The sequence below is a fragment of the Paenibacillus sp. LK1 genome (assembly GCF_002750415.1).
In the GTDB taxonomy this organism is placed as follows: Bacteria; Bacillota; Bacilli; order Paenibacillales; family Paenibacillaceae; genus Paenibacillus; species Paenibacillus taichungensis.
The window spans coordinates 115,343-206,465 of sequence record NZ_PEII01000013.1; the positions used below are offsets into that span (position 1 = coordinate 115,343).

Below are 91,123 nucleotides of genomic sequence, written 5' to 3' on the forward strand. Positions count from 1 at the left end.
TCGCATATGATCTGTTCCGCCGGGCTTCAGAGATTGATCTGGGGCCGCATATGCACTCTTCGGATGCAGGTATCCACTCAGCTTCGCTGGGCGGAATATGGGAATGTGTGGTGATGGGATTTGCCGGAGTTCGCATGTTGGATGGCCAGCTTCATCTCGATCCAAAGCTGCCTGAGTCCTGGAACAGTCTGAAATTCCCGCTCTACTGGCAAAACCAGCTGTTGCATATCACAATCACGTCCGAGGGTATTCTAATCGAGAGTGATGCAGAGGAAGAAATTTCTCTGCTTCTGTCCGGTCAGAAAGTTACTTTCAGCAAACGGTTTCAAACCTTGGTTTAATATAAATCCATGTGGGAGGTCATTTAAATGAAAAAAGGGTCCGCAAGTTTGGTCATGATGCTGATTTTGGTATTAGTGTTATCCGCGTGTTCTTCAGGTGGAAGCAACAGTGCAGAAGGTGGAAAAGGAGAAAAAGTAAAACTCACCTTCTCTGTATGGGGAGATGTCAACTCCGGTGCGGATGAAGTGAAGCTTGCGGAAGAGTTCAATGCTGCACACCCGGATATCGAAGTGAAATTTGAGCCTATTCCAAGTGAAGGTTATGGAACAAAACTCACTACATCCCTGGCAGCAGGTCAGGCACCAGATGTATTCCTGGTTGGTGAAGGTGACTACTATAAATACGTGGATAAAGGTGTAATTGAGCCGCTTGACGATTATTTGAGCAAAGACACCGCGTTTAATCTGGATATTTTCCAAAAGGATCTCATTGAAAATATGAAAATCGAAGGCAAACAATACTACTTGCCTAAAGATTTCAACCCACTTGCTCTGTGGTACAACAAACGTATGTTTGACGAAGCGGGAATCCCTTATCCAACAGATGAATGGACATGGGATGACATGATTGCAACTGCACAAAAACTGACTAAAAAAGACGGCAATAAATATACTCAATTCGGATTCAACGCAGGCAAATGGGAATATCCGATCTATACGTACCTGTGGGATTACGGTACAGACATTGCGAATGACGATGGAACAGCTGCTGAAGGCTACATGAATAGTGAAAAAACGATAGCGGCAATGGATAAATACGTCTCTTGGTCCCAAGGAGATAGCCGTGTATCCCCGACGCCACTGGATTCCGAGACGCTTGGCGGAGATTCATCGATGTTCATGACAGACAAGCTCGCTATGATGATTACAGGTCGTTGGATCAAAGGTGACCTCGACAAATCCGATGTTCAATATGGTTCTGCACTTATTCCGCAAAATACAGACGGTACTCGTTCAAGCATCATCGCAAGTGCGGGTTGGGCGATCAACGCAGCCGGTAAAAATAAAGAAGCGGCTTACGAACTGGTGAAATGGCTCTCGGGTACAGATGCACAGAAGCTTCGCTCTGCAAACGGTAAAGTACTGCCAGCGACTGTGAAAGAACTGGACGAAGTCAAAGCCAAAGAAGTAGCAGACAAACCGGTCATCGAAATGATGGATTATGCGAAAAAACCGGTAACTATGCGTTCTACAAACGGACCTGTGTTTGTTGAAGAATTCACCAAGGCGCTGGAAAAAGTGCTGCTTGGCAAACAGGATGTCAAAGGCGCTCTGGATGAAGCTGCGAAGAACGTTGACAGCAAAATCAAGTAAAAACCATGCGGGTGAGTCGGCGGCCATGCTGATTCACCCTCTTCATCAAGGAGGCTGCTATGCGTAATTCTAAATCCGAGCGTGCCGGGTATTGGTTCATATTACCCTGGCTTATAGGCTTGTTGCTCTTTACCATTGGTCCAATGTTATTCTCTCTGCTGTTGGCTTTCAGCAAATGGGATATTATTACCGGCGTACAATCGATCGAATGGGTCGGTCTGGATAACTTCAAAACGATGTTTCATGACGAGCTGTTCTATCAATCGTTGAAAGTTACCTTTATTTTCGCTCTGGTATCCGTACCGCTGTATCAGGTGGCATCACTGCTTATCGCCTTACTGCTGAATATGCGGAACAGAGGGATGAAATTTTTCCGATTGATCTATTTCATGCCTTCCGTTATTCCGGCTGTTGCGGCATCAATGATGTGGATTATGATTTTTAATCCGGAATACGGCATTCTGAACCGGGCGCTTACCTTTTTCGGCGTACAGGGGCCAGCTTGGCTCCAAGATCCGAGTTATGCGCTGGGCGCACTGATTGTCATGGGTTTATGGGGCGTCGGCAATACGATCATCATTTATTTGTCGGGCTTGCAGGGAGTTCCCGAAGAGCTGTATGAAGCTGCCAATCTGGATGGCGCTGGACCGTTTCAACGGTTTTTCAACATTACATTGCCTATGATTTCTCCAACGGTGTTCTTCAACGTAATTATGGGGATTATCGGCGGATTCCAGTATTTCACACAAGCATTTGTTATGACCAACGGGGGACCGCTGAACTCGACCTTGTTCTATAACTTGTATCTGTACAATAAAGCTTTTACCGATTTTGAAATGGGTTATGCTTCGGCATTGTCCTGGGTATTGTTCATCATCATTCTGGCGTTTACGCTGCTGGTCATCCGCAGTTCTTCGATGTGGGTCTATTACCAGGGCGATAACGAAAAGGATTGAGAGGAGGACAAATGATGAATCAAGCAACGACACGGAAACCGGTCTACTCGAAACTATTCTCTATGCTTATGCTTCTTGCTGGTGCGGCCGTCGTGCTGATCCCGCTGTTATGGACGTTTGCAACATCTCTTAAAACACCTGCGGAGGTGTTCAAAGATGATTTTTTCCCGGCTGTATGGATGTGGTCTAACTATAAAAATGCCGTTCTGGCCATCCCGTTTTTTACATTTTTGAAAAATACGCTGATTATTCTGATTCCGGTATTAGTCGGTACCGTATTCTCGTCTGCCCTATGTGCGTATGGTTTCGCCCGGTTTAACTTCCGCGGCAAACGCACGCTGTTCCTGGTGCTATTGGCGACGATGATGCTGCCTTCACAGGTAACGATGATCCCGATGTTCATCATGTTCAAGGAAATCGGCTGGGTTGATACATTTTTACCACTCATTATCCCTGCATTCTTCGGTGGCGGAGCATTTAACATCTTCCTGATCCGCCAGTTCATGCGCGGTATTCCGCGTGATCTCGATGAGTCCGCTTTTGTGGACGGAGCAAACAAAATGCAGATTTTCACTAAAATCATGCTGCCACTTTCCATGCCGCCACTGATTGCCGTATCGATCTTTACCTTTATGGGCGTATGGAATGACTTCCAGGGACCACTCATTTATTTGAACTCCAGTGAGAAGTATACGCTGGCACTTGGTTTGTCGATGTTCAAAGGGCTGTATAACGTGGAATGGAACATGCTCATGGCTGCAACGATGCTAATTATGCTTCCGCCACTCCTTGTGTTCTTTGTTGCACAAAAATACTTTATTGAAGGCATTTCTATCTCTTCTGCAATCAAGGGCTAATCGTCTGTATTAATAGAAGAGATAAGCGGTGAGCCAAACCGCAGAGGAGGACTACCATGGCCACATTAACAAGCAGACATCCTTTTAATTTGTATTATAACGCAGGTGAATATGTAAAGATTTGCGGTACCCAGGACGGATACTTTCCCGACTTTGGGCATCATATGGCTAACGAAATGGGCGGTGTATGGCTGCATCCGATCAAGCTGCTGGATGGCTTCTGGCTGAAGGTAACCGATCTGGATCGCAACATTGCGGTATGGGCAAGGGCAGACGGATTCACAAGTGAATCCTGGGGCGGAAGTCGGTTCGATTATGATCACGGATTGAGCCACATTCCGGTATCCATTGAACGCAGTCAGTTTGCCCCCGATTATGAAAAAGGCATGGTCGCAGAATATGAGATCAGCTCTTACGGAAAAGGAACAACCCGGCTTAAGCTGGAGCTGCTGTCACGTACCGATCTCCGTCCAGTGTGGTATTCCGATGAGATCGGAATTATCCCAGGAGCAGGTGAAACGGCAGAAGCCATTACTTCGCGCAAAGTCATCGTTAAAGATGATGCCCAAGACTGGTACGCCATGATTGGAAGTGACCTGCCTGGAACGGAAATGACAGTTGGTCCTGAAATTTACGGACCAGAACTGACGGCAGGCAAGGGAATAGGCATTTCTTTTGTAACCGAATGCGCACTGGAGGAGAAGGATGTGTTCCGCTTCCGGTTATTTGTTGCCGGTTCGGAGTCATCCCGTGAAGCCTGTGAGCAGACTTATGCAGTTATCGAACGTAACCATGTCAGCTTGAAAGAGCAGAAGCAGCAGCTCTACGACAAGTTGGATCAGCGCGCAGTGCTGACCATTGAAGGCGAAGATGAGCTGAACGAGCAATTTGCCTGGGTGAAGCGCAATAATCAGTGGCTGGTGCAGCAAGTGGACGGAATTGGTCGTGGTTTGACGGCAGGTGGACCCACGTATCCGTGGTGGTTCGGCTGTGACAGTACGTATGCGCTTCAGGGTGTTCTTGCTACAGGAGATCATCAACTGGTGCGGGATACGTTGAATCTGTTGCTGGAGAAATCCAAGGAAGCGAACGGCAATGGGCGTTTTGTGCATGAAGTGACCACGATAGGTGCGGTGTCTAATCCCGGCAACACGCAGGAGACGGCACACTATATCGCCTTTGTGTGGGAAATGTTCTTGTGGACCGGAGACGATGCACTTCTGCGCGAGCATTATGACTACTGTGTTCAGGGAATCGACTGGCTGCTGGGTGAGATGGACCCGGACGGAGATCTGTTCCCTTCAGGTTACGGCATCATCGAGATTGCCGGATTGAATATGGAACTAATTGATAGTGCCGTATATACAGCCAAGGCACTTCAGGCGCTGGAGCATATGAGTCTCTATTTGGGTGAAACGAAGCGGCACGAAACTTATCAAAAACTGGCCGAAAAAGCGATACGCGCAGTGAATGATGTGTATTGGTCTGAAAAAGACAGCCTCTATGCGGATGCCGTTGCACCTATTTCCGATATTTTGCCCAAGGTGGATTACATGGTTTCTCTCGCTGAAAAGCAAGGGATCACAGACTACCGGGAGTACGTGGAAGGATTGCTTGCCGATGCAGGTGAGAATCAGAAAGACCGCGGTTGGCTGCTGAACAAAAACTGGGTCATTGTCACTCCAATGGAAGCAGGAATTGCCGATCAGGACAAAGCACAGCGTGCGCTGGAAGCGATGCGAAACCGCGACTTCATCGGTGAATACGGTACGTATCTTGCTGCCATGTATCAACAGGGCACGATGACAATCTCTACCGGAGCACATGCAGTTGCAGAAGCGGCGTACGGGCATCCGGATCATGCACTGGATTTACTGCGCCGAATGGGGAAAAGCTTCTCACGTGTAGTGCCAGGTTCTTTCTCGGAGATGTCCCCGGACTACGGCTGTGTCGTGCAGGCGTGGACCATCTATGCACTTGCTGTACCAGTGGTACGACACTTCTTCGGCGTTCAACCGGAAGCACAGCACCGTCGTGTAACTTTATCACCTGATATGCCGCAGGCATGGGGCAACAAAACATGTACTCTGGAGCATCTGATGGTAGGCGATGCGGAGTTTGATATTCATTTTGAATCCCGTGAGGGCAAACGTTATGCGAGCATTTCCAATGCATCAGGCTGGACGGTTGTTCTGGACTGGAAAGGCGAGAGACGGGAAAGCAACGAGAAACGAATTGAATGGCAACTAGAGCAATAACATGGGGAGGAACGGGTAATGAAAGGGAACGGAGCACTTCAAGCCGTTATTTTTGATTTGGATGGTGTCATTACCGACACGGCGGAGTACCATTATGTAGCGTGGAAAAAGCTAGGGGAATCGCTGGATATTCCGTTTGATCGGGAGTTCAACGAGCAGTTAAAGGGCATTAGCCGTGGAGAGTCGCTGGCGCGCATTTTACGTCTGGGTGGCAAGGAAGATTCGTTTTCGGCTGAGGAAAAGGAAGAATTCGCGCAGCGTAAAAACAAACATTACGTCTCGTTGCTGGACTCGCTGACACCGGAGCACACCTACCCTGGAATTCGGGAATTGCTGCTTGAGCTGCAAGCCTCCGGCATTCCTGCGGTGATCGCATCGGCCAGCAAAAATGCCCCTCAAATTCTGAAGGCGCTGGAGTTGGACTCGCTGTTCCGCTATGTGGTACATCCGGATTCCGTACCTCACGGCAAACCTGCACCTGATCTGTTCCTACGTGGAGCAGAAGAAGTGGGTGCTGACGTTAAAGCCTGCATCGGCATCGAGGATGCGCAGGCAGGTATTGAGGCCATCAAATCCGCAGGCATGATCGCCGTGGGTATTGGTGAAGAAGTTGTACTTAAAGGTTCTGGAGCGGACGTAGTGCTGAAAGATACTACACAGCTCACGCTGTCCTTCCTGGAGCGTACGTTGCAGTAGCACAGCCATTAAGCGGAAAAGGGGAGATGCAGCATGAACCGGGCATGGTGGAAAGAAGCCGTGGTATATCAGGTGTACTGGCGGAGCTTCCTGGATGCGAATGGGGACGGCATTGGGGATTTGGAGGGCTTGATGCTCAAGCTCGACTATATTAAAAGTTTGGGTATTGATGTCATCTGGCTTAATCCCATTTATGAATCGCCGGATAAAGATAACGGATATGACATAGCGGATTATTACCGCATCATGGCGAAAGCCGGAACGATGGAGCAGTTCAAGCAATTGCTGGACAAGGTCCATGAACTGGGCATGAAGCTCATTATGGATCTGGTGGTCAATCATACATCAGAGCAGCATGCATGGTTTGAAGAATCACGTTCATCTGTCGATAATCCGAAACGCGACTGGTATATATGGAAGCCAGGGAAACCGGATGGCCCGCCGAACAACTGGCGATCCTATTTTGAACCGTCGACCTGGACATATGACGAGCGGACGGGACAGTATTATTTCCACTCCTTTGCCAAGGAGCAGCCTGATCTGAATTGGGAAAAACCCGAGCTGCGTGAGGAGATTTACCGGATGATGCGTTTCTGGCTGGATCAGGGCATTGACGGCTTCCGCATGGATGTAATTAATCTGCTCGCCAAGCTGGAAGGTTTCCCGGATGCGGAGCACCCGGACAACATTGATTATCTGGGCAATAATCCAGGCATTCATGAATATTTGCAGGAAATGAACCAGGAGGTTCTCCAGCATTACGACATCATGACTGTAGGAGAAATTCCGTTTGTCACACCAGAGGATGGCCTTCTGTATGTGGGAGATAACCGGAAAGAGTTGCATACGTTATTCCATTTCCAGGTGGCGGATGACATGCCTACTTGGGATCTGAAACGGTACAAGGAAATTCAGGAGAGCTGGTATGAAGCTTTCCGACATGAAGGTTGGAACTCCCAGTTCCTGAACAATCATGATCACACCCGACAGGTTTCAAGGTACGGGAATGATGGACAATACCGTGTGCAATCCGCCAAACAACTGGCGACCATGATTCATACCCTTCCGGGAACACCGTATGTATTCCAGGGAGAGGAGATCGGCATGACGGGTGTCCGGTTCTCTTCCATTGATGAATATCACGATATTGCAATGAAGAACAAATATAAGGAAGAAATCGGTAAAGGCCGTGCGCCAGATGAAGTGCTCCACAGTCTTCAGCCGCTGAGCCGGGATAATTCCCGCACACCCATGCAGTGGGACAGCAGCAAGCATGCCGGGTTTACCGAAGGGCGGCCGTGGATGCAGGTCAATCCCAACTATGAAGAGATTAATGTGGAGCGGGATTTGGCTGCGCAGGACTCCATATTTGCATATTATCAGCAGCTGATTGCCCTGCGTAAAACACACGCGGTTATGGTCTATGGAGATTATCGTGACCAATCGGCAGGGGAAGAGCATGTATATGCATATAGCCGCAGTCTGGATGGAGAGACATGGCTTGTTATGCTCAATCATTCGGACCGGGAGCAGTCCTATCGTCTGCCTGCTTCATTTGCTGATCGAACCACGAATGCCCGCTTGATCATTGGCAATCTGGATCGTTCAACCTCGGATGAGGTTAGAGAAGGTACCCTTCGTTTACGTCCTTATGAGGCGCTCATTTACTCCTTATAATATATAGCGAGATCACAAGAGCCTGGCGGGGATTTTCCCGTTGGGTTCTTTTATTTTCAAAAAAAGGTACACAAAAGATACAAAATGAACTAAAATGAACTTATATGAACATTATCTGACTAACGAAAGGAATGGATTAATGATGCAAAACCGTTATGCTGCACACCCGAATGAAGTAAAAAACTATGATACATCCCGTCTGCGCGAGGAATTCCTGATGGAGCAATTGTTTGCCACAGATGAATTGGTAACCGTTTACTCTCATGTAGATCGTTATATTGTAGGAACGGCTGTACCTCAAAGCAAGGATATTGCACTTGAAGTGAATCTGAAGGATATTGGAACGAACTTTTTCCTGGAGCGTCGTGAAATCGGTATCATTAATGTTGGAGGTCATGGAACTGTGACAGCTGACGGCCAAGGATACGAGATTGGTGCGAAGGAATGCCTGTACATCGGCAGAGGTGTAAAAGAAGTTGTGTTCAAGAGCAGCGGCAACGATCAGCCGGCTCAGTTTTATTTTGTATCTACACCGGCTCACCACACATATCCAACAGTAAAAGCAACGCAAGAACAAGCTCAGCCGAACCACCTCGGCAGTATCGAAAGCTCGAACGAACGGACAATCTACCGCTATATCCACCAGGGAGAAGGCGGAATCCAGAGCTGTCAGCTGGTGATGGGCATTACGGAACTTGACAAGGGCAACATGTGGAATACCATGCCTGCACATACCCACAACCGCCGTTCCGAAGTATACTTATATTTCAACCTGCCGGAAGATGGTGTCGTATTCCATATGATGGGCGAGCCAAACGAAACACGGCATTTGGTTGTACGTGACCGTCAGGCCATCATCTCTCCTAGCTGGTCCATCCACAGTGGTGTCGGTACGAGCAGCTATACGTTCTGCTGGGCAATGGCTGGTGAAAACCAGACGTTCGAGGATATGGACGGCGTGGCGATGAAGGACCTGAAATAGGCGCGTAAATTCCAAAGAAACAGGAAGTTGATCTGTGATGAATCCATTGAAAAGACATGAAAAAATTATGGAGGCTCTGCTGGAACGGCAGGAAGTCACCGTGAGTGATCTGAGTGAACTGCTGCAGGTGACGGGCAAGACTGTACGGGAGGATCTCGATAAGCTGGAGGGCATGGGATTGCTCGTACGTGTCCATGGGGGTGCGATGCTGGCTCAGAACGACCAGTACGGCATCCTCACGAGTCGTGGGGCTACGGAAAAGCATCATTCGGAGAAAACAGAGATTGCCGAGCGAGCCCTTGCTTATATCCGGCCAGGAGATATTGTTGCGCTGGACGGCGGAAGCACTACATTGGAGATGGCGAAGCGAATGGACAATCAGTCCATTACCGTGGTAACCAATGATTTGTTCATTATTGCTGAGCTGACCAAAAAGGAGCAGGTACGACTGGTTGTGCCCGGCGGAGCAAGAGTCCGCAATATGCTGGTGGGAGACGATACGGCTGCCTTTATTTCCGGTCTCAACATTCACAAAGCGTTTATCTCAACGACGGCACTTCATCCGGAATTTGGACTTTCCATATATACAGGAGATCTGGTGCCACTAAAAAAAGCAATGATCTCTGCTTCTCAGCAGGTCTATGGCGTCGTGGATCATTATAAATTCGGACAATTTGCCCTTCGGACTTTTGCACACTGTTCGGAGTTGGACTGCATCATCAGCGACAGTCGGCTGGATGAGGAGACAGCGTCCCTTTACAGGCAAAATGGTATCGAAGTGGATTATCAGAGCTGACCTTCAGTTCCACAGTGGTTACGTGACTGACGAGGCTGAAGAACACGGCTTGCAACCCAATAACCATGCGGAGGAATCATTCATGAACCCATTTGATTTAAGCGGACAAGTTGCACTAGTCACTGGTACATCAGGAGGTCTGGGGCAAGGAATGGCGATTGGCCTTGCTGAAGCCGGGGCAGATGTTGTGCTGGTGTCTTACTCCAATCCATCGGAAACAGCGCGTGCCATTGAGGCTCTAGGACGCAAAGCGTATGTAATTGAAGCTGATTTAAGCCGTGAGGACGAATTGACCGGGGTGTTTGAAAAGGCATTAGCTTTTCAAGGGAGAATTGATATTCTTGTTAACAATGCGGGAATTATCCGTCGTACACCTGCAGCCGATCACGGTCAGCAGGACTGGCACGATGTCATAGGTCTAAACCTGAACACGGTATTTTTCCTGAGCCAGTTGGCCGGCAGACATATGATTGAACGGGGAAGTGGCAAGATCATAAACATTGCCTCCATGCTGTCTTATCAGGGCGGAATTAACGTACCGGGATACACGGCCAGTAAACATGGGGTTGCCGGTTTAACGAAAGCACTCGCAAATGAATGGGCAGGCAAAGGTGTTCAAATCAACGGGATTGCACCAGGCTATATGGAAACAGACAATACGACTCAGATTCGCGCCGATGAAAATCGGTACCGTGACATCACGGCACGAATTCCGGCTGGACGCTGGGGAACACCTGAGGATCTGAAAGGTCCGGTTGTTTTCCTGGCATCGGCGGCTTCGGATTATTTGAATGGTCACGTACTGAATGTGGATGGCGGCTGGATGGCTCGTTAACGCTGTCAGCGATCAGATTGCAAAGGAGACAGTGACATGAAACTTGGTATTCTTGCGCATACGTTTGGTAAACAGCCTACAGCACAGCTTGCACAGACCATCGCAGATAACGGATTTAATTCTGTCCAGCTGGCATTAGCCAAGGCCTTGTCGGATGTGGATTCGGCCAATGGCAAGCTGAGCCCTGGACTGGCGAACGAGATCGGAGATCAATTTGCACAGCGTGGAGTCAAGATTGCGGTACTGGGTTGCTACATTAACCCGATTGATCCTGATCCTGTGGCCCGTCGTGCAGACATTGAACGATTTAAGGAGCATCTGCGTTATGCCCGGGATTTCGGTTGCAGCATGGTGGCAACGGAGACTGGGGGCCTGGATACGTATCGCGACTCTCATCCGGACGGATATGAAGAAAAGGCATGGACGGTGCTGCGAGAGACGGTAGAGGAACTGGCTGAAGAGGCGGAAAAGTGGGGCGTTCATGCGGCGATTGAGCCTGTATCTACTCATACGCTTCATACACGTGAACATATGATCCGTCTGTTTGAAGAAATTCCTTCATCCAATCTGGGCATGCTGTTCGATCCTTGTAATCTGATCAAACAGCCGCATGTGGCTGACCAGTCTGCATTCCTGCGTGAGGTGATGGAAACGCTGTATCAGCGCATCATTGTCATTCATGCCAAAGATGTGGCTTTCAATGCGCAGGGTGAGAAGTTCAATCCGGTGCCGGGTGTGGGCATTCTGGATTATCCGTTATTTTTTGAACTATTGAAAACCTATAAACCACATATCGATATTTCACTAGAAGGGGTAACGGCGGAAGAAGCTGTCCCGGCGGCCAAGCATTTACGTGAGATTTGGAGTGGCGTTCGGGTATAAACGGTACAAATTCGCGCAGAAGTTCAGCAGGTAATGGTTGCAAAAAAATCCTTAAAACCTTTGCTCCCGCAAAGGTTTTTTTGGTGTAGCAGTCTTCATCATACATATTTAATATTTCTCATCGGAAAAATCGGAAATATTTCTTTTCAAAAGCGACATCTTGTGAGAGAATATGGAAAACATACGCCACCATGTCATGACATCTAGGGATTTGCCAAACGTATAAGTTAAGGGAGGAAACAGATTTATGTCAAACGAACGTGAGCTTTCATTTGAAACATTGGCAATTCATGCCGGCCAGGAGATTGATCCGACTACCCATGCACGTGCAGTACCGTTGTACCAAACAACATCCTACGGATTCCGTGATACGGAGCATGCAGCCAATCTGTTTGGATTGAAAGAGTTTGGCAATATCTATACACGTCTGATGAATCCGACCACGGATGTGTTCGAACAACGTATTGCTGCACTTGAGGGAGGCGCTGGTGCTCTGGCTACCGCTTCCGGTCAGGCAGCGATTACGTTCTCCCTCTTAAACATCGCAGGTGCGGGAGATGAGATTGTTTCCGCAGCGAGTCTGTATGGAGGAACGTACAATCTGTTCTCAACCACACTACCGAAACTTGGCTTAGATGTAAAGTTTGTAGATTCCAGTGATCCTGAAAATTTCCGGGCGGCGATTACGGACAAAACAAAAGCATTGTACGCTGAAACGATTGGTAATCCGCAAGGCAACGTACTGGATATTGAAGCTGTGGCAGCTATCGCCCATGAACATGGCATTCCTTTGATTGTAGACAATACATTCCCAAGTCCATATCTGCTTCGTCCAATCGAACATGGAGCTGATATTGTCGTTCATTCGGCTACCAAATTTATTGGCGGTCACGGTACTTCCATTGGTGGAGTTATTGTGGACAGCGGTAAATTCGACTGGAAAGCAAGTGGCAAGTTCCCGGGACTGACAGAGCCGGATTCCAGCTATCATGGTGTTGTATATACGGAAGCGGTTGGGCCGATTGCTTATATTATCAAAGCTCGTGTACAATTGCTGCGCGACTTGGGTGCTACGATCTCACCTTTCAATTCATGGTTGCTCATTCAAGGACTGGAGACACTGCATCTGCGTGTTGAACGTCATAGCAGCAACGCACTGGCTGTGGCGCAATATCTGGAGAAACATGAGGATGTGGAATGGGTAAGCTACGCAGGTTTGCCGAGTCACCCTTCCTATGAACTGGCACAGAAGTATTTGCCGAAAGGCCAGGGAGCTATTCTGACCTTTGGTATCAAGGGCGGCGTGGATGCAGGACGCAAACTGATTGAAAATGTGAAGCTGTTCTCCCACCTTGCCAACGTAGGTGACTCCAAGTCACTGATCATTCATCCGGCAAGTACGACGCACCAACAGCTGACAGAAGATGAGCAAACCGCAGCAGGCGTTAACCCTGAGCTGATTCGTTTATCTGTAGGCACAGAGAATATTCAGGATATCCTCTACGATCTAGAGCAAGCCATTAAAGCTAGCCAGCAATCAAGCGTTAGTGTTTAATTCATAACGTTAATAAATTTAATTCACACGAGCCGCTTGTCCTTATGGACGAGTGGCTTTTTTTATTTTACATCGGCTAAGGTGAAAAACCCATTTACAAATACAGAGCACAGGCATATAATAAAGCAAAAGTTGTATTGGGTAAAAATAATTGCATAAGTACAAAAATGATTATCATTCTCATTCAAAATGATTTGAAAATCATTCAATAACCATGCTGCTGCGGGATTCCCGCAGCAGCATGTGTCATTTTTAGGGTATTAACAATGGCTCTCATTCTCAATACGACTTCAATACAGGGGACATGGATGCAGCAAAGTGCAATCCACAACCCGACAATCAGAAAGGATTGTGATTCATATGCAAGCGATACACCAACCCATTCAAACCCAGGCCAAAGCTGAACAGCGTTCAGCCAATACACCTGGCCCAGGCCGGGGGCGCAAACCAGACTTTCGGGCTATGTTGCGCAACAAAGAAATGCAAGCTGCTCTGGGCAGTGGACTTTTGATGCTTATTGCCTGGGCGACGGCATCATGGTCTAACCCGTTATCCGTACTACTATATATTGTTGCTTATGCCATAGGTGGATGGACCAAGGCTAAAGAAGGCATTGAGACACTGGTCAAGGATCGTGATCTCGATGTGAATCTGCTCATGATTGCAGCAGCGTTGGGAGCGGCAGCCATCGGCTACTGGAATGAAGGCGCCATGCTGATCTTTATTTTTGCGTTAAGTGGTGCACTGGAAAGCTATGCAACGGAGCGCAGTCACAAGGATATTTCATCACTGCTGGCGCTCAAACCGGAAACGGCGCTGCGTATTGAGGACGGGAAGATGAATCGTGTATCCATCGATGATTTGCAGCCTGGGGATCTGTTGCTGGTGAAACCGGGCGAACTGGTTCCGGCGGATGGTGTCGTGTACCGAGGCAGCTCTTTTATCAATCAGGCCTCGATTACAGGTGAATCCTTACCTGTAGACAAAATTGCTGGTGACGACGTATTTGCAGGTACTGTGAACGGCGAAGGTGCCCTATATGTGGAGGTGACCAAATCCGCTGAAGGATCGTTGTTTGGCAAAATCATTAAACTGGTGGAAGAAGCGCAGACGGAAGTGCCGGATTCCCAACGCTTTATTGAGCGATTCGAGGGGATATATGCCCGTATTGTTGTCGCCGTAACGGTGCTGGTTATTGCCGGAACACCGCTATTGCTTGGTTGGACGTGGAACGAGGCGTTTTACAAAGCAATGGTCTTTCTGGTTGTAGCTTCACCTTGTGCCCTGGTTTCTTCCATTATGCCGGTCATGTTATCAGCAATGTCCAGCAGTGCTCGCCGCGGTATTCTCTTCAAGGGTGGCGCTCATGTGGAGAATATGGCCCAGACTCGGGTGGTTGCTTTTGATAAAACAGGGACATTGACGATGGGTACACCACAGGTGACCGATATTATAACGGCAGACGGATATGACCGGACACAGTTGTTGGGGGCGGTAGCCGCCATTGAGAACCTTTCGGTGCACCCGCTGGCTCGGGCCATTGTGGAGCAGGCAAGCAAGGAGGACATCAACCTCCCGATTGCTGAACAGGTTCAAGCTCTGACAGGCTGGGGGATTGAGGGGAAAGTAGACGGCGTTCTCTGGAAAATTGGCAAAACGGATGAATTGGATACGCATCATATCAGTGAGGTAAATAACGCAAATGATATAGAGAAGCAATTGGATGTTTCTGATATGAATGATCTTGCTGTGTGGCATGGCATACGTGCCCAACTTGAGGGAGAAGGCAAAACCGTGTCTGCCATAACAGCGAACGGGGAGATGGCCGGACTGATCGCGATGAGGGACACTGTGCGCCCACAAGCGGCCTCAGCGGTGAAAAGGCTGGAAGCGATGGGTCTGAAAGTGGCTATGCTGACAGGTGATCGTCCCGAATCGGCAGCAGTGATCGCCCGTGAGACAGGTGTGAGCCTGGTATACGCAGGTTTGTTACCCGAAGATAAAGTGAAGCAGGTGCATCTACTTCGCGAACAGTATGGGCAAGTGTTGATGGTTGGGGATGGTGTGAATGATGCGCCTGCACTTGCAGCGGCAACGGTTGGCATGGGTATGGGGGGATCAGGTAGCGGCACTGCACTGGAAGTAGCAGACGTTGTACTGATGAATGACAATATTGAAGAAATCGCCTGGGTGATCAGGCAGGCTCGCCGGGCCCAGCGGACGGTGAAGCAGAATATGTTTTTTGCCATCACGGTAATTCTGGCTTTAATCGCGGGCAACTTCCTTCAAGATGTTGCGTTACCATTGGGCGTGGTAGGCCATGAAGGCAGCACGATCCTGGTTATTCTGAATGGACTAAGACTGCTGCGATAACTAAATTCATTTGAAAAAGCCGGCGTTTGAACCTTGGGTCAGCGGGTAATGAATCGAAGAGACGATTCCAGAGGAACATTCTACATGAAATATGACTAAGGGAACGTTGTTATTGGAACATTACCATGCAGTGCGGCAAACTGCCGCTGCAACGAGATGACAATAAGGGAGCTGTGAAAAATGGGACGTTACGTACAAGTGGAACCGAATGTGAGTGTATTTGTTGAAGATATTGGCCAGGGCACACCGGTTGTCTTTTTGCACGGCTGGCCAGTTAATTATAAAATGTTTGAATATCAATTAAATGTACTGCCGAATCATGGCATTCGTGCCATAGCAATAGATTTCAGAGGTTATGGCAAGTCGGATGCTCCGTCCACAGGTTATGACTACGACCGGATGGCGGACGATGTTCGTGCCGTGATTGATGATCTGGAGTTGACCGACGTGGTGCTTGCAGGCTTCTCCATGGGTGGAGCGATTGCCGTGCATTATATGGCCCGCCATGCGGGACATGGTGTATCCAAGCTGGCGCTATTGTCTGCCGCGGCACCAGTGTTCACGCAGCGTGAGGGTTATCCGTATGGCCTGACTCCAGCGCAGCTTACCGAGCAGATTATTGAGCCGATCTTCGCAGATCGTCCGAAGCTGCTGGAGACGTTTGGCGGCATGTTTTTCGCGAAGCAGCACAGCCAGTCGTTTATGGATTGGTTCCATGCACTCGGCATGGAGGCTTCATCTTACAGTACGATTAACAGTGCGATTGCCTTGCGAGATGAGGATCTGCGAGGTGACCTGAGTTCGATTCAGGTACCTACAGCCATTTTGCACGGGAAGAAGGATGAGATCTGTCCGTTTGAGTTTGCCGATGAGATGCATAAAGGCATTGCCGGTTCTCAATTGATTGCTTTTGAGGAGAGTGGTCATGGGGCATTCTATGATGAATTGGAAAAATTCAATGCCGAATTGATTCGATTCATCAAATCCGAATTGTGATCGTATAATGACCTTTACAGATCGTTCCAATTATTTCATTTAATCTTCATTTGTGAACAAAAAAAGAACCTGGAAGTTCAGCGATCCGCTGTCCTTTCAGGTTTTTTGCCGTCCATTCTTGTGTTCATGTGAGGGCTGTTCTTTGTTCTTTTCCATTAAAAGAGTTCAGTTAGACCAATCATCGTGATCAGTCCAAGCAGAAAGGAAACCGTTGCCGCCCGTGCATTGCCGTCGCCGTGGCTTTCGGGAATCAGTTCCTTGTACACGATGAACATCATCGCACCCGCTGCAAAGGCAAGACCGTATGGGACCAGACCAGAGACCAGACTACTGAGTGTGTAACCAATCATGGCTGTAACAATTTCAACTGCACCCGTCAGCGTGGCGATACCAAGCGCCTTGAAGCGACCGATGTTCTGATTGACCAGGAAGAGGGCCACCAGGAATCCTTCCGGCGCATTCTGCAATCCAATGGAGAAGGCAATCAGATTGCCAAGTCCTGCGTCACTGCTTGCGTAGCTGACACCTACCGATAGCCCTTCGGGCAGGTTATGCATGGTGATAGCTGCAATGATCATGAAGGCTTTGGCTTCAATTTTGAAAGGCATCTTCTCGGGATTTTCCAGATCCACATGGGGAATCTTCATCTCTAGCACAAGCAGAACCATGCTGCCCAGCATGATACCAAGGGCAAGTACGAACAAATTGGATTGCCCGAGTGCTTCCGGTATGAGATTGTACACCGAGGCAGAGGTCATGATGCCTGCTGCGTAAGCAAGCAAAATATCACGCAGGCGGTGTGTTACTTTGCGCATAAATAGAATAGGTATGGCCCCAAGGCCGGTAGACATGGCTGAGATAAAGCTGCCAATGAGTGCATCGTTCATGCTTCCATTTTCCCTCCTGATGAAGACTTCTTCATAATCGCTGCCGAGCATTGACACCGTACATAAAAGAGATCATAATGAACAACAGATTAGAATGATTATAAATTAGAATTCCGTTTCTGCATAGGTTAATTGTCATAACGGGCAGTTCATGTGGACATGATGTAGGCTTTCGTTCTAGTGTATGCAAAAGCCTTTGCTTTTGATGCCGGAGAGCCTGACCTTTTTGTAGAACCCGGGGGAGGAACTATACATGTATAAATCAATTATTATTGGAACAGGCCCTGCAGGGCTGACAGCAGCAATCTATCTGGCACGTGCCAACTTGAATCCACTCGTTATTGAAGGACCGCAACCTGGTGGTCAACTGACAACAACAACAGAAGTGGAGAACTTCCCAGGTTTCCCTGACGGCATTATGGGTCCTGAACTGATGGACAATATGCGCAAACAAGCAGAACGCTTCGGTGCAGAATTCCGTACAGGCTGGGTAAACAACATCGATATGAGCGAGCGTCCATTCAAAATTCAGGTTGAAGGCATGGGTGAACTCGTATCCGAAACCTTGATCCTGTCTACAGGCGCATCTGCTAAATACCTCGGTATTCCTGGAGAAGAAACGAATGTGGGCCGTGGTGTCAGCACATGTGCGACATGTGACGGATTCTTCTTCCGCAACAAAGAAATCATCGTTATTGGCGGTGGAGACTCCGCGCTGGAGGAGGCGAGCTTCCTGTCCCGTTTCGGTTCCAAAGTAACCTTGGTACACCGTCGTGAAGAACTGCGTGGTTCCAAAATCATGCAGGATCGTGCACGCAGCAACGAGAAAGTGGAGATGGCATTGAACCGTACCCCTCTTGAAGTGCTGGCTGGCGACAACGGCGTAACTGGATTGAAAGTACTGAACAACGAAACAGGTGAAGAAGAAATCATCCCTGCTAGCGGTGTATTCGTTGCAATTGGTCACACACCAAACACTGGATTCCTGGGCGGACAGATCACAACCGACGAACACGGTTATATTCTGACTACACCGGGCACATCCGAAACCAATATCCCAGGCGTATTCGCTTGTGGTGATGTACAGGATACTCGTTACAAACAAGCGATCACAGCTGCAGGTAGTGGATGTATGGCTGCAATGGATACAGAGAAATATATTGAGAGCTTGGAGCACAGCGCTGTAGTCCTGTAAGGAAGAGCTGTTTTGATCAATAGATTAGCTATAAAAAAAACAATATGAGGTGAATAAACATGGAAAACGTAATTGTATACACATCAACCAACTGCCCAAACTGCAAATCAGTAAAAAGCTTCTTGGCTGACAAAGGCATCTCTTATGAAGAGCGCAACATCGAGACAAGCGATGAGTTCGCACAACAAGTATGGGATATGGGCGTACGTGCCGTACCTCTGACTGTCATTGGTGAGCACCGTATTCTGGGTATGAACAAAACTCAATTCGCCAAAGCGCTGGACGCTTAATTTACCCTGTATAGGGTAAGTTCAAGTCACATGCAGCTATTCCGGTTCGCGCGAGCCGTTTGAATATATATTGGAGAAGCCTTAGTCCGAATCAGGACTGAGGCTTCTTTATTTGATTCAGATCTACTTCATTAATCTTCGAATTGTCCAATGAACAGAAGTGCGATATTCTTTTCTTAAGTCGTAAGCATTGAGGTGAACAGTCAGCATGATTATAGAACAACAGGAGCATTTTCGCTTCTGGGAACAGGCGAATATACGAGATATTCATGTTGAACATGCTCTTCTCGCAAAAGGGCAAAGAAAATTATTCACGATTCAGTCTAGCAGTTTTTTCTGTATTAGAAGAGGTAATTTGCTGGTACTGCTCAATCAAAAGCTCTATTCCATCAATCATTTTGAGATTATTCATGCTCCTCCCAAAAGCAGGTTTGAAGTTAACGCAGGTTCAGAGGGAGCGGAGTATATCGTGATTTCGTATAAAGCAGAATGGGTGCCAACGTACGGCGATGAACCGCTGTTATTAGACAAACACAGAAATCCAACCTATGTTACATACCGTGTGACACCAACTCAGCCGATGATGATATATGAAATTACAGATCGTATGCTGGAAATTCAGGAGCAGCAGGAGCATGGGCCTTCGGTGCCACTTCAACTCAAAGCATCATTCTACCAATGGGTTTATCACATGGTGCATGATTTTTATCTGCAGTCTCCGATTGTAAAAATAGCTAGTCCTGTTGAATTGGTCACACTTACTCTGGAATACATGTTGAAGAACTATGCGAAGCCTCATACGTTGGATTCTTTGGCTATAGTAATGCAACGTAGTCCGGGTCATCTCTCTAATTGTTTCAAACAAGTGCTGAATCGTGGACCGATTGACTGCCTAATCCGTTTGCGTATGCAAAAAGCGTGCAAGCTCTTAGTCGAAACAAAGCTTCCCTTACGGATTATTGCCTCTTCTATTGGGTATCAAGATGCATATTACTTCAGCAACGCCTTTAAAAAGTATATGGGAGTTTCCCCACAGAAGTACCGTAAGCAGATTGTAGAGGAAGATGTTACATCCTTAGCAGGAAGAAATCATATTGTTGGCTCTTTACCCCCATGTTATATTCCTTTATGTGATAATGATAATTATTATCAACACCTAGATGGAGGGTCTGACGATATGTTAAGAAATATAAAGAGAGTTCCGATAGCTTTGCTAATGGCTTTTGGGTTGCTGTTAAGTGCATGTAGTGGCGGTTCTTCGGGGAATACAGGGGCTGCAACTGGAGATGGAAGTACAGCTCAATCGGATGCACCATCTTCCCAAGTGAACAGTACAAGCGAAAATAATACAAATGAAAATACACAAGCGACGACACGTAAAGTGAATAGTTCCATGGGCGAGGTTGAAGTGCCTGCTAATCCGCAGCGTGTCGTAACAGATTTCTTCTTGGGTCATATTCTGGCCTTGGATGTAAAACCTGTAGGAAGTAATGGCGTATTCATGCAAAACCCTTATCTGGAGGGCAAGGTTTCCGGTATCGAGGATATTTCGGACAATCTTGAAGCAATAACTGCACTGAGCCCTGACCTGATCGTTACAGGCGATGCCAAAAGTTACGATGCTTATTCCAAAATCGCCCCAACCGTCTTTCTGGACAACTCAGCTCCGGTTCGTGATCAGGTTAAAGAGCTTGGCGTTATATTGGGAAAAGAGGCTGAAGCATCGGCATGGCTTACCGATTTTGAACAAAAGGTGACTTCGGCCAAGGAGCGTTTAAGCAGTATAATCAAAGAGGGGGAAACCGTTACTGTGTTTGACGGAGGCTTGAGCAAAGACATCACGCTTTATGGTAATGCGCATACGGGCAGAACGATCCATGGTGAATTGGACTTGCCTATGAACGAGAACGTGGAACGCAGCATTGATCCGAAAGTGGGCTGGGCTACGATCTCCAATGAGCTCGCCGAATCATATGCTGGTGATCACGTATTTATGGCCGTGAATGCCAAAGCGGAATCATACGACTATGCGAGCGATCCGGTGTGGGGAACGTTAGATGCGGTCAAAAACAATGAGTTATACGAAATTGACGGTTACAAATTCTATTTCTCGGATCCGATTTCTGTCATGGGACAAATTCAAGACATTGTGGAAATGATGGAAGAGCGCAATCAAGAGAACTCCAAAAGCTAGTGAGTATGATCCATTTAAATAGGTAATATGAAAAATCCCCTTTCACAGCTACAACAGAGCACATGTTTTCATGAACTCTTTTGTGGATGTAAAAGGGGATTTGACGTTAAAATTAAACATATTTTATCTTATCTAAAAAAATATACTCATAAAGGTCTGAAATACTACATACACCAGTACGCCTGACAGCATGTACATGAAACCAGCCTTCTTTTTGCTCTGAAACAATCGAAGTATGCCAAGGCTGAACAGCGGCGCAAGCACGATCAGGAACAGGAGTACGGTGACAAACATTTGCGCCGAGATATCTGAAGTATCCACGTAGGTCACGAATTTTCACTCCGTTTCGTCATCGGAATTAACACGGCGACATTCATGCCGCCATGACAAAAATCACATAACCCTATTATACCTCTGGATTTCTTTAACAAAAAGGGAGGAAATGGGGCGAAATGATGTCAATTTTCATCAGTTATTAGACGGACACTCTTATTTTACCTAGAAATTGGGAGATTGCTGAATAAGCGGCACCAACACGTGTGGACCGACTGCCTAGAGCAGCCCATTCAATCTGCAAACTGCGACGGTGATAGGGCAATGTACGCTCCTCTACCACTTGTTTCAGCGCCGTTTCAATCCATGGTCCTGCTTCAGAGAGAGGGCCGCCGATAATGATGCGTTCAGGATTGAAACTGTTGACGATATTAGTGATGCCAACCCCCAGTTTGCGGCCGATTTCTTGGTATAACTTCAATACATCTTCATGGCCTTGCTGTGCATAATCAATCAATTCCCGTGTCGTATGTGCCGGCAAAAGCAACTGATGATCCGGGTGCTCATAAGCTTTCTCTGAAGCATATAACTCCCAGCATCCACGATTACCACAGGAGCATGGTCTGCCTTCTGCTTCAATGGACATATGGCCGGTTTCTCCGGCATATCCCCAGGCTCCTTTGTACAGCTCGCCATCCACCATAATACCTGAACCGATCCCGATGCCTGCACTAATGTAAATCAGATGACGTACACCGATACCTGCACCAAAATTCAATTCTCCATGCGCACCTGCATTCGCTTCATTGTCGATCGTGACAGGTAACTCGAATACTTCTTCCAGCATGGCACGCAGGGGAACCTTCTCCCACCCCAAGTTGGGTGCAAAAAGCACCGTTCCTTCCTCGTCCACCATGCCCGGAACCCCGATTCCGATTCCAATTACCCCGTGAGGGGAGGGAGGGGCTGCATGAATCAGATCTTCTGCCGCAAGTTTCAACTGTTCAAATACAGAGGACACATCATGATGTTCCAGTTTCACAGCGTACTCTGTGATAATATGACCTTCCAGATCGGTGAGCACACCTTTTAAGTGGGTCACGCTGAGTTCCAAACCTACGGCATATCCCGATGTACCGCGAAACAGCAACATCAGAGGTTTACGTCCACCGCTGGATTCCCCAGGGCCAATTTCCTGCAAGAGTTCATCATTGATCAGATCGGCAACTAGATTGGATACCGTTGCTTTGTTCAGCCCTGTAATCTCGGATACCCGCGCACGGGAGAGGGGGGCATGACGCCGAATCGTATCCAGGACGATCGACTTGTTTATTTTTTTGACCAGCATCTGGTCTCCGGTAATTTTCATATCCATAAGGCACTCCTATTCTTCTATAAAAGGGTTCAGACCCGCAATCCGTAAACAAGCTATTCGACTATTATAGCGTAAACAAACGTGCAAAAAACATTTTTATTTTTACTTTGTTTAACCAATAGACAAAGTATAACCGATGTGTTAGGATAACGTTGTAAACGATTACTTTCAAAACTATTGAGGAGGCATTTTACATGGCCTATTTTGAATCCGTTAATAAAATTTCGTTCGAAGGTAAAGATTCCACGAATCCATTTGCTTTTAAACATTATAATCCGGAAGAAGTTGTAGCCGGCAAATCGATGGAAGAGCACTTCCGTTTCGGCATGGCTTACTGGCATACATTAACAGCGGGTGGTAGTGACCCGTTTGGTGCGGAGACTGCTGTTCGTTCTTGGGATAAATACTCCGGTCTGGACCTCGCGAAAGTACGCGTGGAAGCAGCATTTGAATTTTTGGAAAAAATGAATCTCCCGTTCTTCTGTTTCCACGATGTGGACATTGCACCAGAAGGCAACAGCCTGCGTGAGTTCTACAGCAACATCGATACGATCGTTGACCTGATTGAAGGCCACATGAAATCCAGCGGCAAAAAATTGCTTTGGAATACAGCGAACATGTTCTCCAACCCACGCTTTATGTTTGGTGCAGCTTCCACTTGCAACGCAGATGTGTACGCTCATGCTGCAGCGCAAATCAAGAAAGGTCTGGAAGTGGGTAACCGTCTAGGTGCAGAAAACTATGTGTTCTGGGGCGGTCGTGAAGGTTATGACACATTGCTCAACACAGACATGCAACTGGAGCAAGACAACATTGCCCGTATGTTCCACATGGCAGTAGACTACGCGAAGGAAATTGGCTTTGATGCACAATTCCTGATCGAGCCTAAACCGAAAGAGCCAACCAAACACCAATACGACTATGATGCAGCAACTTCTATTGCCTTCCTGCAAAAATACGGTTTGGACAAACACTTCAAACTGAACCTGGAAGCTAACCATGCTACACTGGCTGGTCACACATTCGATCACGAGATCCGCGTTGCCCGTACAAACGGCATGCTCGGTTCCCTCGATGCCAACCAAGGCGACATGCTGATCGGTTGGGATACAGATGAGTTCCCGGTTGATATGTACGATGCTACATTGACAATGTACGAAGTATTGAAAAACGGCGGTATTGGCCGTGGTGGTGTGAACTTTGACGCCAAAGTACGTCGTGGTTCCTTCGAAGCAGACGATCTGTTCCTGGCACACATCGCGGGTATGGATACGTATGCTAAAGGTCTGAAAGTAGCAGCGAAATTGATTGAAGATCGTGTATTCGATGACTTCATCGAAAAACGTTACAGCAGCTTCAGCGAAGGTATCGGTGCAGATGTGGTTGCAGGTAAAGCAACACTGGCTTCCCTTGCAGAGTACGCGCTGAACAACGAAAGCCCACGCAAAAACCAATCCGGACGTCAGGAATTGCTGAGAGCAAAACTCAACCAATACATCCTGGCTGACTAATACCGGGTCTCATCTGTGCAAGGCATGGCATGTGACGACCATGCCTGCCCTGTACAAGCTTGTACCACGGAACGCCTGAACAAGCATGACATTCGGACCGTTCCCGACTTTCCCCTGGGAAGGCGGGGACGGTTTTTTGATACCGAAATGGATTGAATTTCATGAGTATCAAGGTTTGCATGTCCATTACTAATGACAGATATATGTCGTTGGCACGATTTTCAGCTACAGAGACGAGTACGTTTTACTCGTTTCATATCCATGTGTGTTCATGATTAAGCATGCAGAACGGAGTGAGCAGAAAGGACCCGGAGGAAGCGAAACGGTCGCATTTATCCCCGGATTTCTCCCTTGTTAAAGGGATGAAGGAAATCCGGGGGTAACGGCGATCCAAGGGTTTTCTGATCACGGAGTGACTCTCATGTAAACTTGGACTCTTCGTGGATATAACCAGAGATAAATGAGAGGAGTTAACCCATGAGTTACGTAATTGGTGTCGATCTGGGAACAAGTGCAGTTAAAACTGTGCTGGTTAACCGTGAAGGGAAAGTGGCGTTTGAAGCTTCCGAGGCTTATCCGCTGTACCAACCCAAAGCTGGATACAGTGAGCAGAATCCGGAAGATTGGGTAGAGCAGACAATTGTTTCGCTGCGCAAATTGCTGGAGGTGTCCGGCGTACATCCTTCGGAGATCGAAGGACTGAGCTTCTCCGGACAGATGCATGGCTTGGTGCTGGTGAATGCCGAAGGTAAACCGCTGCGCAATGCCATTCTATGGAACGATACACGGACAACGGCTCAGTGCCGCCGCATTGAGAAAGTACTGGACGGGAAATTGTTAAGTATTGCCCGCAACCGTGCGCTCGAAGGTTTTACCCTGCCCAAAATCCTGTGGGTACAGGAGAACGAGCCGCAATTGCTGCAACAGGCAGCGCTGTTCCTGTTGCCGAAGGACTATGTGCGGTATCGCCTGACAGGTGATTATGCCATGGATTATTCGGATGCAGCGGGCACATTGCTGCTGGACGTTGCAGGCAAGCAGTGGAGCAAGGAAATCGCGGAAGCTTTTGAACTGCCAGTATCCTTGTGCCCACGTCTTGTGGAGTCATTTGAAGAAGTAGGCACATTGCTGCCTGAGATTGCGGATCAAACCGGACTTGCAGCCGCAACGAAAGTCTATGCAGGCGGTGCGGACAATGCTTGCGGAGCCATTGGCGCAGGCATTCTGAGTGAAGGACAGACGATGTGCAGCATCGGAACGTCCGGGGTAGTGCTTTCTTATGAAGAGCGTAAAGATCTCGATTTCGAAGGCAAAGTTCACTTTTTTAACCATGGCGAGAAAGATGCCTTCTATATTATGGGGGTAACGCTTGCGGCAGGATACAGCCTGTCCTGGTTTAAGGATACTTTTGCAGCTGACAAATCATTTGATGTGCTCTTGCAGGGCATTGATGCGATTCCAGCGGGAAGCAACGGGTTGTTGTTCACGCCTTATATCGTTGGCGAGCGTACACCGCACCCAGATGCGAACATTCGTGGCAGCTTTATCGGCATGGATGCGAGTCATAAGCTGGAGCATTTTGGACGTGCTGTGATGGAGGGCATTACGTTCTCGCTGCGCGAGTCCATTGATATTCTTCGTAACGCTGGCAAAACAGTCAACGAAGTCATCTCCATTGGCGGCGGTGCCAAAAATGAAGCTTGGCTGCAAATGCAGGCCGATGTCTTCAATGCAACCATTGTGAAATTGGAAAGTGAGCAAGGTCCAGCAATGGGCGCGGCGATGCTGGCAGCTTATGGCTGTGGCTGGTTCCCATCTTTGCAAGAATGTGCAGCAGCGTTCATTCGTCCTGCGAAATCTTATGCGCCTAACCCGGAAGCGGTTAAGGTGTATGACGGACTATTTGCACTGTATCAGGATGTGTACGGGCAAACACGCAGCCTGAATGACCGTCTGGCAGCATATCGTTGATTATTCAGACCTCTTTTATATCGATCTGAATAGGTTCATTAACAATTAAACCAATGAAATATTACATTAACGAGGCACCTGCGGAAGCGGGTGCCTTTTTTGTCGTTGTCCAAGAAAAGAAGAACATATCGTTTTTGAAGGTTCCTAAACGTCATGAAAGGTTTCCCTGCCAGACATAACCCTGTTCCAGACGCGCATAGATTAGATATTGAGGTTATCAGGGGTTCTGCCATTTTAATCATCCATAGCACATCAGTTATTACGCGTGACAGACTCAGCCTGGAGGTGGGGAGTTGGAAGATCGTGAAGCAACCACGAGGCCGCATGTCACCTTGTCCATGATTGTCCGCAATGAGGAGCACAGGTATCTCAGACAAGCGTTAGAGACTCACCGGCCGTGGATTGATCGTGCAGTAATCATTGACGACGGAAGTACAGACCATACCGTTGCTTTATGCCAGGAAATGCTGGAGGGAATTCCGCTTACGTTGATTGTGAACCCGACCTCCTTGTTTGCAGATGAGGTGAGTTTACGGAAGCAGCAGTGGGAGACAACAGTGGCTACCGGACCGGAATGGATTTTGAATCTGGACGCGGATGAAATTCTGACAACGGATTTTGGGACTGTTCGGAATCAACTGTTGGGTGGAGCGGAGGACGCCATTTATTTCAGGTTGTTTGATATGTGGAGCGATACACATTACCGGGAAGATCAATACTGGCAGGCTCATGCGTATTATCGGCCATTCCTGGTCCGATACAGACCGGAATGGAGCTATGAATGGAAGGAAACTCCGCAGCACTGCGGCCGTTTCCCGCTAACCATTCAGCATTTTGCCTATGGATGCCACTCGCCTCGGGTGAAGCATTATGGTTGGGCACGTGCAGAGGACCGAATTCGTAAATACGAGCGCTATCAGGCACTGGACCCGGATGCAAGATATGGCTGGAAGGAACAGTACGAATCCATTTTGGATGCAGAGCCCAGACTTTTGCAATGGTCGGAATAAGGGAAGGAGGACAATAGAATTGAAGAAGGAAAAAGAAAAAGGTAAAGAAGAGCCAAAGGAAAAGATTCTTATCGCAAGTCCTGTTCGGCAGACAGCCCCGGTACTACGTGAATTTCTCCAGTCCTTGGAATCGCTTGAGCGAACGACGGTGACGACAGACTATCTGTTTGTGGACGACAATGAAGAAGAAGCGGCATCCAATATGCTCCGTGAGTTTGTACTTCGGCATGAAGGCAGTCTTTTGGATGCCAATGTAGATGAAGCAGATACCAATCAGGGAAAAGGAGTATACAACAAGGACGAGGGTGGGCATTATTGGCGCGACGAACAGATCTGGCGGGTAGCCGGACTGAAAAATCGTATTTTGGCATATGCCCGTGACCAGAAATACGATGCCGTGTTCTTGATTGATTCCGATCTCGTCCTGCATCCACGGACATTGGAACAGCTCGTATCGAACAGGAAGGAGATCATCTCCAATATCTTCTGGACACGATGGCAGCCGGGCACAAGGGAAATGCCACAAGTCTGGTTGCAGGATGAGTACGCCCTGTTTCGCAAGGGAGGCAAACGCAACTCAGGGGAGGAAGCAGAGGACGAAGGTACACAAACGGATGCATTCCTGAGGCAATTGCGTACTCCGGGTTGTTATGAAGTGGGGGGACTGGGGGCGTGTACTCTTATTCGCAGGAATGTATTGGAGTCCGGGATTTCCTATGACCAGATTCCGAATGTATCGTTCTGGGGAGAAGATCGCCATTTTTGCATCCGTGCTCAGGCATTGGGGTTTCGTTTATATGTGGATACACATTTTCCGGCCTATCACATTTACCGACTATCGGAATTGCCGGGAGTGGCTGCTTTTAATCGCAGAGCCATACGCGGAGAGGAATCGATCAGTATTTCGCTGTGTATGATTGTGAAAAATGAAGAGGCTTCCCTTGCCAGATGTCTTGACTCGGTTAATGGGATCGCTGACGAGATCGTGATCGTAGATACGGGTTCGACGGACCAGACACGTCAGATCGCAGCCCGTTATACAGAACGCATCATCGATTTTGAGTGGGTGGATGATTTTGCGGCAGCACGGAACTTTGCCTTTGAACAAGCAACAAGTGAATATATATTATGGCTGGATGCAGATGATGTATTTGAACCGGATGACCGGGTGAAGTTCATTGAACTAAAGCGTTCCCTGGATCCTGCTGTGGACAGTGTCACGATGGATTATCATCTGTCGTTTACAGCGGAAGGAAAAGTGGCATATAGTCTGAGACGGAACCGACTGGTGCGCCGGGATCGGAATTATCGCTGGATTGGTGCCGTGCATGAATATCTTGAAGTGGCCGGTCATTTGCTGCATAGTGATGTGGCAGTCACGCATAAGAAAGATAAGGAATACACGGATCGCAATCTAAAGATTTATCGCAAACGCGAACAGGCAGGGGAGGAATTCTCTCCGCGTGATTTATATTATTTTGGCAATGAATTGAAAGACCACGGGCATCTTGAAGATGCAGTGCATTACTATGGAAAATTTTTGGATACTGGGCTGGGATGGGTGGAAGATCAGATTGCGGCATGCCAGAAAATAGCTGATTGCGAGGCAGCACTTGAACATTCCGAAAAGGAAGTCTCGGCATTGCTGAGATCCTTTGCCTTTGATTTACCGAGGGCAGAGATCTGCTGCCGATTGGGTGGATATTTTGCTGACCGTGCCGATTACCGCAAAGCCTTATACTGGTATGAACAGGCGACCCGCGCCGTACGACCAACTGATCCGATGGTCGTATTGAACGAAGCTGCATGGACATGGATGCCGCATTTACAATTGTGTGTGTGTTATGACCGGATGGGCAATCGGGCCAAAGCCAAAGAGCACAATGACATTGCTTTGATGTACCATCCGACACATCCCAGCATGTTGTATAATGATAAGTATTTTAAGGATCTGGAGAAGGATAATGTGCTAGAAAATGCTTAGAATAAACCTCTCTAATGGAACAAAGAGGATGAATAATCCCTTTTTCTATGGAGAGGTTTTTTGTGTTCCTATTTAACTTTATACCGGAGATATTGGTGCACACACTCTCACAAGAAATTGGATCAAAAGATTTCATCCAGGGGACGATATGCTTTACAATAGTGACTAACGGAAAAGCGGTGATAACGAATACTTGTCCTCGGCTGCCGAATCTATGAAACAAGGGGAAGTTGGCATGAATCTGACGGAAGTATTATTGGAATCGAGACTGGTGGCTATTGTTCGTGGTATTAGCCGGGAATCTGCTCAGGCAGCAGGGCAGGGAATGACCGATGGTGGAATCCGACTGATGGAAGTGACACTTAACACACCTGGAGCACATGATATTATTGCAGACTGGCGCGAACGGCATGAGGGTAAGGCTTATATCGGGGCAGGCACGGTACTGAATGTGCAGATGGCCAAAGAAGCCGTTGCAGCAGGTGCTCAATTTCTCGTGTCTCCGAATGTCGATCTGTCTGTTATTGAATATGCTGTAGAACATGGAGTGGAGATCTGGCCCGGTGCGATGACTCCAACGGAGATTGTGGCTGCCTATGAAGCAGGAGCAAAAGCGGTGAAGCTGTTTCCAATGGCGAGTATGGGTATTCCGTATTTACGTGAAATCAAGGCTCCATTGAATCATATTCCACTGCTTGCAACAGGAGGAGCCACGCTGGATAACATTGCAGATTATTATGCTGCTGGTGCGGCGGCAGTGGGCCTTGGAAGTGCACTTTTGCCACGAGAAGCACTTGCGGCAGGGAACGATGAGCAGATCGCTGCTTGCACTCGTGCATTTGTGGAAATAGCGAAAATCGAGGGTTGAACATTGAAGCTAACGGAAGTGGACTAGACACATCAGGGTATATATATGAAGAGCTTCTGAACCACTAGATAATATAAGAAGTGATGTGGATTAACGTCCGGTTAACCTTGCTGTCGTATGATGGAGTTAGACCAGAAAACGGAGAGGAGTGACACCAGTGAAAGCTAAAACGATGATTGGCGGGATGATTGCTGTTGCCGCGGTAACTGCGGGTGGTTTATGGAAGGCAGCTGTGAAGAGTCAAACCCCCAAAAAGGTTCCGATTACGCTCACACCGCCCATGCCATTTGAGGATATAACCTTCGAGAGTGGAGGGGGGCGAGTGCATGGCTGGTTCATTCCGGCTGGAGCTCATCTCCCGAAGCCTTGGCCGTTGGTTATTATTGCACATGGCTGGGGCTCCAACCGATCCCGTGTCCTCCGTTATGCACGTCCCATTTGGGAAGCGGGTTACGCCCTCTTTATGTACGATGTTCGAAGCCATGGAGCCAGTGACCCAGTTAAAGCGGCTTCAGCTTACCTGTTCCGCGATGATCTGCTGTCTGCATTGCAATATACGTCATCACGCCCGGAAATTGATCCTGCTGCAATCGGTGTGCTTGGGCATTCCTTGGGTGGGCTAGGCACGATCCTCGCTGTAACGGAGGGCATTCCTGTATCAGCGGTGATCACGGACTCCATGCCATCCCAATTCGAGGTTATCGTCAGTTCGGAGCTGAGACGGCGCCGTCTGCCTTTGTTTCCACTGGCCCAGCTGATTCCGCGAATCTGGTTCTGGCGGCTTGGAGAATCTCTGAAAACGTATCGACAGCGTGATCCAGTCATGCTGCTGAATGAACGGCGCAAGGGAATGCAGCTACCCATGCTTATGGTACATTCCAAAGGTGATAACTTTATTCCACCAAGCGAACTTGAATATTTTATGTCCAAAGCGGATCCGCCCGTGGAGCATCTATGGGTCAATAGTGGAGGCCATAGCTGTTCAGAAGAAGATCCTGCGTTCTGGAATACGGTGATTCCTTTTTTGAAAACACATGTAAAGGTGCAGGCTCAGTCCAATGAATCTGTTATGCCGAACGTCAATATAGAGAAAATTCAGCCCACTTGATGCTCAGGCTGATCGTCGAAACGCCAACCCAGTTGGCGTTTTTTTGCTGTTTCTATAAAATATGCAGAAATTCACATTTGTAAAATTGTTGGGAAAATGACGATTAAAAAGGAAGCTTATGGTATCATAGAATAGACTGGCAATATTCATGCGAGGTTATTTTCATGCATCCTTGTATGAAATTGAAGGGAGAGGTCCAGATTTGAGTTTTGATTGGAATTTTAATGTACGATTCAAAATGTTGACAGCCAAAGCGGCTACAGCAGCCATGGCAACTTTGCTTCTGGCATCACAGACACCAGGGTTTGCAGGCAGCGCGTCGGCAGCGACAGCGGAACAGGTAACAGAATCCGCAGCGGGGGAAACGGAACAACAACTTGGATTAACAGACAACGAGGTGCCTGAAGGAGCCAAAATCTCCTCCAAGCAAGCCAGCGAGAATATACTGAACTTATTTCCCTTGTTAAAAAAGGCGACGATTTCATACGCACGATTTGATTCACCGAATTCTTTTCCGCCACCAGATTATAAGGCGTGGGATATCGGATTTGAACTGCGTGAAGGCAACCGATCCACTGGATTCAGCGCAACGGTTCATGCGGTTACAGGGGAAGTGCTAAGTGTACATTTGCCTTCAGAGTTGCTGGAAAAGCAGGTTTCGGATTCGGAGACGAAATTAACAAGAACCGAAGCAAGAAAGCAGGCAGATGAGTTTTTGTACAAGGCGATTCCGAATTTAAAGGAAGATGGCTTTGTTGCCGTTGATGATCAGTATGTAAATAATGCACAGCAATCCCTCTTTGGCCGAACAGAATATACTTACAGCTACCAGTTGAAACATGAAGGCTTGGTGTCCGAGGCGGAAACAGCCTACATAAGTGTGGATCAGAGCGGTTTGATTACGGGATATTCACGAACGACCATTGGAGCTGAATATCCATCATCGAAAGCAGCGGTTTCAGCGGAGCAGGCTCAGCAGAAGTTCGAGGAACAGTTCGATGTTCAGCTGGCCTATATTAGCGAAGACCGATTCTCTTCTCGCAAAGGCCAGAAGTATTACTTGGGATACACGCCGAAGAACTCAAGTGTTATTCCACTAAATGCGGATACACTGGATCGAATCAATAGCTTGACAGGTGAAACCCTTTCTCAGGAAGTCTCCCAGGAGGACAAACCTCTGAAGGGCAGTGTAGCTGCTTTTACACCGAATACTGGGTCGAAGTTGAATGCTCAGCAGGCAGAGAAGCTGGTCAAAAAGAGTTTTAATATACCCGAAGGTTACCAATTGGATTATAGCCAGTTAACTAAAGGCAGTTTTGCAAGTCCAAACAATCAGGTCTGGAGTCTAAGCTGGAGCAACCGCAATGCAAGTGTGTCTTATATGTTTATGAGAGACATTTCGGCGCAGGTTGATGCGGCAACCGGACAGATCTACAGTGTGAACATATATCAGCGCATGATGCCGGGCATGGAGCAAGAGAAGCCGGAGACGGAAGTGAAAGGCAAGACCGTGACCAAATCTCAGGCAGAGAAACTCGCTGTCAATACAGTCATCTCACTTGTGCCGGATGCAAGCAAGCAATTCCGACTTTCAACGGTGCTTGAATTGGACGATGCACGAACATTTATTTTCCAACGGTACCTAAACGGAATTTTGGTTAAGGATGATACGGTTCAGGTACAAGTTTCAAATGATGGAACGCTCAATGAATATTATGCGCTGGTTGCTGCAACGCCAGAGCAGCTACCGACGGACGTCAAACCGGCCATTAGTTATGAGAAAGCCAGAGCAACATATCTTGAAGAATTCAAATTGGTGTTGTCCTACTCTCGTTATGGTGGGTACAGCATGGGTAACAGCGAATCCGTTCCCGTGGGTGTAAAGCTTGCCTACATGCCTACTCGTACGGACAGTCCACTAACTGGCGTATCCTATGAAGTGCTGGATGCTAACACGGGAGAATGGAAGTCGATGTACGGCAGTACGACTGGGGCAGTTCAAGTTACCACCAGTGATATTACGGGACATGCCGCTGAAGCAGCCCTGCAGAACATAGTGCAACATGGTGTGCTTCTTGCAGATGAACAGGGACGTGTATTCCCAGACCGAGTCATCACCAAGGGTGATTGGTTTACCTATCTGGCAAGAGCAATTAATCCGAATATGGATATGTATTATAGTGGAGACGGGGATGGCAATTTATACGCTGACATTACCCCGGAGAGCCCTTATTACCAAGCTGTGCGGACATTGATCGATCAGCGCTGGTTAGCGGGTGCCGACTCTGAAACGAAGCTAAATCCAGAAGAGGAGATGACTCGTGAAGAGCTGGCGGTATTGCTCGTGCGCATTTTGCGCTATGAGAAATTAGCCGGATTCTACACATTGCCATCGGATCTTCCCAACCTGGCAGATGCCAGTGCAGTCAACAACAAGGGAGCTGTCTCCCTCAGCATCAAGCTGGGATTGTTGCCTTCGATTGAAGGACGATTCATGCCTGCACGCAAAGTGACGGTTGCCGAAGCGGCTCAGGTATTGGAACGTCTGGCCAAGCTTCAGGGTAAGACGGATACCTTTATGAGCGGCAATCGTTTATATTGATTTGAGTTTGTTGCATAAATGCCCGGAAGAGTCATATGATGAGGATAACGGGTAGGTTAGGTTTGTTTTACTGAAGACAGGGGGACCTTCTACGGAGGGTCTCTTTTGATGCTTTTCGACAAAACTAGAAGCCTGCCGTCAATCCCTTTTGTGATACAATGAGGCATGAGAACTTTGCAAAGAGAGGTGGTATCCTTTCATGGGCAAGCACGGAAAACGAGTGATAACCTTGCTATTGGCTGGCTGTCTCGTCGCTGTGGCACTGCCACATGCGGTTGATCTGGATCAGCTGTACGCGGCGTCGGGAACATCGGACATATCCACGAATACGGATCTGCGCGAGACGTTGCTTAATGCGATGTCCCAGCGTACAGAGGAACTTGTTTTTACATACAAAGGCAATGTGAAAGGCCTCAAAAAACAGTTGCAGAGCTCCATTGACGAAGCAATGACCAGTGATCCTTATATTCAATATACCGTTAAAAGTTACGCATTTAATTATAAAGGCTCCAATGTATCCGCAGAGGTACATGTGAAGCTGGCATATCGGGAAACGAAGGAGCAGACCGATTATGTGAACCGTAAGGTGACCAACGTGCTCAAAGAGATTATATTGCCTGGCATGACGAATCATGAGAAAGTTAAAGTCATTCATGACTGGATTGTACTTAACCTGTCCTACGATACATCCTTGCAGAAATATACTGCATACGATGGACTTGTTACCGGCAGTACCGTATGTCAGGGGTATTCATTGCTGGCTTATCGCATGCTGGAGCAGGTAGGTATAGAGAACCGGATTGTGGAAGGAACGGCTGGTGAGCAATTACACGCCTGGAATCTCGTCAAGCTGGATGGTAAGTGGTACCATATGGATACGACGTGGGATGACCCTACTCCTGACCGTAAGGGCAAGGTAAGTCACAGTTATTATTTACTCAGTGATGATGAGATGGCACGGGACCATGTCTGGACAGCTAAAGGCAAGTATCCTGCTGCATCTGCCCCCTATCGTGAAGCTTTGCAAACTTTGGTGAAGTCTGGAGGCAGCAAGGCAACCGCGTACCAGCAGCTTTATCATACGCTGGAATACTCGCTCTATGATGAAAATGATGCAGTTAGTGGTCATTCCGCGCTAAAAACTAAAGTTCAGAGTGTGCTCAAGGATGGCGGAACCTCACTGACTTTTAGATACAAAGGTACTGAGACAGGACTAGTAGAGGATTTGCAGGATCTGTATCAGCTTGGCATGAAGTCAATATCGTATTACGTGTCCAACATGGAGGATACCGTCGATCTGCGTGTGAAGATTACCTGGACCATGTGACAGCAAACTTTGTATGAATGATTATAATAGGACACACCTTATGGTGAAAAAGGACGCTCATTCATGAGCGTCCTTTTTTGCTTGAGTGATAGCTATCCCGAAAATTGGACGAACCAAATAGGCACCCTTCTTTCCAGCGGAAAGAAGGGTGCCTATGAAATAACGTTATTCGTTTGTTGTTGTAAAATCACATTCCTGTAATGGTACAACTTTTGTTTTCTTAATAAATTTATAACCCAGCCATAAGATCAGGAACAGCGGAACGCTTAAGTAAGCGACGAGGGCTCCGCTCCAATCGATCTGATCGCCCGTGAACGCCTGATAGTTCTGTCCAATAATGACGATGATACATAACACAAAAGCAAAGATCGGCCCAAATGGGAACCAGCGTGCACGGTAGGGCAGATCGTTCAAATCTCGACCTTGGGCCACATACGCACGGCGGAAACGATAATGGCTGATGGCAATGCCGAGCCAGGTGATAAACCCACACATCCCGGATGCATTAAGCAGCCAGGTATATACAATACCATCACCGAATAGGGAGGCTAGAAAAGCGAGCATACCCACCGCTGTGGTCAAGAGAAGGGCATTCATTGGAATGCCCTTTTTGTTCAGCCGACCCAGGAAGCGAGGCGCTTTGCCATCCCGGGCAAGAGCATACAGAACACGACTTGAAGCATACATGCCTGAATTCCCGGCAGACAGCACAGAGGTCAGAATAACGGCATTCATGACGGAAGCAGCAATGGCCAGCCCCGCTTTTTCAAAGACAAGAGTAAACGGACTGACTCCGATGTTGTTCAGATCACCTTTAAGCAGATTCGGATGTGTGTAAGGAATGATCAGACTGATGACTGTAATCGCCAGAATGTAGAAGATCAGAATACGCCAGAACACTTGCCGAATAGCACGAGGGACATTTTCACGCGGATTTTCGCTCTCACCGGCTGCGACACCAATGAGCTCTGTTCCTTGGAAAGAGAATCCTGCAGCCATAAATACACCCAGAACCGCAAAGAATCCGCCATGGAATGGTGCGTCTCCAACAGTAAAGTTGCTGAATCCTACCGCTTCTCCACCGATAATGCCGAAGATCATGAGCACACCAACGGTAAGGAAGATGATCACTGTAGCGACTTTGATAATGGCGAACCAATACTCCGACTCTCCATACCCTTTAACGGACAACACATTTAGGGCAAAGATTAATACGAGGAACAACAGACTCCACAACATGGATGAACTTTCAGGGAACCAGTATTTGATGAGTACGGTTGCCGCAGCGAGTTCTGCCGCAATGGTGACGGCCCAGTTGTACCAGAAGTTCCAACCCATGGCAAACCCAAGGGCTGGATCGACGAAGCGGGCCGCATACGTATTGAATGAACCGGAGTCAGGCATGAAGGTAGCCAGCTCTCCGAGACTGGTCATTAGAAAGAAGACCATGATGCCGACGGCAACGTAAGCAATCAGTGCACCGCCGGGGCCAGCATTGGAAATAGCGGTTCCGCTTGCGAGGAAAAGTCCTGTACCAATGGATCCACCGAGTGCAATCATGGTCATATGCCGTGCGCGTAATCCTTTTTTCAGGGTAGGTCCTGTGTTAGTTTGGTTGTTGCGGTCTTGCATGGAAACACTCCTTCTTTCAGCGTACTAATGGGTTCAGAACAATGGAAATAACCAAAAGACCGCAGGCATTAGCCTGCGGTCTTTATTATCAATCGTCCGCACCTCGTCCCAGATGTTTAAGATAGCTCAACACAGAAGAAATCATACCCTCCGAGGAAGGCATCATACATCTGTGACAGTTCTGCACCTTTCGGCAACAGCCCCAGCCGCGCTGGACAACGTAAGGAACCGTCCTGCGGGCTTCGGCGGGTGCACCTTTCGGCTGAATTCATAAGCGGCTCCTTAGCGCCTCCTTCAGCGTACTGATCGCACCCGCGACCTCTACCTCATCATCATGGATGAGGTGTATCTATTGTCTATGAAATTATAAATCACAGAACGTAACACTCAATGTTCTGTTTAGTAAACAGACAATCAGTATAACCCCCATGGTATTCCAGTGCAATAACAATTGTTGGATATGAATCGAAAGGACTATTCCGACGTCTTGTTACGCCCAGCCATCTGCTGCCATACGGTTCCGGCTGCCTGTTCCCCGGATTCAATCCGTTCCAGTGCCATTTTGGCTTGCAGGCTGACTTCAAACTCAGGATCTTCGGCTGCCTTCCGCAGAGCTTGCTCAGCTTCTTCAGTTCCCACTTCGTATAGGAAACGGGCTGCACGCCAGCGTACAAGCTTGCTTTTATCCGATAACGTAGCTGTCATGGCTGCAGTTGCTGCAGGATCACCGATATCGGAGAGGGTATCTCCGGCAGTCCGACGTACAGCAGGTGAACTATCCTGCAGAGCTTCGTACAGCAGTTCCATCGCTTCCGGTGTACGGATATCACCTAGATATACAACAGCCAGTCGGCGAATCTGCATTTTACTGTCATGGAGTGCATGGGCAACGAGTGGCAGTCGTTCTGCTGTAGGCTCCATACCATCAAATGCAGCGTAGCGAACATTCCAGTCCTCATTATGCAGAGCCTCTTCAAGCTCGGCACCATCCAGCTCGCGGCGACGTTCCACGAACTCTTCGGAATTGGTGCCGTGCTCAATGGCTTGTTGAATTACGCGTTCCAGACGCTCAGGGGGATATGCTGCTTCCAGCTCCTGTTCAACTTCTCTTGCGATTTCAGGCAATTCCCCGTAGCGGACGCCGTAATCACTCAGTTTCCGTTCCTTGATCAGTGTTGCGCTGGCGACTTCAGTAACGGCTTTGACGAACCGATCCGAGAGCGAAATCCGCTCTTCCTTGGCGCCGGCTTTGACCCGAATTTGCATCGGCACACCTCTGAAGAATTGAACGAATACCTGTGCTTCACCGAAGTGTTCGCCAGAGGCGTCTTCAGATTCAATCCAGTCCAAATCGATTCCCTGTTGGCCAAGACGACTTTGGACTTCGCCAAGTATGACGGACCAATCCGCATTTCCCTTGCGGTCGAGCGCTACGAAGTCGGTTGTGTGGAATACACTTTTTACTCCGGGAATATGAAGCATCTGGCGAATAAACGCCGGAGCAGATCGTTCGTTATCCAGTGTATATGTTCTGCGGATCCCGTCCTCCAGACGTTCGTCCAGATGCAGCATCATCGTATTGGGACTGGGTGTTGGTTCAATTGAAACAATATTCATCGGTTCATAACCTCCTGTACCGGATTCATTTCTTAAAGTTCCCGCAATTAGCACGGGCATATCCCTATTTTACATGAATTGTCGCAAACTGCGAAATGGGTAATGAACCTTACACAGTTTGTGAAGAAGTACGAAGATAGTTAACACTTCTTTTATGTTCATACACGAACATTTTTAAATGAAGATTGGCACAATAAGAAGAGAGAATGAACTGGAGGTTATACCTATGGAACCCATTACCGTACTTTCGGACGGAAGTCGTGGTATTGATTATGACAATATGATTGCATTGTTGAATGAATGGATAACAGACGAGCAGAGGGAGCATGCAATGAAGAGAGAAAAGAATGTGAATAACGAGGAGGGGGAGGAATGGGGCAAAGCTCATTATTGTATTGTCGATTATCAGGACGCCGGGCAAGCCGTATCAGCAGCCAATGCCATTCGGGCATTTATGCCTCAGATTCCTTTGCTGGTAATTACGGATTTCCAATCCCTGATTCGCAAGCGCCATTTGCAGCTTATTACGGGTACGGGTCTGATAAAGATGATCCTTTGGCATGAGAAGGAACCAGACAGTCTGATTGTGGAAATCCAGCGGTGGCTGCATTCTTTTGCATACAAAACAAAAACAGCTCAGCCCTCAACTCAGTCGATGAGACGATGACAGAGAGAGGACATGAGCCATTATTTCATTGCGGCGTGTACTAAATGACGTATTTATATCCCGTTCCCCAAACCGTCTTGATGTACCTTGGATTTTTGGGGTCGGGTTCAATTTTTTTACGCAGACTGGAGATATGTACATCGATTGTGCGGTCCAGATATGCCCGTTCAGAGCCTTTAATTCGATCCATGAGTTCATTGCGGGTGAACACTTTGCCGGGATTTCGGTACAATTCCTTCATGATTTCAAACTCAATATGAGTAACCTCGATTTCAAGGCCATCCACAAACAAAGTTCTTCTGTACTCATTCACACTGACATGTCCGACAACTTCAGTAGGTTTGTCCTCTTTTATCGGTTTGTCCGGGTAGAAGATAGCCGATCTGCGCAGTAATGCCTTAATACGTGCATCAAGCTCTTTCAGACTAAAGGGTTTACAAAGGAAATCATCTGCACCATTATGTAACGCTCGGAGCCGATCATTCAGCATGGTGCTGGCCGAGATCATCAATATGGGTACAGTCGAGTGCTGGCGAAACGCATCTACCAGATCATTACCGTCTGTTTCAGGCAGCATCAAGTCAGTCACTACAATATCGGGCTGGAATCGTGGGAAAAGTTGAAGTGCTTCGCGTGCATGATGAACCCGTTCAGTTATGTAACCCTCCTCCTCAAGAAAGAAAGCAATCATGTCGGCCAGATTTTTCTCATCTTCTATAAGAAGAACTTTGATAGACATTGAGGTCACACTCCTGATGAAATGAATTTGTTAAGAAACTTCTAGAAAAATGGCGTAATTTGTGTGGGAATGCTGCAAAATTTTTAATGTTTGTATTCCAGAATATAGGATGCATATGTAGTAAGTTCTATAGAGTTGAGGCCAAACTTCAGTATTTTACCATGAATGAAGCTCATTTGCCGATCATTCAAAATTTCCCAAAGCTACATCGAGTAGTAATTACAGTATAATGTATCAGAACGGTTTCAGGGAAATAAAGTAGATCTTTTGAGCTTTAATCCATAGGAGATACCAACGTTGTTGTTGAATGCAAACATAGAAATCAATCATAAGGACGGATGCCTGTGGACTACATAAGGATAAATAAGGTGTTGGAGTGGATGGTAATCAAACTCCGTATTCCGTGGTTGGGTACGGCTATACTTATTATCCTGGGTACGCTGGGAACGATATTTCCGTTGACTCTTTTTTACGGGGTACAGCTCTTGTTTGGTACAGCCGCAACGTTTATTGCCTTGCGCTTACATGGAGCCGTATACGGATTCATTGCTTTGATAGCAATCTGTACCTTGGGTGTGTTATTCGGGGGTCTAGTCCCAAATAGTTTTTTTATGATTGGCGCTCATACAATTGAATTAATCTGGATGCTGGGGTGGCAGATCCGATGGAAGAATGGAAGTGTCATGAAGGCAAATGCTGCATTCTGGGTCGCGATGTTATTGCCAGTGACCTGTTATGGGTACATTATGGGCATGAATCTTGAAGAATTAAAATATACATACATGCATGTCGCTGTGACCAGTATGGTTAACGCGCTGATTGCAGGTATTGTGGTAGACTTCTGGATTACCAATGGCGAATTGAAGTCGAAACGAACAGGAACCATTCCGCTCACACGAATTGCATTTAAATACGTCGTATCCTTTGTAGTCGTTGTCTCTCTTGTTCTGTTATCGGCCGACAGTCGGAGACAGCTGGGTCAGATCAATAACTCCATTGTATCTAATCTAAAACACGCTGCGAATGCCGTGATCAAGGATTTGAATGAACAATATCTAACCGAAGAGAACATGCACCAGAGCATGGAGCGTTATCATCATCTGCTGGATGTAAATGTCATCGTTCTGGATCCAAATAATAAAGTTGTAGCTTCTGGATTGGATACGCTTCCGCAGGGAGATTACCTGGATATCAACAAGTATCGTTTACTCAAGCCAGGGGAGAACAGTATCCTATTCCATTCCGGGGATGCTTATTATAGCGATGTGCTTACTCACTGGAAACAGGCGTCGTTTATGTATGAAGCAGATATGACCACAAGTACTCCTTATCGAGTTTTTGTTGAGACCAACTCAGCCAATTATTACAAACGTATTGAGTCGATCTATCTGAATACGCTTCAGTCTCTGTTTATCATTTTCGTGGTTTCCATGATTGTGGCTGCTCCACTTAGCAAGAAAGTCGTAAGTCCAATGAAACGCCTCACACGCATGACAGGCTCCCTTCCCAGACTATTATTTCGTAATGGTAAGATGGATTGGCCGACCAGCCACGTCACCGAAGTGCAGATTCTAATTGGCAATTTGCGCAAAATGGCCGATGTGCTCCTTGAACAATTCGAGCAGATACGTCAGGACAAGCTTACGCTGGAAGACAGGGTCAGAGAACGAACCAAAGAGCTGAAGAATAGTGAAGAAATCAAACGGGCAATCATTGATTCATCTATTGATGCTATTATTGCTGTGGATTTAAACGGACTGATTATAGAGTTTAATCCCGAAGCCGAAAGAATGTTTGGATTGAAACGGGAAGAGGTTGTTTTAGAAAAAGAGGCCCCAACCCTTTTTCAGGGAGCGAGCTGTATGGAAATTAAGGAAATGCTGAAACAATGTGAGTATTTTCAGGGCAAACGGCATGTCATCGTGGAAGAAATTTCAGGCATTCGCCGGGACGGTTCGGTTTTTCCGATTGAGTACAAAATTGTAGAAATTCAGCTGGGAAATAACGAAACGCTGTACAACTTATTTATCAAGGATATTACCGAGCGGACAAGAGCTGAAGAAGACCGTGTACGTCATGCGCTGGCTCTGGAGAAGCTGAATGCGGAGTTGTTTCATGAAAAAGTTGCCATCCAGGAACAGCGGGATATCAGCGAGCATTTCATTGAATCTGTTAGGGAAGGTCTGGTCATGTCTGATCGTTTCGGCACCATCACGATAGTTAACAGAAGAATTGAAGAAATGTTTGGCCTCCGAGATTTTTCGGGCAGATCTATCGTAGATTTAGCCAATGCCATTGATACTCTTGTATTAACAGCTGATTTCAATTTGGTGGAGCAGACTCGTGCTTTTTTAAACGGAGAACTGGCCTTTGTAGAAACTGAATTTATATTCAATGATGTGGAAAAGAGTGTATTTTCCCTGTACATGAAGCAAATGGATGTTCCCGGTAAAAACCATGGATTTCTTCTGGTGTTCCGCGATCGTACAGAGGAAGAACGACTCAATCGGATGAAAAACGAACTGATCAGTGTGGTGTCCCACGAGCTTCGTACTCCTGTAGCGACCATTATGGGCTATGTGGAACTAATGATGATGTATGATCTTCCCGCTTCACAGCGTCAGGACTTCATGGAAACCATTTCTTCGGAAGGCGCACGGCTGAGCAGTCTGCTGGATGATGTACTTGATATTCAACGTCTGGACAATGAAGGTATGACCTACCATAAGACGTATGTACCGTTGCTTGAGTTGGTTGAGGGTGTTGCTGAGCAATGGAATATGCAATCCATTCAGCGTATATATGTACATGCGTTTAATGGAGACTTTTTTGCTTACGCGGACCAGAACCGGATGGTTCAGTTGCTGCACAATTTGGTTGGTAATGCAGTCAAGTACTCACCTGGAGCAGACCGAATTGATATTACGCTGTGGGAAGAAAAAGAATGGTTATGCATCGATGTACGTGATTATGGAATAGGAATTCCAGAGAACGTGCAGGACCTGTTATTTACGAAGTTTTATCGTGTGGACAATTCGGATCATCGTCAGATTGGCGGGACTGGACTGGGACTTTACATTTCGCGCAAAATTGTAGAGGACCACCAGGGAACACTTACCTTTATATCCGCACCGCACAAAGGAAGCACGTTCAAGGTTCGATTGCCTAAGCAAGACGAACTTTTGTAAGGCAAGAGAAGCCTTTATCTAATAGGATGCTTTTATCCTGAAATAGATAAAGGCTTTTTTTGTTTTTCAAAATTTCCCGGATAAAAAAACAACTTCTTTTGCAAACTGTCTATAGAGCCATAATTTGCATGCCATGCAAAAGGAGGACGGCAGGTCTATGTTCCGTAAACAAGAGAAAACCCTTATTATCGTCTGCTTGGTTGCAGCCGTGATCGTGCTGTATGCCGTTGTCAAAAGTATTATCCGAATTATGAGTTATTGAGGCATATTGTCACACATGCGATATGAAGTCGTACATAACGATTAAGTGAAAGAGGAGTGTAACCCATGTCATCCCTGGACCCTGTTCTGCTCAGCCGGATGCTGACCGGTCTAACCTTGTTTGTGCACATCATTTTTGCCTCCATCGGTGTAGGCGTTCCACTCATGATTGCCTTGGCTGAATGGCGCGGACTGCGCACCAATGATATCCATTACACCTTGCTCGCGCGCAGATGGGCGCGAGGTTTCGTCATTACCGTTGCCGTAGGTGTGGTTACAGGCACCTCAATCGGTTTACAGCTCAGCCTGCTGTGGCCGATGTTTATGCGGGTAGCGGGGCAGGCCATTGCCTTGCCGCTGTTTATGGAGACATTCGCCTTTTTTGTGGAGGCGATCTTTCTTGGCATATATCTCTACACATGGGACCGTTTCAAAAAGAAATATACCCATATGCTGCTATTGATTCCGGTGGCATTGGGATCCTCTGCTTCTGCGATATTCATTACTACAGTGAATTCTTTTATGAACCAACCTCAGGGGTTTACCCTGATTAATGGCATCATGAAGGACATCCATCCGATTGCTGCAATGCTGAATCCAGCTACCCCGACCAAGGTATCTCACGTGCTCGCCTCGTCATACACATTGAGTGCGGGTATATTAGCAGGTATTGCTGCATTCAGCTTGCTTCGTGGGCGGGATCATGTGTATTACAAAAAGGCACTTAAGCTCACAACGGTATGTGCGCTCGTATTTGCGGTCAGCACCGTCATGATTGGAGATTCTTCCGGTAAATTTCTAGCGAAATACCAGCCGGAGAAGCTGGCAGCAGCAGAGTGGCATTTCAAAACGATGACGAAAGCGCCGCTGGTCTATGGGGGAATTCTTGACGAGAACAATGAAGTGAAATATGCCATAGAGATTCCCTATGCACTTAGTATACTGGCGGGAAACAGACCGGATACGGAAGTGAAAGGGCTCGAAGAATTTCCGGCCGATCTGAGGCCGCCGTTGTCCATTCACTATATGTTTGACCTGAAAGTAACGACTGGCGTGATCATTCTGCTAATTCCGGTGCTTTATGTGTTCCGTCGCTGGCTGCCGGGGCGCAAACCTTATCCCAAGTGGCTCTTGCTCGGTATCGTCCTGCTTGGGCCCTTGGCCATGATTGCCATTGAGCTGGGCTGGATGTTCGCCGAGGTTGGCAGACAGCCATGGATATTGCGCGGGTACATGAAGGTGTCGGAAGCAGCAACAACATCATCCTCAGTAGGCTGGATGCTGGTTCTGTTTATTCTGCTGTACCTGATCCTTTGCTTCTCAGCGATTCGGGTACTCAGCAAGCTGTTTCGTAACAAGGAAGCAGAGAAGGAACTGGAGTCTCTCGGTCTGGAAGGAGGGATCGTGCATTGAGCTTTGAAATAGCGGGCATCGCGATTTTGTGGACGTTTCTGTTTGGATATCTGATCGTGGCTTCGATTGATTTTGGAGCCGGATTTTTCAGCTTTTACAGCATATTAACCGGACACGAGAACAAAATCCATAACATTATTCAGCGCTATCTCTCACCCGTGTGGGAAGTGACGAATGTGTTTCTGATCTTTTTTGTGGTTGGTTTGGTCGGTTTTTATCCGGATAGCGCTTTTTATTATGGGACAGCGCTGCTTGTTCCAGGTTCATTGGCGATTGTACTGCTTGCCATCCGGGGCGTGTACTACGCCTATAATACCTATGGGAACCATGGGCAGAACAGCCGGATCTATATGGCATTGTACGGAGCGACGGGATTGCTGATTCCGGCGGTGTTTTCCACCATTTTGGCGATATCCGAAGGTGGAATTATTGAGCAGGTGGGCGATCAGGTGTTTTTTCGCTGGCGTGAGTTTTTGACGAATCCGTATACCTGGTCTGTTGTATTGCTTGCCCTGGTAAGTGTGCTCTATATCTCCGCGATGTTTCTTTCCTACTATGCTAAGCGGGCAGAAGATGAGACTGCGTTTGAAGTTCTGCGGGAGTATGCACTCCTATGGAGTCTGCCTACGATCTTTGCCAGCTTCCTGGCATTTTTGCAAATTAACAAACAGAATCCCGCACACTTTGAGCAGATGTTAAATATCTCATGGATGTTTATCGCATCTTTTATCTGTTTTGTGATCGCCGTCTCGCTGGTATGGAAACGTAAATATTTGGGCTGGTGCTTTATCGCCGTCATGCTGCAGTTTGCCTTTGCCTGGTACGGCTATGGGCGCTCACATCTTCCATACATTCTGTATCCGTACATTAATATTTACGATAGCTTTACGAACAAGACAATGGGGATTGCGCTCATTACGGCGTTCAGCCTGGGACTGCTGGTGCTCATTCCTTCACTTGTGCTCATTATGAAGCTGTTTCTGTTTGATGCCAATTATGTGCGAGGTAATGCTGGCAAAAAGAAAGGATGAGTCCGTTCATGCTTCCCAACATGCTGTTCATCATGATTCCACAGTTACTTCTCAGCTCTGACGAGGGAGTGAGGGGTATTCCCGGTATAACGGGATTAAGTTTTTTTGAGACCTTTACAATTATGTACGCCCCACCACTCATTATCGTGGCTGCAATTGCGTTTTTGTTCGTCTACTTGGCGAAATGCAAAAATCCAAAGGATTGATTCGTTGGTACGTACTTTCCAATTCGGGGTAATCTTTTGTTAAGATACGAGGAGGGGAGGAGGGCCCTTTCATGCCGAAAATCCGTTATAACAACATTGATAATGTAAGTACGGACAAAACGCTGAAGGAATTCAAGCAATGGAGGGAGCAACGGCGCAGCAAAGTTAAGGATTATTCCTACACCGTGCCCAAGCACCCGCCTGAACTGGATTATCTGCACGCCAACCGGGCTGAAACCACGATTACCTGGATTGGTCATTCCACATTTTTCATTCAATATCATGGACTAAACATCGTGACAGACCCGGTCTGGGCCGAAAAAATGGGATTTCAGCGCAGACTCGGTGCCCCTGGCATTCCGATTCAGGATATTCCGCCTCTGGATGTCATTTTGATCTCGCATTCACACTATGATCATTTGCATCTCGCATCGCTGAGGAAGTTGGTCACAGCCAAAACACTGCTCATCGTTCCTGATGGTCTCAAACGCAAAATGGTGCGCAAAGGGTTCCATCGGTGTCATGAGATGAAATGGTGGGAACATATTACGCTTGGCGGGGTCAAAATAACCTTTGTACCTGCGCAGCACTGGACGCGCCGAACCCTATTCGATACCAATACTTCCCATTGGGGCGGTTATGTTTTGGAACAGAATCACCTGGCACTCATTCCATCGGAGGAGAGTGCTGCGACGAGTGAAGACGAAAATCATAAAAATTCCCGAGCAGCAGGAACGGATGATCCAATAGAAACTTCGGCTGATCATTCTCTCGGCGGTCCGCCAGTGATCTATTTTGTAGGGGATACAGGATACTTCCAGGGATTCAAAACGATCGGAGAACGCTTCGACATCGGTGTTACCCTGATGCCAATCGGTGCGTACGACCCGGAATGGTTCATGACATCCCAACATGTGACGCCGGAAGAAGCGCTGCAAGGATTTGTAGAAACGGGTTCCCAGCTTATGGTTCCCATGCATTATGGAACGTTTAAGCTGGCGGATGACACACCCAAGGAAGCACTTGATCGAATGGAAGCTGAACGAGAACGGCTGGGAATTAACGAAGAGCGCATTCGAGTGCTAGGACATGGCGAGACACTCCGCATCCGGCACGAAGAAAGTAAACAAGACTAACAAAAGTGATCTAGATATGCTAATGTAAGGGTATACCCGCATGAACGGTACATTTACCAAATCTTTAACGATTAAAAAGCGGCCAATTTTCGAATTTGCCGCTTTTTTGTGTTATAATATGGTGCCAGAATAGGCTTCGGGATATTGAATCCATGATTGATGCAAGTTGCTATTCATGCAGTATGCAGAATATTAAATAAAGGATGGTATGCTTAATGATTAGTACAAGCGGCATCACGCTCCGCTACGGAAAACGTGCACTTTTTGAAGATGTGAATATCAAGTTCACGCCAGGCAACTGTTACGGTCTGATCGGCGCCAACGGAGCCGGCAAATCAACATTTTTGAAAATTTTGTCCGGTGAAATTGAAGCAAACTCGGGAGAGGTGCACATCACCCCGGGCGAACGCATGGCCGTTTTGAAGCAAAACCACTTTGAATATGATGAGTATCCGGTTCTCGAAACTGTAATTATGGGCCACAGCCGTCTTTATTCCATCATGAAAGAGAAGGACGCGTTGTATGCCAAAGCGGACTTTACTGAAGAAGATGGTTTGCGTGCAGGTGAGCTTGAAGGTGAGTTTGCTGAGTTGAATGGCTGGGATGCTGAGCCGGATGCAGCGGCACTCCTAATCGGTCTGGGTATTGAACGTGACATGCATGAGAAGAAAATGGTTGATCTGAGCGGTAACGAAAAAGTTCGTGTCCTGCTTGCACAAGCCTTGTTTGGTCGTCCAAACAACCTGTTGCTCGATGAGCCTACCAACCACTTGGACCTCGAATCCATTCAATGGCTGGAAAACTTCCTCATGGACTATGAAGGTACTGTTATTGTCGTATCCCATGACCGTCACTTCCTGAACAAAGTATGTACACACATTGCAGATATCGATTTCGGTAAAATCCAGCTGTACGTAGGTAACTACGATTTCTGGTATGAATCCAGCCAATTGGCACTTGCTTTGCAACGTGATGCTAACAAGAAAAAAGAAGAGAAGATTAAAGAGCTGCAAGCCTTTATTCAACGTTTCTCTGCGAATGCTTCCAAATCGAAGCAAGCGACTTCGCGTAAGAAACAACTCGACAAAATCACGTTGGATGATCTTCGTCCATCGAACCGGAAATATCCGTTCATTAACTTCAAGCCTGAGCGTGAAGCGGGTAAACAATTGTTGACCGTTGATCGTATCAATAAAACAATTGATGGTGTAAACATGCTGAATGATCTCAGCTTTGTAGTGAATAAAGGGGATAAGATTGCCTTTGTTGGCCCGAACGGTAATGCCAAATCGTTGTTGTTTGATATCCTTATGGGTGAAACGGAAGCGGATAGTGGTGAATACACGTGGGGTATTACTACAAGTCAGGCTTATTTCCCGAAAGATAACTCCAAATATTTTGACGGAGTAGATATGAGTCTCGTAGATTGGCTTCGTCAATATTCCAAAGATCAGGATGAAACGTACCTGCGTGGATTCTTGGGTCGTATGTTGTTCTCAGGCGAAGAATCCCTGAAAAAAGCAAGTGTACTCTCCGGGGGTGAGAAAGTTCGTTGTATGCTGGCGAAAATGATGCAAACAGGCGCCAACGCCCTGATTTTGGATGAGCCAACGAACCACTTGGATCTGGAGTCCATTACCGCACTGAACAATGGTATGATTGATTTTGACGGCACTATGCTGTTTACATCCCATGACCATCAGTTCATTCAAACCATCGCTAACCGGATTATTGAAATCACGCCAAACGGCGTTATTGATCGCCAAATGAGCTATGATGAGTATCTGGAAAGTGACGAAATTAAAGAATTGCGTAACAAAATGTATCCGGTAGAAGCTTAAGATAAGCTAATCTGTCTACATTGAGTATGGTTAACGTAGTTAACTATTCGTTTTAATATAAAAAAAGAACCGCAAGCTCTCCAGAGGAGGCTTGCGGTTCTTTTTTGGTCATACAGGGTGATCCTGTAACCATAGAAACATCTCATACAAGAGCTTCTTGCGGTCTAGGATCCGCCAGTACGGCGACGCTGATTGTTAGGCTTTTTGTTGTTTTGGCTCTTCATTGCTTTAGGGCCGCCTTCAAAATAGGCACTGGATTGGTTACCGGTGTTTGCCTGTTCTTTCTTCTGTGCCAGTTTCTGGCGTATAGCATCCTGCAAACTGACCTTTTTCGGTTCGTTATTATCGCTCATCGTTATTTCCCTCCCGGTCTTACAGTAAGCCGTCCAAATTGGACGGGATGTACTCATTTTATACGTTTTACAAAAGCCCCACAAGGGCAACCTGATAAAATGCTGAAAACCTTCACTTTTTTGACTGGGCCAACATTTTTTCTCTTTACCTACAGCCCTGCGTTCTGGCAACTTTGTTTCGGCATTCCTACAGCAATGCAGCTTGGCAACACTGTTTCTATAGACCCACACGGTACGCATTTGGTAACATGGAACAACCGTAATACGAAACGTTAAAGGAGTGTCGCCCGGTTTGAACGCCTACGAAGAAATACGCAAAGGAGAGCGCGGAGCTTGGGTCAGTATTGTGGCCTATCTGGTCTTGTCTGCTTTTAAATTGATCTGCGGATATTTGTTTGCTTCCAGCGCATTGCTGGCGGATGGTTTTAATAACCTTACAGATATTGTTGCGTCTGTTGCGGTATTGATCGGACTCCGCATATCCCAGAAGCCACCTGATTCCGATCATGCCTATGGTCACTTTAGAGCGGAAACGGTCGCTGCCCTAATTGCTTCATTTATTATGGCCATGGTTGGCCTACAGGTATTGGTTGAAGCGGTTCGTTCCTGGTATGAAGGAAACTTTGTAGCACCAAACCTGTGGTCAGCAGCAGTTGCCGTTGTCTGTGCGCTGGTAATGCTGGGCGTATATCGTTACAATCATCGTCTTGCCAAACAAATTAACAGTCAGGCCCTGATGGCTGCGGCCAAAGATAATCGTTCGGATGCCTGGGTCAGCATAGGTGCTGCGATCGGAATCATCGGTGCACAATTTGGCCTCCCTTGGTTGGACAAAGTAGCTGCAATTGCTGTAGGTCTGTTGATTTGTAAGACAGCATGGGAGATTTTCCGTGATTCAACACATCGTCTGACAGACGGATTTGATCAGAAAGAACTCACTGACCTAAGATCATCTGTGGCGCGAGTTCCTGGTGTGGAAATGATCAAGGACGTCAAAGCACGTGTGCACGGCAGTCATGTACTGGTGGATGTAGTTATTGAGGTGGATGGAGGACTGAGCCTGATCGAAGGTCATCAGATCTGTGACCGGGTCGAAGAGCGCTTGAAACGTTCACATAATATTATGCATGTACATGTGCATGTGGAGCCGAAGATGGAAGAAGGCACGACGGGAAGCCCTTGAAATCGGGAGGGACAAACCGGAAATAAACATATTTGAAATGAAAAAGAGGACAGCCGCTGCACTGCGTGCTGTCCTCTTTACTTATCGTTAGAACGATTATACGATACTATTGAATAGCAACGTGGATCCAAGCTTTACCTTTCCACGTATACACTTGTACCCATTGACCACCATCGAATCCATCTACAACTTCACCTGTCGTATCAATGACTTGGGAACCCAGTGCACCGATTGGTTTGCCATTAGGTGCATCATAGAACCATGTGCGCTCCAACAGGTTGAGCAGCATTGTAGGGACCAGAACCTCATCTCCTGCTTTCACAACAGGCTCATCAAAGATTTTGTCATCCTTTGTTGAAGTTGTTGTTTCAGTAGTCGTTGAAGTACCTTCTGTACCCGTTGTGTCTACTGTTGTGCCAGTTACGGTCTCAGCTGTGCCTTCTACAGTGTCTACAGCAGGTTTGTTCACTTCAACAGCCGGCGTTGTTGTGGTTGTGGGAGTTCCCGTTTCTGGAGCTACCGTTCCGGTAACCGCTTCCTCAGCACCTGCGGCAGCAGCCATGGAACCCATCAAAGTCAGAGCAGCGGCAAAACTTACGATTTTTTTCATTTGTTTTTCCTCCTCGGTTAGGTATGTAGTTTGTTGTCCTGTGTTAAAAGTAACCAAGCAAGCTTACTTATGAATCACAAATTATAACAATATTTTCTTGGATTCTCCAGTGTCAACTGGAGCATATGTGGGTATAAGGAGAGCCTGTAAATATCATACTTCGGTGGGAGAAAACCGGGTTGGCTATGTCATAATGGTCCTGTTTTTATGATGTAATCGGGGAGAAGCGATGGAATAGACCAGAAGGGAGCGTAATACATAATAGAGATAAGTCGTAATGTGCGGGGGAGAATTGTTGCAAAAAGAGATTATGAACGCACAAAAGCCTACCGGCTTTTGCAAGCTCGATAGGCTTTTGTATGTATCGAATGCTGTTTATAATTGGGAAGCGTCATTCATCGCATTCGGCTGCGTCCCGTAATCAGGGAGATGACGAACAGTACAACAAAGATGAAGAAGAGTACTTTGGCAATCGAAGCAGCTGCCTCAACAATACCGAAGAATCCGAAAATACCAGCAACAAGAGCAATAATTAGAAATAGTACCGACCATTTCAACATGGGTATCATCCTTTCGTTTATAGAACTTGGTAGCGAGAAGTGTTCGTCTCACTGCCGTGTGTAGTTGTTCTTTAACCGAGGCCTATCGGGTTGAAACATTGCGATATTTTACCAGGAGGAGTTGTTTTTACAGTTCATATCCTATTTGTTTCGCCTCGGAATGGGTCGGGTAACTAAGCAATAACAAAACCGATTTATACTGGAAAGTGAGGTTCTTTTATGATCTATCAAATTAGTGTGGCTTTAATTGCAATTGCATTTGCAGTACTTGTATTCTTCTTAATTCGTACCTTGAAGTCCGCTCAGGGTTCACTCGACAATGTGTCACAGACACTGCAGGAAGTACAGAAGACCATTGATGAGCTTAGTTATGAAGTCAAACAGACAGTAAGGCATGCCAATGATATTACTGTTGATGTGCAGCACAAGATGAAACAAATTGATCCTGTTATGGAATCTGTACAGAATCTGGGTGAAGTGCTGAACGAAGTGACGGAAGCAGCAAAGCAGGTGTCATCCACTTTGATGGCCAAGTTTCAGACGAAACGTAGCAGCACTGAACAGAGTAAGCGCTCAGAAGTAGCGAATGTAGTACAGACACCGCCTGCTACACCGACAGATCGGACACTGCAATCCTATGAAGCTACATATCATGATGATGCCAAAGGAAGCAAAAGCTGGCTGAAATATGTGGATGTAGCTGCTAATGTATGGCAACGTATGCGGAAATAGCATGACCGTTTTGTAATGAATAGAAGTCTTCAGAGCGGTGATGAACCTGATGAAAGGGTGAGAATCATGATGAAACTACTGCTTGTTATGTTTAGCGTAATTTCTCCCTTTTCCGTTCAACCGGCAGCGGTACCCGCTGCTCATGATATGCAATGGACGGTAGTGGAAGAGGAGACACCAGAGATTATTCTGGCTGCTGATCGATCCGGACCTGTCCAGCACTTTCGGACTCTGAATGACATTTCTCTGGATGACAGCATCGATGATATTTTAGCCAATAAAGGCCAGCCGATTCATAAGGAACATGATCCATACCTGGGTTGCCCTGAGTATCAATTCAAAGATGTAACGGTTGGGCTCTGCGAAGATACAGGAGTGGTCAATTATGTGCATATTGATGCTTCCGAGAAACGTCTAAAGCTTAATCAGGAATGGATTGATATGAACATTGAGGCCATTCGAGATGTTTTGGGCAAGCCGTATTATGTAGCAGAGGATGGAGAAGTATTTCTTCGAGGAAGCCAGGCGCTGAAAGTATATATGAAGCCAGGCTCCAATCATATTGAAGGAATAGACCTCTTTGATGAATCGGTTTCCTAGGATTGGATAATTCACAAGCGTTTCAACCTGATATCGTATGGTTATATACTAAGTAGCTCGATAAAGAAGATTAATCAGAGGAGAGTGGAAACGATGAATTCAACCAATGCGCAAGCTTATGCAAAAGTGGTAGAAAACGGAGTCCAAGCGGTAGAAGCGGTGAAAGAATTGCAGATTACCGGATACCTTGCTGATCATATCTTCGTTCTAGCCCATGAAAAGGATCGTACAGATCGAATTGCCGATACGGCAGATGCCAAAGAGATTGGTATCAAGGAAGAAGGGGTATTTGATTCCTTGGCGAACCTGTTCCGCTCCCGCGGTGATGAACTCCGGGCCAAAATTGTTTCGATGGGATTCACCGAAGCTGAGGCAGATTTTTACGAGAGTGAACTCGATAAAGGCAAAGTACTTGTGATTGCCAAAAAGAAAGAATAGCTTAGACGATCCAAAGCGTAAGCTGGAGCCTTCTGAGAATGGACAAGCTTCAGAATCGAGTATTTTGCATCATTCAAAAGAGCTTTCAAGTTGATGAACGCAGAATGCTTAACCAAAAACATAGATAAGGAATGGGGATATCCCCATTCCTTATCTATGTTTTTGCAAGTTTGGAAGCGGGATCAGAACGCGGCAAAAACAGGGTAACCAGCGGGTGAATTCTCCTGCGATGGTGNCAAGTTTGGAAGCGGGATCAGAACGCGGCAAAAACAGGGTAACCAGCGGGTGAATTCTCCTGCGATGGTGCCATTTACTGATAGAAGTTTTCTGATAATACGATTATAGTTATACTAGGAATTATTATGTCTACCGCTGTGTTGTATGCGAAATTTGTATAATTAAGGTTGTTAGCTGACCTGATAAGAATCGACAAACCCGGACGCCACAGATAAGGAGATAGAAATGAGAATACTTATTGTTGACGACAATCCGACGAATGTCATTATCATTCGAGAAATTCTGAAAAAAGAAAACTATCGTGACATTGTAACGGCAAGTTCTGCGATGGAGATGTTTGAAGTCCTTGGGATTGGTGAGGAAAACAATGAACTTCGTCCCAAGCCGTCGGATATTGACCTGATTTTGCTAGATATGATGATGCCAGAGATGGATGGGATCGAAGCATGCAGTATTGTGCAGAAATTTGAAAATCTCAAGGATATACCTATTATTATGGTAACCGCGATCGGAGATTCCAAAAAATTGGCCGAAGCGCTGGATGCAGGTGCATCCGATTATGTGACCAAACCAATTAACAAAGTCGAATTGATGGCCAGAATTCGTCTTGCGCTTCGCCTAAAACAGGAGAAGGACTGGCATAAAGAGAGGGATCAGCGGATTCAGGATGAACTGAAACTTGCGGCTATGGTACAGAATGCTGTGCTAAGCCCAGCAATTGAAGATCCGTTATTCCACGTTAATGCTATTTACAAACCTTCGTTTGAACTTGCGGGTGATCTGTATTCCTGGTACCCGCTTGGTGAAGGCAGATATGGAGTCCTGCTGCTGGATATGATGGGGCATGGGATATCTTCATCCCTATTTACCATGTTCATTGCTTCCGTCCTGAAAGACACGGTTACAACGTATGTAGACCCGGAGAAGGTTATTCAGGAGCTGAATCGACGCTTTAATCAGTTGCATCTGGAAAAACAGCTGGTGCAGTACTATTTTACAGCGATATATCTGGTCGTAGATACACGAATGAAGAGGATTGATTATGTTAATGCAGGCCATCCGCCAGCACTCTTTTTCCGTCACGACGGAAGTGTGACAACGTTTGACAGCGTCTGCTGTCCCGTTGGTCTGTTTGACAAGATGGATATTGAACCACAGACCATTCACTACGAAGGCGATGGGCACATTGCACTTTATACGGATGGGCTAACCGAAGCCGTTCAGGGCGATCAGGAAATGCAGCAGGCGTTTCTGAAGGAAAAACTGGCGGGTTCCCACCAGTGGGATGAAGCATCCATGCAGGCGTTGTTCTTCGATGATGAAATTCCGCAGGAACGGGATGATGATAAATGTTTGGTGTGGATTACCTTAAATAAAGGGGTCGAAGCTGAATGAAGATCAGAAATAAACTGCTGATTGGCTTTACCGCCCTGATGGCCATCATGATTGTGCTTACGTTTGTGAGTTACGAACGGCTGAACAGCAGCAATCAACAGATCGATCAGATGTATCAGGAGCGATACCTCAAAGTCAGATATACTTCTTCTGCACGTGGAGAGGTCAATGATATAGCCAAAGTGCTGGCTAACTTGTTGCTGAATCCCAACAATTCGATTAGTGCCGCAGATAGTGATTTGAAGGCCATGCAGGAAAAGGGCGAACGCTACCTTGAGGAAGTGCGGAATCGGGCAGACAGCGCACCAGAGCACCAACTGGTAGATCGTGTGAATACGGCCTGGGAAGCTTACAATGCTTATGCCGCGAGACAGGTCAGCTTAATGTCCCAGAATCGGGTGGAAGATGCCAATAACTACCGGAATGCAACCGGCTTGGCGGTGCAGAAGGAAGCTGTAGACAGCTTGAATGCCCTGTCCCGTTTTCAGGACCAGGAGATAGATACCGAGATTAAAGATGCGAATGCGGCCTATATGCGCGCGGTTCAGATTACAGTAGCCATCATGATTGCCGGATTGTTACTAGCATTGGGTGTCATTATGTGGGTGCTGCCAAGTATTACACGGGGTCTGAATACCGTATCCATGATGATCACCAGCTTTGGAAAAGGCCGTTATCGAACCATTCGCCGCATTCAGGTGAAGTCTACCGACGAAATTGGTCAGATTGCCAGCGTGTTCAAGGATGTCTCCAATGATTTGGAAGAAAAACTGGAAGTCGAGAAAGCTTATTTGCAAGCACAGCAAGATCAGAACTGGATGAGTTCCAACATTGCCAGAGTTCCAGAATTGTTGCGTGGTATAGGGTCGATTCGTCAGATCTCGCAGATGTTTATCAGTGAATTCACACCTGTACTTGGAGCTCAACTGGGGGTCGTATACCTAATCGATGAAGAGAAACATCCAGACGAATTGAGACGTTATGGTGCTTATGCATTTGAAGAGAATGAAGATGTTGGCAAAGAGGTATATCGTATCGGCGAGGGACTAATCGGCCAAGCCGCATTGGATATGACGCCAATTATTCTCGAAAAAACGCCAGAGGATTATGTGAACATCGGATCAGCAACGGGGTCATCGCGTGCTTCTGGTGTGATGATCTATCCTGTCGTATTTGAGGATGAACTGATTGGCGTTGTCGAACTGGCATCGTTTGAAGGATTCACAAATTTGCATACTCAGTTATTCTCGCAGCTGATAATGAATTTGGGTGTCATTCTCAACAACGTTCGACGCCGTTTGCGGGTGGAGGAACTGCTGCGTGAATCCCAGGCGCTCACGGAGGAATTGCAGGTGCAATCCGAGGAGCTACAGACACAGCAAGAGGAGTTACGCCGTTCCAATGAAAATCTGGAAGAACAGACGGGAGCCCTCAAACGTTCAGAAGAGCTGTTGCAGCGTCAACAGGAAGAATTGGAACACTTCAATACCGAGCTGATTGCGAAGACTCGTGCACTGGAAGAACAAGTGCGAGAAGTAGAAGAGAAGAACGACGAAATTGAGAAAACCAAAACACAGTTGGAACAGCAAGCCATGCAATTGTCGATGACAAGCAAGTACAAGTCGGAGTTCTTGGCAAATATGTCGCATGAATTGCGTACACCACTTAACAGTCTTTTGATTCTGTCTCAATTGTTATCGGAGAACAAGGATGGAAACCTGAGTGTTAAACAGCAGGAATATGCCCAGACGATCTATATGTCTGGTGCAGATTTGCTGAAAATGATTGATGAAATTTTGGATCTGTCCAAGGTGGATGCGGGCAAAATGGATATCAATTATGAAACAGTGCGAATGGAAGAACTAACCAGCTTTGTTCAACAGAATTTTGGCCCAATGGCGAATAAAAAAGAACTCAACCTGAACATTGAGTTCGACAGCAATTTGCCGGAATGGGTATATACCGACAGCCATCGCGTCAAACAGATTTTGCGGAATCTGTTGTCGAACGCGTTCAAGTTTACCAATCGAGGATCTGTTAGCCTGATTGGACGAAAAATGAAAACAGAAGAGCTTCCTGGGTACCTGAATACGAACCAGGAATATGTAGGCTTTACCGTGAAGGATACCGGGATTGGAATTCCATCAGACAAAACGGATCTGATCTTTGAAGCATTCCAGCAGGTGGACGGTACAACCAGCCGCAAATATGGCGGAACGGGCTTGGGATTGTCCATAAGCCGCGAACTTGCCCGACTGCTTGGGGGTGCTATCAAGGTAGAGTCTTCCGAAGGTGTGGGCAGTTCCTTCACCTTGTTCCTGCCGGATAATCACGAAGATGAGGTTCAGGTGGATGACGCGGTAAGAGAAGCCGCAGTTGCTTCTGAGATTGAAGCCTTCGGGAGAGACTCACAGACGATGCGTTCGGGTAGACAAACCGTGCTCACACCTGACCCGGATAGCACTTCGTTTATGGAGCTGCCTCAAACTGATTTACCTGTGTTGGCACAGCTGGAGGATGATCAGGAGAACCTGGTGGAAGGTGACAAGATTCTCCTCATCATTGAGGATGATGTGAATTTTGCGCATATTTTGATGGATATGGCGAGAGGTAGAGGATTTAAGGCTATTGTGGCGCTTCAGGGAGACAAAGGACTCGAAATGGCCCGTCAATATTTGCCGGATGCGATTATCCTTGATATTCAGTTGCCTGTCATGGATGGCTGGGCGATACTGGGTGAACTGAAAAGCAGCTCGGCGACACGTCATATTCCGGTACATGTTATCTCGGTTATTGATGATATGAAACAAGGTTTGATGATGGGAGCCATTGCTTATCTGAAAAAACCCTCCAGTAAAGATTCGTTGGATAAAGCTTTCTCGCATATCGAATCCTATACAGAGAATCAATTGAAACGTCTATTGATTGTGGAAGATGATGAAATCCAGCGGAAAGCCATTATTGAACTGATTGGCCATGATGATGTCGCTATCACAGCAGTGTCCACTGGCAGTGAGGCTTTGAATGAATTGCACAGTCAACGCTATGATTGCATGGTGCTGGACTTGATGCTGACAGATATGACTGGATTCGAGCTGCTTGACCAGATTCGGGACGACCAGTACCTGAATGATCTGCCGATTATTATTTATACAGGCAAAGAGCTCGACAGCAAAGAAGAGATGAAGCTTCGCAAGTACGCGGAATCCATTATTATTAAGGACGTGAAGTCACCTGAACGTCTTCTTGATGAGACGACATTGTTCTTGCACCGGGTAGAAGCTAACCTGCCGGAAGATAAGCGTCGAATTCTGCAGAAACTGCATAACAAGGAAACCTTATTTGAAGGTAAGAAAATACTTCTTGTGGATGACGACATCCGTAATGTATTTGCCCTTTCAAGTGTGCTTGAAGGCTATCGCATGGATGTGACATTTGCGGAGAACGGCCGTGAAGCTCTGGAGATTCTGGATAAGAACCCAGAGATCGATCTGGTATTAATGGATATGATGATGCCGGAAATGGACGGTTATGAGGCCATGACACGGATCAGACAGATACCGAAATTCGAGAAATTGCCAATTATCGCCTTGACCGCAAAAGCAATGAAAGATGATCGTGGCAAGTGCATAGAGGCTGGAGCATCCGATTATGTAAAAAAACCGATCCAAACGGATCAATTGTTATCCTTAATGCGGGTATGGCTGTATTCGTAACCCGATAGTTTGGGTAATGAAAGACAATACATCTATTACGCAAGTAACAAATGAAGAAGTGGAGAGAATATATGACACCGTGGGAACCTACCGAGGCGGAGGCAGAATCGATCCGCATGCCGCAAGATGAAGAGCGTGAACTGATCGAGATCGAATTGCTGTTGGAAGGTATGCACCGTTTATATGGATATGATTTCAGGAACTACGCGTTACCGTCTTTAAGACGGAGAATCTGGCATTATGTACATGCCGAGGGACTGAAGACCATTTCCAGTTTACAGGATAAGGTGCTTCATGACCGTTCTGTATTTGATCGTTTTGTACAGAATTTGTCCATCCCTGTAACGGAAATGTTTCGTGATCCAACCTTATTTCGGTTCTTCCGGGAACAGATTATTCCTGTACTGAGGACTTATCCATATATCCGGATATGGCATGCTGGCTGTTCTACAGGAGAAGAAGTCTATTCCATGGCGATTATGCTGCATGAGGAAGGACTGTATGACAAGGCAAGAATATATGCAACAGATATGAATGATCGCTCATTGCAGCAGGCCAAGGAAGGCGTATATGGCATTGAGAAAATGAAATTATATACTACAAATTATTTGGAAGCCGGGGGCACCCGCGCGTTTTCGGAGTATTACACCGCGAAATATAATTCCGTTATATTTCATCCTTATCTACGGAAAAATATTATTTTTGCCGAACATAATTTGGCAACAGACCGGTCATTTAACGAGTTTAATGTAATCTTCTGCCGTAATGTCATGATTTATTTCAATGATGAACTGCGGAATCATGTGCACGGACTTTTTCATGAAAGTTTGAGCCACTTCGGCATCCTTGTTCTGGGGTCTAAAGAATCGATACATTTTACGGAATTCAGCGATGCCTACGAGCCGTTAGACCGGACGGAAAAAATATACCGGAAGATTAAATAGGGGGTTAGGCTTAGTCATGGGGCTCAATGAACCAATCCACATATTATTGGTAGATGACCGCCCCGAGAACCTGCTCGCTCTCGAAGCGGTTCTGGAATCGGAACAGTACAAGCTCGTCAAGGCAACCTCCGGGGAAGAGGCACTTCGCTGTTTGCTGAAAGACGAATTTGCGGTCATTGTACTGGATGTGCAGATGCCTGGGATGGACGGAATTGAGACAGCAAAACTAATCAAGGCGCGTGACAAGTCCAAGGACGTGCCGATTATTTTCATCTCTGCAAATAGCAGAGAGGCAGAGCATTTATTTGCAGGTTATTCCGCAGGGGCCATTGATTATATGGTCAAGCCGTTTATCCCTCAGATTTTGAAATCCAAAATTGAGGGCTTTGTAGAAATGTTTATCACGAATAAACGTTTGAAAACACAGACGATGCTGCTGCATCAGAAGACTCAGGAACTGGAGAAAATGAACCAGCAGCTCGTTCAGGCCAAAGAGGAAGCGGAAATCGCTGCAAACGCGAAGACTGAGTTTCTTGCCATGATGAGTCATGAGATTCGTACGCCGATGAATGGCGTTATCGGTATGGTTGATCTGTTGATGGAAACCGATCTGAAAGAAGATCAGAAGGAATACGCGGACATTGTACGTCGCAGTGCCGATGCACTCGTTACGGTGATTAACGATATCCTTGATTTCACCAAGATGGAATCCGGCAAAATGGAGCTGGAAGAGCATCCTTTCGAACTTGTGTCCTGTATACGTGAAGTACTGAGACTCTTCGCGGTTGAAGCTGGCAAAAAGAATATTGAGCTGGAATATTTCCTGGAAGATTCGGTACCCGAACTGATCTATGGAGATATGGCAAGGCTGCGCCAGGTTTTATTGAATCTGATTGCCAATGCCATCAAGTTCACGGACCACGGTGGCGTGTATCTGATCGTATCCGTTAATGAGGAAAAAGACGGGCGAATGACGCTGGAGTTTGCTGTAAAAGATACAGGAATAGGCATAGCGCCAGACAAAGTAGATCGTCTATTCCAGCCGTTTTCCCAACTGGATACATCCATGACGCGTAAGTATGGTGGAACCGGACTGGGGCTGGCTATATGCAAAACGCTCGTTGAAATGATGGGTGGAAAGATATATCTGGATACATCGGAGCTGCGTGGTGCTACGTTTGTATTTACCATTCAGGCGCAGCGGTATGTCGAGACTGAGCTGACGACAGGTATGGGGGAAGATCAGCTTACGGACATTAAAAAAAATTATGAAATGCATCCAAGTGTATTAATCGTTGATGATCACCCTATTAATCAGAAACTAATGTCTATTATGCTGGGCAAGCTAGGACTCGTCGCAGATATCGCCGAAGATGGCAAGAAGGCGCTGGAGATGGTTTTGGCGAACCGCAATTATGATTATATATTTATGGATTTGCAGATGCCCGTGATGGATGGTTTGGAATGTACTCGCAGAATTCGTGAGAGCCTTCCTCAAGACCAGCAGCCGGTTATTGTAGCGATGACCGCCAATGTCATGGATGGTATTCAGCAGCGATGTTCTACTGTGGGTATGGACGATTACATCAGCAAACCTGTGAAAATGGGCAATGTGAAACAGAAGTTGTCCCGATTTCAGGAAGAAATGCAAGGGTTCAAATCCAACACCTCGGCCATAAATCAGGCCAATTGAAATATTTGCTAATTCGATTACTGTTTCATATGTGCTGTAGATGGGTTATTAGGTAAAGAAACCATTGATCAGGAGAGAGATGTCTAATGAATACAAATAAAAATGAAAAATTCAATGCAAGAACAGAAACACATGACGGCGTGTGCACGGTGTATCTGACTGGCGAACTGGATTTGTCGGTTGCTCCTGAATTCCGTTTGGTAATGGAGCCGTTAGTGGACAACAAGGAACAAGATTTGATCATTAACATGCAAGACTTGAAGTACATCGATAGTACAGGGATTGGTATCCTGTTATCTGTTCTGAAAGCACGGCATGGAATGGAAGCTCGCTTTGAAGTACAGGAAGTTCCTGCGCAAATTCAGAAACTTTTTGATATGACGGGTATTGCCAAATTCTTTGTCTCACAGAAGAATTCCCAATAGGAAAGGATCGAAAAAGGAATGAATGCAGAAGTTCAAAGAGTCACCCTTAATTTACCGGCGACAGCTGATTACGTTGATATTGTAAGACTCAATCTTTATGGTGTTGCGTCCAAAATGGGATTTTCTTATGAGGACATTGAGGATATGAAGGTTGCTGTATCCGAGGCCTGCAATAACTCTGTACTGTATGCTTACTCACACGAAGGCGGCATGGTTGAGGTTATGTTCGAAGTGGATAATGACACGCTGGCTATTACCGTCAAAGATGAAGGAGCCAGCTTTGAGAACATCAACCCGGCGGTATCCCGTGCAGGCCTTCACGACAAAGAGCTGACAGATGCCCAAATCGGTGGACTTGGTTTTTACCTGATGCAAGCTCTGATGGATGATGTCAGTGTGGAAAGTGAGACGGGCAAAGGTACGAAAGTAGTACTCGTAAAACGTCTTGCAAGAAGTGAGGAGAAAGTATGAATGAAAAAGTGACTCCCCCAGAGTCCATGTCTGAAGCAATAGGTTTGATCTGGGAATACCAGCAAACCCAGGATAACGAAATTGCAACAGTTCTTATCCGCAAATATGAACCGATGGTGAAGATGGCAGCAGGTAAAATTGCGCGGAATCGACCCGATCTGTATGAGGATTTGTATCAGACCGGGCAAATGGCCCTAATTCGTTTGCTTAAGCAATACGATATTAATCTGGGTATTCCGTTTGAACCTTATGCCATGAAGAGCATGATCGGTCATATGAAGAATTATTTAAGGGACAAGTCCTGGTACATTCAGGTGCCCCGCAGAATTAAGGAAAAGGGAGCACTTGTCCAGCATGCTATTGATGAATTGACAGTGAAGCTGGAGCGTTCACCAGGTGTGAACGAGATTGCTGAATATCTGGACTTAACCCCTGAAGAAACCATCGAAGTCTTAGCTGGTCGGGAATGTTATCACTATGTGTCACTGGATTCTCCGCTATCACAGGATGAGAGTGCAGCCACTTTAGGCGAACTGATCAGTTCTGATGTGAATGACTTCGATTCGGTTGAGAAGCGGATGGACTTGCAACAGGCATTGGGACAATTGAAGGAACAGGAACAAAAAGTGCTTATTTTAGCATTTCAGGATGGTCAGTCGCAGCGGGCAATTGCTCAGAAATTGGGAGTCTCCCAAATGAGTGTATCCCGTATTCAGAAGCGAGCCACTGAGAAATTAAAACAGATTATGTCGAATGCTTCATTATTATGAGATGTAGATCGGTGACGATATTGAGCACGGCATAGAGAAGGACACGTGATTCCAATGGAATGCATACGTGTCCTTTTTTTGGGATCAATGATTTTTAATGAACAGTATGAATGCAGGAGTGGATGTTTGTGATTGTGGATAAAGTCAAGCTGGAAGCGCGTCGGGATAAGCTTACCTACTCAGACCATTGGGAATGGTGGGATTGGGTGGCACCTGATCAGGAGAGTATGGCTGATGCCTTGGAGGAACTCACGAGCGCATTTCCAGAAATGCAGTACTGGCTTCGCAAAATACCGGAGGTAGAGTCCAACTACCTGTCCGTCCGCTTCATGAACGGCACGGAGCCCGTGATATTCGGGTCATTATTATATGCGGTCAAAAATGAAAGAAACGATCAACGTAAAGATAATCAGATGTTTTTCTATGTGGATCAAGAAAGACTGGTTACCTTGAATGTAGATGACAATACCAGAGGTATTATGAATACAGGTGAACGTGCAGCCATGTTACAACAATGCAGTGAAGCCCGGGACGGCATGTTTGTGCTCTTTCGGGCGATATTGCATTATTACCATGTGGGTATGGATCATTTTGAGATGAATCTGAGGGAATTGGAGCGGACGATGGAATCCCGTAATGCACGCACGTTGATGGATCAGATTCTTGCGGCCAGATTTGAGCTGTTGTATTGGAGTAACCTATTCATTCCGTATTCCGAATTGATGGCTGCCGCCAGGGAGGCTTACCTGGATGAATTGAAAGAGAATCGCTTTTTCCAGCAGCTTCAGCACCGGATCGAACGGATGGAGCGTTTGTTCAAACATTATGAGACAGAGATTGATACCTTGATCTCCATTGATAATGCCATTTCAGGAGTACGGGGCAATGAGATTATGAAGACACTGACCCTTGTAACCTCGGTATTCACGCCCGCAACGGCTGCAGGAGCTATCTGGGGAATGAACTTCGAGAATCTGCCTTGGATCGACAAGACATGGGGTGTTGTACTCGTCCTTGCGCTTATAATCATTAGCATGATTGGCATGTATGTATGGATGATGATGAAGGGCTGGACAGGGGATCTGCTCAAAGTGAAGTCCTCCCAACCGTCGGCCAAAGAAACAGAGAAGCGTGCCAATGGCAAACGAAGGCGATGACTTTGTCAGCCTCACCCTGTGCCTTTTATTTTTTATAATCTTCAATGTATCCCAGTAAGTCCGCAATATATTGTCCCACAATCGGCATGTTTACGAATTGACTGAGAATAAAAGCGAGCAGACCAAGAACGACGAAGGTCCCTACCGTCAAACCCAAACCACGCGCCATACCAGCGGTGAAGTTGGTAATGATACGTTTTTTGGGACTGCTGTAGTTTTCGATAATATCCTTGATTTGAGATTTTTCCAGACTGTCTGCAATCTGATCCAGTCTTGTGTTCAGACGTTTGACCTCATGTCGCAATTCAAAAGGGTGTTCGCTGGTATCATACTGTTGTGCAGGTTTTCCTCCGGTTATAGGCGTATTGCCGTTCATTGTGACTTTACTCATGTTCTTCCTCCTTTAATCTCGCAGTGGATAAAAAATAGCCAGCTGGAATACAGCTGGCTATTGGTCACTCGATCCAAAGCCTTACAGGCTGGTCGAGTTCAATTCTTTACGTGCATCTTCCTTCGCTTCTACAGAAGCGGCAGCCACTTCGTCTGACGCTTTGGATGCTTCATTCGCCACATCAGCGGAAGCTTTTCTTACGGAGTCCATAACGTCATTACGGCCTTGGTTTACCGTTTTTGCAATATCAGAAGTTTTGGAAGAGACCGTTTTAGCCAGTTCGGAAGCTTTATCACCAACAACCGCTGCAACTTCTTTTGTGCGATCTGTAACGATCCCCACTTTCTCGGAAAGGTCACCACGCAATTCGCGTCCTGGTTTAGGGGCAAAGAGTAGTGCTGCAGCTGCTCCCAGCAAACCTCCGATGAAAATTCCTTTGGCGAAAGTGGAACCGCTTTGTACAGGATATTGTTCTTCTGCTTTATTCATGTCAAATCACTCCTTCTTCAAATTTAAGAAACGGATACGAAACAACGAACACCTTGTTGGACCGATCAGGCAGCCTGTCTGAACAGTCTGGACACAAGCCCCAGCAAAAAGACAAAGACCGCTGTTCCAATGATGGCAGGAATTACGGCAAAGTTACCGATGACCGGTCCCCAGTTACCAAGCAAGAGTGCTCCCAGCCAGGCTCCGGCAAATCCGGCAACCATTGCACCGATGATTCCTCCAGGCATGTTATGACCGGCAAGTGCATCACCGATTACACCGATAATGACTGCCATAACAATGCTGATAATGATACCCCACATAACAACCGCCTCCTTTGTGCTTGATGTAGGATGGTGTCTGTTCGCGTTTGCTTACTTCGTATATAAACGCCGTGCTTCCAGGTGAAACAATCAATGTAGAGAGATCTGTACTGGAAATTATAGGATAGTGCAATTCAGACGGAACGTTGAATCCCTTTAATCATACAGAAGATCCAAGCCAGTCCAGCAGCAAATCCGGTGAAAACGTCAGTTGGAAAATGTACACCCAGCATGATACGGCTGAGGCCGACTAGAAATATAAATGTAATTCCGCAAAGGACAGGTAGTGCAGCTCCAGACAAACGTTGATGTCGTTCAATTGCCCAGATGACAAAGAGCATGCCATAAAACCCCATCGAGATCATCGCATGGCCACTTGGAAAACTATATCCGTGAACAACCAGTAGATGTTCCAGCTCAGGTCTGCTGCGCCTGAATATTTCCTTCAATAAGGTGTTGAGAATCCACATCATGGCAAAACTGCTGAGTAACGCATAACCATATATGAGGAAACGGGGACGACGCTGCCACAAGAAAAGAATGGAAAAACCGATAGCTGCGATGGCAGAAAGTCTGAAAGAACCGAGCGCAGTAATGAATGAAATGAAAGGTAGCAGATAAAGACGTGAATTCGAGTTCAGATAAAATAACTGCTGAATCTGGTCATCCAATGAAACGATAACATCGTTACCCAGTAACGCTCCCAGAGCTGCCAGTAAGAAGACAACCGAAACGCTGGCTATCATTCCAACACCAACCCAGTTGAGCAGTGGACGTACCGAAGTTTTGCGAGCTAACCCGGAAGTGGGTAATTGCGTTTTGCGCAGCATATATGAGTATCTCCTTCAGTGAGGGTAGTAGGTAGATAAAGATTGATAAAGGATTACCCGAAATGTCTGTCGAAAAAACTGTAAAAACGTCGCTTTTGTACTATACTATTTAAGATATCCCATGCGGCGTCGTGACGCAAAGCAGAGATGAATTCGGGAGTATAAAGGAGAGAACTCGCATGGAGAGTGCCCTGTTAATTAAAGAATACCGTGCGGGCGTTATGGAATGCGCCCATTACGGACACATAAGCATTACGGATGAGAACGGCAATGTTGTATATTCAGCCGGCGATCCTCATTTTAGATCGTTTACCCGTTCGTCCGCCAAGCCTTTTCAGGCTATTCCGGGAATTCGTGCTGGTATTGCCGGGCATTATGGTCTGACAGCTCAGGAGATTGCCATCATGTCTTCCTCGCACCGTTCGGAACCGATGCATATTCAGGTGCTGGAGCAGATAGAAAGCAAAATAGGATTGGGGGAGGAGTGCTTGATTTGCGCACCGAGTTATCCCCTCAATGAAGAAAGCCGAAATCAATGGCTGCGCGCCCAAGGAGAGAAACGTCGTATTCTACACAACTGCTCCGGTAAACATCTGGGCATTCTCGCATACACTCAGATGAAACAGGCCGATTTGGGAAGTTATGCAGAGCCAGAACATCCGGTACAGCGTGAAATTCTCGAGACCATGGCCTATATGGCAGGGATTGAACAGAAAGAGATTAAACTTGGGACGGATGGCTGCGGCTTTCCGGTATTTTCGTTGCCGTTATCGGCATTGTCGAACGCATATCTGAAGCTGGCTTGCCCGGATCTGATCGAGGACCCATCTACACGTTCGGCGGTAGAGACCATTACTGGAGCCATGAACGAATATCCGTTAATGGTAGGAGGAACGCAGCGAGTGGATTCCGTGCTGCTTGAAGATAGCAACATTGTAGCCAAAGGTGGCTTCAAGGGTGTGTTTGGTTTTGCCCTGAAAAAGGAACGCCTCGGAATTACGTTCAAAGTGCTTGACGGTTCGGAAGAAGAATGGGCCTATATTGCCCAATCCATTCTGGAGCAGATTGGATATAGCAATCGGAAAACCATTGAACGACTGGCAGAAGTATATCCACCTGACATTCGGAACGACGCCGGTAAAGTCGTAGGGCGGGCAGAGATCGAATTCAAGCTTCACTCACCTGAGGAGAGCGTATAACCATATGCAAGGGGCGTGATTAGAATTCCCGGACCACGGGTAAAGATGACATACCAACTGGTATTGATCTATAGAATTCTAAATATACACGCAAGAACTGCTGCGATAGTGCGGCAGCTCTAAACTCTTGGAGGTGGATGAACATGATTAAAGTAGTGACATCGGAAGAAAGGCACACGTCGGATCGAGGTTGGATACACAGTGAATTCAGCTTTTCCTTTGCGGACTATGATGATCCAAGCAATGCCCATTTTGGTTGTCTTCTGGCTCATAATGACAACACACTGATGCCGCAGGAAGGCTTTAAGCGACATCCACATCATGACTTGGAGATTGTTAGTTATGTCATATCAGGTACGTTAAAACATACGGATAGCATGGGAACGGAGCAATTGTTGGAACCGGGAACGGTTCAGGTCATGAGTGCGGGTACTGGCGTAGAGCATTCAGAGACTAACCCGTCAGAGGATGAACCTGTACGCTTTCTACAGATGTGGTTCCTGCCATCCCAGCGCATGTTGAAGCCCTCGTATACTAATCGTCGTGTAGAGGCTCAGGAGCATCTGAACCGTCTTTGTCCGATTGTATCAGGGCAAGGGGGAGAAGGAGCAGAGGGAGCATTGCCTATTTCACAGGATGTGACTTGCTATCTATCCCATCTGGAATCCGGTCAAAAATTAATGTACCCTCAACATGAAGATAGGCGTACACATCTCTTCCTTATTAGTGGCCATATCGAGATTGTATGTTCGGATGGCAACTTCAATCTCAAGCCGGGTGATGCTGCACGAATCCGCAAAAGCTGTGATCTGCAAATTACAGGTACAGGCAGCGAGACTGCTGAATTTGTATTGGTGGATTTGCCTTAACGAAAAAACAAAAGTAAGAGGACCTGTTCCCACTGTGATGTGGAGAACAGGTCCTCTTTTCCATGGGCAATGCCGCCCTAGGATTTGCGGAGATTACCCAGTTCGGAAGCGACAGCTTCCACTTCAGAGATACTCAGATGTTCCTTGCTCAGGACCATCTCATACAGGTCAAACAAATCTTCATACTTCTCAAGTGGGAAAGCCGAAGCTTGCATGGCAGCTCCACTGGCCATCCGCAGCTTCGTTTTGATCGCTTCAATCATATATTCCATGTTGGCTGCGCTTGCTTGCGTTAAATCCATCGTTATGTCCATCCCTTCCGTATCGGAAACTGTTGTCATTGTATCATGATTGGACAGGCCCAGGCCAATGCTTTTGCGGCGAAATCAAGCATCGGGTAAAATGAGGAATATAACAATAGAGCCTTAGGTATGAAGTACATGTGTAAAGGAGGTAAGAGATTGGCAGTATATAAGCGGGAACTGGTTAGGCATCAAAGTAGGGAAGCCCGCCAAAATGTGCAGGGAGAAGACTTGGTATTGTTTTTTAAGCACATCTATAAGCTTCATTCACCGGATGAAATCACCTTTGTCTGTATCGGGACGGACCGTTCCACCGGAGATGCTCTGGGCCCACTGACAGGCAGTCTACTGGAGGAGTATGGAGTGAATCATGTTATAGGGACGCTGGCTTCTCCTTGTGATGCGGATACGCTGGAGAAGAGGCTGGCGCTTGTCCCGTCACATCATGCCATCATCGCCATAGATGCTTGTCTGGGTCCAAAACAGGCAACAGGTACATACTATCTTGCGGAACATCCACTTATTCCGGCAAAATCGGTTGGAGGCAAGCTGCCGCCAGTTGGTCATTACAGCGTGGCTGCTGTAGTGAATGCTAATGGACCGAGACCTTATTCCATTCTACAGATGACCTCGCTTCATTTCGTTATGGGCATGTCCAGATCGATTGTGGAGGCGGTCGCTGAAGCAGTGAAATACAGATAAACGTTTCATTAATGATATGCAGGCTTAATAATATACAACTTGAATTAATTTAATTCGCGCAGAGAGAGGGATTTATATGGAAAAAGTGATGTGTGACGGAACGACGATTTGTTATGCCGAACAGGGTAAGGGAGAAGCACTCATTTTGCTCCACGGATACTGCGGCAGTTCATCCTACTGGGATGAAATAGTGCCTGAGCTTGCACGCAGCTATCGTTGCATCGTACCCGATCTGCGTGGACACGGTAAAACGGACGCACCAGTAGGTAGTTATACCATTGATCAGATGGGCAATGACGTATTGCAATTAATGGATGAGCTAAAGGTGGACAAGGCTTTTCTGCTCGGTCACTCCATGGGCGGATATATCGCACTTTCTATCGCACAGCGCCACCCAGAACGATTAAATGCCTTCGGCTTGATTCATTCCACAGCCTATCCAGATAGTGAAGAAGGCAAAGAAAAACGCCTTCGTGCAGTATCCACCATTCAGACGGAAGGCATTGTTCACTTTGTAGATGGTCTGGTTCCCGGTTTGTTTGCACCAGAACATGTTGAATCGCTATCGTCACAAGTGACACGTGTGAAGGAAATTGGTTACCAGACAGCGCCGCAAGGGGCAACTGGAGCTGCACTGGCTATGCGTGAACGGCCGGACCGCCGTGATGTATTATCAGCTACACCGCTTCCTGTCCTGTTGGTTGCTGGTCAGAAGGATGCTGTCATTCCGCCGGAACGAACATTCACAAGTGACAAGCCACATATTACACAAGCCGTGATTCCTGGAGCAGGACATATGAGCATGTATGAAGCTCCGGAAGAATTAATTCAGGTCATTAAACAATTTTTGACGGGATTATCGAAATAATAATGGTACTAATGGTACATGAATAGAGTATCCGATGATTTCGCCTCCTTGGCGGAGCGTCGATACCTTGCTAAACCCCTGCACCGTTTCGCTCAAGAACGGCAGGGGTTTTAGTTGTTTAGGGCCAGAGCATAGGGCGAGCTATAGACCATGTTTTGGCTTTTTGTCATGGCATGAATTAAAATGATGAGAATGGATCTTGCAAGTGAAACTGGAATGTACACGATCGAACGATGAGGGGGCACATAGCATGTTCAGGAAAGATTATCTGCTCCGCATGATGGAGGAAATGACAGAAGCGATCGGCAAAGTATTTACACTTAAACAACAGCGAAAACACACGGAGGCTCTGTCCGAGCTGGACGAGCTACTGCGTAGGCAGTTTGGACTGAATTTATCTCTGCTGAACTCACTGCCGGCCGAAGATGTCATTGAAATGTTCCGTTTTCGCGGCGTCATTGAAGTGGACAATCTGCAACAAGCCGCCAGGCTAATTGAAGAAGAGGCGTACATTTATAATGAAAAGGCCAAAGTAGAGGGCATAGATGATCAGGAAAAAATGGAGTCGGAGAATGAAGCACTTATTCGTCTGATGAGAGCACTTCATTTTTACCTGTACGCACTGAATAATGGGGCTAATCCGAAGCTGCTGGATGCACCAGATCGTGTGGAGGGAATATTGGAGCAGACGAAACAATACGAACTTCCGGCACGAACGGAAAAGCAGCTTGCCCTGTATCGTGAACAGCAGGGGCGTTATGATCAGGCTGAGAATAGCTGGTACAGACTGCTGCAGGTAGAAGACAGCCATCCCATTCAGTATCGGGGTGAGGTACAGGCTTTCTATGAAAGGTTAAGACAACTGGAAGATGAGCAATTGCTACAAGGTGGCTTGCCTCGTGAAGAAGTGGAAGAGGGGCTTGCCGAGCTGAACCGTTAAACCGTGAATAGGCCCGTTTACTTGGAGAGGGAACGGAATTGTGTTATGGTAACGGTTGACCAAACCAAACCGAAAGTGAGATGTACCCCCGTGGATTCATTGCGAAAGCTTATACAAGACATCTTTGAACAGAATTCGCTGATTACAGCGACCTGGAGCCAGCTGCGCAGACGGGACAATGTCTCGTATACGAAAGTGCAAGTCAAGCCGGTAACGCTCAAGAATCAGCTTCATTATCAATTCGCATTTCATTATACCAACAAAGTGCTGCATGAGAATTTGACTCCGGATGAAGCGGCAGAGCGCATGACTTTGCTATGCGAAGAGACGTTTCGTCAAGGACTGCTCTGTACTACAGACGCAGACTATCAAATTTTGATCAGCAAAAAATATAAAGTGTCCATCCTGACCAAGTCGGCTTCCAAAACTGCGGTGGACCTCTCGCATAATCGCAAAAAGCAATATGTGCTGGAAGATGGAGTTCCCGTTTCGTTCCTAGTCGAGCTGGGGATTATGAGCGAGGAAGGCCGCGTTTTGGCTCGTAAGTACGACAAGTTCAGACAGATCAACCGTTTCCTCGAAATGGTACAGGATGTCATCCCGCATCTGCCGGAGGGCCGTCCATTGACCATTGTTGATTTTGGTTGCGGAAAGTCTTATCTCACCTTTGCTTTATATCACTATTTGTCCGTACAACAGCGCAGATCGCTCAAAATTATTGGACTCGACTTAAAAGCCGATGTTATTGAACACTGTAATGATCTGGCAAACAAATTGCATTACGGTGATCTGAAGTTCCTCGTTGGGGACATCGCTGACTACGACGAGCTCAATGAGGTGGATATGGTCGTAACGCTGCATGCCTGTGATACAGCAACCGATGCTGCTTTGGAGAAAGCTGTTCGTTGGGGCGCTTCCGTTATTCTATCTGTACCCTGCTGTCAGCACGAACTATTTGACCAGATTGAATCCAACGTGATGAACCCGTTGTTGTCACACGGTATTCTGAAGGAACGCTTCTCCGCTTTGGCAACGGATGCCATTCGGGCCAAGCTGCTCGATCTGATGGGATACAAAACGCAGTTGCTCGAATTTATCGACATGGAGCATACGCCGAAAAATATATTAATCCGTGCCGTACGAGGCCAGGCTGGACAGACTGCTGACATGTGGAAAGAATATACTGCATTCCGTGATTTCATTCACGCAGATCCTTATTTGGAGCGGGCATGTGCGGACTTGCTTCCAGGTGACGGCAAGCTGAAAGAAGCTGCGCCGAACCATGGGGCAGATGCGAGCCAAGAGAATTCAAATGAGGAATCGATCAAAGGTGTCTCCCAAGATGCCAGCCACTGTGATCACTGTTGAATGTACGGGATAATGAAGAGTGAAGCATGATGTGTGACGGCAGAAGGTAAAAAGGATAGATACATGATTGAGTTATTTGATCCTTTGAGACGATACAGATCGTCTGTCATCGCCGTTGACGGGACATACTGGTAAGAGGGTCCCGTGAAAATATATATAATGTGCCAAAGGCATGAAATCAGGCAGAAGACCCTATTGGGAGCTTCTGTCTTTTTTGGTTTGAAATTAATTAAGAAGAATACGGAGACGGGAGAAAGGAGGGAGGCGCATGAAGGAGGCGAGATCAGATAAGAAGACTAATCGGAGCAAGATTAGTGATACAGATAGGCTGGACAAGGTGGACGGAGGAAATCAGGAAATTGTATTTTCCGGATTATCAGAAACGGCATTAACGACAGTTTTAGGTTTAATTGCAGTGGCTTTACTGTTGGCAGGATATCTATGTAGGGGATTGTTTTATGCTACGGACGTATATCTCATGGTACTCATGGCATCAGGAAGTGTACTTATTTGGTTTGTTTTGTTCATTATGTGCTTTAATGCACCGAAGACGAGAGGGCAGTTAGGGATTGCTCAGTGGTTGGATTACCTCAAACGACTATATGAGGCGATTATGCAGTATGCTCACTTCCGCTGGATGCTTTGGCCCCTGGCGATAGCAGTCTGGTTTGGCCTGCATGTAGGGATGGGCACTGTCAGTGTACAGGGAAGCTTGGAGGCGATGCTGCGCTGGAGCCTTCTCGCGATATTTGCATTGCTAACAGTTATGTTGGCCGCACGCGTGAACGGAGCGCGATGGTTTGCCTGGGGCTGGCAAATGGCAGGCGGCCTGCTTGTGCTAAGCGGAGTGCTTGCTGCGTGCGGTGTGCTGCCGCTGCCTTATGGGGTCATGCGAACCGTTGATCCCGAGATTAGCTCCGCCGGAGCCCGGCTCGGCGGATTGCTGCAGTACCCCAATGCGTACGGTGCCGTTGTTGGCATGTACGCATTGGAGCGGCTGGCCGCCGCCGCGCGCGCCATAGCTCGGCCGTTGTCGGCCGGGCGGCTCATCGCGGCAGTGCTGCCGCTCATGCCCGCGCAAGCCGCGCTCCTGCTGAGCGAGTCGCGCGGCGCTTGGCTGGCGACCGGCTGCGCCGCAGTCGCCGCCTTCGCTTTGCAGCGGCGCGGTGCCCGCGTGCCGCTGCTGCTGGCCACGGCCGCGCCACTGGCGTGCGCGGCCTGGCTCTACCGCCAGCTGGCTGCTGCCCAGCTGGCGCCTGCACCCGTGCCCGGCCTGCTGGCATTGGCCGGGGCATGGGCAGCTGCGCTGCTCGGCACGCTGCTGCTGTGCCGTTTGTGGCACAGCGGCGCTCGTGCGCGCGCCGCTGCCCTCACGGCAACAGTGCTGGCGGGAGTCACCGCCGCCACTGTTGCCGTGGCCTCCACCGCCGACCGCATGGCGGCTGGTGTCGGCACAGGGCTGTCACGCCTTCAGATATGGCGGGACGCCCTGAAGCTTTGGACCGAGGCCGCATGGCTGGGCCACGGGGGGGAGACATGGCGCAACATGTTTCGCGCCATCCAATCCTCGCCTTATGTCGGAGGCGAGGTCCACAACGGCTTCCTCGATCTGGCTCTCGATACAGGCGTGATCGGGTTGATGCTCATCGCCGGATGGTTCTTTTTCACTCTGCGGACGATGTGGAGGCAAGCACCTCAACTGCTGCCTTCGGTTATTATTTTTGGCCTCCATGGCGCAATGGACTTTGACTGGAGCTTCACCTTCCTTTGGATGATATTCATTTGGCTGGGGGGCTGGGCCCTCTCGTCGCCAACTCTACAGGAATCCGCGGCTGACAAAAAGCGGTCTCGTTTTCTCCGTCCGTTAAGCCCGTGGCCTCAACGGATATTCACCGGACTGTTCGTCATGTTTTGGCTTGGCGGCACAGTCTGGCTTGCTGGACAACAGGTGGCGGCAGAACAACAATATCGTCTAGCCATGTCAAAAGATTCAGGAGATGCTGAGCGTAAAGCGCTGCTTACTGAGGCGTACAAGTTTAACCCCTACAGGCCGGACATCGCCATCTCCCTGTCCCGTACGCTTCCAGCGAAAAAAGCTGAATCCATATTGGTGCAGAGCTTGTCCTGTTCCCCTGTTTCACCCCAACTCTACAGAGAGCTGGGGCGGTTAGCCGCTCAATCGGGTAGAGGAGAATCGGCTGGGAACTATTTTGAACATGGCCTGGCCCTAAATCGTTTTGACGCGTCCAGCCAGTCCCAAGCCTTGTATTGGATGGAACAGGCATCACGGAGGGAACTGGCGGCAGGGTATGCTGAACGAGGGAGGCAGACCGCTGCTGCTGGAGTAAAGATATACGAACGTTATAGACAACTGGCTGAAGAAGTGGCAGCAGGGGAGGAGAGAAATGATCGGCGTTTTGGGCTTGGAGAAGAAGCATCACGTTATGGGGATAATCTGCGCCTCCTTGCTTTGGATCCACTTGCTTCAGAAGTGACCAGAAAGAGTCCCTGAATATCTGACCTCACGTAACGCCGATGGTGAACAAAATCCATGAAAACATTGATTCAATATTTAACATGATGAACGATCTCGCATGGATCCAACGAAAGTATTGCCTTACGCCTCAGTTCAGGTTATTCAAAAATCGAGCAATATGCTGTACGATTAGCTGTTCGACTACCTGTTAGTTGCTCTCAACCTACAGGCGGTATCCGCCAAATGCATTCTTGAAGGCAGCTTGCAGCGGTTCTACCTCTACACCCCATAGAGTCGCAATCTCTAGGCTGACATCCGCGTTCCACCATTCGCATAATTTTTTGCGATTATCCCGATTTTCTCCGATCCAGAGCAGATTGGCGATGACCTTCCCATAATACAATTCTTCCGCTTGCTTCATCAGCTCGGGGGAGATATATACCTTTAACTTTTTAGCTGTTCGATACAGCTCTTTACTGCATGCTCTTCGGATACCTCGGGCAGAAGGCAGCTTCTGGCCTGGGGTGTTATGTTTGACCGGGGGAGTACCGGGTGCTGATTTGAATGACATCTTCTCACGCTCCTCTCCCGATACCATATGCAAACGGCTGCCTGCGGGACACTATCCCAGACGGGTGAAGTAGCAACAGCTAGAGGCCTGTGATAAAATAAGGACGAACATCCATGGTGCGGAAGGGCACTGCCAATCAGGATGAAGAAAGAGGGTCGAGATGGACGTTATTCATAACATTGTCAATCAATTATTCGATTGGATTCAGAGTCTTGGATACTTTGGAATTATGCTTGGATTAATGCTTGAAGTTATTCCGAGTGAAATTGTACTGGCATATGGAGGTTTTCTCGTTTCACAAGGCCATATTAATTTTTTCGGTGCAATGATTTTTGGTACCGTGGGCGGTGTCATAGCCCAGCTATTTATCTACTGGATTGGCCGTTATGGCGGAAGACCTGTACTTGAACGCTACGGAAAATACATATTGATCCAGAAAAAGCACATCGACCATTCCGAAGAGTGGTTCCGCAAGTATGGGACAGGTGTCATTTTCACGGCGCGTTTTGTTCCGGTCGTAAGACATGCCATATCGATTCCTGCCGGTATTTCCAAAATGCATACGGGTCGATTTATTTTGTTGACAACCCTCGCTGTTATACCTTGGTCTGCATTGTTTATATATTTAGGGATGATACTTGGAGATCAATGGCAACATATCAACGAGAAAGCGGCACCTTATATTATGCCGATTCTGCTCGTTGCTCTCGCACTTATGATTGTTTATGTACTTATTAAATGGATGAATGCTCGTAAAAAGAAGGGAAGTGTCTAGTTATGGGAAAACCAAACTTGTCTCACAAATTCGGTAAAGGTCTGCCACCGAAAGAATTCATTGAGAGCATGACGAAGAACCAAAGTGAGTTCCAGGCAAACTATGACAGCTTTGCATGGCCAAGCGAGGATGATCGTGAATTTTTCGAAAGCCTGAATCACCGCGATGATTTGCGTGTGCTAATTTTGGCTGCTGACTGGTGTGGCGACGTGGTACGCAATGTTCCAGTCGTGTTCCAGGCGCTGGAAATCTCCGGCATTCCGACTGAAGTTCTAATTTTGGAAAATCACCCTGAAGTGATGGATGAGTTCCTTACGATGGGCGGACGCTCTGTCCCTGTCGTTATTTTTGCAGATACGGGCGGACATGTACTGGGTCAATGGGGACCTCGTCCACAACATGTGCAGGAAGTTATGGTTGAATTCAAACGTAACAACCCAGATCGTGAAGCGGCAGATTATCAGGATAATTTGGCTGTTGCACGTCAAGAGATTGGTAAACGTTATGGGGAAGGAACGGAGTCCAATGCAGCTATTATTCGTGAGTTGCGTGAACTGATTTCGGGTTACTGAGCCGATATGCTTAACATTCGTACATTTTCTTTGGGACCGCTCCAGACCAATGCGTATCTGTTGCAGGGTGATGATCCAGGTAAAGCCGTAATCATTGACCCGGGAATGAATCCGGGCCCATTACTCAAAGCTATTCAAGACCTTGAAATTGAAGCGATCCTGCTCACTCACGCGCATTTTGATCATATGGGCGGCGTGGATGAAATTCGCAAATTGAAAGGCTGTCCCGTTTATTTGCATGACTTGGAGAGTGATTGGCTCACAACGCCGAAATTGAATGGTTCTTTGAACTGGCCTCAGGCTACCCCGCCGTTATCGACAGATCCAGCTGAATATGCCTTGGACGAAGGTCAGGCGTTGAACTTTATTGGTCATACGTTCAAAGTGTACCATACACCAGGACACTCACCAGGCAGTGTAAGTCTGCTATGTGGTGAGGATCTGTTTGCTGGAGATGTTCTGTTCCGTATGGGTGTAGGCAGAACGGATCTGACAGGAGGCCGTGAACGCGATCTGATTGATTCAATCCAGAACAAATTGTACACCTTCTCGGATGAGGTCAAAGTGTATCCAGGTCATGGTCCCAAAACGACAATCGGTTATGAGAAGAAGAACAATCCTTACGTGTCTGCAAGATGATCCGACAAATTATGTGAAGAAAGTCTGGACAAGTGACAACTTTTTCATTAGAATAGCAATTAGTTGTTACAAGCGTTAAAGCACCATCTAACTGAAGCAATACAAAGAAACACCCTAACTTGCGAAGCACGCAGACTGTGGTCTATACCCGGTTTGCGTTCTTTTTTTGTTTTCACTCACTTTTTTTATCAAAGTTACATCCGTTTAACCCTACATACAGTTCGTTGACAAGTATCTACAGAAGATCGTTCTAGTCCATTTAGCAAGTCGAATTATAATGTGCATGAGATGATAATAGTCAGAAGAATGATGAAAGAAACAATAGCTAATGAGAGCGAGGAATTAGAAGTGGAGAAAAAGCGAGTGATCCAGTTGGGACAACGTTCCGAGAACCTGATCATCGAAGAAAACCGACGAGCAATGGAAAGTGGCAGAATAGAAGCAGTTACCCAGCGTCCTCAACTACATAATTACATGAACAATGAGATGAATCCAATCAAGGATCAACAGCAGAATATATGGAGAAGTCGTTTATTAAGCAGCGGAGCCCGCAACCAACCGTGGTTCGACAAACTGCAAGATTACCGAAATGAAGTCTGATTGCCCGGGAAATTGTCGGCTTCAGATTTTTTTTGGATTGAATTGAACGTTTTTGCAGAGCCTGTCGTAATAACATAAGACTGAGCGGAGAGCAGGTGATGATTCAGATGGAGGCAGCCGAACTGGAAGAGGTACAGAGAGCGATACAGGGAGATGACAGTGCGCTGGCAGAACTGCTGCAGCGCCATTACGCTTTTGTGTATAAGTATCTTGTCAAAGTAACGATGGACCCCAACGTTGCTGAGGAGACGGTGCAGGATACGATGATTCGATGTATGGAAAATATTCATAGATACGATGGCTCGTCTGCCTTTTCGTCATGGATGATTACGATTGCCACCCGTATATATATCGACAAGACTAGGCGCAGACGAAGAGAACAGATTTGGCTGGAAGCCATTCGTAATCAGGCTGTACGGAAATTGCGGTGGCAATTTGAGAGCCGGAATGAAGAATGGACAGATGTCATGGATGCCATGACAAGGTTAACCCCAGAACATCGTATTACTGTCCTGTTGAAGCATTATTATGGCTATGGCTATGATGAAATTGGTGAAATGCTGGGTATTCCATCCGGAACGGCGAAGTCTCGAACTGCCTATGGTCTTCGTCAATTGAGAAAGGAGCTGGGTTGAGCATGAGCAGATCTGAGGAACAGGATGAACAAGAGATTCTGATGCGAATGCAACAACAGATGAAAGTGCTCGATGATGCGTATGAACCTGTAAACATTCCTTCATTAGCCTCCATTGAAGCCCAAGTCAAGGAACGAAAACAAATGAAACGACGAGCCAATCGGATCGAAATGATTTTGTTCTGGATTGTGGGACTGTTCATTATTGCTCTTGGTGTCTTGTTGTTCCATTCGGCTCCAGCTCTATATTTGGGTATCCAGGCTATAAGCTTGTGTGCAGCGATTGCCGTGGCAGTAATCTGGTCAGGGCGACGCCGGAAGGAGACTCGTCATGAATGATCTGCATTATTCTTTAAATGAGATTCCTCTCATATGGCTTATTCTGATTGCCATTCTCTTGCTAATACAGGGAACATGGATCTTTCAGGATGCACGCAGACGTGGCCGTTTCCCCTGGTTATGGGGATTGTGGGGCATTACCGGGTTCCCAACACCTTTGATCATATATTGGTTTATTGTGGTGAGAGCAGATCGCAGACCACCTAAGCGAACGTCGGGCAAATCATAGAGTTAATGGCTTGAAAAAAAAGATTTTGCACAAATGTTTTGTTTAATTCTAGTAATCGTAGACATCGCTATTCTTTTCTAGTAGACTATACAAATAATAAAAAGATAGACTACCAGGAGGTTAGACGATGCTGCGATTAGGAGAGAAGGTTGTCATCGTCGCGGATGCGTTTGAGCAGAATCTTCCTGTGGGGGAATATGGTTTCATCATCGCTTATGACCGGAATCCGGACAATGCGTTCGATTACGTGCTTCGAGTGCCGCAGGTGAATCGGAACTTTTTTGTTCCATCCGGCGACGTCGATCTAGAAGAGGTTCTGCTGAAGCAGGAAGCTGAGCGGGTCGAGCGAGAAGCGTTGATAGATTACGCCCTTGCGACACACAATGAGAAACTGTTTCATCATCTGATGAACGGAGATTTTCAAGCTGTGGAAGAGGAAGAAGAAACCGCGAACGATGTTATGTCACAGGCGGATTTTATAAAGCAGGTTAACCTGCGTGCATGGATTTAGAATTTTAAGAGTCGGCTGATGCCGGCTCTTTTTTGATTAGATTGGAACATATGAATTTTGAATCCCCTCATTATCCTGGTTTTGCACGTAAAAATTCAGTTAATTAGGTTTTGAAATTTGTATTAAAGGAGGACTCCACCGTTTGGGGTTATTTTGCATATTCGGTAACTCGGGTCATTTGCATTGAATTGTCGAACTATCTCACCTATAATGAAAAAAGTTATCTTGGACTTTAGCCCGTTAAACGGTCGATTCGTTTTCGGCGGTTTCAGGAATTAGAACGAATGAAGGAGGCATCCGGAAATGAGTATTTCGAATAATGACGTTCAGCATGTGGCCAAGCTGGCCCGGCTTAATTTGACTGCTGAAGAAGAGCAGACCCTGACAGGACAGCTGAACGCGATTTTAAAATATGCTGAGAAGCTGAATGAACTGGATACAGAGAACATTGAGCCAACCACTCACGTGCTGCACGTCAGCAATGTGATGCGTGAAGATGAGACGAAGGAAAGTCTGTCGATTGAACAGGTCATGCGCAATGCACCAGATGAAGAAGACGGGCAATTCAAAGTGCCTGCTGTAATGGAATAACGGATAACCGGAAGGAGGACGAATTACGTGAGTTTATTTGAACAATCGTTGCCGGAGATACATAACAAGCTGCACGCCAAGGAGCTGTCGGTCAGCGATCTGGTGAATCAGGCATATCAAAACATTGGTGAACGGGATGAGAAGGTTAAGGCTTATCTGGCGTTGGATGAAGAGCAGGCACGTGCACGTGCACGTCAACTGGATGATCGTCTCGTCAGCGGTGAGGAGAAAGGTTTGCTTTTCGGTCTGCCTGTCGGCATTAAGGACAACATCGTTACGAACGGACTTCGCACAACATGCGGCAGCCAGTTTTTGCGCAATTTCGACCCGGTGTATGATGCAACAGTTGTCGAGAAGCTGAAAGCGGCGGATACCGTGACGATCGGGAAGCTGAACATGGACGAATTCGCCATGGGTGGCTCCAATGAAAATTCAAGCTTCTACCCTGTACGTAATCCATGGGCACTCGATCGTGTTCCGGGCGGCTCAAGTGGTGGATCTGCTGCGGCTGTTGCGGCAGGAGAGGCTTATTTCACATTGGGATCAGATACAGGCGGCTCCATCAGACAGCCTGCATCCTATTGCGGCGTGGTTGGCTTGAAACCGACCTACGGACTCGTTTCCCGCTTTGGTCTGGTTGCATTCGCATCTTCTCTGGATCAGATTGGACCTTTGACGAAAAATGTCGAGGACTCTGCCTATGTGCTGCAAGCCATTGCTGGTTATGACGCCAAAGATTCGACATCCGCGAAAGTAGATATCCCGGATTACTTGAGCGGACTCACAGGGGATGTCAAAGGACTTCGCATTGCTGTTCCGAAGGAATACATTGGTGAAGGCGTTGATCCTCAAGTTAAAGAAACCGTCCTGTCTGCACTGAAAGTCCTCGAAGGACTCGGCGCAACATGGGAAGAAGTATCCCTTCCGCATACCGAATATGCGGTAGCTACGTATTATCTGCTCGCTTCTTCAGAGGCTTCTTCGAACCTGGCTCGTTTCGACGGCGTACGTTATGGTGTTCGTGCAGACAATCCGGAAAACTTGCTGGATTTGTACCACCAATCCCGTAGTCAAGGTTTTGGTCCCGAAGTGAAACGACGCATCATGCTTGGAACCTATGCACTCAGCTCGGGTTACTACGATGCGTATTATTTGAAAGCTCAGAAAGTGCGTACGTTGATCAAACAGGATTTCGACGACGTATTTGCCAAATATGATGTCATCATTGGGCCAACTGCGCCAACTACGGCATTTAAACTTGGTTCCCAAGTCGATGACCCACTTACGATGTATCTCAATGATATTCTGACTATCCCTGTCAGCCTGGCTGGTGTACCTGCAGTTAGCATCCCTTGCGGATTCTCGGACGGACTGCCTGTCGGCATGCAGATTATCGGTAAAGCTTTTGATGAAACAACCGTACTGCGCGTAGCGCATGCGTTTGAACAAAATACGGAATTCCACAAGCAGCGTCCGCAGCTGTAGACTGCCCGGAACGGAGGAATATAGAAATGTCCGCATCTAAATATGAAACGGTTGTTGGACTTGAAGTCCATGTCGAGTTGCATACAAACTCCAAAATCTTTTGCGGCTGCTCCACTGCCTTTGGAGCTCCGCCAAATACACATACTTGTCCGGTCTGTCTCGGACATCCAGGTGTATTGCCTGTATTGAATCGCCAAGCTGTAGATTACGCGATGAAAGCAGCCATGGCCCTTAACTGCACTATTGCTGATGTCAGCAAGTTTGACCGCAAAAACTACTTCTACCCCGATTCTCCAAAAGCTTATCAGATCTCACAATTCGATCAACCGATCGGTGAGAATGGCTGGATCGATATTGAAGTTAACGGTGAAACGAAGCGAATCGGGATTACACGTCTTCATCTGGAAGAAGATGCAGGGAAGCTTACCCACGTTGACGGCGGTTATGCTTCATTGGTCGATTTCAACCGTGTGGGTACTCCGCTCGTGGAGATTGTGTCCGAGCCGGAGATTTCTTCTCCGGAGGAAGCTCGTGCATATCTGGAGAAATTGCGTGCCATCATGCAGTACTGTGATGTATCCGACGTGAAGATGGAAGAAGGTTCATTGCGTTGTGATGCCAACATTAGTTTGCGTCCGCATGGACAGGAGAAGCTGGGAACGAGAGCTGAACTGAAAAACATGAACTCCTTCCGTGGCGTTCAGCGCGGTCTGGAATACGAGCAGTTCCGCCAAGCTGAAATTTTGGACGACGGCGGTGAAGTGGTTCAGGAAACTCGTCGCTGGGATGAGGCTCAAGGGAAAACACTGTCGATGCGTGGTAAAGAGCAAGCGCATGACTATCGTTATTTCCCAGATCCGGACTTGGTGAAGCTGCATATTGATGCAGCCTGGAAAGAACGGATCAGAGCTTCCATACCGGAGCTTCCGGACGAGCGTAAAGCCCGTTATACGGCTGATTATGGACTGCCTAATTATGATGCAGAGGTTATTACCTCATCCAAAGCGGTCGCTGATCTATTTGAAGACAGTCTGAAATACACCAAGGATGCCAAAGCCGTATCCAACTGGATTATGGGCGATTTGCTTGGTTACTTGAATACCAGCAACCTTGAATTGACTCAGGTGCCACTGACTGGCCAAGGTCTGGGTGAGATGATTGGATTGCTTGAAAAAGGTACAATTAACAGTAAAATCGCCAAAACGGTATTTAAGGAAATGCTGGAGAGCGGCAAGCTCCCGCAGCAAATTGTCGAAGAAAAAGGTCTGGTCCAGATTAGTGACTCAGGTGCCATTCTCGCCATTGTGGAGCAGGTTGTTGCGAACAACCCGCAATCCGTGGAAGATTACAAGGCTGGGAAGCAGAAGGCCATTGGTTTCCTCGTTGGTCAAGTCATGAAAGAAAGCAAAGGCAAAGCCAATCCGGGACTAGCCAATCAACTGCTTACAGATGTACTGAACCGCTAATCCATCCGGTGAGGCCGGACAGAAAGAGGCTCGTCCCTGTGACAGCCTCTTTTTGTTAGGGGCACAAGTTTGATTTTATTGTCCAGGATTCCGTGATGTATTAAGGAGATGAGGAAGGTATGAAGATTCAATCTTTGTCATTGAGTGATGTGGAGACCATAGGTCAGCTCTGGCGACTGCAGCATGTAGCTTATCGACTCGAAGCCGAAATCATCGGTTTTCAGGAAATTCCGCCTTTGATGGATACGATGGAGACCCTGCAGAACTGTGGAGAGATCTTTTATGGCTATTTGGACACGGATGGTGAATTACTTGGTGCGGTCGCAGTAGATGAGGAAGAGATCAATACGTTGACGATCACACGCATGATGGTGCACCCTGATCATTTTCGTAAAGGAATTGCTGCTGCTTTGATGACGTATGTGTTTGAACAGTATCCGGATCTTCCGCGTTATATCGTTTCCACAGGGACGCTGAACCAGCCAGCCGTGAATTTGTATACCAAATTCGGTTTTAAGCCCGTGGAAGTTGTACAGATTGCACCTGGAGTGGAATTAACGACATTTCATAAGAATAAAGATTAATGATGTGAACAACTTGGAGGAGGAATACCGGCTTTGGGCAATCCCTGGTTAATAGATGAGTGGCACATTTTATTGCGATTATTACTGGCTATGCTGCTTGGAGGGCTTGTAGGCCTGGAGCGGGAGCGTTCCAATCATGCTGCTGGTCTGCGTACCCATATTTTGGTATGTCTTGGATCTGCACTAATCATGATGTTGTCTATTTATGGTTTTAAAGATTTTGCAAATGAATTAAACGTAAGGATTGATCCAGCCCGTCTGGCTACAGCCGTTATTACAGGCGTTGGGTTTCTCGGAGCGGGCACGATTCTTTTTACTGGCAAGTCAATCACCGGACTGACAACGGCAGCTTCCATTTGGGTTGTGGCAGCCATCGGACTGGCAACAGGCGCGGGATTCTTTTTTGCCTCCATCGTGTCAACAGTCTTGGTATTACTTAATCTCTGGGTATTCAACAAGTTGGAACTTAGGTATATACGGGGAAACAAACTACATGTTGTTACACTTCATACCTTGTCTGAGCCCGGTTTTCTGGAACAGGTATCTTCATTTATGGAGCAGGAGAAGATCAAAATCCGTAAAATAACGGTTAATGAGCAGGATTTGGCTTATGCAGAAATGATATCGGTTGAACGCAAAATTGAAATTGTGTTGCATGTCTACATGCCACATGAGTTCAGTGCAGTGCAGCTCGTATCCAAGTTAAGACAGTGGGAACATGTAACGAAAGTGTCGGTCGAATAAATGAATTAAACCCTCTGAGGCCTTTAGTGCCGGAGGGTTTTTGCTCATAACCATATTTCTTCCAGTTACTCTCCAGGCTCTTTAGGGTACTATCTAACCAAATGCATGAAGAGCGGGAACATCAGCCCGGAAGAAAGGAGTCGTTTATGAAACGGAAACGTCAGTCGAACCATAATTCGAGCGGAAAGCGCGGAAAACCTGTCCGAAATCGGACCCACAAGTTTATTGCCGGGTTACTAAGTGCAATTATTCCGGGTCTGGGCCATATTTATCTCCGACTATACATGAGAGGTCTGACTTTCATGATGCTTGTGCTTCTAGACCTGTCAGCACTTTTGTATTTCTCAACTATTGGAATACAGATCAATGTACCATTGCTTATCCTACTGGCATTGTTTATTCCGGTGATTTACTTTTACAATGTATTCGATGTATTGCAATCTGCGGACTGGGTGATGATGCGCAGGAGAAGAGCGGTTACGCACAATAGCTCGGACAAGCCCATCCCTAACGAACGTTCTGCAGGGGAAGCTATGATGGTGTGGGAGAGAGGCATTTCGTTTGGATTACTTCTGATTGTTGGAGGATCGCTGCTGGTATTGTTCTTTCGCAAACCGCGTTGGTTTAAAGAGTTAATCGCTGTGTATGGCGGATATACTTTTGCTGTTTTGATGATCGCAGGAGGACTAATCCTTTTCGGACGGGAAATCTGGGTCATGCTTCGCAAAAAGAAAATCTAGTGTGAACTATTCAAGGAGGGATAGCCATGAACCGTAAAGTCCGGGTCGGCCGCTATACGGCTGCCGCCTTACTCGTAGCTGTCGGTGTGTTGTTGATTTTGGATAAACGGTGGGGAACGGACTATGTATATGAGATGGTCGATTGGTGGCCCCTCTTGATCGTTGTGTTAGGTGTAGAATACATACTGTTGTTCTTAGTGACACGTCGAAGAGGGAATGCAGCTTCAGACAACCAAAGTGAGAAAATTAAAATGCGCTTCAGACCCGATGCGAAAGGAATCCTGACGTCCCTTGTCCTGACGGCATCTGTTTTTATCGTTTCTGAGCAGGATCATTATATGCATTTGTGGAACAGGGTGAGTCTTAATCTAGGAGCAGCATCCATGGACTATAGTCAGGCAGCAGGATATATGGAAGATAAGGGCACGATTCGGGTGCCTGTAGGTATGGATACGTCGGACCTCGTTGTTGAGGGAGTGAACGGGGATATCTCGGTACAGCGGGGGGACACAGAAGAGATTGAGGTGCGTACGGTAGTATGGGTGGATCAGACAACTGAAGTGCAGGCCAAAGCAGTGGCGGACGCTTCCTTTGTTGAGGCAGACGGGACAAAAGTGATTCATATCAAAACTACAGGCAAAACGTATGGAGAGAACGAGAAAACACAGCCGCGGATGAATATCACCATAACGATCCCGGATGATCGTCGTTTCAATCTCGATATTCGAACGTCCAATGGAGCCATATTGTTGAATCGTCCGGAAGCCATTAGTACCATTTTGGCTGAGACAGGAAATGGACGGATACGAATTACGAATGCGGTAGGTGATATTTCTGGTAAAACCCTGAATGGTGATGTTGTTGTGGCAAATGCGATCGGAAATGTGGACTTGAACAGTAATCGAGGCGACATGAAGGCCCGTGGGGTTTCTGGAAATGTGAATCTGACTACACAAGTCGGAAGTATTAGCATCACGGACTCCGTCGGAGAGATCACGGCGGATACCCGAAACGGCAATATCAGTGTAGACGGCGCAAGTTTGGCAGTCAAAGCTCAATCCCTCAATGGCAGTATAAGTATTGTATCCGCCAAAGTAGGCGGTGACTGGGACGTTTATAGCGCTGTAGGTGCTATTAACATTTTGATTCCGGAGCGGGGGGATTATAGTCTCAGTGGTTCCAGCAGTTATGGAGATCTGCAAACGGATCTGCCGTTTAAAGTGAAGAATAAAACGATTGAGGGCCAGCTTGGTGAAGGAGAATATACGGTTAAAGTTGAGGGAAACAGTGACCTCACTATTGATCGTAACCCTGCAGTACCTCCTGTTGGAACGAATTCACTGGATTCGGAAGATACGGATGATAACTTGGAACAAATGACCGAAGACGGACAGAATTCCCAAGAACAAACGTCCGAAGTTCCCTGACTGACGCGTTGACAATAAACTTGCAATCGCCGTACAATAAATATAAACTGGCAAGGTTACACGGCAGGAAAAATGTAGAGTCGTTGTTCCAGCCGAGGATCAACTCTGAATGAAGAGAACATGTGATCACACATCCTGTCTCTGCAGAGTAATGAAAGGTAAGGCGGTGGGTTTTATGGCAACACGTGTCCAACATGCGTTGGAGCATCTGAAAACGACCGGTGTCCGTATTACACCCCAGCGTCATGCCATATTGAACTATCTGATGGAATCCATGGGGCATCCAACAGCCGATGAAATTTACCGTGCGCTTGAACCCCAGTTTCCCAGTATGAGCGTGGCGACTGTATATAACAATTTGAAGATGTTTCTGGAAGCCGGCATGGTTCGGGAATTGACATACGGAGATAATTCAAGCCGCTTCGATGCCAATGTGACGGATCATTACCATGTTATCTGTGATAAATGCGGCAAAATTGAAGACTTCAGTTATCCTTCGTTAAAAAGCGTCGAGCTTCAGGCGGAGTCAAGTACAGGATTCGAAGTACATGGGCACCGATTGGAAGTTTATGGTGTTTGTAAAAGTTGCAGGGATTAAGAGAGTTGAATTACAATATTAACGTGCAGAATTCAGATTGGATTCTTCACGTTTTTTGTTTTTAGGACGATAGAATGGATATAGTCTCAGCAGCAGTTTAGCTATTTCATGATTCAGCATGATTAACGGAGGTAGACGTTTGAGTAGAAAAAGCAGATATACACGTCAGAAGCGCCGCTCGTTCTGGCCTGGATTTTTGGCTGCCTGTGTTGTCGCAGGCGGTGCTTATTGGCTAATAACGAATGTTTGGCTTAATCAGATTCATGAAGACCCCGACTGGATTGGCATGAATCAACCTATTTTTGTGGACGGACAATTAATGGATGGCGAGGCGTCAGGAACGGGAGATCAGCTTAAATTGCCTGTATCGGTACTACAAGAGGCGATCGATTCCGGAATACGTTATGAAGCTGACACAGGAGATATCATTATTGCAACACCGCAGCGAGTACTCCATATGAAGGAAGGTAGTACGAAGGCGGAACTTAATCATCGAGATTATCCCATGACGGTTAAACCAGAGGTGGTTGGCGGAGAAGCTTATATTCCGCTCAAACCTTTAAAAGAAGTATATGGAATAGCTATACAGGAAGATGCTACAACGGGTGCCGTGCTGCTGATGCGTGGAGGTGACACCATTCAGTATGCGGAGATTAATACATTGTCTTCCAAGGCAGACAAAACCGTTCCTCTATACAAACGCGGAGGGGAATCTTCTCCCATCATTGCCGATATGGAGCAGGACTCGCGAGTAAGGGTATGGCAGACTGGTGATGATCAGAGCTTTGTTCAGTTGGATAATGGTTATGCCGGATATGTGGCTAATAAGTATGTCACTCTTACCGAGAAAAAGGAACTGGACAAGCCTAAGTTCACCCTGACCGCGGCGGAGAAAAAGTGGCAGAATAAACCGGTAAACCTGGTTTGGGAAGCCGTATACAATCGACAGCCTGATGTGTCTTCGATTGGTAAGATGCCTGGAGTTAATGTGGTCAGCCCCACGTGGTTCCATATTACAGATGGACAAGGCAACGTAAAAAGTAAAGGGGATAAAGCATACGTCAACTGGGCTCACCATTCCGGCATGGAAGTGTGGGGCTTGATGGATAACAGCTTTGATCCGGATATTACGAAAGAAGCCGTGGCCTCATATGAGACACGTACGCATATTATTGAGCAGATGCTGGAGTATGCACAGACGTATCATTTGGACGGTATTAACATTGACTTTGAAAATGTCTATACAGATGATGGACCGAACATCACTCAATTTGTCCGCGAAATTAAGGCGATGGCTCGCATACATGGCTTGATGCTCTCGGTTGATGTGACGCCGAAATCGAACAGTGAGATGTGGTCTGCTTTTCTGGATCGTCGCTCGTTAGGCTCTTTTGCCGATTATATTGTCGTTATGGCATATGACGAACACTGGGCTGCAAGTCCAAAGGCCGGTTCGGTTGCCTCGCTTCCTTGGACCGAGTCTTCTATGAGAAGGATCCTGGAAGAGGATGAAGTACCATCGAACAAATTGATTATGGCTGTGCCTCTATATACTCGAATCTGGACGGAAGAGACTAATGATCAAGGAGAAGTAAAAGTGTCTTCCAAAGCGGTAGGCATGAGCACCATCGCAGATCTGATTAAGGAAAAGAAACTCAAACCTGTTCTGGATAAACAAAGCGGACAAAATTATGTGGAATATTCCGAAGATGGGGCCACTAAGAAAATTTGGATAGAGGATGCCGTTTCGCTTCAGGCACGTGTTGATTTGGTTGCTTCGTTGAAATTGGGTGGAGTAGCTGCATGGAATCGAAGCTTCGCCAATGCATCGGCATGGGAAACGCTAAAACAGGCAGGGTATTCGAAATGAAATAAACATGAAATAGCTCAATTGAACTTATATATATATTAATTTAATGTCTTTTTGAAATTCAAAAAAAGGTCCGGTGAAGATACCGGGCCTTTTTTCTGTCTCTGGGCTTTGATGAAAAGAGCATCTAGCTGTTGGAACTCATGCCATGATCTGTGTCGGAAGGGGATGGAGGTGTGGAATGCGCTTTCAGTTGTGAACTGGTTGTATTGGCCTGATTAGGGTCCAGGGTAAGGATGGTATGACAGAACATACAACGATCCGTCTTGCCGAGCATTTTGGTTAACTTGCCACATTCCGGACAGTCTACTTGTACTGCGCTGGTGGAAAGCATACCAGCCCAGAAATAAATGGCCAGACTAGCCATCATGGCAATCAGGCCGATGACGAGTCCCACAGCGGCAAATACTTTGCCTGCGTGTCCCCAGAACACAATTCCGGCAGTTCCCAGTACCATTAGGCCCATGCCTAGCATGGTAAGTAGTAGTCCCCAAGTGCGAAAAGCATTAATTTTTGCAGATTTAAAAATCATGAAAAATGCTCCTATCGTATGAGTAGTATCGGACCTGGATAAGAAGGAAACCTTAGTCTGCATGTAGAATTACATTATAACTGACTTGGCGCTTATCTGCCATGAATTGTATGGAGGGAATCGTGGAACTAAAGAACCTTGCTTTTTTGTCCGAACAGTCGGAAGAGACAGGGGCAGTTGGGGCTATCGCTTATTCCCATCCGGGAGATCGATTCCACGGCTCCCTAATCCAGGATTTTGAATTGCTTGTGCTTGTTGTTCATAATACCGACCAGTTGATATCCAAGGTTGGACACTACAAATATGGTGATCTTCGTTATCAAATGATCTATGTCAGCCGTCATGAGCTGCAGAGCAGTGTAATTACGGGGGATAACAATAACATCATGCAGTGCCTGATTGAAGGTGAGATCATCTGGGAAGCAGATAACGCCTTGAGCGATTTGCGAGAGGAACTATCTGCTTTTGGAACCGAATTGCGTGAGCAAAAGCTGCTGCATGAATTCGCCAGCTTTTTGAGAATGTATGTGGAAGCCAAACGTTACATTCAAGAGGGCCATGTTGTTGATGCCTATTACAATGTACTTGAGGCTCTGGGGAACTGGGCTAGAATTGTACTTATTGAACAGGGGATCTACCCGGATCATGCCGTCTGGACACATGTGCAGAGTTTGGATCGTGCCTTGTGGAAACTCTATCAGGAGCTTACAGTAAGCTCGGAGACACTGGAACAGAGAGTTGAGCTTGTGCTGCTTGCTTGTGAATTCTCAGTGATGTCCAAAATGAGCGATTGCTCCGGCTTGCTTCTGCGTGTGCTTGGAAGTCGAAGGGAGCCGTGGAGTATGGATGAACTTGTCCATCATCCACAGTTGAGATTTGTACGGGAGGATCTACCGCTCATCCTTCGCAAGCTGGTGTTTCGTTCTATAGTAAAAGAATCGGCAGGCTGGCCATCCTTTATAGGAGGAGATGGACGGGAAATCCGTTATTGGATTGAGGCGTAGATGCTCGAGAAGACTGTCATTAAATGGATTATAAAGTGGGAGGGGAAACCTTCCTTTTTTGTTTGATTAATAATTTATAAAAAGAGGTTGACTCTTATTCAGAAAATATGATACATTATATTTCGTTCCTCAAACGAGCTTATCGTCAACAATTGATAAATTCTGCATAGGAATTAGTGAAGAACAAAAGCTTCAAAAAAAGAAGTTAAAAAAAGTTCTTGACGAAAACAAACGAAATGTGATACATTATTTAAGTCGCCGCCGAAAACACGGTTGAGACGAAAAAAGAGTAACACAAATCGAGTTTGATCTTTGAAAACTGAACAA

85 protein-coding genes, 1 pseudogene and 1 riboswitch (1 of these 87 only partly in view) are annotated in these 91,123 nt (G+C 46.9%); of the genes and pseudogenes, 70 read left to right on the plus strand and 16 right to left on the minus strand.

What is annotated here, in order from left to right; all coding sequences use genetic code 11:
• From CS562_RS25520 to CS562_RS25585, 14 genes are all read left to right on the plus strand, one after another.
• Nucleotides 1–341 carry the final stretch of a glycoside hydrolase family 65 protein gene (locus CS562_RS25520; protein ID WP_099858553.1) on the plus strand. Its footprint begins 1,990 nt before the window's first position, so the window shows 341 of its 2,331 coding nt (coding positions 1,991–2,331); the start codon falls outside the window, past its left edge; it ends in the stop codon at nucleotides 339–341.
• A gap of 27 nt (nucleotides 342–368) precedes the next feature.
• A complete protein-coding gene (locus CS562_RS25525) occupies nucleotides 369–1,655 on the plus strand; it encodes an ABC transporter substrate-binding protein (protein WP_076291228.1) in 1,287 nt (428 codons plus the stop codon).
• 59 nt (nucleotides 1,656–1,714) lie between these two features.
• Entirely contained in the window at nucleotides 1,715–2,611 is an 897-nt protein-coding gene (locus CS562_RS25530) for a carbohydrate ABC transporter permease (RefSeq protein ID WP_099858554.1), read from the plus strand.
• A 14-nt stretch (nucleotides 2,612–2,625) separates the two neighbouring features.
• The gene (locus CS562_RS25535; RefSeq protein ID WP_076291229.1) at nucleotides 2,626–3,468 is read left to right on the plus strand and encodes a carbohydrate ABC transporter permease; all 843 of its coding nucleotides are present in this window, start codon (nucleotides 2,626–2,628) and stop codon (nucleotides 3,466–3,468) included.
• A gap of 56 nt (nucleotides 3,469–3,524) precedes the next feature.
• On the plus strand, nucleotides 3,525–5,726 hold the full coding sequence (locus CS562_RS25540; RefSeq protein ID WP_099858555.1) for an alpha-L-rhamnosidase-related protein: 2,202 nt from the start codon (nucleotides 3,525–3,527) through the stop codon (nucleotides 5,724–5,726).
• An 18-nt stretch (nucleotides 5,727–5,744) separates the two neighbouring features.
• The gene (gene pgmB, locus CS562_RS25545) at nucleotides 5,745–6,422 is read left to right on the plus strand and encodes a beta-phosphoglucomutase (RefSeq protein ID WP_099858556.1); all 678 of its coding nucleotides are present in this window, start codon (nucleotides 5,745–5,747) and stop codon (nucleotides 6,420–6,422) included.
• Between the two features lie 33 nt (nucleotides 6,423–6,455).
• The gene (locus CS562_RS25550) at nucleotides 6,456–8,099 is read left to right on the plus strand and encodes a glycoside hydrolase family 13 protein (RefSeq protein ID WP_099858557.1); all 1,644 of its coding nucleotides are present in this window, start codon (nucleotides 6,456–6,458) and stop codon (nucleotides 8,097–8,099) included.
• Between the two features lie 142 nt (nucleotides 8,100–8,241).
• The gene (gene kduI, locus CS562_RS25555; RefSeq protein ID WP_099858597.1) at nucleotides 8,242–9,081 is read left to right on the plus strand and encodes a 5-dehydro-4-deoxy-D-glucuronate isomerase; all 840 of its coding nucleotides are present in this window, start codon (nucleotides 8,242–8,244) and stop codon (nucleotides 9,079–9,081) included.
• A gap of 37 nt (nucleotides 9,082–9,118) precedes the next feature.
• Nucleotides 9,119–9,877 (plus strand): DeoR/GlpR family DNA-binding transcription regulator, encoded by a 759-nt coding sequence (locus tag CS562_RS25560; protein WP_076291233.1) that lies wholly within the window; start codon nucleotides 9,119–9,121, stop codon nucleotides 9,875–9,877.
• Between the two features lie 82 nt (nucleotides 9,878–9,959).
• Entirely contained in the window at nucleotides 9,960–10,712 is a 753-nt protein-coding gene (kduD, locus tag CS562_RS25565; protein WP_053779016.1) for a 2-dehydro-3-deoxy-D-gluconate 5-dehydrogenase KduD, read from the plus strand.
• Between the two features lie 36 nt (nucleotides 10,713–10,748).
• On the plus strand, nucleotides 10,749–11,594 hold the full coding sequence (locus CS562_RS25570) for a sugar phosphate isomerase/epimerase family protein (RefSeq protein WP_099858558.1): 846 nt from the start codon (nucleotides 10,749–10,751) through the stop codon (nucleotides 11,592–11,594).
• A gap of 247 nt (nucleotides 11,595–11,841) precedes the next feature.
• Nucleotides 11,842–13,149, plus strand: coding sequence for a homocysteine synthase (locus tag CS562_RS25575; RefSeq protein ID WP_076291235.1), 1,308 nt, complete (start codon nucleotides 11,842–11,844; stop codon nucleotides 13,147–13,149).
• Between the two features lie 360 nt (nucleotides 13,150–13,509).
• A complete protein-coding gene (locus CS562_RS25580; protein WP_099858559.1) occupies nucleotides 13,510–15,522 on the plus strand; it encodes a heavy metal translocating P-type ATPase in 2,013 nt (670 codons plus the stop codon).
• A gap of 180 nt (nucleotides 15,523–15,702) precedes the next feature.
• On the plus strand, nucleotides 15,703–16,518 hold the full coding sequence (locus CS562_RS25585) for an alpha/beta fold hydrolase (RefSeq protein WP_099858560.1): 816 nt from the start codon (nucleotides 15,703–15,705) through the stop codon (nucleotides 16,516–16,518).
• Between the two features lie 155 nt (nucleotides 16,519–16,673).
• Here the strand turns inward: CS562_RS25585 and CS562_RS25590 are convergent, their stop codons facing one another.
• Entirely contained in the window at nucleotides 16,674–17,405 is a 732-nt protein-coding gene (locus CS562_RS25590) for a ZIP family metal transporter (RefSeq protein WP_053779008.1), read from the minus strand.
• Between the two features lie 253 nt (nucleotides 17,406–17,658).
• Here CS562_RS25590 and trxB point away from each other — a divergent pair, with 253 nt between their 5' ends.
• The 3 genes from trxB to CS562_RS25605 all read left to right on the plus strand — a co-directional run bounded on the left by trxB (nucleotide 17,659) and on the right by CS562_RS25605 (nucleotide 21,084).
• Nucleotides 17,659–18,600 (plus strand): thioredoxin-disulfide reductase, encoded by a 942-nt coding sequence (gene trxB / locus CS562_RS25595; RefSeq protein WP_076291238.1) that lies wholly within the window; start codon nucleotides 17,659–17,661, stop codon nucleotides 18,598–18,600.
• A gap of 59 nt (nucleotides 18,601–18,659) precedes the next feature.
• The gene (locus tag CS562_RS25600) at nucleotides 18,660–18,890 is read left to right on the plus strand and encodes a glutaredoxin family protein (protein ID WP_024631391.1); all 231 of its coding nucleotides are present in this window, start codon (nucleotides 18,660–18,662) and stop codon (nucleotides 18,888–18,890) included.
• 208 nt (nucleotides 18,891–19,098) lie between these two features.
• On the plus strand, nucleotides 19,099–21,084 hold the full coding sequence (locus tag CS562_RS25605) for an AraC family transcriptional regulator (RefSeq protein WP_099858561.1): 1,986 nt from the start codon (nucleotides 19,099–19,101) through the stop codon (nucleotides 21,082–21,084).
• 132 nt (nucleotides 21,085–21,216) lie between these two features.
• Here the strand turns inward: CS562_RS25605 and CS562_RS25610 are convergent, their stop codons facing one another.
• Together CS562_RS25610 and CS562_RS25615 are read right to left on the minus strand one after the other, a co-directional pair.
• Complete coding sequence (locus CS562_RS25610; RefSeq protein WP_053779005.1) at nucleotides 21,217–21,414, minus strand: hypothetical protein; 198 nt, start codon at nucleotides 21,412–21,414, stop codon at nucleotides 21,217–21,219.
• A gap of 145 nt (nucleotides 21,415–21,559) precedes the next feature.
• Nucleotides 21,560–22,726 (minus strand): ROK family transcriptional regulator, encoded by a 1,167-nt coding sequence (locus tag CS562_RS25615; protein ID WP_076291294.1) that lies wholly within the window; start codon nucleotides 22,724–22,726, stop codon nucleotides 21,560–21,562.
• A 200-nt stretch (nucleotides 22,727–22,926) separates the two neighbouring features.
• On the opposite strand from CS562_RS25615, the gene xylA reads away from it, so the two are divergent.
• From xylA to CS562_RS25655, 9 genes and pseudogenes are all read left to right on the plus strand, one after another.
• Nucleotides 22,927–24,243 carry a xylose isomerase gene (gene xylA, locus CS562_RS25620; protein WP_099858562.1) on the plus strand — a complete coding sequence of 439 codons (1,317 nt, stop codon included), beginning with the start codon at nucleotides 22,927–22,929 and terminating at the stop codon, nucleotides 24,241–24,243.
• 477 nt (nucleotides 24,244–24,720) lie between these two features.
• Nucleotides 24,721–26,214: a xylulokinase gene (gene xylB / locus CS562_RS25625; protein ID WP_076291241.1), complete on the plus strand. Its 1,494-nt coding sequence runs from the start codon at nucleotides 24,721–24,723 to the stop codon at nucleotides 26,212–26,214.
• A gap of 293 nt (nucleotides 26,215–26,507) precedes the next feature.
• Nucleotides 26,508–27,224: a glycosyltransferase family 2 protein gene (locus CS562_RS25630; protein WP_257219602.1), complete on the plus strand. Its 717-nt coding sequence runs from the start codon at nucleotides 26,508–26,510 to the stop codon at nucleotides 27,222–27,224.
• Nucleotides 27,190–27,708: pseudogene (locus tag CS562_RS33850) on the plus strand (hypothetical protein); the annotation flags it as partial. The gene CS562_RS25630 and the pseudogene CS562_RS33850, both read left to right, overlap by 35 nt.
• A gap of 429 nt (nucleotides 27,709–28,137) precedes the next feature.
• Nucleotides 28,138–29,208 carry a glycosyltransferase gene (locus tag CS562_RS33855; RefSeq protein WP_180287221.1) on the plus strand — a complete coding sequence of 357 codons (1,071 nt, stop codon included), beginning with the start codon at nucleotides 28,138–28,140 and terminating at the stop codon, nucleotides 29,206–29,208.
• A 235-nt stretch (nucleotides 29,209–29,443) separates the two neighbouring features.
• A complete protein-coding gene (locus tag CS562_RS25640) occupies nucleotides 29,444–30,076 on the plus strand; it encodes a bifunctional 4-hydroxy-2-oxoglutarate aldolase/2-dehydro-3-deoxy-phosphogluconate aldolase (protein WP_076291243.1) in 633 nt (210 codons plus the stop codon).
• 157 nt (nucleotides 30,077–30,233) lie between these two features.
• The gene (locus tag CS562_RS25645) at nucleotides 30,234–31,184 is read left to right on the plus strand and encodes an alpha/beta hydrolase (RefSeq protein WP_257219604.1); all 951 of its coding nucleotides are present in this window, start codon (nucleotides 30,234–30,236) and stop codon (nucleotides 31,182–31,184) included.
• A gap of 202 nt (nucleotides 31,185–31,386) precedes the next feature.
• Nucleotides 31,387–33,786, plus strand: coding sequence for a YcdB/YcdC domain-containing protein (locus CS562_RS25650; protein ID WP_180287217.1), 2,400 nt, complete (start codon nucleotides 31,387–31,389; stop codon nucleotides 33,784–33,786).
• Between the two features lie 199 nt (nucleotides 33,787–33,985).
• Nucleotides 33,986–35,113, plus strand: a complete 1,128-nt coding sequence (locus tag CS562_RS25655; RefSeq protein ID WP_099858565.1) for a transglutaminase domain-containing protein — start codon at nucleotides 33,986–33,988, stop codon at nucleotides 35,111–35,113.
• A 165-nt stretch (nucleotides 35,114–35,278) separates the two neighbouring features.
• On the opposite strand, the gene CS562_RS25660 is transcribed toward CS562_RS25655, so the two are convergent.
• Nucleotides 35,279–36,745 carry an amino acid permease gene (locus CS562_RS25660; RefSeq protein WP_099858566.1) on the minus strand — a complete coding sequence of 489 codons (1,467 nt, stop codon included), beginning with the start codon at nucleotides 36,743–36,745 and terminating at the stop codon, nucleotides 35,279–35,281.
• A 114-nt stretch (nucleotides 36,746–36,859) separates the two neighbouring features.
• A riboswitch (Lysine riboswitch) is annotated at nucleotides 36,860–37,077 on the minus strand.
• 142 nt (nucleotides 37,078–37,219) lie between these two features.
• Nucleotides 37,220–38,362: a virulence factor gene (locus CS562_RS25665; protein ID WP_076291247.1), complete on the minus strand. Its 1,143-nt coding sequence runs from the start codon at nucleotides 38,360–38,362 to the stop codon at nucleotides 37,220–37,222.
• 226 nt (nucleotides 38,363–38,588) lie between these two features.
• On the opposite strand from CS562_RS25665, the gene CS562_RS25670 reads away from it, so the two are divergent.
• Entirely contained in the window at nucleotides 38,589–39,029 is a 441-nt protein-coding gene (locus CS562_RS25670; protein WP_076291248.1) for a hypothetical protein, read from the plus strand.
• A 40-nt stretch (nucleotides 39,030–39,069) separates the two neighbouring features.
• Here CS562_RS25670 and CS562_RS25675 read toward each other — a convergent pair whose 3' ends face one another.
• Nucleotides 39,070–39,768, minus strand: coding sequence for a response regulator transcription factor (locus CS562_RS25675; protein WP_076291249.1), 699 nt, complete (start codon nucleotides 39,766–39,768; stop codon nucleotides 39,070–39,072).
• A gap of 380 nt (nucleotides 39,769–40,148) precedes the next feature.
• Here CS562_RS25675 and CS562_RS25680 point away from each other — a divergent pair, with 380 nt between their 5' ends.
• From CS562_RS25680 to CS562_RS25705, 6 genes are all read left to right on the plus strand, one after another.
• Nucleotides 40,149–42,956: an ATP-binding protein gene (locus CS562_RS25680; protein WP_180287218.1), complete on the plus strand. Its 2,808-nt coding sequence runs from the start codon at nucleotides 40,149–40,151 to the stop codon at nucleotides 42,954–42,956.
• Nucleotides 42,957–43,283: 327 nt separating this feature from the next.
• Nucleotides 43,284–44,630: a cytochrome ubiquinol oxidase subunit I gene (locus CS562_RS25685; protein ID WP_076291251.1), complete on the plus strand. Its 1,347-nt coding sequence runs from the start codon at nucleotides 43,284–43,286 to the stop codon at nucleotides 44,628–44,630.
• The gene (locus CS562_RS25690) at nucleotides 44,627–45,661 is read left to right on the plus strand and encodes a cytochrome d ubiquinol oxidase subunit II (protein WP_076291252.1); all 1,035 of its coding nucleotides are present in this window, start codon (nucleotides 44,627–44,629) and stop codon (nucleotides 45,659–45,661) included. Before CS562_RS25685 ends, CS562_RS25690 begins: the two co-directional genes overlap by 4 nt.
• Before the next feature lie 32 nt (nucleotides 45,662–45,693).
• Nucleotides 45,694–45,867 (plus strand): cytochrome bd oxidase small subunit CydS family protein, encoded by a 174-nt coding sequence (gene cydS, locus CS562_RS33860; protein ID WP_373561763.1) that lies wholly within the window; start codon nucleotides 45,694–45,696, stop codon nucleotides 45,865–45,867.
• A gap of 71 nt (nucleotides 45,868–45,938) precedes the next feature.
• Nucleotides 45,939–47,003, plus strand: a complete 1,065-nt coding sequence (locus CS562_RS25700) for an MBL fold metallo-hydrolase (RefSeq protein WP_099858569.1) — start codon at nucleotides 45,939–45,941, stop codon at nucleotides 47,001–47,003.
• Nucleotides 47,004–47,218: 215 nt separating this feature from the next.
• Nucleotides 47,219–48,844: an ABC-F family ATP-binding cassette domain-containing protein gene (locus CS562_RS25705; protein ID WP_099858570.1), complete on the plus strand. Its 1,626-nt coding sequence runs from the start codon at nucleotides 47,219–47,221 to the stop codon at nucleotides 48,842–48,844.
• Nucleotides 48,845–49,008: 164 nt separating this feature from the next.
• Here the strand turns inward: CS562_RS25705 and CS562_RS25710 are convergent, their stop codons facing one another.
• A complete protein-coding gene (locus tag CS562_RS25710) occupies nucleotides 49,009–49,197 on the minus strand; it encodes a hypothetical protein (protein WP_063566591.1) in 189 nt (62 codons plus the stop codon).
• A gap of 292 nt (nucleotides 49,198–49,489) precedes the next feature.
• On the opposite strand from CS562_RS25710, the gene CS562_RS25715 reads away from it, so the two are divergent.
• The gene (locus tag CS562_RS25715; RefSeq protein ID WP_099858571.1) at nucleotides 49,490–50,380 is read left to right on the plus strand and encodes a cation diffusion facilitator family transporter; all 891 of its coding nucleotides are present in this window, start codon (nucleotides 49,490–49,492) and stop codon (nucleotides 50,378–50,380) included.
• Nucleotides 50,381–50,486: 106 nt separating this feature from the next.
• Here CS562_RS25715 and CS562_RS25720 read toward each other — a convergent pair whose 3' ends face one another.
• Nucleotides 50,487–50,990 carry a hypothetical protein gene (locus CS562_RS25720; protein WP_090954767.1) on the minus strand — a complete coding sequence of 168 codons (504 nt, stop codon included), beginning with the start codon at nucleotides 50,988–50,990 and terminating at the stop codon, nucleotides 50,487–50,489.
• 395 nt (nucleotides 50,991–51,385) lie between these two features.
• Nucleotides 51,386–51,550, minus strand: a complete 165-nt coding sequence (locus CS562_RS25725; protein ID WP_017692264.1) for a DUF1328 domain-containing protein — start codon at nucleotides 51,548–51,550, stop codon at nucleotides 51,386–51,388.
• 219 nt (nucleotides 51,551–51,769) lie between these two features.
• Here CS562_RS25725 and CS562_RS25730 point away from each other — a divergent pair, with 219 nt between their 5' ends.
• The 11 genes from CS562_RS25730 to CS562_RS25780 all read left to right on the plus strand — a co-directional run bounded on the left by CS562_RS25730 (nucleotide 51,770) and on the right by CS562_RS25780 (nucleotide 64,128).
• Nucleotides 51,770–52,282 carry a DUF948 domain-containing protein gene (locus CS562_RS25730; protein ID WP_076291257.1) on the plus strand — a complete coding sequence of 171 codons (513 nt, stop codon included), beginning with the start codon at nucleotides 51,770–51,772 and terminating at the stop codon, nucleotides 52,280–52,282.
• A gap of 66 nt (nucleotides 52,283–52,348) precedes the next feature.
• Nucleotides 52,349–52,882 (plus strand): hypothetical protein, encoded by a 534-nt coding sequence (locus tag CS562_RS25735; protein ID WP_099858572.1) that lies wholly within the window; start codon nucleotides 52,349–52,351, stop codon nucleotides 52,880–52,882.
• 93 nt (nucleotides 52,883–52,975) lie between these two features.
• Nucleotides 52,976–53,320 (plus strand): YflT domain-containing protein, encoded by a 345-nt coding sequence (locus CS562_RS25740; RefSeq protein ID WP_064640589.1) that lies wholly within the window; start codon nucleotides 52,976–52,978, stop codon nucleotides 53,318–53,320.
• Between the two features lie 462 nt (nucleotides 53,321–53,782).
• Nucleotides 53,783–54,952: a PP2C family protein-serine/threonine phosphatase gene (locus tag CS562_RS25745; protein WP_099858573.1), complete on the plus strand. Its 1,170-nt coding sequence runs from the start codon at nucleotides 53,783–53,785 to the stop codon at nucleotides 54,950–54,952.
• Complete coding sequence (locus tag CS562_RS25750) at nucleotides 54,949–58,668, plus strand: response regulator (protein WP_099858574.1); 3,720 nt, start codon at nucleotides 54,949–54,951, stop codon at nucleotides 58,666–58,668. Before CS562_RS25745 ends, CS562_RS25750 begins: the two co-directional genes overlap by 4 nt.
• A gap of 71 nt (nucleotides 58,669–58,739) precedes the next feature.
• Nucleotides 58,740–59,612 carry a CheR family methyltransferase gene (locus tag CS562_RS25755; protein ID WP_076291260.1) on the plus strand — a complete coding sequence of 291 codons (873 nt, stop codon included), beginning with the start codon at nucleotides 58,740–58,742 and terminating at the stop codon, nucleotides 59,610–59,612.
• A 16-nt stretch (nucleotides 59,613–59,628) separates the two neighbouring features.
• Nucleotides 59,629–61,305: a response regulator gene (locus tag CS562_RS25760; RefSeq protein WP_099858575.1), complete on the plus strand. Its 1,677-nt coding sequence runs from the start codon at nucleotides 59,629–59,631 to the stop codon at nucleotides 61,303–61,305.
• Between the two features lie 86 nt (nucleotides 61,306–61,391).
• The gene (locus CS562_RS25765) at nucleotides 61,392–61,730 is read left to right on the plus strand and encodes an STAS domain-containing protein (RefSeq protein ID WP_053778980.1); all 339 of its coding nucleotides are present in this window, start codon (nucleotides 61,392–61,394) and stop codon (nucleotides 61,728–61,730) included.
• 18 nt (nucleotides 61,731–61,748) lie between these two features.
• Nucleotides 61,749–62,201: an anti-sigma B factor RsbW gene (gene rsbW, locus CS562_RS25770; protein ID WP_099858576.1), complete on the plus strand. Its 453-nt coding sequence runs from the start codon at nucleotides 61,749–61,751 to the stop codon at nucleotides 62,199–62,201.
• A complete protein-coding gene (locus tag CS562_RS25775; RefSeq protein WP_024631358.1) occupies nucleotides 62,198–62,971 on the plus strand; it encodes a sigma-70 family RNA polymerase sigma factor in 774 nt (257 codons plus the stop codon). Before rsbW ends, CS562_RS25775 begins: the two co-directional genes overlap by 4 nt.
• Before the next feature lie 128 nt (nucleotides 62,972–63,099).
• On the plus strand, nucleotides 63,100–64,128 hold the full coding sequence (locus tag CS562_RS25780) for a magnesium transporter CorA family protein (protein WP_257219605.1): 1,029 nt from the start codon (nucleotides 63,100–63,102) through the stop codon (nucleotides 64,126–64,128).
• Nucleotides 64,129–64,153: 25 nt separating this feature from the next.
• Here the strand turns inward: CS562_RS25780 and CS562_RS25785 are convergent, their stop codons facing one another.
• The 4 genes from CS562_RS25785 to CS562_RS25800 form a co-directional block, all read right to left on the minus strand.
• On the minus strand, nucleotides 64,154–64,519 hold the full coding sequence (locus CS562_RS25785; RefSeq protein WP_024631356.1) for a DUF5665 domain-containing protein: 366 nt from the start codon (nucleotides 64,517–64,519) through the stop codon (nucleotides 64,154–64,156).
• A gap of 81 nt (nucleotides 64,520–64,600) precedes the next feature.
• Nucleotides 64,601–65,008, minus strand: a complete 408-nt coding sequence (locus CS562_RS25790; protein WP_099858577.1) for a YtxH domain-containing protein — start codon at nucleotides 65,006–65,008, stop codon at nucleotides 64,601–64,603.
• A gap of 65 nt (nucleotides 65,009–65,073) precedes the next feature.
• The gene (locus tag CS562_RS25795; protein ID WP_063566604.1) at nucleotides 65,074–65,331 is read right to left on the minus strand and encodes a GlsB/YeaQ/YmgE family stress response membrane protein; all 258 of its coding nucleotides are present in this window, start codon (nucleotides 65,329–65,331) and stop codon (nucleotides 65,074–65,076) included.
• Nucleotides 65,332–65,465: 134 nt separating this feature from the next.
• Nucleotides 65,466–66,161, minus strand: a complete 696-nt coding sequence (locus tag CS562_RS25800; RefSeq protein WP_099858578.1) for a phosphatase PAP2 family protein — start codon at nucleotides 66,159–66,161, stop codon at nucleotides 65,466–65,468.
• A 179-nt stretch (nucleotides 66,162–66,340) separates the two neighbouring features.
• Between CS562_RS25800 and CS562_RS25805 the strand changes: the two genes are divergently transcribed.
• Together CS562_RS25805 and CS562_RS25810 are read left to right on the plus strand one after the other, a co-directional pair.
• On the plus strand, nucleotides 66,341–67,360 hold the full coding sequence (locus CS562_RS25805) for an asparaginase (protein WP_099858579.1): 1,020 nt from the start codon (nucleotides 66,341–66,343) through the stop codon (nucleotides 67,358–67,360).
• A 143-nt stretch (nucleotides 67,361–67,503) separates the two neighbouring features.
• Nucleotides 67,504–68,229, plus strand: a complete 726-nt coding sequence (locus CS562_RS25810) for a pirin family protein (protein ID WP_063566607.1) — start codon at nucleotides 67,504–67,506, stop codon at nucleotides 68,227–68,229.
• A gap of 77 nt (nucleotides 68,230–68,306) precedes the next feature.
• Here the strand turns inward: CS562_RS25810 and CS562_RS25815 are convergent, their stop codons facing one another.
• The gene (locus tag CS562_RS25815) at nucleotides 68,307–68,531 is read right to left on the minus strand and encodes a DUF1128 domain-containing protein (protein WP_076291266.1); all 225 of its coding nucleotides are present in this window, start codon (nucleotides 68,529–68,531) and stop codon (nucleotides 68,307–68,309) included.
• A gap of 159 nt (nucleotides 68,532–68,690) precedes the next feature.
• On the opposite strand from CS562_RS25815, the gene yyaC reads away from it, so the two are divergent.
• The 5 genes from yyaC (at nucleotide 68,691) to CS562_RS25840 (ending at nucleotide 74,921) form a co-directional block, all read left to right on the plus strand.
• A complete protein-coding gene (gene yyaC / locus CS562_RS25820; protein ID WP_257219606.1) occupies nucleotides 68,691–69,233 on the plus strand; it encodes a spore protease YyaC in 543 nt (180 codons plus the stop codon).
• A 76-nt stretch (nucleotides 69,234–69,309) separates the two neighbouring features.
• A complete protein-coding gene (locus tag CS562_RS25825; protein ID WP_076291267.1) occupies nucleotides 69,310–70,101 on the plus strand; it encodes an alpha/beta fold hydrolase in 792 nt (263 codons plus the stop codon).
• A gap of 250 nt (nucleotides 70,102–70,351) precedes the next feature.
• On the plus strand, nucleotides 70,352–71,041 hold the full coding sequence (locus tag CS562_RS25830; RefSeq protein WP_099858581.1) for a DUF6483 family protein: 690 nt from the start codon (nucleotides 70,352–70,354) through the stop codon (nucleotides 71,039–71,041).
• Nucleotides 71,042–71,131: 90 nt separating this feature from the next.
• A complete protein-coding gene (locus CS562_RS25835) occupies nucleotides 71,132–72,409 on the plus strand; it encodes a class I SAM-dependent methyltransferase (RefSeq protein WP_257219607.1) in 1,278 nt (425 codons plus the stop codon).
• A 268-nt stretch (nucleotides 72,410–72,677) separates the two neighbouring features.
• Nucleotides 72,678–74,921, plus strand: a complete 2,244-nt coding sequence (locus CS562_RS25840; protein ID WP_099858582.1) for an O-antigen ligase family protein — start codon at nucleotides 72,678–72,680, stop codon at nucleotides 74,919–74,921.
• Nucleotides 74,922–75,108: 187 nt separating this feature from the next.
• On the opposite strand, the gene CS562_RS25845 is transcribed toward CS562_RS25840, so the two are convergent.
• Nucleotides 75,109–75,456 (minus strand): hypothetical protein, encoded by a 348-nt coding sequence (locus tag CS562_RS25845; RefSeq protein ID WP_064640579.1) that lies wholly within the window; start codon nucleotides 75,454–75,456, stop codon nucleotides 75,109–75,111.
• Between the two features lie 160 nt (nucleotides 75,457–75,616).
• On the opposite strand from CS562_RS25845, the gene uptA reads away from it, so the two are divergent.
• The 17 genes from uptA to CS562_RS25930 all read left to right on the plus strand — a co-directional run bounded on the left by uptA (nucleotide 75,617) and on the right by CS562_RS25930 (nucleotide 89,260).
• Nucleotides 75,617–76,231: an undecaprenyl phosphate transporter UptA gene (gene uptA / locus CS562_RS25850; RefSeq protein ID WP_076291270.1), complete on the plus strand. Its 615-nt coding sequence runs from the start codon at nucleotides 75,617–75,619 to the stop codon at nucleotides 76,229–76,231.
• 2 nt (nucleotides 76,232–76,233) lie between these two features.
• Nucleotides 76,234–76,803: a thioredoxin family protein gene (locus tag CS562_RS25855; protein ID WP_099858583.1), complete on the plus strand. Its 570-nt coding sequence runs from the start codon at nucleotides 76,234–76,236 to the stop codon at nucleotides 76,801–76,803.
• Nucleotides 76,804–76,809: 6 nt separating this feature from the next.
• On the plus strand, nucleotides 76,810–77,442 hold the full coding sequence (locus tag CS562_RS25860) for an MBL fold metallo-hydrolase (protein WP_099858584.1): 633 nt from the start codon (nucleotides 76,810–76,812) through the stop codon (nucleotides 77,440–77,442).
• A 348-nt stretch (nucleotides 77,443–77,790) separates the two neighbouring features.
• Complete coding sequence (locus CS562_RS25865; RefSeq protein ID WP_179087216.1) at nucleotides 77,791–78,042, plus strand: hypothetical protein; 252 nt, start codon at nucleotides 77,791–77,793, stop codon at nucleotides 78,040–78,042.
• A 98-nt stretch (nucleotides 78,043–78,140) separates the two neighbouring features.
• Nucleotides 78,141–78,677, plus strand: coding sequence for an RNA polymerase sigma factor SigY (sigY, locus tag CS562_RS25870; protein WP_240343258.1), 537 nt, complete (start codon nucleotides 78,141–78,143; stop codon nucleotides 78,675–78,677).
• A 2-nt stretch (nucleotides 78,678–78,679) separates the two neighbouring features.
• Nucleotides 78,680–79,015: a YxlC family protein gene (locus CS562_RS25875; RefSeq protein WP_099858585.1), complete on the plus strand. Its 336-nt coding sequence runs from the start codon at nucleotides 78,680–78,682 to the stop codon at nucleotides 79,013–79,015.
• Nucleotides 79,008–79,244, plus strand: a complete 237-nt coding sequence (locus CS562_RS25880; RefSeq protein WP_099858586.1) for a hypothetical protein — start codon at nucleotides 79,008–79,010, stop codon at nucleotides 79,242–79,244. The genes CS562_RS25875 and CS562_RS25880 overlap by 8 nt, the downstream gene beginning before the upstream one ends.
• 127 nt (nucleotides 79,245–79,371) lie before the next feature.
• Complete coding sequence (locus CS562_RS25885; RefSeq protein ID WP_024631336.1) at nucleotides 79,372–79,755, plus strand: hypothetical protein; 384 nt, start codon at nucleotides 79,372–79,374, stop codon at nucleotides 79,753–79,755.
• Between the two features lie 303 nt (nucleotides 79,756–80,058).
• Nucleotides 80,059–80,346, plus strand: a complete 288-nt coding sequence (gene gatC, locus CS562_RS25890) for an Asp-tRNA(Asn)/Glu-tRNA(Gln) amidotransferase subunit GatC (protein WP_063566618.1) — start codon at nucleotides 80,059–80,061, stop codon at nucleotides 80,344–80,346.
• Between the two features lie 27 nt (nucleotides 80,347–80,373).
• On the plus strand, nucleotides 80,374–81,831 hold the full coding sequence (gatA, locus tag CS562_RS25895; RefSeq protein WP_064640573.1) for an Asp-tRNA(Asn)/Glu-tRNA(Gln) amidotransferase subunit GatA: 1,458 nt from the start codon (nucleotides 80,374–80,376) through the stop codon (nucleotides 81,829–81,831).
• 26 nt (nucleotides 81,832–81,857) lie between these two features.
• A complete protein-coding gene (gene gatB / locus CS562_RS25900) occupies nucleotides 81,858–83,297 on the plus strand; it encodes an Asp-tRNA(Asn)/Glu-tRNA(Gln) amidotransferase subunit GatB (RefSeq protein WP_099858587.1) in 1,440 nt (479 codons plus the stop codon).
• A 119-nt stretch (nucleotides 83,298–83,416) separates the two neighbouring features.
• Nucleotides 83,417–83,881 carry a GNAT family N-acetyltransferase gene (locus CS562_RS25905; protein WP_099858588.1) on the plus strand — a complete coding sequence of 155 codons (465 nt, stop codon included), beginning with the start codon at nucleotides 83,417–83,419 and terminating at the stop codon, nucleotides 83,879–83,881.
• Nucleotides 83,882–83,914: 33 nt separating this feature from the next.
• Entirely contained in the window at nucleotides 83,915–84,625 is a 711-nt protein-coding gene (locus tag CS562_RS25910; protein WP_099858589.1) for an MgtC/SapB family protein, read from the plus strand.
• Between the two features lie 146 nt (nucleotides 84,626–84,771).
• Nucleotides 84,772–85,365, plus strand: coding sequence for a hypothetical protein (locus tag CS562_RS25915; protein WP_099858590.1), 594 nt, complete (start codon nucleotides 84,772–84,774; stop codon nucleotides 85,363–85,365).
• Between the two features lie 26 nt (nucleotides 85,366–85,391).
• Nucleotides 85,392–86,792 carry a DUF4097 family beta strand repeat-containing protein gene (locus tag CS562_RS25920; RefSeq protein WP_099858591.1) on the plus strand — a complete coding sequence of 467 codons (1,401 nt, stop codon included), beginning with the start codon at nucleotides 85,392–85,394 and terminating at the stop codon, nucleotides 86,790–86,792.
• Between the two features lie 175 nt (nucleotides 86,793–86,967).
• Complete coding sequence (gene perR / locus CS562_RS25925; RefSeq protein ID WP_024631328.1) at nucleotides 86,968–87,390, plus strand: peroxide-responsive transcriptional repressor PerR; 423 nt, start codon at nucleotides 86,968–86,970, stop codon at nucleotides 87,388–87,390.
• A 139-nt stretch (nucleotides 87,391–87,529) separates the two neighbouring features.
• Nucleotides 87,530–89,260 carry a glycosyl hydrolase family 18 protein gene (locus tag CS562_RS25930; RefSeq protein ID WP_099858592.1) on the plus strand — a complete coding sequence of 577 codons (1,731 nt, stop codon included), beginning with the start codon at nucleotides 87,530–87,532 and terminating at the stop codon, nucleotides 89,258–89,260.
• Nucleotides 89,261–89,387: 127 nt separating this feature from the next.
• Here the strand turns inward: CS562_RS25930 and CS562_RS25935 are convergent, their stop codons facing one another.
• Nucleotides 89,388–89,792: a YgzB family protein gene (locus CS562_RS25935; RefSeq protein WP_053778954.1), complete on the minus strand. Its 405-nt coding sequence runs from the start codon at nucleotides 89,790–89,792 to the stop codon at nucleotides 89,388–89,390.
• Between the two features lie 122 nt (nucleotides 89,793–89,914).
• On the opposite strand from CS562_RS25935, the gene CS562_RS25940 reads away from it, so the two are divergent.
• Complete coding sequence (locus tag CS562_RS25940; RefSeq protein WP_257219608.1) at nucleotides 89,915–90,796, plus strand: nucleotidyltransferase-like protein; 882 nt, start codon at nucleotides 89,915–89,917, stop codon at nucleotides 90,794–90,796.
• Nucleotides 90,797–91,123 lie beyond the last annotated feature (327 nt).

Coding starts and splice junctions, on each gene's coding strand:
- CS562_RS25525 (WP_076291228.1), top strand. CDS start 369: ATGAAAAAAGGGTCCGCAAGTTTGGTCATGATGCTGATTTTGGTATTA.
- CS562_RS25530 (WP_099858554.1), top strand. CDS start 1,715: ATGCGTAATTCTAAATCCGAGCGTGCCGGGTATTGGTTCATATTACCC.
- CS562_RS25535 (WP_076291229.1), top strand. CDS start 2,626: ATGAATCAAGCAACGACACGGAAACCGGTCTACTCGAAACTATTCTCT.
- CS562_RS25540 (WP_099858555.1), top strand. CDS start 3,525: ATGGCCACATTAACAAGCAGACATCCTTTTAATTTGTATTATAACGCA.
- pgmB (WP_099858556.1), top strand. CDS start 5,745: ATGAAAGGGAACGGAGCACTTCAAGCCGTTATTTTTGATTTGGATGGT.
- CS562_RS25550 (WP_099858557.1), top strand. CDS start 6,456: ATGAACCGGGCATGGTGGAAAGAAGCCGTGGTATATCAGGTGTACTGG.
- kduI (WP_099858597.1), top strand. CDS start 8,242: ATGCAAAACCGTTATGCTGCACACCCGAATGAAGTAAAAAACTATGAT.
- CS562_RS25560 (WP_076291233.1), top strand. CDS start 9,119: ATGAATCCATTGAAAAGACATGAAAAAATTATGGAGGCTCTGCTGGAA.
- kduD (WP_053779016.1), top strand. CDS start 9,960: ATGAACCCATTTGATTTAAGCGGACAAGTTGCACTAGTCACTGGTACA.
- CS562_RS25570 (WP_099858558.1), top strand. CDS start 10,749: ATGAAACTTGGTATTCTTGCGCATACGTTTGGTAAACAGCCTACAGCA.
- CS562_RS25575 (WP_076291235.1), top strand. CDS start 11,842: ATGTCAAACGAACGTGAGCTTTCATTTGAAACATTGGCAATTCATGCC.
- CS562_RS25580 (WP_099858559.1), top strand. CDS start 13,510: ATGCAAGCGATACACCAACCCATTCAAACCCAGGCCAAAGCTGAACAG.
- CS562_RS25585 (WP_099858560.1), top strand. CDS start 15,703: ATGGGACGTTACGTACAAGTGGAACCGAATGTGAGTGTATTTGTTGAA.
- CS562_RS25590 (WP_053779008.1), bottom strand. CDS start 17,405: ATGAACGATGCACTCATTGGCAGCTTTATCTCAGCCATGTCTACCGGC.
- trxB (WP_076291238.1), top strand. CDS start 17,659: ATGTATAAATCAATTATTATTGGAACAGGCCCTGCAGGGCTGACAGCA.
- CS562_RS25600 (WP_024631391.1), top strand. CDS start 18,660: ATGGAAAACGTAATTGTATACACATCAACCAACTGCCCAAACTGCAAA.
- CS562_RS25605 (WP_099858561.1), top strand. CDS start 19,099: ATGATTATAGAACAACAGGAGCATTTTCGCTTCTGGGAACAGGCGAAT.
- CS562_RS25615 (WP_076291294.1), bottom strand. CDS start 22,726: ATGAAAATTACCGGAGACCAGATGCTGGTCAAAAAAATAAACAAGTCG.
- xylA (WP_099858562.1), top strand. CDS start 22,927: ATGGCCTATTTTGAATCCGTTAATAAAATTTCGTTCGAAGGTAAAGAT.
- xylB (WP_076291241.1), top strand. CDS start 24,721: ATGAGTTACGTAATTGGTGTCGATCTGGGAACAAGTGCAGTTAAAACT.
- CS562_RS33855 (WP_180287221.1), top strand. CDS start 28,138: ATGATTGTGAAAAATGAAGAGGCTTCCCTTGCCAGATGTCTTGACTCG.
- CS562_RS25640 (WP_076291243.1), top strand. CDS start 29,444: ATGAATCTGACGGAAGTATTATTGGAATCGAGACTGGTGGCTATTGTT.
- CS562_RS25655 (WP_099858565.1), top strand. CDS start 33,986: ATGGGCAAGCACGGAAAACGAGTGATAACCTTGCTATTGGCTGGCTGT.
- CS562_RS25660 (WP_099858566.1), bottom strand. CDS start 36,745: ATGCAAGACCGCAACAACCAAACTAACACAGGACCTACCCTGAAAAAA.
- CS562_RS25665 (WP_076291247.1), bottom strand. CDS start 38,362: ATGAATATTGTTTCAATTGAACCAACACCCAGTCCCAATACGATGATG.
- CS562_RS25670 (WP_076291248.1), top strand. CDS start 38,589: ATGGAACCCATTACCGTACTTTCGGACGGAAGTCGTGGTATTGATTAT.
- CS562_RS25675 (WP_076291249.1), bottom strand. CDS start 39,768: ATGTCTATCAAAGTTCTTCTTATAGAAGATGAGAAAAATCTGGCCGAC.
- CS562_RS25680 (WP_180287218.1), top strand. CDS start 40,149: ATGGTAATCAAACTCCGTATTCCGTGGTTGGGTACGGCTATACTTATT.
- CS562_RS25685 (WP_076291251.1), top strand. CDS start 43,284: ATGTCATCCCTGGACCCTGTTCTGCTCAGCCGGATGCTGACCGGTCTA.
- cydS (WP_373561763.1), top strand. CDS start 45,694: ATGATTCCACAGTTACTTCTCAGCTCTGACGAGGGAGTGAGGGGTATT.
- CS562_RS25700 (WP_099858569.1), top strand. CDS start 45,939: ATGCCGAAAATCCGTTATAACAACATTGATAATGTAAGTACGGACAAA.
- CS562_RS25705 (WP_099858570.1), top strand. CDS start 47,219: ATGATTAGTACAAGCGGCATCACGCTCCGCTACGGAAAACGTGCACTT.
- CS562_RS25710 (WP_063566591.1), bottom strand. CDS start 49,197: ATGAGCGATAATAACGAACCGAAAAAGGTCAGTTTGCAGGATGCTATA.
- CS562_RS25720 (WP_090954767.1), bottom strand. CDS start 50,990: ATGAAAAAAATCGTAAGTTTTGCCGCTGCTCTGACTTTGATGGGTTCC.
- CS562_RS25725 (WP_017692264.1), bottom strand. CDS start 51,550: ATGTTGAAATGGTCGGTACTATTTCTAATTATTGCTCTTGTTGCTGGT.
- CS562_RS25730 (WP_076291257.1), top strand. CDS start 51,770: ATGATCTATCAAATTAGTGTGGCTTTAATTGCAATTGCATTTGCAGTA.
- CS562_RS25735 (WP_099858572.1), top strand. CDS start 52,349: ATGATGAAACTACTGCTTGTTATGTTTAGCGTAATTTCTCCCTTTTCC.
- CS562_RS25740 (WP_064640589.1), top strand. CDS start 52,976: ATGAATTCAACCAATGCGCAAGCTTATGCAAAAGTGGTAGAAAACGGA.
- CS562_RS25745 (WP_099858573.1), top strand. CDS start 53,783: ATGAGAATACTTATTGTTGACGACAATCCGACGAATGTCATTATCATT.
- CS562_RS25750 (WP_099858574.1), top strand. CDS start 54,949: ATGAAGATCAGAAATAAACTGCTGATTGGCTTTACCGCCCTGATGGCC.
- CS562_RS25755 (WP_076291260.1), top strand. CDS start 58,740: ATGACACCGTGGGAACCTACCGAGGCGGAGGCAGAATCGATCCGCATG.
- CS562_RS25760 (WP_099858575.1), top strand. CDS start 59,629: ATGGGGCTCAATGAACCAATCCACATATTATTGGTAGATGACCGCCCC.
- CS562_RS25765 (WP_053778980.1), top strand. CDS start 61,392: ATGAATACAAATAAAAATGAAAAATTCAATGCAAGAACAGAAACACAT.
- rsbW (WP_099858576.1), top strand. CDS start 61,749: ATGAATGCAGAAGTTCAAAGAGTCACCCTTAATTTACCGGCGACAGCT.
- CS562_RS25775 (WP_024631358.1), top strand. CDS start 62,198: ATGAATGAAAAAGTGACTCCCCCAGAGTCCATGTCTGAAGCAATAGGT.
- CS562_RS25785 (WP_024631356.1), bottom strand. CDS start 64,519: ATGAGTAAAGTCACAATGAACGGCAATACGCCTATAACCGGAGGAAAA.
- CS562_RS25790 (WP_099858577.1), bottom strand. CDS start 65,008: ATGAATAAAGCAGAAGAACAATATCCTGTACAAAGCGGTTCCACTTTC.
- CS562_RS25795 (WP_063566604.1), bottom strand. CDS start 65,331: ATGTGGGGTATCATTATCAGCATTGTTATGGCAGTCATTATCGGTGTA.
- CS562_RS25800 (WP_099858578.1), bottom strand. CDS start 66,161: ATGCTGCGCAAAACGCAATTACCCACTTCCGGGTTAGCTCGCAAAACT.
- CS562_RS25805 (WP_099858579.1), top strand. CDS start 66,341: ATGGAGAGTGCCCTGTTAATTAAAGAATACCGTGCGGGCGTTATGGAA.
- CS562_RS25810 (WP_063566607.1), top strand. CDS start 67,504: ATGATTAAAGTAGTGACATCGGAAGAAAGGCACACGTCGGATCGAGGT.
- CS562_RS25815 (WP_076291266.1), bottom strand. CDS start 68,531: ATGGATTTAACGCAAGCAAGCGCAGCCAACATGGAATATATGATTGAA.
- CS562_RS25825 (WP_076291267.1), top strand. CDS start 69,310: ATGGAAAAAGTGATGTGTGACGGAACGACGATTTGTTATGCCGAACAG.
- CS562_RS25830 (WP_099858581.1), top strand. CDS start 70,352: ATGTTCAGGAAAGATTATCTGCTCCGCATGATGGAGGAAATGACAGAA.
- CS562_RS25840 (WP_099858582.1), top strand. CDS start 72,678: ATGAAGGAGGCGAGATCAGATAAGAAGACTAATCGGAGCAAGATTAGT.
- CS562_RS25845 (WP_064640579.1), bottom strand. CDS start 75,456: ATGTCATTCAAATCAGCACCCGGTACTCCCCCGGTCAAACATAACACC.
- uptA (WP_076291270.1), top strand. CDS start 75,617: ATGGACGTTATTCATAACATTGTCAATCAATTATTCGATTGGATTCAG.
- CS562_RS25855 (WP_099858583.1), top strand. CDS start 76,234: ATGGGAAAACCAAACTTGTCTCACAAATTCGGTAAAGGTCTGCCACCG.
- CS562_RS25860 (WP_099858584.1), top strand. CDS start 76,810: ATGCTTAACATTCGTACATTTTCTTTGGGACCGCTCCAGACCAATGCG.
- sigY (WP_240343258.1), top strand. CDS start 78,141: ATGATTCAGATGGAGGCAGCCGAACTGGAAGAGGTACAGAGAGCGATA.
- CS562_RS25875 (WP_099858585.1), top strand. CDS start 78,680: ATGAGCAGATCTGAGGAACAGGATGAACAAGAGATTCTGATGCGAATG.
- CS562_RS25880 (WP_099858586.1), top strand. CDS start 79,008: ATGAATGATCTGCATTATTCTTTAAATGAGATTCCTCTCATATGGCTT.
- CS562_RS25885 (WP_024631336.1), top strand. CDS start 79,372: ATGCTGCGATTAGGAGAGAAGGTTGTCATCGTCGCGGATGCGTTTGAG.
- gatC (WP_063566618.1), top strand. CDS start 80,059: ATGAGTATTTCGAATAATGACGTTCAGCATGTGGCCAAGCTGGCCCGG.
- gatB (WP_099858587.1), top strand. CDS start 81,858: ATGTCCGCATCTAAATATGAAACGGTTGTTGGACTTGAAGTCCATGTC.
- CS562_RS25905 (WP_099858588.1), top strand. CDS start 83,417: ATGAAGATTCAATCTTTGTCATTGAGTGATGTGGAGACCATAGGTCAG.
- CS562_RS25915 (WP_099858590.1), top strand. CDS start 84,772: ATGAAACGGAAACGTCAGTCGAACCATAATTCGAGCGGAAAGCGCGGA.
- CS562_RS25920 (WP_099858591.1), top strand. CDS start 85,392: ATGAACCGTAAAGTCCGGGTCGGCCGCTATACGGCTGCCGCCTTACTC.
- perR (WP_024631328.1), top strand. CDS start 86,968: ATGGCAACACGTGTCCAACATGCGTTGGAGCATCTGAAAACGACCGGT.
- CS562_RS25935 (WP_053778954.1), bottom strand. CDS start 89,792: ATGATTTTTAAATCTGCAAAAATTAATGCTTTTCGCACTTGGGGACTA.